The sequence below is a fragment of the Shewanella sp. 5S214 genome (assembly GCF_041439795.1).
GTDB lineage: Bacteria > Pseudomonadota > Gammaproteobacteria > Enterobacterales > Shewanellaceae > Shewanella > Shewanella vesiculosa.
This window is the reverse complement of sequence record NZ_JBGOOV010000006.1, coordinates 1-115,343: the sequence shown is the minus strand read 5'-3', so window position 1 is coordinate 115,343 and position 115,343 is coordinate 1. Positions and strand designations below refer to the sequence as shown.

The 115,343-nt window shown below is 40.3% G+C and carries 102 protein-coding genes, 3 pseudogenes and 1 riboswitch (1 of these 106 running past the window's edge); of the genes and pseudogenes, 77 read left to right on the top strand and 28 right to left on the bottom strand.

The genetic code is table 11. From position 1 onward, the window contains the following. Window positions 1–1,190 carry the 5' portion of a M61 family metallopeptidase gene (locus ACED29_RS05855; RefSeq protein ID WP_371697254.1) on the bottom strand. 568 nt of this gene lie to the left of the window's left edge, so only the first 1,190 of its 1,758 coding nucleotides appear in the window; the start codon lies at window positions 1,188–1,190; its stop codon lies beyond the left edge, outside the window. 204 nt (window positions 1,191–1,394) lie between these two features. Between ACED29_RS05855 and hinT the strand changes: the two genes are divergently transcribed. The 11 genes from hinT to ACED29_RS05800 all read left to right on the top strand — a co-directional run bounded on the left by hinT (window position 1,395) and on the right by ACED29_RS05800 (window position 9,995). Beyond that, window positions 1,395–1,748, top strand: a complete 354-nt coding sequence (gene hinT / locus ACED29_RS05850; RefSeq protein WP_124015743.1) for a purine nucleoside phosphoramidase — start codon at window positions 1,395–1,397, stop codon at window positions 1,746–1,748. Then, on the top strand, window positions 1,748–2,257 hold the full coding sequence (locus tag ACED29_RS05845) for a PaaI family thioesterase (RefSeq protein ID WP_371697253.1): 510 nt from the start codon (window positions 1,748–1,750) through the stop codon (window positions 2,255–2,257). Before hinT ends, ACED29_RS05845 begins: the two co-directional genes overlap by 1 nt. After that, window positions 2,254–2,721 carry a PaaI family thioesterase gene (locus ACED29_RS05840; RefSeq protein ID WP_124015745.1) on the top strand — a complete coding sequence of 156 codons (468 nt, stop codon included), beginning with the start codon at window positions 2,254–2,256 and terminating at the stop codon, window positions 2,719–2,721. Before ACED29_RS05845 ends, ACED29_RS05840 begins: the two co-directional genes overlap by 4 nt. A gap of 62 nt (window positions 2,722–2,783) precedes the next feature. Continuing rightward, window positions 2,784–3,176: a YcfL family protein gene (locus ACED29_RS05835; RefSeq protein WP_182722258.1), complete on the top strand. Its 393-nt coding sequence runs from the start codon at window positions 2,784–2,786 to the stop codon at window positions 3,174–3,176. Between the two features lie 135 nt (window positions 3,177–3,311). Beyond that, window positions 3,312–3,419, top strand: a riboswitch (TPP riboswitch). Window positions 3,420–3,476: 57 nt separating this feature from the next. Then, window positions 3,477–5,678: a TonB-dependent receptor gene (locus ACED29_RS05830; protein ID WP_371697252.1), complete on the top strand. Its 2,202-nt coding sequence runs from the start codon at window positions 3,477–3,479 to the stop codon at window positions 5,676–5,678. Window positions 5,679–5,731: 53 nt separating this feature from the next. Next, window positions 5,732–5,992: a hypothetical protein gene (locus ACED29_RS05825; RefSeq protein ID WP_347689764.1), complete on the top strand. Its 261-nt coding sequence runs from the start codon at window positions 5,732–5,734 to the stop codon at window positions 5,990–5,992. A 5-nt stretch (window positions 5,993–5,997) separates the two neighbouring features. Then, complete coding sequence (pnuC, locus tag ACED29_RS05820; protein WP_371697251.1) at window positions 5,998–6,708, top strand: nicotinamide riboside transporter PnuC; 711 nt, start codon at window positions 5,998–6,000, stop codon at window positions 6,706–6,708. 78 nt (window positions 6,709–6,786) lie between these two features. Continuing rightward, complete coding sequence (locus ACED29_RS05815) at window positions 6,787–7,743, top strand: phosphotransferase (RefSeq protein WP_371697250.1); 957 nt, start codon at window positions 6,787–6,789, stop codon at window positions 7,741–7,743. Between the two features lie 50 nt (window positions 7,744–7,793). Further along, a complete protein-coding gene (locus ACED29_RS05810) occupies window positions 7,794–8,639 on the top strand; it encodes a DUF6279 family lipoprotein (RefSeq protein WP_371697249.1) in 846 nt (281 codons plus the stop codon). A 92-nt stretch (window positions 8,640–8,731) separates the two neighbouring features. Next, window positions 8,732–9,331: a DoxX family protein gene (locus ACED29_RS05805; protein ID WP_182722261.1), complete on the top strand. Its 600-nt coding sequence runs from the start codon at window positions 8,732–8,734 to the stop codon at window positions 9,329–9,331. Between the two features lie 115 nt (window positions 9,332–9,446). After that, window positions 9,447–9,995 carry an NAD(P)H nitroreductase gene (locus ACED29_RS05800; RefSeq protein WP_124015753.1) on the top strand — a complete coding sequence of 183 codons (549 nt, stop codon included), beginning with the start codon at window positions 9,447–9,449 and terminating at the stop codon, window positions 9,993–9,995. A 98-nt stretch (window positions 9,996–10,093) separates the two neighbouring features. Here ACED29_RS05800 and ACED29_RS05795 read toward each other — a convergent pair whose 3' ends face one another. Together ACED29_RS05795 and ACED29_RS05790 are read right to left on the bottom strand one after the other, a co-directional pair. Further along, on the bottom strand, window positions 10,094–10,294 hold the full coding sequence (locus ACED29_RS05795) for a hypothetical protein (RefSeq protein ID WP_124015754.1): 201 nt from the start codon (window positions 10,292–10,294) through the stop codon (window positions 10,094–10,096). A 189-nt stretch (window positions 10,295–10,483) separates the two neighbouring features. Then, complete coding sequence (locus ACED29_RS05790; RefSeq protein WP_371697248.1) at window positions 10,484–11,188, bottom strand: glutathione S-transferase; 705 nt, start codon at window positions 11,186–11,188, stop codon at window positions 10,484–10,486. Window positions 11,189–11,413: 225 nt separating this feature from the next. Here ACED29_RS05790 and ACED29_RS05785 point away from each other — a divergent pair, with 225 nt between their 5' ends. The 3 genes from ACED29_RS05785 to ACED29_RS05775 all read left to right on the top strand — a co-directional run bounded on the left by ACED29_RS05785 (window position 11,414) and on the right by ACED29_RS05775 (window position 15,150). Continuing rightward, window positions 11,414–12,460 carry a rhodanese-related sulfurtransferase gene (locus tag ACED29_RS05785; RefSeq protein ID WP_182696927.1) on the top strand — a complete coding sequence of 349 codons (1,047 nt, stop codon included), beginning with the start codon at window positions 11,414–11,416 and terminating at the stop codon, window positions 12,458–12,460. A 638-nt stretch (window positions 12,461–13,098) separates the two neighbouring features. Beyond that, window positions 13,099–14,502, top strand: coding sequence for a molecular chaperone (gene yegD, locus ACED29_RS05780; protein WP_371697247.1), 1,404 nt, complete (start codon window positions 13,099–13,101; stop codon window positions 14,500–14,502). A 180-nt stretch (window positions 14,503–14,682) separates the two neighbouring features. Next, window positions 14,683–15,150 carry a CreA family protein gene (locus tag ACED29_RS05775; protein ID WP_124015757.1) on the top strand — a complete coding sequence of 156 codons (468 nt, stop codon included), beginning with the start codon at window positions 14,683–14,685 and terminating at the stop codon, window positions 15,148–15,150. 191 nt (window positions 15,151–15,341) lie between these two features. Here the strand turns inward: ACED29_RS05775 and ACED29_RS05770 are convergent, their stop codons facing one another. Beyond that, window positions 15,342–16,718 (bottom strand): L-serine ammonia-lyase, encoded by a 1,377-nt coding sequence (locus ACED29_RS05770; RefSeq protein ID WP_124015758.1) that lies wholly within the window; start codon window positions 16,716–16,718, stop codon window positions 15,342–15,344. Window positions 16,719–16,951: 233 nt separating this feature from the next. On the opposite strand from ACED29_RS05770, the gene nagZ reads away from it, so the two are divergent. Then, the gene (nagZ, locus tag ACED29_RS05765) at window positions 16,952–17,977 is read left to right on the top strand and encodes a beta-N-acetylhexosaminidase (RefSeq protein WP_371697246.1); all 1,026 of its coding nucleotides are present in this window, start codon (window positions 16,952–16,954) and stop codon (window positions 17,975–17,977) included. A 92-nt stretch (window positions 17,978–18,069) separates the two neighbouring features. On the opposite strand, the gene ACED29_RS05760 is transcribed toward nagZ, so the two are convergent. The 3 genes from ACED29_RS05760 to ACED29_RS05750 are packed head-to-tail and all read right to left on the bottom strand — an operon-like array spanning window position 18,070 to window position 23,242. Then, window positions 18,070–19,062, bottom strand: a complete 993-nt coding sequence (locus tag ACED29_RS05760) for a peptidoglycan binding protein CsiV (RefSeq protein ID WP_371697245.1) — start codon at window positions 19,060–19,062, stop codon at window positions 18,070–18,072. Then, window positions 19,052–22,588 carry a transcription-repair coupling factor gene (gene mfd / locus ACED29_RS05755; RefSeq protein WP_124015761.1) on the bottom strand — a complete coding sequence of 1,179 codons (3,537 nt, stop codon included), beginning with the start codon at window positions 22,586–22,588 and terminating at the stop codon, window positions 19,052–19,054. Before mfd ends, ACED29_RS05760 begins: the two co-directional genes overlap by 11 nt. 54 nt (window positions 22,589–22,642) lie before the next feature. Continuing rightward, the gene (locus ACED29_RS05750) at window positions 22,643–23,242 is read right to left on the bottom strand and encodes a hypothetical protein (RefSeq protein WP_182742128.1); all 600 of its coding nucleotides are present in this window, start codon (window positions 23,240–23,242) and stop codon (window positions 22,643–22,645) included. A gap of 157 nt (window positions 23,243–23,399) precedes the next feature. Between ACED29_RS05750 and ACED29_RS05745 the strand changes: the two genes are divergently transcribed. The 5 genes from ACED29_RS05745 to ACED29_RS05725 are packed head-to-tail and all read left to right on the top strand — an operon-like array spanning window position 23,400 to window position 27,464. After that, window positions 23,400–24,644, top strand: coding sequence for a lipoprotein-releasing ABC transporter permease subunit (locus ACED29_RS05745; protein ID WP_124015763.1), 1,245 nt, complete (start codon window positions 23,400–23,402; stop codon window positions 24,642–24,644). After that, the gene (gene lolD, locus ACED29_RS05740; protein WP_182696922.1) at window positions 24,644–25,363 is read left to right on the top strand and encodes a lipoprotein-releasing ABC transporter ATP-binding protein LolD; all 720 of its coding nucleotides are present in this window, start codon (window positions 24,644–24,646) and stop codon (window positions 25,361–25,363) included. Before ACED29_RS05745 ends, lolD begins: the two co-directional genes overlap by 1 nt. After that, window positions 25,360–26,601, top strand: a complete 1,242-nt coding sequence (lolE, locus tag ACED29_RS05735; protein WP_124015765.1) for a lipoprotein-releasing ABC transporter permease subunit LolE — start codon at window positions 25,360–25,362, stop codon at window positions 26,599–26,601. The genes lolD and lolE overlap by 4 nt, the downstream gene beginning before the upstream one ends. A 24-nt stretch (window positions 26,602–26,625) precedes the next feature. Beyond that, window positions 26,626–27,207 carry a GNAT family N-acetyltransferase gene (locus tag ACED29_RS05730; RefSeq protein WP_124015766.1) on the top strand — a complete coding sequence of 194 codons (582 nt, stop codon included), beginning with the start codon at window positions 26,626–26,628 and terminating at the stop codon, window positions 27,205–27,207. A gap of 14 nt (window positions 27,208–27,221) precedes the next feature. After that, on the top strand, window positions 27,222–27,464 hold the full coding sequence (locus ACED29_RS05725; RefSeq protein WP_371697244.1) for a DUF3624 domain-containing protein: 243 nt from the start codon (window positions 27,222–27,224) through the stop codon (window positions 27,462–27,464). 484 nt (window positions 27,465–27,948) lie between these two features. Here the strand turns inward: ACED29_RS05725 and ACED29_RS05720 are convergent, their stop codons facing one another. Together ACED29_RS05720 and ACED29_RS05715 are read right to left on the bottom strand one after the other, a co-directional pair. After that, window positions 27,949–28,458, bottom strand: a complete 510-nt coding sequence (locus ACED29_RS05720) for a DUF2062 domain-containing protein (RefSeq protein ID WP_182696919.1) — start codon at window positions 28,456–28,458, stop codon at window positions 27,949–27,951. Between the two features lie 45 nt (window positions 28,459–28,503). Beyond that, entirely contained in the window at window positions 28,504–28,644 is a 141-nt protein-coding gene (locus ACED29_RS05715) for a hypothetical protein (protein ID WP_182742133.1), read from the bottom strand. Between ACED29_RS05715 and ACED29_RS05710 the strand changes: the two genes are divergently transcribed. From ACED29_RS05710 to ACED29_RS05695, 4 genes are read left to right on the top strand one after another with little or no spacing between them, the layout of a single operon-like run. Further along, complete coding sequence (locus tag ACED29_RS05710; RefSeq protein ID WP_371697281.1) at window positions 28,589–30,985, top strand: DNA internalization-related competence protein ComEC/Rec2; 2,397 nt, start codon at window positions 28,589–28,591, stop codon at window positions 30,983–30,985. The genes ACED29_RS05715 and ACED29_RS05710 overlap by 56 nt on opposite strands. 37 nt (window positions 30,986–31,022) lie before the next feature. Beyond that, the gene (gene msbA / locus ACED29_RS05705) at window positions 31,023–32,825 is read left to right on the top strand and encodes a lipid A export permease/ATP-binding protein MsbA (RefSeq protein WP_124015770.1); all 1,803 of its coding nucleotides are present in this window, start codon (window positions 31,023–31,025) and stop codon (window positions 32,823–32,825) included. A gap of 16 nt (window positions 32,826–32,841) precedes the next feature. Continuing rightward, a complete protein-coding gene (lpxK, locus tag ACED29_RS05700) occupies window positions 32,842–33,849 on the top strand; it encodes a tetraacyldisaccharide 4'-kinase (protein ID WP_371697243.1) in 1,008 nt (335 codons plus the stop codon). Further along, window positions 33,839–34,015: a Trm112 family protein gene (locus tag ACED29_RS05695; protein ID WP_182696916.1), complete on the top strand. Its 177-nt coding sequence runs from the start codon at window positions 33,839–33,841 to the stop codon at window positions 34,013–34,015. Before lpxK ends, ACED29_RS05695 begins: the two co-directional genes overlap by 11 nt. Window positions 34,016–34,275: 260 nt before the next feature. On the opposite strand, the gene ACED29_RS05690 is transcribed toward ACED29_RS05695, so the two are convergent. The 5 genes from ACED29_RS05690 to ACED29_RS05670 all read right to left on the bottom strand — a co-directional run bounded on the left by ACED29_RS05690 (window position 34,276) and on the right by ACED29_RS05670 (window position 44,266). Next, window positions 34,276–35,160 (bottom strand): MBL fold metallo-hydrolase, encoded by an 885-nt coding sequence (locus tag ACED29_RS05690; RefSeq protein WP_371697242.1) that lies wholly within the window; start codon window positions 35,158–35,160, stop codon window positions 34,276–34,278. 275 nt (window positions 35,161–35,435) lie between these two features. Beyond that, complete coding sequence (locus ACED29_RS05685; RefSeq protein ID WP_371697241.1) at window positions 35,436–38,501, bottom strand: efflux RND transporter permease subunit; 3,066 nt, start codon at window positions 38,499–38,501, stop codon at window positions 35,436–35,438. Beyond that, window positions 38,498–41,749: an efflux RND transporter permease subunit gene (locus tag ACED29_RS05680; protein WP_371697240.1), complete on the bottom strand. Its 3,252-nt coding sequence runs from the start codon at window positions 41,747–41,749 to the stop codon at window positions 38,498–38,500. Before ACED29_RS05680 ends, ACED29_RS05685 begins: the two co-directional genes overlap by 4 nt. A gap of 12 nt (window positions 41,750–41,761) precedes the next feature. Then, complete coding sequence (locus ACED29_RS05675; protein ID WP_371697239.1) at window positions 41,762–42,835, bottom strand: efflux RND transporter periplasmic adaptor subunit; 1,074 nt, start codon at window positions 42,833–42,835, stop codon at window positions 41,762–41,764. Window positions 42,836–43,774: 939 nt separating this feature from the next. Continuing rightward, a complete protein-coding gene (locus tag ACED29_RS05670; RefSeq protein WP_182697086.1) occupies window positions 43,775–44,266 on the bottom strand; it encodes an OmpA family protein in 492 nt (163 codons plus the stop codon). Window positions 44,267–44,586: 320 nt separating this feature from the next. Between ACED29_RS05670 and ACED29_RS05665 the strand changes: the two genes are divergently transcribed. From ACED29_RS05665 to ACED29_RS05540, 26 genes are all read left to right on the top strand, one after another. Next, entirely contained in the window at window positions 44,587–46,575 is a 1,989-nt protein-coding gene (locus tag ACED29_RS05665; protein WP_371697238.1) for a serine/threonine-protein kinase, read from the top strand. Window positions 46,576–46,628: 53 nt separating this feature from the next. Beyond that, window positions 46,629–47,969 carry a type VI secretion system-associated FHA domain protein TagH gene (tagH, locus tag ACED29_RS05660; RefSeq protein ID WP_371697237.1) on the top strand — a complete coding sequence of 447 codons (1,341 nt, stop codon included), beginning with the start codon at window positions 46,629–46,631 and terminating at the stop codon, window positions 47,967–47,969. Window positions 47,970–47,987: 18 nt separating this feature from the next. After that, window positions 47,988–48,458, top strand: coding sequence for a type VI secretion system lipoprotein TssJ (tssJ, locus tag ACED29_RS05655; RefSeq protein ID WP_124015780.1), 471 nt, complete (start codon window positions 47,988–47,990; stop codon window positions 48,456–48,458). 24 nt (window positions 48,459–48,482) lie between these two features. After that, complete coding sequence (tssK, locus tag ACED29_RS05650; protein ID WP_124015781.1) at window positions 48,483–49,811, top strand: type VI secretion system baseplate subunit TssK; 1,329 nt, start codon at window positions 48,483–48,485, stop codon at window positions 49,809–49,811. Between the two features lie 25 nt (window positions 49,812–49,836). Next, window positions 49,837–51,126, top strand: a complete 1,290-nt coding sequence (gene tssL, locus ACED29_RS05645) for a type VI secretion system protein TssL, long form (RefSeq protein WP_124015782.1) — start codon at window positions 49,837–49,839, stop codon at window positions 51,124–51,126. Window positions 51,127–51,149: 23 nt separating this feature from the next. Further along, complete coding sequence (gene tssM, locus ACED29_RS05640; protein ID WP_371697236.1) at window positions 51,150–54,698, top strand: type VI secretion system membrane subunit TssM; 3,549 nt, start codon at window positions 51,150–51,152, stop codon at window positions 54,696–54,698. After that, on the top strand, window positions 54,680–55,411 hold the full coding sequence (tagF, locus tag ACED29_RS05635) for a type VI secretion system-associated protein TagF (RefSeq protein WP_182722282.1): 732 nt from the start codon (window positions 54,680–54,682) through the stop codon (window positions 55,409–55,411). Before tssM ends, tagF begins: the two co-directional genes overlap by 19 nt. Then, the gene (locus ACED29_RS05630; RefSeq protein ID WP_182697092.1) at window positions 55,402–56,175 is read left to right on the top strand and encodes a PP2C family serine/threonine-protein phosphatase; all 774 of its coding nucleotides are present in this window, start codon (window positions 55,402–55,404) and stop codon (window positions 56,173–56,175) included. Before tagF ends, ACED29_RS05630 begins: the two co-directional genes overlap by 10 nt. 288 nt (window positions 56,176–56,463) lie before the next feature. Further along, window positions 56,464–57,570: a type VI secretion system protein TssA gene (gene tssA, locus ACED29_RS05625; RefSeq protein WP_124015786.1), complete on the top strand. Its 1,107-nt coding sequence runs from the start codon at window positions 56,464–56,466 to the stop codon at window positions 57,568–57,570. Window positions 57,571–57,611: 41 nt separating this feature from the next. Beyond that, window positions 57,612–58,112 carry a type VI secretion system contractile sheath small subunit gene (tssB, locus tag ACED29_RS05620; RefSeq protein WP_124015787.1) on the top strand — a complete coding sequence of 167 codons (501 nt, stop codon included), beginning with the start codon at window positions 57,612–57,614 and terminating at the stop codon, window positions 58,110–58,112. Continuing rightward, window positions 58,112–59,605 carry a type VI secretion system contractile sheath large subunit gene (gene tssC / locus ACED29_RS05615; protein ID WP_371697235.1) on the top strand — a complete coding sequence of 498 codons (1,494 nt, stop codon included), beginning with the start codon at window positions 58,112–58,114 and terminating at the stop codon, window positions 59,603–59,605. Before tssB ends, tssC (ACED29_RS05615) begins: the two co-directional genes overlap by 1 nt. Window positions 59,606–59,656: 51 nt before the next feature. Then, window positions 59,657–61,192 carry a type VI secretion system contractile sheath large subunit gene (gene tssC, locus ACED29_RS05610; protein ID WP_182697094.1) on the top strand — a complete coding sequence of 512 codons (1,536 nt, stop codon included), beginning with the start codon at window positions 59,657–59,659 and terminating at the stop codon, window positions 61,190–61,192. 14 nt (window positions 61,193–61,206) lie between these two features. Beyond that, window positions 61,207–61,995 (top strand): type VI secretion system accessory protein TagJ, encoded by a 789-nt coding sequence (locus ACED29_RS05605; protein WP_182697095.1) that lies wholly within the window; start codon window positions 61,207–61,209, stop codon window positions 61,993–61,995. A 6-nt stretch (window positions 61,996–62,001) separates the two neighbouring features. Then, on the top strand, window positions 62,002–62,493 hold the full coding sequence (gene tssE / locus ACED29_RS05600) for a type VI secretion system baseplate subunit TssE (protein ID WP_371697234.1): 492 nt from the start codon (window positions 62,002–62,004) through the stop codon (window positions 62,491–62,493). Then, on the top strand, window positions 62,490–64,319 hold the full coding sequence (tssF, locus tag ACED29_RS05595; protein WP_182697096.1) for a type VI secretion system baseplate subunit TssF: 1,830 nt from the start codon (window positions 62,490–62,492) through the stop codon (window positions 64,317–64,319). Before tssE ends, tssF begins: the two co-directional genes overlap by 4 nt. Then, window positions 64,316–65,323, top strand: a complete 1,008-nt coding sequence (gene tssG, locus ACED29_RS05590) for a type VI secretion system baseplate subunit TssG (RefSeq protein WP_182697097.1) — start codon at window positions 64,316–64,318, stop codon at window positions 65,321–65,323. The genes tssF and tssG overlap by 4 nt, the downstream gene beginning before the upstream one ends. Window positions 65,324–65,342: 19 nt before the next feature. Further along, entirely contained in the window at window positions 65,343–67,949 is a 2,607-nt protein-coding gene (gene tssH / locus ACED29_RS05585; protein WP_371697233.1) for a type VI secretion system ATPase TssH, read from the top strand. Between the two features lie 373 nt (window positions 67,950–68,322). Further along, on the top strand, window positions 68,323–68,802 hold the full coding sequence (locus ACED29_RS05580; protein ID WP_124015793.1) for a type VI secretion system tube protein Hcp: 480 nt from the start codon (window positions 68,323–68,325) through the stop codon (window positions 68,800–68,802). 73 nt (window positions 68,803–68,875) lie between these two features. Further along, window positions 68,876–70,732 (top strand): type VI secretion system tip protein TssI/VgrG, encoded by a 1,857-nt coding sequence (tssI, locus tag ACED29_RS05575; RefSeq protein WP_371697232.1) that lies wholly within the window; start codon window positions 68,876–68,878, stop codon window positions 70,730–70,732. Window positions 70,733–70,734: 2 nt separating this feature from the next. Then, complete coding sequence (locus ACED29_RS05570) at window positions 70,735–71,088, top strand: hypothetical protein (RefSeq protein WP_124015795.1); 354 nt, start codon at window positions 70,735–70,737, stop codon at window positions 71,086–71,088. 41 nt (window positions 71,089–71,129) lie between these two features. Continuing rightward, entirely contained in the window at window positions 71,130–71,420 is a 291-nt protein-coding gene (locus tag ACED29_RS05565; RefSeq protein ID WP_124015796.1) for a PAAR domain-containing protein, read from the top strand. Window positions 71,421–71,441: 21 nt separating this feature from the next. Continuing rightward, complete coding sequence (locus ACED29_RS05560; protein ID WP_182722286.1) at window positions 71,442–72,542, top strand: hypothetical protein; 1,101 nt, start codon at window positions 71,442–71,444, stop codon at window positions 72,540–72,542. Next, window positions 72,539–73,480: a hypothetical protein gene (locus ACED29_RS05555; RefSeq protein ID WP_371697231.1), complete on the top strand. Its 942-nt coding sequence runs from the start codon at window positions 72,539–72,541 to the stop codon at window positions 73,478–73,480. The genes ACED29_RS05560 and ACED29_RS05555 overlap by 4 nt, the downstream gene beginning before the upstream one ends. Window positions 73,481–73,486: 6 nt before the next feature. After that, window positions 73,487–78,262: an RHS repeat-associated core domain-containing protein gene (locus ACED29_RS05550; protein ID WP_371697230.1), complete on the top strand. Its 4,776-nt coding sequence runs from the start codon at window positions 73,487–73,489 to the stop codon at window positions 78,260–78,262. Next, entirely contained in the window at window positions 78,262–78,963 is a 702-nt protein-coding gene (locus ACED29_RS05545; RefSeq protein ID WP_371697229.1) for a hypothetical protein, read from the top strand. The genes ACED29_RS05550 and ACED29_RS05545 overlap by 1 nt, the downstream gene beginning before the upstream one ends. 3 nt (window positions 78,964–78,966) lie before the next feature. Further along, window positions 78,967–79,803, top strand: coding sequence for an ADP-ribosylglycohydrolase family protein (locus ACED29_RS05540; RefSeq protein WP_371697228.1), 837 nt, complete (start codon window positions 78,967–78,969; stop codon window positions 79,801–79,803). Here the strand turns inward: ACED29_RS05540 and ACED29_RS05535 are convergent. Continuing rightward, window positions 79,802–80,043: pseudogene (locus ACED29_RS05535) on the bottom strand (citrate/2-methylcitrate synthase); the annotation flags it as partial. The gene ACED29_RS05540 and the pseudogene ACED29_RS05535 overlap by 2 nt on opposite strands. A 72-nt stretch (window positions 80,044–80,115) precedes the next feature. Here ACED29_RS05535 and ACED29_RS05530 point away from each other — a divergent pair. From ACED29_RS05530 to ACED29_RS05440, 19 genes and pseudogenes are all read left to right on the top strand, one after another. Next, entirely contained in the window at window positions 80,116–80,697 is a 582-nt protein-coding gene (locus ACED29_RS05530; RefSeq protein WP_371697227.1) for a hypothetical protein, read from the top strand. Between the two features lie 87 nt (window positions 80,698–80,784). Then, complete coding sequence (locus ACED29_RS05525) at window positions 80,785–81,171, top strand: peptidoglycan-binding protein (protein ID WP_371697226.1); 387 nt, start codon at window positions 80,785–80,787, stop codon at window positions 81,169–81,171. A 375-nt stretch (window positions 81,172–81,546) separates the two neighbouring features. Next, a complete protein-coding gene (locus ACED29_RS05520) occupies window positions 81,547–82,077 on the top strand; it encodes a hypothetical protein (protein WP_371697225.1) in 531 nt (176 codons plus the stop codon). A 171-nt stretch (window positions 82,078–82,248) separates the two neighbouring features. Further along, the gene (locus ACED29_RS05515; RefSeq protein ID WP_371697224.1) at window positions 82,249–83,769 is read left to right on the top strand and encodes an RHS repeat domain-containing protein; all 1,521 of its coding nucleotides are present in this window, start codon (window positions 82,249–82,251) and stop codon (window positions 83,767–83,769) included. A 2-nt stretch (window positions 83,770–83,771) separates the two neighbouring features. Further along, a complete protein-coding gene (locus tag ACED29_RS05510; protein WP_371697223.1) occupies window positions 83,772–84,572 on the top strand; it encodes a hypothetical protein in 801 nt (266 codons plus the stop codon). Next, entirely contained in the window at window positions 84,565–85,215 is a 651-nt protein-coding gene (locus tag ACED29_RS05505; RefSeq protein WP_371697222.1) for a pentapeptide repeat-containing protein, read from the top strand. The genes ACED29_RS05510 and ACED29_RS05505 overlap by 8 nt, the downstream gene beginning before the upstream one ends. 32 nt (window positions 85,216–85,247) lie before the next feature. Then, on the top strand, window positions 85,248–85,733 hold the full coding sequence (locus ACED29_RS05500; protein WP_371697221.1) for a DUF6795 domain-containing protein: 486 nt from the start codon (window positions 85,248–85,250) through the stop codon (window positions 85,731–85,733). 483 nt (window positions 85,734–86,216) lie between these two features. Then, window positions 86,217–86,534, top strand: coding sequence for a hypothetical protein (locus tag ACED29_RS05495; RefSeq protein ID WP_371697220.1), 318 nt, complete (start codon window positions 86,217–86,219; stop codon window positions 86,532–86,534). Then, window positions 86,486–86,602: pseudogene (locus tag ACED29_RS05490) on the top strand (RHS domain-containing protein); the annotation flags it as partial. The gene ACED29_RS05495 and the pseudogene ACED29_RS05490, both read left to right, overlap by 49 nt. 57 nt (window positions 86,603–86,659) lie before the next feature. Next, window positions 86,660–87,757 carry an RHS repeat-associated core domain-containing protein gene (locus ACED29_RS05485; RefSeq protein ID WP_371697219.1) on the top strand — a complete coding sequence of 366 codons (1,098 nt, stop codon included), beginning with the start codon at window positions 86,660–86,662 and terminating at the stop codon, window positions 87,755–87,757. Window positions 87,758–87,768: 11 nt separating this feature from the next. Further along, window positions 87,769–88,518, top strand: a complete 750-nt coding sequence (locus tag ACED29_RS05480) for a PoNe immunity protein domain-containing protein (RefSeq protein WP_371697218.1) — start codon at window positions 87,769–87,771, stop codon at window positions 88,516–88,518. A 4-nt stretch (window positions 88,519–88,522) separates the two neighbouring features. Beyond that, the gene (locus tag ACED29_RS05475) at window positions 88,523–89,611 is read left to right on the top strand and encodes a PoNe immunity protein domain-containing protein (RefSeq protein ID WP_371697217.1); all 1,089 of its coding nucleotides are present in this window, start codon (window positions 88,523–88,525) and stop codon (window positions 89,609–89,611) included. Between the two features lie 38 nt (window positions 89,612–89,649). Beyond that, window positions 89,650–89,967 carry a hypothetical protein gene (locus ACED29_RS05470; RefSeq protein ID WP_371697216.1) on the top strand — a complete coding sequence of 106 codons (318 nt, stop codon included), beginning with the start codon at window positions 89,650–89,652 and terminating at the stop codon, window positions 89,965–89,967. Between the two features lie 63 nt (window positions 89,968–90,030). Continuing rightward, window positions 90,031–90,180: a hypothetical protein gene (locus ACED29_RS05465; RefSeq protein WP_371697215.1), complete on the top strand. Its 150-nt coding sequence runs from the start codon at window positions 90,031–90,033 to the stop codon at window positions 90,178–90,180. Window positions 90,181–90,508: 328 nt separating this feature from the next. Further along, on the top strand, window positions 90,509–90,955 hold the full coding sequence (locus tag ACED29_RS05460; RefSeq protein WP_371697214.1) for a hypothetical protein: 447 nt from the start codon (window positions 90,509–90,511) through the stop codon (window positions 90,953–90,955). Between the two features lie 443 nt (window positions 90,956–91,398). Beyond that, the gene (locus ACED29_RS05455; RefSeq protein WP_371697213.1) at window positions 91,399–91,899 is read left to right on the top strand and encodes a hypothetical protein; all 501 of its coding nucleotides are present in this window, start codon (window positions 91,399–91,401) and stop codon (window positions 91,897–91,899) included. A gap of 42 nt (window positions 91,900–91,941) precedes the next feature. Continuing rightward, window positions 91,942–92,832 carry an N-acetylmuramidase domain-containing protein gene (locus ACED29_RS05450; RefSeq protein WP_371697212.1) on the top strand — a complete coding sequence of 297 codons (891 nt, stop codon included), beginning with the start codon at window positions 91,942–91,944 and terminating at the stop codon, window positions 92,830–92,832. Continuing rightward, the gene (locus tag ACED29_RS05445) at window positions 92,819–93,256 is read left to right on the top strand and encodes a hypothetical protein (protein WP_371697211.1); all 438 of its coding nucleotides are present in this window, start codon (window positions 92,819–92,821) and stop codon (window positions 93,254–93,256) included. Before ACED29_RS05450 ends, ACED29_RS05445 begins: the two co-directional genes overlap by 14 nt. 518 nt (window positions 93,257–93,774) lie before the next feature. Then, a complete protein-coding gene (locus ACED29_RS05440; protein ID WP_371697210.1) occupies window positions 93,775–94,074 on the top strand; it encodes a hypothetical protein in 300 nt (99 codons plus the stop codon). Between the two features lie 125 nt (window positions 94,075–94,199). Here the strand turns inward: ACED29_RS05440 and ACED29_RS05435 are convergent. After that, window positions 94,200–95,380, bottom strand: a pseudogene (locus tag ACED29_RS05435) (IS3 family transposase). A gap of 81 nt (window positions 95,381–95,461) precedes the next feature. On the opposite strand from ACED29_RS05435, the gene ACED29_RS05430 reads away from it, so the two are divergent. Continuing rightward, window positions 95,462–95,953: a hypothetical protein gene (locus ACED29_RS05430; protein ID WP_371697209.1), complete on the top strand. Its 492-nt coding sequence runs from the start codon at window positions 95,462–95,464 to the stop codon at window positions 95,951–95,953. 427 nt (window positions 95,954–96,380) lie between these two features. On the opposite strand, the gene ACED29_RS05425 is transcribed toward ACED29_RS05430, so the two are convergent. Both ACED29_RS05425 and ACED29_RS05420 read right to left on the bottom strand, forming a co-directional pair. Beyond that, window positions 96,381–96,980 carry a VOC family protein gene (locus tag ACED29_RS05425; protein WP_371697208.1) on the bottom strand — a complete coding sequence of 200 codons (600 nt, stop codon included), beginning with the start codon at window positions 96,978–96,980 and terminating at the stop codon, window positions 96,381–96,383. 50 nt (window positions 96,981–97,030) lie between these two features. Beyond that, window positions 97,031–97,513: a murein L,D-transpeptidase family protein gene (locus ACED29_RS05420; protein ID WP_259395350.1), complete on the bottom strand. Its 483-nt coding sequence runs from the start codon at window positions 97,511–97,513 to the stop codon at window positions 97,031–97,033. Between the two features lie 210 nt (window positions 97,514–97,723). Between ACED29_RS05420 and ACED29_RS05415 the strand changes: the two genes are divergently transcribed. Further along, entirely contained in the window at window positions 97,724–98,554 is an 831-nt protein-coding gene (locus tag ACED29_RS05415; protein WP_124016027.1) for an ion transporter, read from the top strand. Window positions 98,555–98,617: 63 nt separating this feature from the next. Next, window positions 98,618–100,246: an MATE family efflux transporter gene (locus tag ACED29_RS05410; RefSeq protein ID WP_371697207.1), complete on the top strand. Its 1,629-nt coding sequence runs from the start codon at window positions 98,618–98,620 to the stop codon at window positions 100,244–100,246. Between the two features lie 122 nt (window positions 100,247–100,368). On the opposite strand, the gene ACED29_RS05405 is transcribed toward ACED29_RS05410, so the two are convergent. The 4 genes from ACED29_RS05405 to ACED29_RS05390 form a co-directional block, all read right to left on the bottom strand. Continuing rightward, entirely contained in the window at window positions 100,369–100,569 is a 201-nt protein-coding gene (locus ACED29_RS05405) for a DUF2986 domain-containing protein (protein WP_124016026.1), read from the bottom strand. A gap of 216 nt (window positions 100,570–100,785) precedes the next feature. Next, window positions 100,786–101,235, bottom strand: a complete 450-nt coding sequence (locus tag ACED29_RS05400; RefSeq protein ID WP_182698786.1) for a hypothetical protein — start codon at window positions 101,233–101,235, stop codon at window positions 100,786–100,788. Between the two features lie 186 nt (window positions 101,236–101,421). Then, window positions 101,422–101,778: a glutathione S-transferase N-terminal domain-containing protein gene (locus ACED29_RS05395; RefSeq protein ID WP_124016024.1), complete on the bottom strand. Its 357-nt coding sequence runs from the start codon at window positions 101,776–101,778 to the stop codon at window positions 101,422–101,424. Between the two features lie 118 nt (window positions 101,779–101,896). Next, window positions 101,897–105,247, bottom strand: a complete 3,351-nt coding sequence (locus ACED29_RS05390; RefSeq protein WP_371697206.1) for a DUF748 domain-containing protein — start codon at window positions 105,245–105,247, stop codon at window positions 101,897–101,899. Between the two features lie 313 nt (window positions 105,248–105,560). On the opposite strand from ACED29_RS05390, the gene ACED29_RS05385 reads away from it, so the two are divergent. The 4 genes from ACED29_RS05385 (at window position 105,561) to ACED29_RS05370 (ending at window position 107,460) form a co-directional block, all read left to right on the top strand. Next, window positions 105,561–105,956, top strand: coding sequence for a GNAT family N-acetyltransferase (locus tag ACED29_RS05385; protein WP_371697205.1), 396 nt, complete (start codon window positions 105,561–105,563; stop codon window positions 105,954–105,956). A gap of 135 nt (window positions 105,957–106,091) precedes the next feature. Continuing rightward, window positions 106,092–106,793, top strand: a complete 702-nt coding sequence (locus tag ACED29_RS05380; RefSeq protein ID WP_182741763.1) for a DUF445 domain-containing protein — start codon at window positions 106,092–106,094, stop codon at window positions 106,791–106,793. A gap of 129 nt (window positions 106,794–106,922) precedes the next feature. Then, entirely contained in the window at window positions 106,923–107,273 is a 351-nt protein-coding gene (locus tag ACED29_RS05375) for a VOC family protein (protein WP_182698782.1), read from the top strand. Continuing rightward, window positions 107,248–107,460 carry a DUF1289 domain-containing protein gene (locus ACED29_RS05370; protein ID WP_124016260.1) on the top strand — a complete coding sequence of 71 codons (213 nt, stop codon included), beginning with the start codon at window positions 107,248–107,250 and terminating at the stop codon, window positions 107,458–107,460. The genes ACED29_RS05375 and ACED29_RS05370 overlap by 26 nt, the downstream gene beginning before the upstream one ends. Before the next feature lie 41 nt (window positions 107,461–107,501). Here ACED29_RS05370 and ACED29_RS05365 read toward each other — a convergent pair whose 3' ends face one another. Together ACED29_RS05365 and asnB are read right to left on the bottom strand one after the other, a co-directional pair. Further along, window positions 107,502–108,020: a GNAT family N-acetyltransferase gene (locus ACED29_RS05365; RefSeq protein ID WP_182741764.1), complete on the bottom strand. Its 519-nt coding sequence runs from the start codon at window positions 108,018–108,020 to the stop codon at window positions 107,502–107,504. 109 nt (window positions 108,021–108,129) lie between these two features. After that, entirely contained in the window at window positions 108,130–109,794 is a 1,665-nt protein-coding gene (gene asnB, locus ACED29_RS05360) for an asparagine synthase B (protein WP_371697204.1), read from the bottom strand. 546 nt (window positions 109,795–110,340) lie between these two features. Between asnB and ACED29_RS05355 the strand changes: the two genes are divergently transcribed. Then, a complete protein-coding gene (locus ACED29_RS05355; protein ID WP_371697203.1) occupies window positions 110,341–110,736 on the top strand; it encodes an ACT domain-containing protein in 396 nt (131 codons plus the stop codon). A gap of 137 nt (window positions 110,737–110,873) precedes the next feature. On the opposite strand, the gene ACED29_RS05350 is transcribed toward ACED29_RS05355, so the two are convergent. From ACED29_RS05350 to ACED29_RS05335, 4 genes are all read right to left on the bottom strand, one after another. Beyond that, window positions 110,874–112,532 carry a M28 family metallopeptidase gene (locus tag ACED29_RS05350; RefSeq protein ID WP_371697202.1) on the bottom strand — a complete coding sequence of 553 codons (1,659 nt, stop codon included), beginning with the start codon at window positions 112,530–112,532 and terminating at the stop codon, window positions 110,874–110,876. A gap of 267 nt (window positions 112,533–112,799) precedes the next feature. Next, window positions 112,800–113,546 (bottom strand): HAD-IIA family hydrolase, encoded by a 747-nt coding sequence (locus ACED29_RS05345; RefSeq protein ID WP_182698777.1) that lies wholly within the window; start codon window positions 113,544–113,546, stop codon window positions 112,800–112,802. A 560-nt stretch (window positions 113,547–114,106) separates the two neighbouring features. After that, on the bottom strand, window positions 114,107–114,532 hold the full coding sequence (locus ACED29_RS05340; protein ID WP_220494427.1) for an Hsp20/alpha crystallin family protein: 426 nt from the start codon (window positions 114,530–114,532) through the stop codon (window positions 114,107–114,109). Window positions 114,533–115,148: 616 nt separating this feature from the next. Then, a partial coding sequence (locus ACED29_RS05335) for a tyrosine-type recombinase/integrase (protein ID WP_371697201.1) occupies window positions 115,149–115,343 on the bottom strand: 195 nt, incomplete at its 5' end.

Here is a 115,343-nt window from a genome sequence, read left to right as displayed (position 1 = left end):
GTTTCAATGCGAAGGGTTAAATCTAAAAATAACCCAAACAGTGCCCCTTTGGTGTAATAGCTGACAATGGCATTAGCGGCATTTTCATCTTGCTTATAAAACTTGGTCCAAGCATTAAAACTTGACTGTTTTAGGGTTTGCTTAAAACGACCTTGACCTCTATATACTCGGGTCATAATTTGGCTAAGCAAGGTAAGGTAAGCGGCTTGATCAATACATTGAGATTTAAAGGTAATTAAATCATCATAGTACGAAGTAATCCCCTCATATGCCCATAGCTGCTCTGTGTAAGACTCTTGCGATAAATCAAATGGGCTAAATTCAGCCGGTTTAATTCGTTTTACATTCCATGAGTGAAAGTATTCATGGCTGCACAGTGACAAATAAGTGCGGTAACCTTTATCGACAGGTGCTTCTAAAGACTGAGGTAAATCATTACGTGAACACATTAGTGCAGTTGAGGCTTTATGCTCTAAGCCACCAAAACCATTGTCTAACACTGTGGTCATAAATACATAGCGTTCAAAAGGAGCTGGAGTGCCAAATAAATTGATTTGGTATTCGCATATGGCTTTAAGATCTTTGGCTAAGCGAGCCATGTTGGCTCTATGCTTACCACTTAATACGATATCGTGAGGCACGCCGGCTGCATAAAATGTCTCTATGGTTAGCTCGCCCATTTCAACCGGATGATCGATTAAGTCGTCATAGTTTTCCGCGCTAAAATCACCAAAGCCGAATTGCTCGCCAGTGGTTCGAGTCATGCTGGTGGCCAAGGTCCAATGGGATAATTCAGCTAGTGCTGGTGTTGCAATTGTGACTCTATGAGATTGAGATTCCAGCCCTTTGGCGGCTAAAAACACACTACTGCCATTGAAGAAGCCATGATTAGTGTCCAAATGTGCAGTGCGGACAGACAAGTCCCAAGCATAAATTTGGTAGCATAAGCTAATATGGCTACCCTGATTATTTAACTGCCAGGTTTGTTTGTCTAATTGAGTAACGGATAGCGGTTGTTGATTTTCTTTAGCATCAATGTCAATTATGTTTTTAGCAAAATCGCGGATCATGTAGCTACCGGGTAGCCAAGCGGGTAAACAAAAAACTTGTGATGGAGATGCTTCAGAGACAGTTAACGTGACTTCAAATAAGTGTGCTTTTGGATCGATCGCATGGATATGGTAATGCATAAAGAATTCCGAATAAGTAGGCGAGTCACAATCAAAACGATTGAGCTATAATCGACAATGCTGCCAAAAATGCCGACGTTAAGCAAACGAATCCCATTTTGAGCAAAAGATTATCCATAATGAGCGGTTTTACTGGAGTGATAGTTCAAAGAATTGATAGTATTATCAAAAGCAACAATGCAGTTATTTAATGAGGGCACCAAAATGGCTGAAGAAACCATATTTAGCAAAATTATTCGTCGTGAAATTCCAGCGGATATTTTATATCAAGATGATTTAGTTACTGCATTTAGGGATATTGCACCGCAAGCTCCTACCCATATTTTGATTATTCCTAACCATCTAATCGCCACGACTAATGACGTTAAGGCTTCTGATGAACAAGCATTAGGCCGGATGATGACGGTCGCGGCTAAACTTGCTGATGAAGCGGGTATTGCACAAGACGGTTATCGATTAATTATGAATTGCAATAAACACGCTGGCCAAGAGGTTTATCATATCCACATACATCTTTTGGGCGGTAAGCCGTTAGGCCCAATGCTGAGTCGTGACTAATGAAAATCAATAGCGATTTTTTTCCGTTAACCGAAGTGGCCAGTCGATTTGTTAATCAGTTAGCTCAATGCCGCCGTTTAGGGCTTACTGTCCAAGAGGCCAGTGAGCATCACGTGCTTATTGAGTTACCTTACAGCCAAGACATCATTGGTTATCCTGACACTGGGGTGATCCATGGCGGGGTGATTACCACCCTAATAGACACCGCCTGTGGCACGGCAGTGGTATGTGCAATATTAAAAAAATATCAATCGTTAGAATTGTCACCGACACTGGATTTACGGGTCGATTACATGAAACCTGCTGAGCCGCATAAATCGGTTTATGGGTTTGCAGAATGTTATCGATTATCGCCAAGCGTGGCTTTTACCCGCTCGATAGCTTACCAAGACAGTATTGATGAACCTATTGCTCACGCAGTGGGATCGTTTATGCGCATTAGCCCAGAAATGGTTGGTGAATCGTTTCGGCAAGCATTAATGGGTAATTTGCCGGAGACGAAATCATGAGTGAGCCAAGCAATATCAGTACGCAAACGGGTCTAGATGTTCAAGATGTGGTCAAACGGGCCATAGAGTTAAATGACTATAGTTACCTTCTTGAAAAAGTACCTTACTCACAATTTATAGGTATGTCTGTGGCGCGTTTTGGCGATGAAATGGTATTTAAATTACCCGCTAAAGATGACAATATTGGTAATCCTATATTACCTGCTATTCACGGTGGTGTGCTTGCTGGGTTTATGGAAATGTCAGCTATTGTGCAGTTAATGGTGTTTATGCAAGCTAAGAAAGTGCCTAAAATTGTCGATTTTTCAATTGATTATTTACGCGCAGGTTTGCATCAAGACACCTTTGCTGAATGCAAAATTACTCGCCAAGGTCGTAGAGTTGCAAACGTCAGCATGAACTGTTGGCAAACCAACCGCAAGCAGCTGATTGCGACAGCACGAGCACATTTTCTACTGGATTAGTCATGATGTGCTGCTGTGTTAGAGACAAGTTCAATTGCATCTATTTATTAAGGGAATATTGTATGAAAACATCATTATTATGTCTTATCGCTTCTGCGCTGTTACTTTCGGCTTGTGCGCATAATACTGCGGGTATCTCTGCTAATTCTAGTGGCCAACTTAGGGTTGATAATACCTCATTTGCTCGTGACGTTAACGTGACCGATATTTCATCACTTATGGTCGCGGACTTAATCAAAGCGTCAGCATTGATTCAAAGCCAATCGAGTACTGATTTGCGTATTCAATACAAATTCACTTGGTTCGATGCGAGTGGATTTACGGTTGAAGATGAAGCAAGCAGCTGGAAATCAGTTAAGTTACATGGCAAGCAGCAGTTACAAGTCGGTGCGGTTGCGCCCAATTCGCAAGTCACCCGATTTGAGGTCTATGTGAGGCAAGCATTCTCCAATTAGACTCCATTATCATTAGCTTTAAGCTTATTTATGACAATAATCGATGTGATTTAGTGTGAGGGTTAATTAATTGCATTGTTGAGTTATCAAATTGTGTCACTGCTCGTGTATTCATATTGAAGTTAGTTTATAATCGAGACCGCCAAGGGGTGTTCAGTAAAACCTGAACTGAGATGTCTGTATGACGAACCCTTAGAACCTGATCCGGCTTATACCGGCGTAGGAATGGGCCACACTATAACTCGGTGCACCTCTTATTCGCTACTCTTGCCGGATCTCAAAATTACTATTTGAGGTCCTATGTTCACGAAAAATTCTATTAGATTACACCACACCCCCATTGCCTTAGCGGTGATTACAGCCATAAGCTCACCTATTGCTATGGCTAAAACCGCTGATGTTGAACGCGTAACACCTGAATATGAAAAAATGGAAGTCATTGTCGTTAATGCTGATTTTAGTAATATCAGCCTTGAGAAAATGCCCTCCAGTGTCACCGTTATTGATGCGCAACAATTAGAAGATGAAGGCGCACAGCATTTTGAAGATGTGCTCAATTCGATTGCTAACTTTAATTGGTCTGGTGGTAGCTCTCGACCTAAATACTTCCAAATTCGAGGTGTTGGTGAGCAAGAGCAATATCAAGGTGCACCTAACTCATCAGTTGGTTTTGTGGTCGACGACATCGATTTATCAGGCCTTGGCATGGTATCGAGTATGTACGACATGCAACAGGTTGAAGTGTTGCGTGGTCCGCAGGGGACTCAGTATGGTGCCAACGCATTAGCCGGATTAATTTACCTAAAAAGTAACGACCCTACAGAGTCGTTTGAGCATGGCGCAAAAGTCAGCTTAGGTGACGATAACCTGCGCACTCTGTCAGGATTCAGCTCCGGCCCGCTCAATGACTCAGGCAAACTACTCTACCGGGTATCGTTAGAGCAACATAACCAAAATGGTTATCGTGACAACCTTTATCTTAATCGCGACGATACCAATGAGCGTGACGAGTTGACTGCCAGAGCGAAGTTACGTTGGTATGCGACTGACGATTTGCAAGTTGATTTAACCTTGTTACATGCAAACTTTGATAATGGCTACGATGTGTGGACATTAGACAATAATCCCAGCAACACCCTAACTGACCAACCTGGCGTCGATACGCAAAAAACCTCCGGTGCTGGGATTAAATTTATTTATTCTGGTATACCAACATTTGATTTCACGTCGTTAACCTCGTTTGCGCAAACCGACCACCATAATGGTTATGATGGCGATTGGGCTAATCCAGAATATTGGGCAAGCAAACAATGTGCAGCTTATGATGACTTTGGTGCCGTTAATGGCAGCGAACCTTGTGTTTACGATTATACCTGGGATAAAAAGGGCGACCGTAAAACCTTTACCCAAGAATTTCGTCTATCGTCAAAGACGGCTGGGCGTATTTTTGCAGGCAGCACCGACTGGTTAGTTGGCGTGTATGCGATGAATTTACAAGAAGATAATGACTTGTATTCAGAGTACAACACTTATCCAGATGAAGTGCTGCAGTCCAGTTACGATGCGACCAATTATGCGGTATTTGCTCAATTAGACAGCCATTTAGGTGATGAATATTTATTGTCTACAGGACTACGACTTGAACGTCGTGACAGTGATTATAGTGACAGTAATGAAGATAATTTCGCCCCATCAGAAGATATGTGGGGCGGGCATATTGCGTTATCAAAAGCCATTAATGCTGACCACAATGCCTATGTACGTATTGCCCGCGGTTATAAAGCGGGTGGTTTTAATATGACATTACCAGCTCAATTATCAGACAAAAAAGAGTTCGATACTGAGATCCTATATAACTATGAATTGGGCTTGAAATCGAGCTGGTTTGACGGTGAAGTCGATTCTACATTTGCGCTATTTTATATGGATCGCCAAGATCAACAAGTCGCCGCGTCGTTACAAGATCCTGATAGCCCCCAACGGTTTATTCTATTTACTGAAAATGCTGGTAGCTCGAATAACTATGGTGCAGAACTCGATGCTAAATGGTATTTAACCGAGAATATTGAGTTTTATGGCAGCTTTGGTTGGTTAGAAACCGAATATGGCCGATATCAATACAGCGATAAATATGGCTCAACTGTCGATTTGTCTGGCCGTGAACTGGCTCATTCACCTAACGTTACCTACAGTGCCGGTATGACCTATGTTGCTGACTCTGGTTGGTTTGCCAACGTGAATGCCAGTGGTAAAAGTCAGTTTTATTACTCGGACAGCAACGAGTCCAAGTCAGATGCTTATACCATTTATAATGCCCGTGTAGGTTATGAAACGCCAACTTGGTCGGCTTATTTATGGGGCCGTAATATGTTTGATGAACAGTATGGCGTGCGTGGTTTTTACTTTGGCAACGAGCCAGATCAGGGCTGGGTAGATAAACAATATATTCGTTACGGTGACCCTCGCCAGTTAGGTGTGACCTTAGAAGTCCAATTTATGTAATTAAACAAGGCCGCTGTAACTTAATTTACAGCGGTGTTAATTAAGGAATTAACATGAAATTAACAGCAGAAATCAGCATGTATCCGTTGAATGAAAATTATCTTGATCCGATTAAGTGGTTTATCGGCAGACTAGATAGTTATAGCAATATTGAACGAGTCACTAATGCGATGGCAACACAGGTGTGTGGCGAGTATGCGGATGTAATGTCGATGCTAGCCATTGAAATGCAAGCGGCTCATCAGAAATGGGGCAAGGCTGTGTTTGTGTGTAAATTTATCGGTGGTGAACTTAACCTTGCACATAGCGAATAACATTCATGAATGATTTATTGTTAACGCTGCAACAAGCCTTGAGTGAGGCGTCATTAATGACGTTTTGGGAGGCGATTGCGGTTATGTTAGCCTTGGCTTACTTAATTCTGGCGATGAAGACCAATATTTGGTGCTGGTCTGCCGCATTTGTTAGCACTGCGATTTACACGGTATTATTTTGGAATGTTTCCTTGTTGATGGAATCGGTACTCAATATCTATTACATGGGGATGGCGGTATACGGTTATTGGTTGTGGTTACATGTACCAGACTTGCAGCATAGAAATTCCCACAATATTGATTCACATAATAATACTCATCACACCATAGATACTCACCAGCTGAATATAACCAGTTGGTCTTGGAGTGCTCATGTCGTTGTGATTAGCGTAACATCATTGGTTTCTATGCTGGTGGGGTATGTTATGGCCAATTATACCTCGGCAGCATTTCCCTATGTTGACGCGGCAACCACGTGTTTTGCGGTAGTAACAACCTACTTAGTCGCCAAAAAAGTGTTGGAGAACTGGCTTTATTGGGTAGTCATTGATTTTGTGTCTATCTATTTGTACTTCCAAAAAGGCTTGATGTTGACCTCTGGGCTGTTTGTTTTATATGTCGCGATGGCCTTGGGTGGCTACATCATGTGGCGCAAAAAATATCGTCACAATATAATACAGCAACAGAATACCATCCAAGAAGTGGTTGGCGCATAGCCAACCACTTTCCCTTTTTAATAGAGTAAATATCAGATGCCACAAGCCTTGTTATCTCTGCCTAATGAGATACTTGATATGATTGAGCAAACGATGCCAGTCCCATTGTTTCAGCAACTTGCTGCACAATGTACGGCGGTAATGGTTTTTAATATAGGCATGAGCAATATTAATATTAAGCTCTGTTGTAACGATGGCGATAAGGTATTAAGAGTCAATCAAGCTCACAGTAATTGGTGTGATAGAAAGCTTGAAGTGGCCTGTTGGCAAGTCGCGATGGCAGCTAACATTGCACCGGCCCTGATTTGGGTCAGTGATAATAATCAAATATATTTAAGTGAGTTTATTGATCAACAAAACATGGATTGGTCGATCTTTTTTACAATGCGTGGTCAGGAATCGATTCGACAAGCAACAAAGACGCAGATTACAGCAGTGGATGCGGTGCCTTTATTAAGCGAATTATTTCGAACGCTCAGTGGATTACCCATACCGAATAAAAGTATGACTGTGAGCACTCAGTGGCAACAATACGCACATCAATTAGACTCATTAAGTGCATCGCAAACCAATTTGCAGTGGCAACACGCTTGGCAGCAATTATTGCGCTTAAATGGCCTTGTTCGACAGTGGTTATCGCAGCTGGAGGCTTGTGTGTTGCTGCCTGCTTTTTGTCATCGAGATTTGACCCCGCATAATTTACTGCTCAGCGGTCATCAATCGCAGCGCTTATTATGCATTGATTATGAATACGCGGTGGCCAGTCATCCGTTATTTGATTTAGCCAGTGTGATAGCCACACATGAGTTATCATCAAGGCAAGTAAATCAATTAGTTGATAGCGTTATCTTGCAGTATTGCCAAACCTCTAATCTTACAGATGTTGCTGCAGCTAAAGCGGCATTACCAGCAGCCATCAATTGTTTTTGGCTATTTTCAGCGATGTGGGCATTATTAATGGCCGCCAAAGAACCACAAAAATCCACACAATACATACATTACTTTACAAAATATTTTACATTAATGACTTGCTAATATGCCCTGATAACGTACAAATAAGATAAGTTTTGCAAAGGAAATCATTTGTGTCTAAAAAATTAATTATCCTGCTGTTAAGTAGCTTATTTTTTGTTGGCTGCTCAACTAAAGTAAGTTACTTCTTTTTGGATTGGGCGATTGAGTGGGAAGTTGAAGAATACGTAGACTTAACCTCAGAGCAACAAGACAAATTTGATCTCATTGTTGAGTCTTTTCTCGTCTGGCATCGCCAGCAAGAGTTGCCACGTTATCGTGATCAACTGTCATTATTATCAAGCTTAACCAATCAGCAGACCATGACGCCAGAGTTATGGCTTGAACAAGTCTCAATGGCAAAAGCTCATTGGTATCGTATTTTCGATTTTGTTATGCCAGATCTGTTACCTCTTATTGCGAGTCTAAGCGATGAACAAGTGGAGCAGATTTTAGTGCAGCTGAAAAAAGAACAACGAGAGTTAATTGAAGAATATGCAGGTAAAGATCAAGCCGAATTGATAACCGACTCAGACAAAAGAATCGCGAAGCAATTATCTGAATGGACAGGGAATGTAACTGATGAGCAAAAAAGTATTATTCACCAAGCCAATACTAAACGTTTAGCAACATTAGATATGTGGTTAGAGTATCGCCATGAGTGGTTGAACCAATTTGAACAAGCACTGAAACGCCGCCAGCAAACAGAATATTTTACTCAACAAATGACGTTATTGATGGTTTCACCTGACGAGCTAAAATCTCAAATCTATCGAGATAATGTAACTGAAAATACCCGAAAATTCGGTTCAATGTTGATTACTTTAAATCGCACTTTTAGTCCAAAACAACGTAAGCATTTCGATAAAAAACTAACAGAGTTAGTGGATGATTTAACTGAGCTTCATTTAGACAAATAAACAAGCATCTAATGAGTATCATAGCCTCAGCTGAAATCTTTTCTATTCTTCGCGGGTCTCTTGAAGTAATAACGAGATCAGTAGGGATGATTATGCAAATGCTTAGCGGGTTATATCAACAGTTTTTAAATGTCATTAAACACATTCAAGGTTTTGCGCCATTAGCGTTGAGAATTTATTTAGCACCTGTGTTAATGCAAGCCGGTTATAACAAATTATCACATTTTGAAGACTCCGCCGCTTGGTTTGGTAATCCAGATTGGGGATTGGGTTTGCCTATGCCTGAAGTCATGGTAGCAATGGCAGCAGGTACAGAATTGTTTGGTGGTTTTTTACTGCTAATCGGACTTGCTACTCGCATGGTTGCAATGCCTATGATGATGACCATGTGCGTAGCCGCTTTTGCGGTGCACTTACCTAATGGTTGGTTAGCCATTGCCGATCCCAGTTCGTGGTTAGCAAATGAGCAAGTATTAGCATCAGCGGAAAAGTTGGCTGCGGCCAAGTCTATTTTACAACAGCATGGTAACTATGAATGGCTTACCAGCTCAGGTAACTTGGTTATCCTTAATAATGGTATTGAGTTTGCTATGACCTATCTCATCATGTTGTTTGCTCTCTTTGTACTAGGGGGCGGGCGCTACACCAGTGTTGATTATGTTATCGCTGAGCGTTTTTTAAAAAATGCCTAACGAGGATCTGTTTTAATTGAGTCCAAAAAGATCAACCCTGTTTTGAATATATCCCACCCAATAGGTGGGATATTTGTTAATATCGGTACCTGAATTCATTCCAAAGGAGCGTATCTTGGACGCAACACAACTACTCCTGACTCGCCAGTCTACACCACGCCTAATTGCCCCAGCACCAAATGCTGAGCAACTTACATTATTGCTCAATGCCGCTGCAAGAGTGCCTGATCATGGAGCATTGAACCCATGGGAATTTATTATCGCAATTGATGATGGTTTAGCTAAATTGGCAGACATTTTCGTTGACGCCGCTAAAATAACGGGAGCCGATGAAGCATTTCTCGCCAAAGTGGCCAATATGCCTTATCGCGCCCCCATGGTCATTACTGTGGTTGCAAAAACACAAGTACACGATAAAGTCCCCATTTTGGAACAGCAAATTGCAGCTGGTTGCGCCACAATGGCAATGCAACAAGCCGCTTTTGCCATTGGACTCGGTGCCGTATGGCGCACTGGTGATTTTGCTTTTGATGCTAATGTACACCAACAATTAGGCTTGTCTAAGCAAGACCAAATTGTCGGTTTTTTATATGTGGGAACACCTGCGGTAACTGCGCCAATAAAACCACTAAAAGAAGGTCAGCAATTCGCTCGCTATTTATAAGCTAAGCCAATACAAGATATGAGCCTTACTTTAACGAATATAAAATGAGGCTCGTTTTTGGCGATTCAATAAGCTAATAAAAGCATTTATGTCAATGGCTATTCGTAGAACTCAAGTGGGATCATATTCTGATAAACATAATAACCTAACGGCCCCATTAACAAACTGAGTGAAGACCACACAATCCGTTGGGCATTTTTGATATGTGCTTTCGACGTTAAGGCTCGATAGCAAAAGTGAATATGTAAAATCAATAATGCAATAAGCATTAAGACTAACGTAATGTCCATATTATCCATGTCATGTTCCTTTGCGTTCCAGCAATGACTTAGTTAAGTATAAGTTTACAATTGAAATCTGTAGTCAAAAGAATAAAAATCCATTTTCTTTAACTGCTATTCATTGTTTATGTTATTTAATTTACTTGAAAAATAAACCAATTCATAGCCTGTAAACCATTAAATATTCATAATTTTTTAATTTTTGCACTAAGGTATGACGCGTCCATCATCATTCGTTGAATGTTTGAACTGGATCTTATTTTGTTGTGGTAACCACAATGGATATTTGTACATCGCCAGAATAAATAATTGGCTATTGACTAGCGTGGCCAACCAAGTATGGACTTTAGGGTAGGGCATGCCGTTAAACCATGCAGGTTCAACATTAGCAAATTGCCTAATAAAGGGGAAAATAGCAAAATCGGCCAAAGTAGGCGTGTCGGTACACAAATACAGGTGTTTTTGTAACTGATTTTCCAGTAACTGAATAAACTGCTCAGCGTGCTGTCGGTAGTATAGTTGACTGTATTCAGGGTACCTGTCTGCATACTTGTATTTATCTAGCCAAGGCTTAAAGTCACAATCGTTAGCATTTATGAGCCTTGTCGTTGTGGGCTTATCTAACCATGACAATAGCGATTGATACTCGCCAGGCGTTAAGTGATGGGTTGCAATATCAGGATACTCAGTTAATGCATAGCGCATGATATCAATGCTTTCACTGATCACTTGGTTGTCCTGTGTGACTAATACGGGCACAGTACCTTTGGCTGATATCGCTAACATCTGCCTAGGTTTATGTTTAAGTTCAATTTCACGTACTAGTGGGTTTAGCTTGCTTAAATGTATCCCCATACGGGCGCGCATTGCATATGGGCAGCGACGAAAGCTATATAAAATGGCACAATTCATTAGATGTCATATAAAATTAAGTCTTACTAATAGAGTAACGCTTTAGAGATAAAAATCCCAAAATAAAATGCAAATCACAGTGAAAACCTTGGTTGGAATTGTTTTAGTATTTTTTTTAGTGTGATTTAGGTATACTTTCGGCCGTTTTTTTGAGTCTGCACACTGTGTGCGGACCTTATTATATGCACTGGAAATTAAGTTCCAGCTAGCGGAGACGCCACTGTTATGCAAGACACTCATCAACACCTTACTCAACACTCTCAGCCAGAGACATTGCAACCCAGCTCTAAAGTTGCGGTGTGCGCATTATATAAATTTGTTGCCTTACCTCATTTTGAAGCTATTCGTCAGCCATTGCTGACTGTGATGGAACAACATGATATCAAAGGAACCTTGTTACTGGCCCAAGAAGGGATCAATGGCACAGTTGCTGGAACCCAAGCAGCAATTGAAGATTTATTGACTTGGTTAGACACACAACCAGGTCTTGATAACATTGTCACCAAGTGGTCTTTTGACGATGAAATGCCATTTTACCGCACCAAAGTAAAGCTTAAAAAAGAAATCGTCACTATGGGCGTTGAAGGTATCGACCCGCGTAAAGTGGTAGGTACCTATGTTAAGCCGAAAGACTGGAATGCCCTGATTTCAGATCCTGATGTGGTGCTGGTTGATACTCGTAATGATTACGAAGTGAAGATAGGCACATTTAAAAATGCCGTCAATCCTGTTACCGAGACGTTTCGTGAGTTCCCTGAGTACGTTAAACAAAACCTCGATCCTGCTAAGCATAAAAAAGTGGCGATGTTTTGTACTGGTGGTATTCGTTGTGAAAAATCGACGGCTTATTTAAAAGAGCAGGGCTTTGATGAGGTTTATCATCTTGAAGGTGGCATTTTAAAATATCTTGAAGAAGTCGAGCAAGAACAAAGCCTATGGGAAGGTGAGTGTTTTGTATTTGATAACCGCGTGGCGGTGAATCACAGCCTTGAAAAAGGTCAATACGATCAGTGTAATGCTTGTCGTATGCCGATAACTGAAGCTGAAAAGCAAACTGATGCTTATGTTCAAGGCGTGAGTTGCCCGCATTGCATCGATAAGGTACCCGCTGAGCAGCGTCAGAGATTTATTGAGCGTGAGCGTCAAGTTCAATTAGCCAAACAACGTGGCGAAGTTCATATTGGCAGTGACGTAAAGCAAGTCATTGATGCACGCCGTCAGCACAAAGAAGCTCAGCGTAAAGCCCAAGAAAAAGTAAACAGTAAACAGTAAAGGTTAACCGTTAAACTAAAGAGTGAACTAAACAGTTAAAGCCCATCATTGCCGATGGGCTTTTTTGTGGCAGAGCGCCGTTATCATCGAAGCTCACTAAGTTGTCACTGATTGACTAAAAATACATTACAGCGAACCCATTCCTTGATTAACGCTAGATAAATAACATCAAGCTTTTCTTGTAGATGAATCACCTTATCTTGTATTTTCGCCATTGCTGGATAATAAAATTGCGCGCCGTGCAGAGGCAAAACGAGCCTTAAAAAACTCTCCATGCTACTCGAAAAATACCTAACAACCGTACACGTTCAGTTAATGGACCATGTTTATCGTAGGCTTCTTACAACACTCAGGCATTAAAGGATAACCAGGATAACTCTTAGTCAATTGAGCGATTTTTAAGCCGAGGATGCAATGAGACCTGTTAGAAGATTGATATGCAACATATTGAATTATCTGTATCTAACTAAAAGTACTAATGGAGAAATACTCTGTGGCACTTAGTTTATGAGGTTTTATGACAGATTTATTGATGGGCTAAGCTTTTCCTTGGTACAAAACCGCATAAATGGTTTAGCAAAACCGATTATTATGCTATTTTGAGCGCTTTTTTTATTTGAATGACTAAAGGTAGGCCGATGTTTGTTGGATTCGATTATGGCAGTGCTAACTGCGCGATTGGGGTAATGATTGATAATGCAGTGGCATTATTGCCATTATCAGCGGACTCAGATTTCATGCCGTCAACATTATATGCGATGGACCGCGAGCTAATAGCCGAAGCTGTATATTGGGGCTTACCTGAACATTTAAAAGCGCAGTATTCTCATTTACGCAGTTCGCAATTGATGCGGGCAAAACAAATGCGCCATGAGCTAGATCTGTCACCAAACGAGCAAGCCGTGTTTGTTGGACAAGCTGCAATAGATGCCTATTTGGAGATGCCTGAAGAAGGTTTTTATGTGCGTTCACCAAAGTCTTTTTTAGGTGCTAATGGCCTGCGTGTTGAGCAAATTGCCTTATTTGAAGACATTGTCACCTTGATGATGCAGCACGTTAAATCCTTAGCCGATAAGGCATTAAGTGCCAAATCACTGACATCAGCGAGCCATGCAGTGATCGGCCGACCAGTTAACTTCCAAGGCATTGGTGGCGAAGAAAGTAATCTGCAGGCCGAAGCTATTTTACGTCTAGCGGCCACGCGTTCGGGCTTTACTGATGTAACGTTTTTATTTGAGCCCTTAGCGGCGGGGATGGATTTTGAGTCAAATCTTAACGATGACAATACCGTGCTTGTCGTTGACGTTGGCGGTGGTACCACTGATTGCTCTGTAGTAAAAATGGGCCCGTCACATATCCATCAACAAGACCGAACGTCGGACTGCTTTGGCCATTCAGGCCAACGTATCGGCGGTAATGATTTAGATATCGCACTAGCAATGACAGGCTTAATGCCAAGTTTTGGTGCTGACACCTTAATGATTAACGGTAAACCTATGCCAAGAACGCCTTTTTGGAACTCGGTTGCGGTAAATGACATCAGTGCTCAACGTGATTTTGTTAGTTTACAGTCGCGCAAATTAGTTGAGCAGTTAATTAAGGAAGCTCAGCAACCTGAGCGATTAGTTCGTTTACAAAAAGTACAAAAAAATCAAATGAGCTATCAAGTTGTCCGTCAAGCTGAAGCGGCGAAGATCAGTTTGTCTGATCATGACACGATTCAATGCCCATTGGATTTTATTGAAAAAGGCTTGTTTGTCCCTCTAAGTGCAGCGCAGTTTGCGCAAGCCATCAATGATCCTCTCGCTAAAGTTGAGGCGTTAATGAAACAAGCAATGCAAACGGCTATCACTAAAGCAGAACAACAAGATTGCGACATGCCAACCACTCCTGATATCGTGTATGTCACAGGCGGTACAGCCCGAAGCCCAGCGATATATGACAGAATTGCGAGTGTGTATCCTGATGCTAAAGTCGTGGTGGGTGATCATTTTGGTTCGGTAACAGCAGGTTTAACTCGTTGTGCTCAAAGCGCATTTTAACGAGATTACATTTAACAGATAAAGGCTCGTTATTATGCGAACAAATAGCCTGTAGGTTAGCAACCTTGTTAGCCAAGGGCTCCACCTTATGAAGCCCTTAATTAAGTGTAATGGGGCGGTGCGAAGATATAGGCAAGCTCTTTTGACGATAATTACTGTCCAATTTTATAAGGTTTACTGATGAAAAAAATACTTACCGCGATATGTTTAGCTACACTTGTTACTGCGTGCTCTGATAATGAAGTTGGTGATGTTTCACTGGGAATGTTTACTACGCAAGATATAAAACTAAATATTTTAAAAGATGAAATTGTCTCTGGTGTAACCTGTCATATCGCCTCAATCGAAGCCAACCTGAGTTTTTCAGACCCAAGTGATAGCTCCATCTCTTGCAGACAAACTGGTGAGATCACTGCGGATATGATTGCACAAATAGATAAGAGTAAATCAGGTGAAGTGGTATTTAAAAAATCAAAAAGTATTTTTTTCAAATCAATGAAGATTAGAAGGATCTTCGATGCTGAAAATCAAACCCTGATGTATGTTTCTTATTCCACTAAAGAAACATCAGGAAGTTTTAAGCATAGTCTTTCGACAGTGCCACTTTGGGGAACCAAAGCCTATGTTGAGCCAATTCAAGCTCAATAATCACCAGGTTAGCGCTAGCTCATGGCAGCCACATACCTTGGTTGACTATTGTTCGTAGCCATTAGATATAACTGCTTGTGAGTTCAATAAGTCGCTATTCACAGATCCTCGATATTGTTTAACATATAAAAAATGCCTGTTAGGGTTACTAACAGGCATTGTTACTTGATTTCATTTACTTTATGCGTGAATTAACATTCGACGATATTCACCGCAAGACCGCCTTTGGCCGTTTCTTTATATTTGCTGCGCATATCTTTACCGGTTTCCATCATGGTTTTAATCACTTTATCCAGTGAGACTTTATGATTACCGTCGCCGCGCAGCGCCATACGTGAAGCATTAATCGCTTTTACCGCTCCCATGGCATTACGTTCAATACAAGGCACTTGCACTAAGCCGCCAACAGGATCACAGGTTAAGCCTAGGTTATGTTCCATGCCAATTTCAGCGGCATTCTCAACCTGTTCTACAGTTCCGCCCATAATTTCAGTTAACGCACCGGCTGCCATTGAACAGGCTACGCCTACTTCGCCTTGGCAACCGACTTCGGCGCCAGAAATGGAGGCATTTTTCTTGTACAAAATACCAATGGCAGCAGCGGTTAACAGATAGCGACTACATACATCGATATCCACTTCTTGAACAAACATGTCGTAGTAACACAATACCGCAGGAATAATCCCCGCAGCACCGTTTGTTGGTGCGGTTACGACGCGATCGCCTGCTGCATTTTGCTCATTAACCGATAAAGCAAACAAATCAACCCAGTCCATAGCGGTCAATGGGTCAGTGTTATTGCGTCCTTCTGCTTTTAAGCGGCGGTAGAGCGCGGGAGCACGTCGGCGTAACTTTAAACCGCCTGGCAATATGCCTTCCTTTTGATAACCGCGTTCAACGCAGTTTTTCATGGTTTGCCAAATTTTCCACAAACCTTGCTTGATTTCATCTTCACTGGCAATGCTAAGTTCATTGGCCATCATTAATGATGAAATGCTTAAGCCATTATCACAACACAGTTGCAGCAATTGCAGGGCACTATTGAAGTCATAAGGTGCTTGTTCAATTGGCGTTGCTGGAGATGCATTTTGTTGAGTGATTTCATCTTCATCGAGAATAAAACCACCACCAACAGAATAATAAGTACGTTGATATATGCATTCGCCTTTAGACAAAGCATATAAGGTCATGGCATTAGCATGCGCAGGTAAGGTTTTACGTCTGTGGTAGGTAACACCGTCTTCGCGAGTAAATTTAACCTGACGACCGTCTGCCAAGGTAAGCTTTTGGCTGGTAGACACAGTCTCTAAAATGGCATCAATGGCATCGGTATCGACGGTTTCTGGGTCTTCACCCATTAGGCCTAAAATAACCGCTTTACCTGTGCCGTGGCCTTTGCCTGTTTGACCTAACGATCCAAATAATTCTGTTTGTAACTCGTCGGTATTCGCTAATAAGTTATTATCAGCGACATGCTGTATAAAAATTTTACCAGCTTTCATAGGACCCACAGTATGAGAACTAGAAGGACCGATACCAATTTTGAACATGTCAAATACACTAATCATGTTGTTTAACCCTTGCTGAGTCGTTTATTGTTTTCGTTATAAGTGAGTATAATCGTCACATGTAATGTTGGCGGTTTATCTCTTATTCTTGCTAGAGTATCCCACACATTAATCAATGTTAGTTCATTAGATTTTTTGATGCATTATTTTCACATTAGCCAGTCTTATACTTAATGGGTTATTTGACGTGGTTAACCTGACAAAGTCGTCAGCTTTATAGATAGGAGAAAGGTTTGAGCTATTTAATGATGGATCTTGCAGGTTTAGCAGTCTCTGTGCTTGAAACCGAGCAATTACGGCACCCTCAGGTGGGTGGTATTATATTATTTAGTCGTAACTTTGGAAGTAAAAGTCAACTAATTGAACTAGTTAAGCAAGTTCGTCTAATTCGTCCTGAATTATTAATTGCCGTTGATCACGAAGGTGGTCGAGTTCAACGTTTTCGTGAAGGCTTTAGTTTAATTCCTGCTATGGGTGATATTTTACCTGCTGCTAAAGGCGATTTAACATTAGCTAAACAATGGGCGAAGGAGTGTGGTTTTTTAATGGCTATTGAGCTTTTAGCCTGTGACATCGATTTAAGTTTTGCGCCCGTATTAGACGTAAATGGTATCAGTGAGGTGATTGGTAAGCGAAGTTTTAGTGCTATTGCTGATGAAGTTAGCGTGTTAGCCCAACAATTTATTATTGGCATGAATGAAGCCGGGATGGCTGCCGTAGGTAAACATTTTCCTGGTCATGGCAGTGTCGCTGCCGATTCACATATTGCAATGCCTGTTGATCCGCGCAGTAAAGAACAGCTGGAAAATGTCGACATGTTGCCGTTTACCCAACTGATTGGATCACAGCAGTTGCAAGGTGTTATGCCTGCACATGTTGTTTATTCTAATATTGATCCTAATCCTGCGGGGTTTTCACCTTATTGGTTACAGACCATTTTACGTCAACAATTAGGCTTTAATGGGGTTATTTTTTCTGACGATTTAGGCATGAAGGGTGCGAGTTTTGCCGGTGATTATCTTGGGCGGGCTAAAGCGGCATTAGATGCAGGTTGTGACATGATTTTGGTATGTAACGACCCCGTTGGTGTAAAGGCTTTATTAACCGAGTTTGATTGGCCCGCTGCAGAGCCTATGCATACCGCTCTAACGTTAAAAGGCGATGCAGAGCAAACCCTAAAGGCACTTGAGCAGCAAACTCGGTGGCAGGCAGCGCAACAATTGGCATCCGATATCACAGCCATGGCGCAGTCGTTATAAACAGTTTCGATAGTAAATGAGCTTGGTATTAAGCAAAAAAACCGGATCAATCGATCCGGTTTTTAATTATCTGCTTGTCAGGTACTCAGCTATTAACCTGTATATGGCACAGCTTGATTAGTGGTAGAACGTTCTGTTAAATCAATCGGTTTCACATTAGTGGGTTGAGCCATTTTACGAATTTGCATCACAATACCCAATTGTGGGTGATCAAAATAATGGATTTCACCACTGCGAACCCGTCGATTTTGGATCAGTGGAATACTTTCTAAGTAAGGCGCCAATTGTTTTTTACCTTCAATGTCTAACGCTGAATATTCGTTAAACTCCAAAGGACTCGATTCCACCATTTTTTGAGTCGGTTTACGCAAGGCCAAATTATTTTCAATGTAAAGATAATGACTGAGGTAAATGTTAATTGAGCCGTCTAATTCCCATACCGGGTTAATCTTTGGCGCTTCATAAACATCACCTAATGCACCAAACTCTGTACCTGGTTTTGTTTCTACTGGATTTGGTTTTTTAACACTCAAACCATGATATTCAAAACTCTTTGAAAAATCCTTACCACCAAAAATACGGATAGGCTTAGCTCGTCGACGAGATTGCATATTTTGCTGCCAAGTTAAATGCACTAGCCCTTTAACATACGGTTCGCGGCTAATGGTTCTAATTAAGTCACTAAATTGACCTTGGCTATTAGCCAGTAACAGTGGCCCTTGACTTAAGTATGCCTGTTGCGGCGAGCTAGCTCCGATATTAAATGGAACTTGGCTTGGATAGGTGACGGTAGTATTGCTGACAATTGGAGCATTACAGTTGCTAGCACCATTGGTCCAGTCGGTTGAAGTACAACCATTTAAGCCAACGGCCACTCCGGTGATGTCGGTACTGATCACTGGGGTAATAATATCTACCGTATCGGTACTCAGTTTGGGAGGTGCGGCATTTAGCCACTTTTCAACAGAGGGTTGTTGGCGTTCAAATACAAACACTTCAACTTCAAACCATGATTCTGCATGGGCTGAAAAGCTGTGGGATAGCGCTGTGATAGCGGCGATAGTAATCGCAAGTTTACGAAGCACTATTTGTCTCCAAAATTTGATGTTTAGCGAACTGTTCAAGCAAGGTACTGATGAGCTCAAGACGCTCTTTGCTTGTTTCAGCAGGAATATTGAACTTTAACTTATTTGGCCCGTCCATTCGATAGATTTGTGGCTGGTTTTGCAACAAACCAATAATAAACATTGGATCGACGTGATTTTCTTGACCAAATTCAACACTGCCGCCTTTAGCGTGCATTTCTATTTTGGCAATACCCAATGCCGTTGCCTGGTGTTTGTATAGCGTGAGCGCCATTAGATTTCGCGTTGGTTGAGGTAACATACCAAAACGGTCGATAAATTCGACTTTAAGCTCATCAAGCATGCTATCTGTTTCGCAGTTAGCAATACGTTTGTAAAGTGACAAACGCATGTTAACGTCACTGACGTAGTCTTCAGGTAATAACGCTGGAATACGTAAATCAATTTCTGCTTTGGCGCTCATCATATAAGCTAAAGAAGGCTCTTTTCCTTCTTTGAGGGCCTTTACGGCAGATTCCAGCATTTCCATGTATAAACTAAAGCCAATTTTTGAAATATGGCCACTTTGTTCATCGCCGAGCAATTCACCTGCACCACGAATTTCTAAATCTTGAGTCGCCAGTAAAAAACCGGCTCCAAGATCTTCCAAGGCTTCAATCGCTTCAAGACGTTTACGTGCATCTGGGGTCATGCGTTTAGGATGCGGGGTCATCATGTAAGCATAAGCTTGGTGATGCGAGCGCCCAACGCGACCACGGAGCTGATGCAGTTGCGCTAAACCAAACATATCTGCTCGGTCAATCATAATGGTGTTGGCACTGGGCACGTCGATGCCGGTTTCAATAATGGTGGTACACACCAGTACGTTAAAGCGTTGATGATAAAAATCAGACATCACTTTCTCAAGATCGCGCTCACGCATTTGACCGTGGGCAGTTATCACGCGCGCTTCTGGCAACAAATCGCGAATGTTTTGTGCGGTTTTCTCGATAGTCTCAACATTATTGTGCAGATAATACACTTGGCCACCACGTAAAATTTCACGCAATATGGCTTCCCGTGTGGTGGCCTTATCATATTCGCGCACAAAGGTTTTTACCGCTAAACGTTTAGCGGGTGGCGTAGCGATAATCGATAAATCTCGCATACCCGACATGGCCATGTTTAAGGTCCGCGGAATAGGGGTGGCTGTGAGAGTAAGAATGTCGACGTTGGCTCTAAGTGCTTTAATTTTTTCTTTTTGACGCACGCCAAAGCGGTGTTCTTCATCGATAATCAGTAAGCCAAGATTTTCAAAATTAGCTTCTGATGACAGTAATTTATGAGTGCCGATAACAATATCGACTTTGCCTTCAGACAATTGTTCAACCACATTGCTTTGCTCTTTGGCTGTTCTAAAGCGCGACATGACTTCAATCACTATGGGCCAATCGGCGAAACGGTCGGTAAAGTTTTCATAATGTTGCTGCGCCAACAAGGTTGTTGGCACTAATACTACAACTTGTTTACCGGCATTCACCGCCACAAATGCTGCGCGCATGGCCACTTCGGTTTTACCAAAGCCTACGTCACCACAGACTAAACGGTCCATAGCTAATGGCGCTTGCATGTCCTCAAGTACCGCAAGAATGGCGCTTTCTTGATCAACCGTTTCTTCAAAGGGGAAACCTTGGCTGAATTGAGCGTATTCTTGTTCATCTATACTCATCGCTTCGCCCGGACGAGCTTGGCGACGGGCATACACATCAAGTAATTCAGCTGCCACATCTCGAATGCGTTCAATGGCTTTTTTCTTGGCTTTTGCCCAGGTTTCGTTACCTAACTTATTAAGATGAGTACTGCCGTCGGCACTGGCATTGTAGCGGCTAATAAGGTGCAGTGATGACACGGGCACATACAGTTTGTCACCACCAGAATATTCCAGTTTTAAATATTCGGCGACTAAGCCGCCAGTATCAAGGGTTTCTAACCCCTGGTATAAGGCCACGCCATGTTCAAGATGCACTATGGGTTGACCGACTTTAAGTTCGGCTAAGTTTTTAACTAATACATCTGAACTAACTTGTTTTTGTTTTTCGCGGCGACGTTGCTGCGAGATACGTTGACCAAATAACTCGGTTTCACAAATGATGCTCACGGCACCTTTTGTTGTGTCGGTTAGTACACACCCGCGCGAGAGCGGGGACACGATTAAACCAATGCGGTCTTCGGCGGCTAAGTAATCATTAAGATGATCAAACTGTTTAGGTTTGATGCCAATTTTAGCAAATAGCTCTAATAAGGCCTCACGGCGACCTTCTGATTCCGCACTAAATACCAAGGCTGGGTGCTGTTGACAATATTCTTGTAACGCAATCAGCGGTTGCTTGAGTTTATGATTAGCATTAATGTCGGGCAGTTTTTCAACGTTGGCGACAAGAGTGTGTTTAGGCAGCGCAACTTCGGCCAACGGCTCGCCAGCATTGTTGGTGTCACTAGCAATATACTGCTGTAATAACTGCGTGCGGTTATAGGACTTAAATGCCGAAAATAACTCATCATTAAGCAAGTAAAGTTCTTGTGGTGCCAGTAATGGCCGCAGAGGATCGACTCGTCGGTCTTCGTAACGGACATTCACTTCATGTAAGTGGGCTAAGCTGGCTTTTTCAATATCGCCTAAAGTGATAAGTTGACTATCTTGTGGCAAGTAATCAAATAGCGTGGCGATATCATCGAAAAACAGTGGTAAGTAGTTTTCAATACCGGCTGGCATTAAATTACGACTAACTTGTTGATAAACCGACTCAGCCTCTTTTGAGATCACCTCAAAGCGACGACGATAACGTTGTCTAAAACCTTCAATGGCATTGCTGTCGGTGGGAAACTCTTTCGCGGGTAGCATGCGAATGGCATCACGAGCCATGCCTGAACGCTGGGTATCAACATCAAAAAAGCGGATCGATTCCACTTCATCATCAAACAGTTCTATGCGTAACGGTTGTTTCGATCCGGTAGGGAAAATATCAATAATAGAACCACGAATAGCAAACTCACCGTGCTCATAGACTTGATCAACTAAATGGTAGCCGGTGTCGGTAAGGTGCTGTCTGGCTTGCTGTAAACTGTAAGTATCACCTTTATTAAGCACCATGACATTAGCGGTCATAAATGATTTAGGCGGTAAGCGAACCATTAAAGTGTTTACTGGCACTATCACCACATTATGCTGACTCTGGCCAATATTGGCCAAGGTTTCAAGACGCTGTGAAATCAGGTCTTGATGTGGCGAAAAACTATCGTAAGGCAAGGTTTCACGGTCGGGAAACAAACACACATTGATATTGATGTGATTTAATAAATAACTCAGCTCAACCTCAAGTGACAGCGCACTGGGCGTGTCATGGGTGACAATAATACTGGTACCAGCATGGTTATTAATTAAGTTAGCAAGGGTGATGGCTTGTGAAACCCCACCTAACGTTGCCAAAGTTTGCGTTTGTTGGCCTTTTTTTACACTCGGCGGCGTGAGTACACTAAATAGGTTCATTAAAATCTTTGTCAGTTCCGTTTGCGATCAAGTCGTATTGAATGAGGCTATGCTTCAGCTGCGCTGCCTATCGATAGTCTGTTTGCGTTTTTTGAGCATTTTTTGTTGTACATTCAAGCTTGCTTTAACTAATTGCTCAATATCATCCTCAAGTATTTGACTAAACTCAAGGTCACAGCGCCAATATGGGGTTTCTATGGCATCATCTGTTGCTAAAGGGGTACAGGTTTTTATTTGGCAAATACACAATATGGCAACTAATTCCGCGTGCAAGTAGATGTGGGTTTTAACGTGATCATTGATATCCAATGGACGTGATGAAATGATACTCACGCCACTGCCACCAAATTGATCGCCTGTAAATAACTCGCCATCTTGCACTTCTTTTTCAAGCACATGTTGTAATACTAAATCGACTTTGCGTGATTGTAGCTTTAAAAAATCGACCACAGCTTTAGCATCATTGTCTAAATTTCGCAGCTGCAGTAAACAATTGGCTTCAAGACTTTTCACTTCTGTTAGTAGTTTTAACCCAACAGATTGCATGTCTCTAAGCTCATCATCTGTGGGTAAAGCACGCTTTGGATCCCACAAAGTGAGATAGACATTAAAGTGGTGAGGCACACTAAAATAAGAATTGCTGTCAGGTATCAAGGTTTGCCTCTTTATTTATCACACTAATAGCCCTATTATCGTGCCCAACTTAATGATTTAGCAAGTCATACACGCTGGCTTGTTGTTTTCATGTCATCATTTAGCCCGATTGTCTGACTAATACGCCTAAACTGGCGCACAGGATTAGTATTTTTTTATGAATTTAGGATTTTCATTTTTTATTGGCTACCGTTACTGGCGAGCCCGAAAAGCGAATGCTTTTGCCTCTTTTATTACCTTTTTTGCTGTGTCGGGTATTTTTTTAGGTGTGGCAGCATTGATCGTGGTGAGTTCGGTGATGAATGGCTTAGAAGGTCAGCTCAAAAATCGTATTTTAGGTGCTGTGCCACAGATGACCTTGATCAGTGATATGGGATTTCGTGATTGGCAACAAAGCACCCAGAGTCTATTGGCTGATAAAGATTTATTACAAAAAATTCGCGGCATTGTGCCTAGTGCAACCACTCAAGCTATGATCCAATCGAGCAGTAATATCCATGCGATTCAGATGTATGGGGTGTATCCAGAACTTGAACAATCCCTGTCGAGCATTGCTTCACATACTTATTCCGATGCCTTTTCAACCTTAAAGGCCGACAAGTATTTAATTGTCCTTGGTGCTGATCTTGCCCGTAAATTAGATGTAAAAACGGGTGACCGGGTCAGGGTGCTAAGTGGTGATGGCGTGGTGTACTCTCCAATGGGCCCAGTACCTAGTCAGCGTAAATTTACCGTTGCGGGTATCTTTGAAATGGGCTCGCAAGTCGATTCGAGCGTGGCCTATGTGCATTACAAGGATGCGCGTAAGTTGATGCGTCAAGACAGTAATACTATAAATGAGCTGCGAGTATATTTGAAAGATCCTTTCTCGGCCCCGACACTAGCATCGAAAGTGGTTGCCGGATTTGCCAAGCAAAATATTGACATTCAAACCCGTGATTGGCGCCAAGACTTCGGTCATTTATTTTCGGCGGTAAAGATGGAAAAAAATATGATGTCATTGATGCTCAGTTTAATTGTGGCTGTGGCTGCATTTAATATTGTGTCAGCATTGGTGATGATGGTCGTGGATAAAACTACCGATGTTGCGGTGTTAAAAACCCAAGGGTTAACGACTACTTCGGTAATGACGATTTTTATTGTCCAAGGCTCCCTTAATGCATTGTTAGGGCTAATGCTTGGTACTATTGCTGGCATAGTGTTAACCCTCAATTTAAATGAAATATTAACCTCGCTTGGCATTTCTATTTTAGGCTTAGGTCAGACTTTGCCGGTGCAATTTTCATTAGCGCAATTGAGTCTTATCATTTTGGGCACATTATTTATGACCTTATTTGCCACCCTTTATCCTGCGTTGTCCGCCGCAAGGGTTCAACCCGCTACCGCTTTGAGATACGAATAATGAGTCAGACACAACAAGTATTACTTCAGGTTCAGCACGTTAGTAAGCATTATCATGATGGTGAAGTGACCACTCAGGTATTATCTGGGGTTGATTTAACCGTTTATAAAGGTGAACAGTTGGCTATTGTCGGCAGTTCAGGATCGGGTAAAAGTACGCTTTTACACATTATGGGTACCTTAGATACACCCACATCGGGTAACGTCATGCTAGACGGCGAAGACTTATATCAATTGTCTAGTGCCCGTCAGGCGATAATACGTAATCAAGATTTGGGCTTTATTTATCAATTTCATCATTTGCTACCTGAGTTTTCCGCATTAGAGAATGTCGCTATGCCGGCATTCATTCAAGGTAGAGATAAAAAGCAAGCTTTGGTAGATGCGCAAAACTTACTCGAGCGTGTTGGCTTAGGCCATCGTTTGCATCATATTCCGGCACAGTTGTCTGGTGGTGAACGCCAACGTGTAGCGATTGCTCGTGCATTAATCAATAAACCTAAGTTGGTATTAGCCGACGAGCCAACCGGTAATTTAGATGCCAGCAGTGGTAACAATGTTTATGCGATGATCCGCGAGTTGGCCCAGCAGTTTGGCACTGCATTTGTGGTGGTGACTCATGATCACAGCTTGGCCGCTAAAATGGATCGTCAACTCACTATGAAAGATGGTGTGCTTCAAGTTACTGCCAATCCACCTGCTGTAGGGTTAGCAGAATGAGTAAGTGGCTGCCGTTAACCATTGGCTGGCGTTTTTTTCGCGCGCGACAGTCTAATGGCTTTATTGGGTTTATTTCTTTTGCGTCGACCGCTGGTATTGCTTTAGGCGTTGGCGTATTGATTGTCGTATTATCGGCCATGAATGGTTTTGAAAAAGAGTTGCAAGAGCGTTTATTAGGCGTGGTGTCACACGGTGAACTTGTTGGTGTTAATCAACCCATTACCGATTGGCATGTTATCGCGAAGAGTGCCTCAAACATGCCGCAAATTACTGGCGTAGCTCCATTTATTCGTTTACAAGGTTTAGTGCAAAAGCCTGGAGGTTTTCAAGGACTAACGGTCAATGGAATTGATATTAAGCATGAGTCAGATGTGTCGAGTATTGCTGATTATATGCCTAATGATGCGTGGCAATCATTGGCGGGTGATGATAACCATATTGTGCTTGGTCGCAGTTTATTGACAAAATTAGGCTTAAAAGTTGGTGATACTTTAGCTATGTATACCCCTGACACGAATAGTAGTCAGTTAACGTCAGCTAAGAGTCATCGCTTTGTGGTATCCGGTGTATACGATTTGGGCGGCGAAATCGAGTCAACCCAAGCGTATGTGTCGCTTAATTATTTAGCCGATTTACTTGAGTTAGGAACCGGCGTTTCTGGTGTGCGAATTCAAGTCAATAATGTCTTTAATGCGGCGAGTATTACCCGTGATTTAGGCTTTGCTCAAGAGCAATATTTATATATTAATGATTGGACTCGCAGTCAAGGGCATTTGTACCAAGATATTCAATTAGTCCGCTTAGTCATGTATCTGGTACTCGCTTTAGTGATTGCAGTGGCTTGCTTTAATATCGTGTCGACACTTGTAATGGCGGTGCGCGATAAAGCGTCTGAAATTGCAATTTTAATGACTATGGGGCTCTCTCGTGGTGCGATTATGACCATATTCATTCTGCAAGGTGCGCTTAATGGTGTTATGGGCTGTGTTATTGGGGGCGTGTTAGGCGTCAGCTTAGCGTATAACTTAAGTGCCATTGCGAGCAGCATTGAACACCTTTTAGGGGTGCAGTTATTGGCTTCTGATATTTATTTTATTGATTTCCTACCATCAGAATTACATTATCAAGATGTGGCAGTGGTGCTATTAATGGGCCTATTTATGAGCCTTATCGCAACCATTTATCCTGCATGGAAAGCGACTAAAATTTCTCCGGCTACCGCATTGGCGGGCAGATAAGGCCTATAAACCAACGAGGTTGATATGGACAGTAATGCTAATGTGCGTCCACTAAAGTGTCCAACGTTAACCTCGGGCAGCTTAATCATCCGGCCATTGACCTTAGATGATTTAATTGCATTTACCGCTTATAGAGCAGATCCTAATGTTGCTCGATATCAGAGTTGGACGGATTATCACTATCAAGACGCACTAAGCTTATTGAATTTAACCAACTACCAAGATTTTGCTAAAGCAGGGCAGTGGTATCAATTAGCTATTAGTGATCAGCATGAGCTGTTAATGGGCGATCTGGCGGTACATTTTATTGATGACACCCAAGTTGAAGTGGGTTTTACTGTCGCTCCAGCATTTCAAGGACAGGGAATTGCAGCACAAGCGTTAACTTGTTTATTGCAATATTTGTTTGTGGAATTATCTCGTCATCGAGTTATTGCTCAAACTGATTGCCTCAATCTAGCCAGTGCAGCGCTTTTAGAAAAGTTGCAGTTTCGTCGTGAAGGCCATTTTATTAACAATGTGTTTTTTAAAGGCGCATGGGGTGATGAGTATCTGTATGCCATGTTGGCGAGTGAGTTTGATAATCAATATCCTGAGCATAAATGATAAAGAAAGCTGTTATGTCTTGTAATCAATGTACTGATTCCGTTTTTAAACAAAAAATTGGTCGCTGTAAACGCTGCATGTGGCAATTGACGTTACTGAGCGCAATTACATGGCCACTTTGGTGGTATTGCTATGCAGATACCCCTAAGAGTGTAGAATCTATCGCGCTACTTTTCTTTGCAGTTAGTTTTAGCGGGTTACTTACGCTGCACTTGGTTGTGTGGACCTACCGCAACCTAACCAGCCGCTGTCGGTAATCTAAATGTTGCTAAATCGTCCTTTGAACGACTGATTTGATTGTGTTTATTTGTAATAGATAAACTATCGACGCTGCGAGTCACAAGAACGTACGCTTTGTTGTGTAAAACAAATTCCCCCTCATAAATTGCAGCGTTGCTTAACTAAGCAACAATCACGACAACATCTGTATCTGTATCTGTATCTGTTTTTGTTTACCGAACGAGTCAGCATCAGTATTTCGCTTCAGTACCCCGTAGCACTGATCCACCACCAAATCTTCGCTTAGTTGGCCATGCTCAGGATCAAACTCCCTAATGGTGTATGAGCGCTTAATCGCAGCATTAGGATTTGTTAATGTTATATTTACGAAAGTGGATTAACAGACCAAAAAATTGCACGTTTAGCATAGCGGATGTCACAAAACTTAAATCAACAGCTTTAGTTGTAAAAAAGACCGCTATTGCGGCCTTAGTGATTTCAGTTGCTCAATATATTTAAAGCTTACTGACCTTTACGCTTTTGCCATTTAAATAAAATTGAGTAGCGCCACATACTTTTAATGACAATATAACCGATTAACGCTGACACAATGCCTAATACTAAGCAACCCACTAAAAAGGGAGGACCTATGGTTGACAACGAGGCCTCAATCCATGCCCAAGTGGCTTCAAATTGAAATGCCTGCGCTCTATGTCCGATGATTTTAGCACCTAACAAATACGCACCATAAAACATGATAGGCATGGTCAGTGGATTAGTTATCCATACCAGTGCGACAGCAACGGGGAGGTTGACGTTAAATAAAATCGCAAACCCTGCAGCAACCACCATTTGAAATGGCATGGGGATCCAAGCCACAAATAGTCCGACCGCAAAGGCGCCAGGAGCTGATTTGCGATTTAATGCCCACAAATTAGGTTTGTGTAATAGTTTGCCAAACACCCGTAAATACTTATGATCACGGAGTGTTTCTGGTTTGGGCATAAATCTTTGTATTAATTTTTTTGGCATATTTGTCGATTAATGTCTTAACTAATTCATTATGAATCGATTTATCTATGGCTTTTGCGCCTGTTCTTTATCAGCGATGTTATGGCCTTCGCTGGCACCTTTATGGTGTTTACCTATTCTATTTTTGGCTATGCTACTTTGCCTTCGCAAAGGGCCACTTATGGCTGGCTGTTTATTCGCCGTCATTTGGCTGAGCCTGTTGTTTCATTGTCTATATATGCATCAATATGCTGAAAAGTCGCAACAAATTGAGTTTAAGGCGCAGATAGTATCACTAGTTAGCCAAAACAGCGACTGGATTAGTTTTGATGTGCGCGTTATTTCTGAAGCTGATCAAGACGCCTTTTTTGATTCTTGGGCGCTTAACAATGTGCAGCGATATTACCGATTAACATGGCAAAAGCCAGATAAAATTGTTGTCGGTCAAATATGGCAATTTAGTGCAAAGTTGAAAGGGATCTCGAGCATACAAAATCAAGGAGGCTTTAATCAACAAAAGTACTTCATTACTCGGCATATTATTGCCAAAGGCCGCGTTAAACAAGCTGAGTTAATTCGTTATGGTGGGTCTTTACGCCAAGATGTCACGCAGAAACTAACCCCTATATTGGCACAACTTGCTCAGGGCGATATTTTACAAGCGTTAATTTTGGGTGATAAAAGTGCTTTAACCACAGCGCGATGGCAGCAATTGCGTCAAACAGGGGCAGGGCATTTAGTCGCTATTTCTGGGTTACATTTATCGGTCGTTTTTGGCTTGTTTTATGGCATTTTTCTCGGCATAAGCCGTTATGCATTTTCTTGGCAGCATTTAGGTAAAATGCAATTCGCCATGATATTAGCGGGCATATTTACCTTTGGGTATGGCTATTTATCGGGTTTTGCAATTGCTACGCAGCGTGCTTTATTGATGTTATTTCTGTTGCTCATTTTTAGTTTTATTAAGCAGTTTAGCCACCATTGGGATCGATTGGTGTATGCCTTGTTTTTTGTGTTGCTGTTGGATCCTTTTGTATCGCTTGGTGCCGGATTATGGTTATCGTTTGGCGCATTGGCCATTATTTTGTTGTCGGTGCAAGCCAATACGGTTGAGCAGCAGGCAGAGATAGGCACTGATTATGTAGCTAAACGTATTTCTGCATCTTCCTCTAATATGGCTGAGCGATTCGTACAAAAAATCCTAAAACTTAAAGGTAAGCTGCTTCATGGACTCAGTCTGTTGTGGTCAATTCAATGGCGATTAGCGCTGCTATTGGGAGTACTGCAAGGCATTTTGTTTGGCAGTATTTCACCTCATAGCATATGGCTCAATATGCTGCTCGTGCCTTGGTTTAGTCTGGTGGTGATCCCATTAACGATACTCAGTTTTTGCATTTGGTTAGTGGTGTTGTGCATTTTTTTGTTATTGGGTATCGATAGCGACTCGCAACAACACTTAGGTACGATGATCTTTCAATGGGCGAATATGAGCCTTGAGCCATTTGCCTGGTTGTTACAGCTGAGCGATCATTTGCCAGTAAATCAGTTGCTATTAACTGAACAACAACTGGCTGGATTGGTATTTTCTATTTTTGCGATGATGTTGTTGAGCATTCGTCGTCATGTGGCTAAAAAGCAAAAGAGAATTTACCTTTTTTTCGTTACCATATTGCTGCTGCCAATCGTCATCAATAAGTTAGTGACTCAAGAGATATTGCCTGCGCCATCATCTTCATTAGGCTCAACACCATGGCAGCTTCATGTTATTGATGTGGCTCAAGGCATGGCAGTCGTTTTACAGCAAGGTCGACACGGGATTATTTACGATACTGGTGCCGCTTATGGGGATTTTAGCTATGCACAACGGGCAATAGTGCCTTTTCTTGCCAGCCAAGGTATCCGTTTTATTGATTATATTATTATAAGTCATGATGATAATGACCATGCTGGTGGCGTGCATGTGTTGCGTGAACAATTTCCACTGGCGAGGTTAATTGCTGACTTTGCTATAACCTCCAAAGCTTTATCGCTGTCACCAGCAGTCGCACAAGCTTGTAAAGGGCAAATACTCTGGCGCGGTATACAAGTAAACTTCATTGGTAATCCGTTAACGGCATCGAATGATAATAACAACTCATGTGTGGTTAAATTGTCTGATGGCTTGTCTTCAGTATTGTTAACTGGAGACATTGAAGCCGACAGAGAGCAGACATTAATTACAGCAAAGGCTGATGATATTCGAGCCGATATTTTATTGGTGCCGCATCATGGTAGCCGAACATCGTCTACCCCAGCATTTATCGATAGCGTCAATCCGCAATTAGCCATTTTTACCGCTGGTTTTTCTAATCAGTATGGTTTTCCTAAACCTGAGATTGTTGCGAGGTATCAACAGCAGGGCTGCAAAATATTACAAACGGGTCATGCCGGCCAAATTAGTATCACTTTTGATCAAGGCGAATATAAAATCGCCACTTACCGCCAACAAATGGCTCCATTTTGGTATAACCGTTTGTTTAGATTTGGTGAGTCACTTAAAGCAGAGTAGAATATCATTTATGTTTGTTAGTTAAGTATTGGATTCAATGTCAGCATCACCTAAAAATGAAATGTGGATCGTTTTCAAACGTTTGATGACCTATGTCGTGCCAATGAAAGCCATGTTTATTATGGCTGTACTCGGCCTTATTACCTATGGCGCTGTCGATGCAGCGTTTATCGCATTTATTAAACCTTTTATTGATGAAGGTTTTAGTCAAACGCCAGCCATAGTGGCAGGAGTCGACTTACCTACTCATGGTGGGTTTAATGCCAATAAAGACATTATGTTAATGGCGCCGATTGCGGTTATTTTAATGTTCAGCTTACGTGGTTTGGCTAACTTTGTGTCGACCTATTGTGTGTCGTTTATGAGTGCACAGCTCATTATGGATATGCGCCAACAAGTGTTTGAGCATTATCTGCGTTTGCCTGTAAGTTATATCGACCGCGAAAATAGCGGTAATTTGATTTCGCGCGTCACCTTTGATACTGAACAAATTGCCCGAGCATCTGGCAGTGCGTTAATTTCAATTGTTCGCGATAGCATGACCGCCATCGGCATGTTAGGCATTATGTTCTATTATTCGTGGAAATTATCCTTATGCATACTAGTGATAGGTCCAATTATGGGCGTTGTTATCAGTATTGTGAGTAAGCGCTTTCGTAAGGTATCTAAGCAGATCCAGTCTGCTATGGGCGGCGTAACGGCAACGACTGAACAGATGATTAAGGGCCATAAAAACGTATTAGTCTTTGGTGGTCAAAAAACAGAGGTTGATCGTTTCTATCAAGTTAACGACCAGAACCGTTACCAGAATATGAAGCTAGCGGTAGCTCAATCTGTTAGTCAGCCATTGATCATGGTTATTGGATCTTTCGCACTGGCGTTTGTGTTGTATGCCGCCACTTGGGATAGCATGAAAACCGATCTGACCGCAGGTACGTTTGCGGCTATTTTAGGTGCCATGTTGGCCATGCTACAACCGATTAAGAACTTAACCCGAGTTAATGCGGAGTTTCAACGCGGCATTGCAGCTTGTACTACTGTATTTGAATTACTAGATACTCCGCCTGAGCCTGATAATGGCCCGTTCACCATCGATCGCGTTCAAGGCAAACTGACATTTGAAAATGTGACCTTTTCTTATCCAGGGCAAGATAAACCCGCTTTGAACGGTATTGATTTTGAAGTTAAACCCGGTAAAACCATCGCTTTAGTAGGGCGCTCTGGCTCTGGTAAGTCCACTATCGCGAGTTTGATTACGCGTTTTTATGGTGGATTATCAAGTGGTGATATTCGCCTTGATGACACCAGCATTTACGATTACCAATTAAAATCATTGCGTAATCAAGTGGCGTTAGTGTCGCAGCAAGTGACCTTATTTAACGACACCATAGCGAATAATATTGCTTATGCTTACCCAGGCGAAGTTACCCGCGAGCAAATCGTTCGCGCTGCTGAGCTTGCTTATGCGATGGAGTTTATCGAGACATTGCCAAAAGGGCTCGATACCCAAGTGGGCGAAAATGGCGTGTTGCTTTCAGGTGGTCAACGTCAACGTATTGCGATTGCTCGCGCTATGTTACGTGATGCCCCAGTATTGATTTTAGATGAAGCGACATCGGCTTTAGATACTGAGTCTGAAAAAGCGATTCAAAAAGGCTTAGATAATCTGCGTCATAACCGTACCTCAATTGTTATCGCCCATCGTTTATCGACAATTGAAAGTGCTGATGAAATCTTGGTTATCGATCAAGGTCGAGTTGTTGAGCGCGGTAATCACAGTGAGTTAATTGCTCAAGCTGGTATTTACGCCAATCTTTATCAGATGCAGTTCAGTCAATAATGATTAGGTGTTTGTAATGCAACAGCTTATTCATCGGATTTGGTATCAAGGTCATCAAGCCAAATGGTTATTACTGCCATTGTCCGGTTTATTTTGGCTCATATCTACTATTCGCCGTGGACTGTTTCGTTTTGGGTTTAAACAGGCACAAGTGTTACCCGTGCCTGTGATAGTGGTCGGTAATATTACCGCTGGTGGCAGTGGTAAAACCCCCACAGTGATTTATTTAATTGAGTTATTACGCCAACATGGTTATAAACCTGGGGTGATAAGCCGAGGTTATGGGGTGAATATTGATGGCGTAATGGCTGTTAATCATAATGCCAAAGCCTGTGAGGTTGGTGATGAACCGGCCATGATAGTGGCTCGTACTCAAGTGCCTATGGTTGTTGGCGCCAGTAGAGTTAGTGCCGCTCAGGCTTTACTCTCTGAGTTTGATGTTGATGTCATCATTAGTGACGATGGTTTACAGCATTATGCTTTGGGGCGTGATATTGAAATAGCCTTGGTCGATGGTGAACGCCGTTATGGTAATCATTGTCTATTACCCGCAGGTCCGTTACGAGAAGGTTTGTGGCGTGTAAATTCGGTTGATTTTATCATTAACAATGGCGGTCCGGCTTATGACGGTGAAGTGTTGATGACTTTGGAGCCTGCGCCACTTTGCCAGATCAACAGTCTTCTGCACCATGAATTTAGTCAGCAGGACAGTGTGGTGGCTATGGCTGGCATAGGTAATCCACAACGTTTTTTTAGTAGTATTAGCCAGTTAGGCTATAAAGTAGTACAAACCGTTGAGTTTGCAGATCATCAGGCTTTTGACGCAAAGCAATTAAACGCGTTATCTGTGCAACATTCATTATTAATGACTGAAAAAGATGCGGTTAAATGTCGCGATTTTGCACAATCAAACTGGTGGTATTTACCTGTAAATGCGAAGCTTAACTCAGAATTTGATCACGCATTGTTGAGCCGACTACAGCAAGTGGCTCAAACTAAAAAAGGATTGTCTCATGGCATTTGATAAAAAATTACTCGAAATAGTGGCTTGCCCAGTATGCAAAGGCAAGCTTGAATACGACAAAGAGTCACAACAGCTTATCTGCAAGTTTGATAAGTTAGCTTACCCTATTACCGAAGGTATTCCGGTTTTGCTGGAAAATCGTGCTACAACCTTAGTTTCTGAATAACCCTAGTTACTGAATACCCTAGTTATTTAATAACGTTAAAACAGTACCCCTAGGTATAATATGATTAAGCGTCCGTTGGACGCTTTTTTTATATTCATTAGGTAAGCACATCTAATAGTGGCTAATTTACTTTTAGGGCTTTACAGCATAAAAAAAGCTTGCCGATAAAGGCAAGCTCATTAACCTCTGGAGACCATCACATCAGATTAATTATATGACGCGACAAGATTTACCTTGATAAACCGTCAACGATACTAAGGTTACCTTTGGGTGGATAAATCTTGATATAAAGTTTCAATCCATTTATCTGCAGAGATAAATTCCCAGCTCCAATCAGCGTATTTTTCTGGTACACCTTGTTTTTTGATGCTGGCTAAATCGTGCCCTAGTTCAATTTCACCGCGCATCCAATTAATGCTGTCATCTAGCATATGCTTAAATTTAAACAGTGCATTTTTATCGGCTAAATCGCCATGGCCTGGGATCACTTTGGTCTTGTTGTCTAAACGATCCAATATCAAGCTGACGTTTTCACGATAACCCGTCACCGATCCTCCGGCATCTAAATCAATGTATGGGAAACGATCTTTGAAATATAAATCACCCATATGAATAATATTAGCCTTTTGCCATATCACTACGCTGTCACCATCAGTGTGTCCGGGACCTAGGTGGATAATCTCTAAGGTGTCTTGGTTAAAATGAATGGATATATTGTCTCCATAAGTGATAACAGGCAGGGTTGAGGAGGCGATTTTATTTTGTGCTTGAAGACGCTTGAGAACATTATGATGAGCTAAGATTGTACCTTGTTCACCAAAGTGAGCATTGCCGCCAGTATGGTCTGCATGGTAATGAGTGTTGACTATGTACTTGGGAGCACCTGGTTGAATTTGATTCAGTGCCGCGGTAATTTTATCGGCTAAGGGGGCATATTGGTCGTCAATGATCAATATGCCATCACTGCCAGCAGAAACTCCAATGTTGCCTCCAGCACCAATAAACATGTAAGTATTATTATCGAGTTTTTTCGACTTAATGGTCACATCATTAAATTTATCATCAGCCATGGCAGCTGTTTGAGTGAGTGCTAGCAAAGCGAGTGCACTGAGTCCGATGATATGACGTTGAAATCTTAATTTCATTATTATTCCCCATTGCTGTCTTAACAATTGTTTTATTGTTACTAGTACTGCCTAGGTTAACAATTTGATCACATATACGGCAATGATAAATCATACAAAGGTCTAAAGTATCGGTTCGCTAGCTTACACTGGTTCAGAGCACTTAACGCTAAGTATTAAGTGCTCTGATGTCTTAATCCGAGAGAGCTATTTTGGCCAAATGGGTTTAATGCCTAAAACTTATTGCGGCTTAATGCACGATGGCACTAATCGCTTTAGATTAAAGTACCTAGAGACTACTTGGTCCACGGGAGTATTCTTTGGGCAAATGTATTCGATACTCCTAATCTTATCGCGGCTTTATGGCGCATGAGATACAAGGCTTGGTAACATAATGGTACTAAATATAAGCTAGTTACCGTTGAAAAGGTTAACCCACCAATAATGGCAATTGCCATAGGGGAATAGGGGGGGCCACCGCCGCCAATCTGTGTATCTCCCATTGCTAAGGGAACTAACCCCAGTACCGTGGTGGCCACTGTCATTAGTACCGGCCGAAGACGTGTAATACACACACTGATAATCGTGTGACTTAGTTTATCTAAATCAGGTGTCATTTGATTGATTTGATCAACCAATACAATACCGTTATTCACCACAATGCCCATCAAAATAAGAATTCCAATCATCGACATTACCGACATGGGGGTGCCGGTTAACCACAATGCCCAAAACACTCCCGTTATTGAGAACAGAATTGAGGTGATAATAGCGGTAGGTAACAATAATGACTCAAACAAGGCTGCCATGACGATATAGATCATCGCAATCGCCAAAATCATATTGACGACCATAATTGACTGGTCTTCATCTTGGCGTTCAAACCCACCCCGCAGTGAGTAGCCGTATCCATAAGGGAAGTTGACCGAGTCCATGACTTGAGTGATTTTAGTTTGGGCTTCTTCGGTTGTCATATCCTCAAGGTTTGCGCCAATGGATAATGCTGTTTGACGATTAAAATGACGAATAGTATCAAATCTAGGAACTACAGTGGCTTCGGCTAAACTGTCAAGGGTGTAGACTCGGTCACCTTGGCGAATAATCGGTAGCTGTTTAAGTTTTTCAAGCGAGTTTTGCCAGCTTTTGTCATAGGCCAGTTCAATGCGGAGTTCGCCGCTAGGATCATGACGAAATGAACGTAACTGCGAGCCTCTTAACGCGATCGCAATATTTGAAGCAATATCACTTAAGGTTAAATCCAGTCTGGCTGCCATTTCGCGGTTTATCACCACAACCACTTCTTGCTGAGCGCCATTCACTTCCGAGCGCACATCAACCAAACCCTCAATATTATCGAGTAATGGCATCACCTGCTCACTGATCCGGATGAGCTCTGTTGTCGAGCGTCCGGTTAAGGTCACACGGATACCGTTATTTTCATTGCCCCAGCCAAACTGAGGCGTGGCAATGGAAAACTTAGGGAAGCCTTCGCGGATCATTTTCTTTAGTTCGCCAATATCTATCGGGATGTCTTTTTGCAATAAAATGGTCGATTGCGCATCTTGCGGCGCGTAATAACTGTAAACCGCATCAATGTAAAACTTTTCTTTATTGCTATATAAGTAGGTTTCCATGCTATTAATCATAGCTTCGGTAACCGCTAAATTATGCCGACCCTCTAATTGATAATTAATGTACAAACGGTCATTACCTTCCCCGTCACCCTGATCTTGTTTCACCATGCTTAACGGCAATGCGGTTGACACTAATATTGCTAAGGCAATGACTCCAGAACGTTTTGGTCGGGTTAAAATCCAAGTGAGACTGCGCTCATAAAATCGTCCCAAACGGTTATTGTCTGTAGTGGTTTCGACATCAAAATGAAAGTGATTGAGCATCAATGGGATCAGGGTTTTAGCGACCAACAACGATGCTGCAAGCGAAATACAAATCGCCACAGCAACATGTTCTAAAAAGATGGTTAGTTGCACTTTAACGCCAAAAATATTGGGTAAAAACACGATGGCAGTGGTTAAGGTACCCGCCAAAACTGCTAAAGAAACTTTATCCACGCCAGTTAACACGGCTTGTTGGTTCGCTTTTCTCTGACAAGTATCGTCAATGTGTGCGGCTTGTTTTTCTTGCAGCACGCTTTCGGTGACAACCACTGCATTATCAATCAGCATGCCGACGGCTAATAACAATCCCATCATAGATAAAATATTTAAGCTGTAGCCTAAAAAGTACATACCGGCCAATGTCATACATAGAGAAATCGGTACAGATGAAATAACCACTAAGGTCATTTTAAGGTTATGTAAAAATAGATACAGCACCCCAAATGATAATACAGCTCCCATCAAACCAGACAACAGTAAGTCTTTTAACGATGATTTAACCCCATAAGCTTGATCTTCCATAATGAATAGCTTGATGCCATTAAATTGCTGATCTTGCTTAACCAGCTCGATGACCTTGAGTACCCGATCAGATACTTCAACTAAATTGGCGCCTGACTCTTTAAATACATCAATTCCCACAGCATATTTTTGGTCTAAATGTCGGCCTTCAATCTTTTCTGGCAAGGCATAGCTCACCATAGCAATATCTTGCAGGCGAATACCCGGTACAATAACCAGATTATTAATGTCATCAAGACTGGTAAACTCACCTTTTGGCGATACTTGGTACACTCTCGAGTCTTCTCTTAATGTACCGGCACTAATGACAAAGTTTTCCGCGAGTAAACGCGAGCGTAAATCGAGACTGTTGAGGCTTGATGCCACTAATTTATCGGCATCAAGGCGGATTTCAATCTGCTTTTGTTCAACACCATAAAGAGTGACTTTCGACACGCCATCAACGCGTTCAAGTGGCTTGCGTAACTGTTTATCCAATAAATCAAAGGCATTTGATAGTTCGCGCTCGCTTGATATGCGGATAGTGAGCACTGGCATATCGGCAGTTGAGAACTGTTGGATCATCACCCGCTCGACATCTTTTGGAAGTAAATGTCGTACCGAGTCTATTTTCTCACGCGCTTCAAGGCTCTTAGTGGCAACGTCTTCACCCCATTTCATGTTGAGCTGTATAAAAGCCCCATCTTGAGTCGAGTCGGAGCGCACCTCTTCAATGCCGCTCATGGTGGCAAGTGACTCTTCCAGAACTTTAGTTATATCGCGTTCAACTTCTGCTGGGCTAGAGCCTTTATACGGGACTTGCACCACAATTTGTGGAATATCAATCCCTGGAAACATTTCTAATGGCAGCATTCTACTGGCCGCCATGCCAAATAACATGATGGCTAAGAAGAACATACAGGTGGTTACGGGGCGCTTTATGGCTAGCTGAGTGATATTCATGCTGGCGTCTCCGCAGTGTTCAGCTCGTCATCATTTTGGGTGTATTGTTTGCGGTCAAATAGCGCATATAAGGCAGGAATAACCAGCAATGTGAGCAAGGTAGACATGCTTAAACCAAAAATCACTGTAATCGCCATGGGCGCGCGGACCTCACTGCCATCGCCAATCCCTATTGCCATAGGCAATAAACCTAACGTTGTGGTTAACGTGGTCATCATGATAGGACGCAAGCGAGATTGCGCAGCTTGATTAATTGCCGTGAGCTTATCCATGCCTTCTTGACGCAGTTGATTGATGCGATCCACCAATACAATGGCATTATTGACCACAATCCCTGCCAGCATAATTAAACCAATAAACACCACTACACTTAAATGAGTACCGGTAATAAATAAACCAATAATGCTGCCTGCTACTGCCATGGGCACAGCAATCAAAATTAATAATGGGTGTAACAAGGATTCAAACTGGCTGGCCATCACTAAGTACACTAAAAAGATAGCCAAAACGAGGGCAATTTTTAATGAGTCAAATGATTGTTCCATTTCTTCATTTTGGCCACCAAATCTGGCTTGAATAGAGCTTGGGAATTGCTGTTGAGTCAATATTTGCTGTGCTTGAAGTACGGCTTCACTTAAATCGCCGTAGGCCAAATTCGATGACACGATAGCCACGCGTTGTTGGCTAATACGGTTAATCGCTGACGGACCAATTTGTAAGTCAATAGTAGCGATGGCACTTAACGGAATCGGCTGGGCGCTATTGGGATTAACTATTAATGATTCAATGTCGCTGATCTGATCGCGCTCATTTAATTCACTGCGCACCAAAATATCCACTTTACGATCACGCACGGTGAATTGGCTGGCAATAGTGCCACCGACACGTTGAGCAATACGGTTAGCGACAGTGGGTGCATCCATACCTAACGCAGCAAGGCGAGCATGATCAAAGCGAATGCTGATCTCTGGCTGCCCGTCACGTAGGGTGGTATTGATGTCACTAAAGCGGTCTGATTCAGACAAGGCTTTTACCAGCTGATCAGCACTTTGCTTAAGTTGCACTAAATCATAACCTGATAACTCAATTTCAAGCGGGGTTTTGAAACTGAATAATTCAGGATGCTCAATCTGCGCTTCGAGTTCGGGGATATTTCTAGCTGTATTGCGCAGTACCTGACTAACCGTAGTAAAGGCTAAAGGATCATTTAGTACCACTTGTAATCTGCCCCAGTTTTCACCGCCTCGAGCAGTATCAGATGTCATTAATCCGCCGCTGCCTGCTTGACTATAGGCATGCTTAACATCCTCACGGTCTTTAATCGATAAGGCTAATTGTTGTAATACCGCATCCGTTTCACTGACTTCTGTGCCAGGTGGTAATAAAATTTCGACATAAAACTCACCTTGATTCATTGGTGGAATCAGCTCAACACCGAGCTTAGGCAATAGACTAGTTGATGCCAGAGTTATCACTAGCGCAATGATAAGGGTGAAGACTTGGTGGCGCAGGACATGGTGAAGGACTCGGTAATAAAATGATTCTATTATGCGGTAGATGACATTAAATCCAGCGCAAATAGGTTTAAGTAATAGGCCAAAAACGCTACTTACAAAACGACTAATAACGATAATAGCGGTTAACAATCCAGCGGGTAAGTAGCTAAATAGTAGCTTAAAGGGAAAGCTCAACACGGCTAATAAGTAATAGCCAATTTTACCTTTACGGCTAGTCGGTTTTGGTTTTATCGCGACTTCCAGCGGTTGCGGCAGACTGGTAAAACCTTGGCGTGAAGCCAGCATAGGAATCGCTGTTAAGGCGACAAACAATGAGGCGAGCAGTGCAAAGGTGACAGTCAGTGCTTGGTCGGCAAATAAAGCGCCTGCGATACCATCAACAAACACTAAAGGCACAAATACTGCCAGAGTGGTCAGGGTTGAAGCAAAAATGGCCCCAGAGACTTCTTTACACCCCGTGACCGCAGCCTCAATTTTACTCATGCCTTGAGATTTATAACGGTCAATGTTTTCTAATACCACAATCGCATTGTCGACCAGTAAACCAATGGCTAATGCAATGCCACCTAACGACATAATATTTAAGCTAATATCAGCAAAATACATCATATTGAATGTCGCAATAACTGAAAAGGGAATTGAGATTGAGATGATAAGTGTGGCAATAATATCACGTAGAAACAGGTAGATAACTAACATCGCCAGTAAACTGCCAAATAACGCAGCTGAGGTCACTTCATTCACGGCACTTTCAATAAATTCAGATTGGTCGTAAATAATCTTTAACTGATTCTGCTCACTTGCTTGGTTAATTTTATCGAGTTCTGTGCGTATTTTTTGCGCTACCGCAACAGTATTGGCGTCACCTTCTTTGTAGATCGCCAATTCAATCGATTCTACTTTGCCGATGCGGGTAATGTCGCTGCGTTCTTTATAGGCATCACTGATATCAGCAACATCAGATAATCTGACTAAGGTTTGACCATCGCGATAAACAATGACTTGGCCTAATTCTTCAAGAGAGTTAAATTGATTTAAGGTTCTGACTAAGTATTCTTTATCACCTTGGATCACTTTACCTGCCGATAGGTTGATGTTCTCTTCATTAATTCGGCGCTTAATTTGGTCGGCATTCAGATTGAGTTGGCTTAATTTTTGTTGATTTAATTCAATATGAACTTCTTGTTCTAATCCTCCCGACAACCTTACTGCGGCAACCCCCGATAAGGCTTCTAAGCGGCGTTTTAATTCTTCATCTGCAAAGGTACGCATTTGCTTTAGTTGCTCAGCATCGGCATCAGGCAATGAAAAAGCTAAGCGCATGATGGGGTCAAGATTGGGGTTAAAACGCAATAATAATGGCTTATTAATGTCTAATGGCAGCTCGATAGTGTCGATTTTTTCGCGGACTTCAAGGCTCGCCATGTCCATATTTGTGCCCCATTCGAACTCGAGTACTACATCAGACATACCGGAGCGCGAAATTGAGCTGATTTTGCGTAATCCTTTAACCACGCCAACAGCTTCTTCAATCGGTTTTGAAACCAGCTGTTCAATTTCAACTGGCGCCGCGCCATCATAGGCCGTACGGATAGTGACACTGGGATAGCTTAAATCGGGTAATAATTTTACCGCAAGGCGAGAAAACCCAACCATACCAAAAAGCATCACAGCTAGCATGAACATCCACACAGTAACCGGGCGGTTAACAGACGTATTGATTATCGACATTATCCCGCTCCGTTATCGAATAGCAGCGAAGCTAAGTGGGGTAATTACTTCTACCAAGGCTTGGTCTTTAAGATTTTGCTGACCGCGGATGACGATTTGTTCGCCCGCTTCTACGCCTGATAAAATTTCTACTGTGTTATTTTCACGAAAGCCCAAACTCACTTCTCGTCGCTGGGCCTTAGCGTCTTTAATCACATACAAAGCTTGAGTGTTGTCTTGGTTGATTAAAGCGTTATAAGGAACTGTAAGTGCATCTAAGTGGGTGTCGTATTTAAGCTCAACCCGTGTAAACATGCCTGCTTTTAATGTTGCATCTTCATTAGGTACGGCTAATGTCACTTTAAAGGTGCCGCTTTGCGCATCTACAACAGGGCTAATTCGCAGTACCTTAGCATCGATAATATTAGATGTTGTCCCTTGATGTTGTTGAATAATACTGGCTTGTTGCCCAATACGTAAGCTAGCAAGTTGCTGCTCTGGCAAATGCAATATGCCGTAAAGCTGGTCCTGGTTTACCACATAAAACAGTTCTTGAAACTCTTTGGCCATATTGCCGGCTTTGACATAACGTTCGGCAATAACGCCATTAATAGGCGAGACAATTTGGCTTTCCTTAACTTGTAATTCGGCTAAGTCACGTTGCGCTTTCGCTGCCTGTAAATTGAATTCGAGTTTAGCCATTTGATCTTGGCTAATAAACTCTTTGTTATTCATTTTATTTAAACGATTTAGTTCTTGTTGAATAATTTGCACTTCGGCTTCAGAGCGATTGAAATCATAACGCTGACGTTTGGCATCAATTACCGCAAGTATTTGTCCCTTAGTCACTCTGTCGCCTTCTTCAACATTTATAGTTTCAATAATACCTGCAATACGGCTCATCACATGGGATTCCTGTGGAGCCTCCAGTGTTGCTGTCGTGCTGTAAAAAGAAGAAACATTGCCTGTGGCGACGAGTGCTGTTTCAACCGGAATAGCAAATTTTTGTTCTTCTTTTACTTGCTCTTCTTCGCCAGTGCAACCGCTAAGTGCTGCAATACAAAGTAAAGGGAATGCTATTTTTTTCACGTTGATGAACCTATCCATGTGGTACCTGCCAGTATTATATATTTAGTTAAATGACGTGAGTCAGCTTATGTTATGCCTAAGTAAGTAAACGTCACGTGTTATTTGTTATCAATGTTAATTAATAACAGTTAAGCACTAAATGTGCCATAATTAATTATCCATATATAACAGTAACTTAAATTTTTTATTTCGATAAGGTTAGTCATATTGACAATGTTAAATTGGTGAGAATAATTAATTGTTGGTCTAATAGATTAATTGGGATTCATCACTATTGAGATTATCAGTTACTGTGTTTGTTCTTGGTATAAAAGTGAGTGCATCCGTATCTAACCGTAAGTAAGGGCTAGGTATTACTGATTAAAGGAATCGCTATTTTTTCTTATTAGTATTGCTATAAACGGGATGGCTTAAATGATGAAGTAAAGCTAAAAATTTTATGTGCCAAGTGTAAAAAGTTAAATGTGAATAATCAATAATCAACAATCAACAATCAACAATCAACAATCAACAATCAACAATCAATAATCTTTTCAGTCGTAGCGTAAAATAGATAATTAATAGTGCAATCCAGAAAGAGTGGCGGTAATTAAAGATAATCAAAGTTAGTGTGTCACAGCGTAAGCAAAATTAATTGTTAAAGTGTCACACGATAAAACATCCTTGATGATGCAGTATTGTTTCTTCTAGATTTTTAGGAGGGAAATTATATTTATAAAGTTAACTAAGCTGAAGTAATAATATTTTAATGACTATGACTATGACTATGACTATGACTATGACTATGACTATGACTATGACTATAGCTGGGAATGATAATGGCTTTAAGATTGAATGGATAAGGTAGTGGGTGACGTTAAAGGGCTGTAGTAATTAACGTTCAGCTTAACAGTAAGCTGAACCTTAACTATGAGAATAATGTGAACTTAATATTATTCCAAATCACTCAAATAAAATTTAAGAAGATTTGTCAGTGATGATAAAGTCAACTCGACGAGTTTTTGAACGCTCAGAGCTGGTTAGTCTAACACCATTATCTTCAATAATTTTAGTGCTAGAAACTAACTGGTCGTATGACGCACCTAAAGAAACTAAGTACTCTACGATTCCATCAGCACGACGTTGTGCCAGTGCTTTATTGTACTTTATAGTACCTTTATCGTCGGTTAAACCTTGAATGTTAAGTTCTTTATCGACGTGGTTAGCTAAATAAGTAGCAACGCAAGACATGTGCGCATCAAGCTTACTGTATGACTTATCGCTATTCAGTTCGAAATACACAGGTCTAAATCCTACAATCATTTCATCATCTGTTTGTAAGGTATATTCAATACACTCTGGAGAAATTGAAAATGTTTTGATGGGTTCTGATACAGTAACGGGTGCTGATTGACAGCCCGTAAGTGCTAATAACACAACACCTGCTAATGAAAGATTGATCGGTCTCATATTTGACTTAATCCTTTAAAACTGTGGTCCATTAAAAAGAAGACGTAAATTACCGATTATGTTTTATTGGGTCAATAGGAAAACGATATTTTTGATGATTTGATATTTATTTATCTTAATAAAACATACTTTTTAATGTGTTTTTATTTTAATACATACTAATGGGTAGTTAATTTAAACTGATTTGTATAAAATTTATTTTGCTGGTTTTTAAATGTTGTTTTTTGAGTTTGCTTGCTGCAACATATTGTGGTTATTTTGATTCACTAGGACGTTAGTTTACATACTTTAGGATAATATCAAGGGATTAACCTGTACTTATGGATAAGAGTAAAACACCAAATAACTTAGCTGAAGACAAAACTGTCATAGCAGGATTAGACAATTCTGAAAATAATGCTAACAAAGTTAATTTGATTGGCAAATGTTTCAAAAATCGATATTTAATTGAATCAAAAATTGGTCATGGAGGTATGAGTGATATATACCGTGCCAAAGACCTGTACTTAGAGTCGTTGAATGTCAGTGAGCCATTTGTTGCAATAAAGGTATTATTGCCTCAGTTATCTGATATACCCGAAGCTCAACAAGTCCTGATTAAAGAGTCGGTGCAAACCCAAAAACTCTCTCATCCAAATATCATCCGAGTGTATGATGTTGATACTGATGATGGCTTTCACTTTATGGTCATGGAGTGGTTAGACGGTGAATCATTAGACCAAGTCATTAAACGTTCCAAACCGATGGGGATTAATTTCAAAGGATCAATGAAAATCATTGATCAGATAGCTTCAGCCTTATCGTATGCGCATCATCAAGGTATTGTTCATACAGATTTAAAACCATCGAATATTTTCCTGACTCGCCAAGGTAATATTAAAGTCTTCGATTTTGGTGTTGCAAAAAACTTGCAACAAAGAGAAGACCGCTACGCACTTGCTGAGGTAGATCAAGACTCATCATTAACAGGTTACACTCCAGCATATGCTAGCTTTGAACAGCTAACTGGCGAAGATGCTTGCGCGGAAGATGATATTTTTGCTTTTTCATGCATTAGCTATGAATTGCTAACAAGTAAACATCCCTATCAGCGTGTCGCAGCAAATGAAGTTGACGTTACCAAGAATAAATTGGTCAAGCCAAAGCATATCAGCATGTCTCTGTGGCCTACACTCAAAAAAGGCTTGGCACTCAAAAAGGCGCAACGAGCATCATCAATTGATCAGATAATCAGCACTTTACACCGTAAAACTTGGCCGATTTTAACTGCCATTGCAGCAGGTACTATTTTGGTTATTGGGGGATTTCAAATTCAACAATACTATCAAGTGCAATTAGATAACTTGAATAATAAAGTGGCGATAACAAATAAGGCAAAAAGTGAAGTTCAAGCATTTGAGTTTATCCCAGCTTCAGACTTATTAGCCCGAATTGACAGTATTCCTGAATCTAAAAGCATCATTAAAAATGGTCTATTAAAAACACATCAATCAGAAGTATTGGATATCGTTGAACAACGTATTGCTTCTTTACCTAAAAGTGATAATGGCCTCTATCAGGATTATGTAAAAATAGCTGAAGTTATTAATGATATAGAGCGTTTTTATCCTGATTCAGTTCGTTTGCTGCAAATGAAAAATCAAGCTGAGCGAAGTAAACAATTGGTTGTTGATGCTCTGTCTGAACGTTTGAGTCTTTTATTATCTCAAGCTCGTTATAACGAGCAAGGGACCAATAAAATTAAGGCTATCGTTGATGGACTAAGCTTTGTTGAGCCTAATTATGTATATCTCGCGAGTAATGAAGAATATACGCTCTATGCAAGCACCTTTGATAGTGCATTAAAGAAACACGATATTAATCAAATTAGCGAACTTATCACTACCGGTGAAAATGTATTTGCAAACTATCCTGAAGCTAAGTCTTTAATTGCCTATGGTGCACAATTAAAAGTTGCCGTAAAAGCATTGAATGAATATCACAATGCGACGGCAAAAGGCAAAACTGTTGATTATCCGTATGACGCCGCTGAGGTTTATTATCGGGATACATTTGAGCAATTAACCGCAAGACTAGAAGCGATTGATGATCCCAAAGATCTACATGAATTTGATAAAGAAGTAAGAGATCTTGCCACAAATTTACCTGATGATTTTGATCCCCTACTGACGCTTGATAAACGTCTCGCGGCGTCATTTTTACGCCAGGCAAACGTGTATCTAGAAAAGCAATATCTGAAAACTGCCAGAGAGTTATTTGCTCGGGGTAATGAAATGTATGAACGTCTTAATGGTGTTCAACGTTTGTAGCTCTGTAGTGATTGATCAATCGTTGTATGTTGATGAAGGAAGATGTAATAAAAATGGAATTATCGCTAGAGATTTTGAGCTATCACAGGTTATCTCCTGAGCAAATTATAACAAAAACAGTTATTAATACTTTAACGCTAGGTCGCTCAGATACGTGTGATTGGCATTTACCCGATCCTGAAAAGGTGGTTTCTGGTACTCATGCTCGGATCACTAAGCGCAGTGACGGTTTTTACATTGAAGACTTATCAACTAATGGTTTATACGTTAATCGTGCCGTTGAAGCCTTGGGCAGCAATCGTGAACATAAAATTGAGGTCGATGATTTATTCACTTTTGGTGATTATGAAATCAGTGCTAAATTGCAGAGTTTACCTACCTCTGAACACACTCATCAGCAACCCAGTGTACAACATGCTCCTGTTGCAACGACCTTGGATGATCATCATGCGTTACCGACTTCATCCTCATCAATTCTTGATACTGGGTTTGAGTCTGATTTAGCTGGATTTGATTCTGCAATGTTGCTCAAGCAATCTCGACAACAATCAGCAGGTCTATCTCAAATGAACGCTGATTTACAAGACCACTTTCAACCACCTTTATCTATCCCTGAAGAATGGGATAAGGATATTTTTGGCCAACATTCTCAAGCACGTCCTAGCTCTACTGTTGCGCCAGAACCCAAAGTTGAAGTTGCTCAAGCGCCTGTGATACCTGTTGTCGAGACTAAAATAGCAAAAGCAGACGTTAAAAAAGATGCTCCTGTGATACCTGAATCAAAGCCCTCGATAAACACTCAAATTACTTCAGCATCAGTGTTAAGTAAGGCTTTTTTTCAAGGTATGGGAGTAAATCAACAAGACTATGAAAAGGTGCTAAGCGAAGAATTGATGTTTGAATTGGGTAAGAGCATGCAATCTATGTTAACCGGACTCATGGATTCTTTACGCCAACGTTCAAAGCTTAAAACTGAGTTTCGAATTAATCAAACTACTTTTCAGCAACAGGAAAATAACCCATTAAAATTCTCAGCCAATATTGATGATGTTTTCCAAAATTTATTTTTAAGAAAAAGTGCCAGCTTTTTATCATCACAACAAGCTATTTCCGAGGCATTTAATGATGGCCGAAAACATGATGCTGCATTAACGGCTGGGACGTTAGGCGCTATCAGAGGGTTATTAAATCAATTAGATCCTGAGTCTATTGAATCTAAAACACAAAGCCAATCTCTGGCAGACATGTTAGTACCAGGACAGAAACAAATGCGTCATTGGAAGCTATATAAAAGCTTACACTCAGATTTGAAACACGAATTTATGCAAGACAGTGCTGCAGCATTATCAGATGATTTTGTTAAAGCATACGACAATAAAATCAAAATGTTATAATTTATTAAGGGCTATTAAATGACATTAAAGTTAGGTCTATACCGAATCATATTAGTAAGCTTTTTATTACTTAACTCTGGTTGTAAAACAATTAATGCAGTTGTTCCTCCATCAACAGACGTTACGTTTAATGCCAGTGCTGACATTAATCCAGACATTAATAATCGACCATCACCTGTGGTGGTTAAAATATTTGAACTATCGTCACGAACTATCTTTGACACGCAAGATTTTTTTACCCTTGATGAGTCTGCTGAAAGCGTTCTTGGTCCCGATCTTATCCGTAAAGATGAGTTGGAATTACAACCATCAGAAACCCGTGAATATGCGATGACATTGGGACAAAACACACGGTTTGTTGGGGTGATAGTCGCCTATAGAGATATCGATTCCTCTCGATGGCGATCGGTCGTCGCCGTCGATCCTACTGGCTATGATGATGTCACTATCAACATAGAAAAAATAGCAGTGTACAACTCTGAAAAGTAATCGTTGTGAATAAATAGGGAAATTATGAGCGATTTTAGCCCAATAGCATGGACAGAGGGCATGTTTCTTCGTCCACAACATATGCAGCAGCAAGAGCGTTTTTTGCAGCATCAGCAAGCGCGTATGGCCAAAAATAATAATCCACTGGCCTGGGGGATTGTAAGCTACGAAGTCAATTATGGCTTGCTTCCGTTAGGGCAGTTTGGTTTAGACCGTATTGATTGCGTATTTCCGGATAATACTCTGGTTTGCTTACCAGAGCAGAGCCCATTGCCGACATCTATTACAATCCCAGCAGGAACAATTGATCAATTGGTCTACCTCGTGCTGCCTGTTGCCAAAAGTAATGGTGTCAATATTTCATCTTCTGAACAGAATCAAATTACCCGTTACATCTATGAGGATCATAACATTGTTGATACCAGTGTTGGCTCAGATGCAATGGAAGTGCTACAAGTGGCAAAATTGGACTGCCGTTTCAAGTTACAGAGTGAAGACCGTTCTGGATATGTGTCTATTGCCATCGCTCGTGTTATTGACGTATCAGAGGAAGGCGTAATTCGGTTAGATAAAAAGTTTATTCCTGCATGCACAGGCATCGAACACATTAAAACCTTGATGAATATGACCACTGAAGTTACGGGCATGATTAATCAGCGTGCCGAAGCGATTGCGGCTCGATTAAGTCAATCTCAAGGGACTTCAAGTTCGATTGCCGATTTTTTAATGTTGCAGCTTTTGAACAAATATCAGCCTATTTTTGAACATTACGCGATCGTTAATCATATCCATCCAGAATTGTTATACCGCACATTAATCAGTTTCTCAGGTGAACTGTCAACATTTAGCAGTCCTAATAAGCGTCCGCCTAAATTCCCGACTTATCAGCATGATAATTTGACCTATGTTTTTAGCAATACAATGGTCATTGTCAATCATGGCTTAAGCAGTGTATTAGAACAAAGTGCTACGGAACTCATTCTTGAGAAGACCAAATTTGGGGTATATTTCTCGACTATTGCAGACAAGAGCATGCTTGATAATGCTGAGTTCATTCTTGCTGTTAAAGCTAATGTGCCGCATGACGAGCTACGTCAGCGTTTGCCTTCGCAAATCAAAATAGGCTCGGTTGAAACAATCCGTGAACTGGTTAATAACCAATTAGCAGGCATTGGCATTTCAAATTTACCCGTTGCGCCAAGACAAGTGCCATATCACGCTGGTTATCACTATTTCCAATTAGATAAAAATAATAGCCATTGGATAAAGCTCAAATCGAGTGGCGGTGTTGCTATGCATATTTCTGGTGCATATCCAGAGTTACAACTTGAACTTTGGGCTGTGAGTATTTAAACGCCAAAACATTAAGGATAATTTTGTGAACGATAAAACCATCGTTAAACCTCGCCCAGGGAAAGGGGCGGGTATGGCTGGCAATAAAACAAAAGTCGATGATGATAGTCAAAAAACTCTGATCCAAGAACAGCGTAATGATAATCGGGATAATCGCTCGCAACTTAGTCTATCGCAAAATCCGTTAGTTGATTTTGCGGGCACGCTATTATCGATCTGCACTCAATTACGAAACAGTACCCAGCATGATGACGTGAACACATTACGGGTACATTGCGTTGAGTTGATCAAGCATTATGAACAGCAGCTTCGTAATGCAAACTTAGCATCTGATGACATTCAATCTGCCCGATATTGCCTGTGTTGTTTTATCGACGAAGTTGTACTCAATACGCCTTGGGGAGAACAAAGCTATTGGGCATCTGACAGCTTACTGTCGACTTTTCATCATGAAACCTTAGGCGGTGAGTATTTCTATACTTTACTTGATGCATCGCTGCGTCATCCTGCAGAAAAATGTAATTTGCTTGAACTCATGTATTTATGTTTAACCCTAGGTTTTGTCGGCAAAATGAGAGTTGAACCTCAAGGAGATCAAAAACTTGAAGCATTACGGGAAAAAACCTACTTAGCGATTCAATCCTGTAAAGGCGACTTCCACCGTGAATTATCTCCGGGGTGGCGACAGAATATTGTGCCAAATTTGACCTTTCAACAGCCCTTTCCTTTATGGGTGATTGGGGCATTATTTGGCGTGGTCATATTATTTATTTACATGGGCTTTAGTTATAGCATTAACCATTATTCATCAGTCGCTTATAAAGAATTAACCTCAATAGTTCCATGGGAAAAAACCGTCGAAGCGCAGCAACAAATAAGCCGTGATGAAGCCTTATTGCTGCAACAACTGTTACAAACCGAAATAGGCAAAAATCTCCTCGAAGTAGAGCAATTGAGTGACCGAGTGAGGATCCGCATTGGGGCTACTGAATTATTTGCGTCAGGTAGCACCCAACCTCGTTCAGATTTTGAAGCCATTCTCGCTAAAATTGCCCGCACACTTGAGAGTACAGATGGCAAAATATTGATCACGGGTCATACCGATGATGAACCAATTTTTACCTCAAAATATCCATCAAATTGGCATCTTTCGCTGGCTAGAGCCACATCAATTGCAAATGTTCTCGCTAACAACGCATCGTTAAGTGGTCGTCTATGGCCTGAGGGGCGAGGGGAGTCTGAGCCTCGTGTTGTTAACGATAGCGAACAAAATCGCGCGTTAAACCGTCGAATCGAAATCGACTTATTGTTTTAATGTGACATAAAGGAATAACATAAATGTCTTTGAAATCAATTGGCAAGGGAATTGTCGATACACTTAAATCTAAATGGACTATTACCATTATAGGTTTTCTGTGCTTAGCATTACTCATTTGGTTTGGTGGCCCATTGGTGGCAATCGCCGGCTATGAGCCATTAGCCACCGCAGCTTCGCGGATTATTCTATTACTTGTTATTGTTATCATCTTTGGGGCAATCCATTTTTCTCGGCAGTTGAAGAGCAAAAAGCAAAGCGAAAAAATGGTTGATAGCTTAATTAATGGTGAAGACGATAATAGCGCGTCGGGAGATGATTCAGCGAAAGGTGAAATCACTGTTTTACAGAATAAAATGACCCAAGCGTTAGATATTCTCAAAAATACCAAGCTCACAAAAAATAAAAGTATTTACGAATTACCTTGGTATATCATGATTGGTCCACCAGGAAGCGGAAAAACGACTGCAATTCAGCATTCTGGTTTGGAATACCCATTAAAAGAAAAAATGGGTGTAGACATGATTGAAGGTGTCGGCGGCACAAGACACTGCGATTGGTGGTTTACTAATAAAGCAGTATTAATTGATACGGCCGGTCGTTATACCACTCAAGATAGCCATGTAAAACAAGACTCTCGTGCATGGCAAGGATTTCTGGGATTATTAAAAAAATACCGTCCAGTTCGCCCCATTAATGGTGTCATCATCAGCATGGGCATGTCTGATTTATTAAACCAAACTAAGACAGAAAGAAACTTACATGCTCGCGCAATCAAACAGCGATTACAAGAGCTGCAAAATCAGCTTGGTATGACTTTTCCTGTGTACGTATTGTTTTCTAAATCTGATTTAGTTGCAGGTTTTAATGAATTTTTTGACGATTTAACTAAAGAAGATTGTGAGCAAATTTGGGGTATTACCTTCCCACTCAATGCCGATACCGAAGACACTGATATCGTCAGTTCATTTAATAAGGAATTTCACGATTTATTACTTAATTTAAATGCACGACTCAATAGCCGTTTGAAAAATGAGCGAGATCTAGAGCGCCGTGCTGCAATTTATGAATTTCCTAAACAGCTGAGATTATTACAAAGTTCTGCCGATGATTTTTTGAAAGAAATTTTTGCTCCCAATGCCTATGAAGAAGCCCCATTATTACGCGGTGTTTATCTCACCAGTGCGACTCAAGAAGGCACCCCAATTGACCATCTTTCTAGTCATTTATCCAGTGGGATCAAGAGTAAAACAAAAACATTTGCAGCCAATAAACAACGAAGCTACTTTATAAAACGACTGTTAGAAGACGTTATTTTTCCTGAGAAAAACTTAGCATCAACCAATCGTAAACATACCAATCATAACCGACTGTTACGAAAAGTCTCAGTGGGCGTAGCCGCTGGCGTCACCTTGCTTGCAAGTTATTTTTGGTGGCAAAGTTATGATTGGAATCGCAAGTTGATTGATGATACTTATCAAGGTGTTAGTGCCTATAAAACCATTACAAATGGTGGGTTAAATGCCAAGTCAGATGTGATTACATTAACCAAAGGCTTAACCTTAATTCGTGATCTACCTGTGGGGTATGGAACCGATAAGGCCGAGGACGCACAAACCTTTGGTTTGTACCAAGGCGATAAGCTCAAGCAGCCTGCTACAGCCGCTTACCATCGCGCCCTAGAAACGCATTTGATGCCTTTCTTACAAACCGTGCTAAGTGATGAAATGGATGCCAATGGCGATCATCTTAATTATTTATATGAAACATTAAAAACATACTTAATGCTCTATTTCCCTGAGCATTTTGATAAGAGCGATGTTCAAGTGTGGTTTTCCGCTTACATTGATAGAAATCTTGTTGGTGATGTTAATCGTGATGTGCGGGTACAACTCAACCAACATATTGATACCTTGCTTTCTTTGGGGATTCGAGGTCATCAGTATGACAGTTCGACTGTTGATAGTGCTCGAGTTAATTTAACCATGTTGCCACTGGTTGAACGAGCTTATCAGCGTTTGAAAAGTGATTTTGCAAATAGCAGTATTCCAGACTTTAAGCTGGTCGATATATTGAGTTTAGACAGTTTAGATGGGCTGATGTTCATCAGTGGCCGTCAATTCAATCAGGGTATCCCAGGGCTTTATACCTTCAATGGTTTTCATGGCATTTTTAATATAGAAAAGAATAAAATAGTTAAGAATCTAACTGCCGACAGCTGGGTTTATGGAGACGATTTAGTTGATTTAGATGAGCAAGCTAAAGCGCTGATAACCCAAGAGTTAGAAAAGAGATATATTCGTGATTATATTTTTTATTGGGAAGATTTCTTAAATGATATCGCGATTAAACCCTATTCTACCCGCGAAGAAGCTGAGCTCGTTACGGCAGCGCTTGCCAGTCCTGATCAACCGATAAAGACCATTATTGCCGCAGTACAGAAAAATGTGAATTTAACCAAACTGCCGGCAGAGTCGAATAATTTAAAGGCTGCAGCTGAAGTGGCAGATAATCTGTCGGATATCGCCTTTCGTTCTAAAAAAGCACGCTTAAATCGCTTGTTACCAGACACTGATATTACATCAGAGGAGGATTTACCTGGCCAAGATGTTGAATATGCTTTTGCTGAGCTGCTTAAAATTAATCTTGCAGACATTGATAAGATTCAAACCACCTTACGAGCACTTAATCGAAATTACACTAAGTTATCATTGCAAGCTGATGGGCAAGGTAATGTAATCAATCAAGCCACAGAAGAAAGCTTTGCTCAATTAGGCATGGCTTTATCTGAGCAATTGATTGATTTACCAAGTCCAATCAATAATTTACTTAGTGATGTTGCATCCCGTACACGCTCATTTGCCAAATCAAATCAAAGTCAGCGATTTAACGGTATTTGGCGGTCGCAAGTATTGGCTGAATTTAACCGAGCCATTGCTGGACGATACCCATTTGATCGTAAATCTAAAGAAGATGTCAGGTTAAAAGATTTTAGTAAGTTTTTTGGTTACGGCGGTACTTTAGATAAATTTTGGGATCAATACTTAGCCGCTCATGTGGATACCAGCAAAAAACCTTGGCGTTTTAAGCGTAATATTGGCATTCGTAATGACATCTTGGAAATGTACCAGCGCGCTGAAACCATTAAAGAGGCATTTTTCGAGCCAGGCTCTAGGCAGCCTATTGTCAATTTTTCATTGGAACCTGAATTATTAGATCAGAATGTGAGTATGTTCTTATTTGAATTAGACAGCCAGCAGCTTAAATACCGTCACGGTCCGACTCGCAAAGAGTTATTTGTTTGGCCTGGTCCTGGGGCAAATAACGAAACTCGAATTGCATTTTCACCGCCTAATGGTGGTCGCTCAATCAACAAGAAGTATGAAGGTGAATGGTCATTCTTTAAGTTATTGGATGAGTTAAGTAAAAAGCGTCCACAAACTAAAAAAGATGGCAAATTACTTATTGACCTTAAAGGTTACAGTGCTGTACTTAAATTGACAGCAAACAGTGTTAACAATCCATTTTGGATGGCAAATATGGAGACGTTTAGATGTCCTGCGAACCTTTAACATCAGTAGGTTACTGTGGAAAAGTCCCGTCAAAAGGTGACTTTATTCAGCAGAACTTGAATGTTGATTTTCTAAAAAATTGGAATGACTGGTTACAAGCTGTTATTGCGGTGAGTAAAGAACAAACAGAACATAATTGGTTGGACTATTACCTCACAAGCCCTATATGGCACTTTTCGTTATCTGCAGGTGTTTGCTGTGATCAAGCTGTTGTAGGCACAGTGATTCCTAGTATCGATCATGTTGGGCGCCACTATCCATTTACGCTAGCTGGATTGCACAATCAATCTGCTTTAAGAGGATGGCAAGAAAATCAGTGGGTTGATGTTTTTGAAAAACATATATTGCAAGTTCTTGAAGATGAAACTGTTCTAGAGCATTGGCTCGAAACTATTACTAAAGAGCCTCTTTCTGTTGCTGCTAATAACGACAGATTTGTCGAAAATGAATCTCTAGACCGAAATAAGAAAGCATGGGTATTTCAGGGGGATAACTCACCTGATGTACTGTTATTACTGGATCAGCAATACCGAAAGCGCTTTGATTGTTACAGTATATGGTGGACTGAAGGATCTGATGAAGTAGGGCCATGCACTATCATCACAGAAGGCTTACCGCAAATAAGTCAATTTATCTCTATGTTAAATGGTCAATGGGGACAACGTGGTTGGAATACTGCGGAGCTTATTAAGGAGCAAACTCCATGCACTTAAGTCACGCATTAACTCATAGAGGAACCGTTAGAGAAATTAACGAAGATGCTTACCTTGAGTTACCACATTTAGGTGTCTGGGTCGTTGCTGATGGAATGGGTGGACATGCCGCCGGAGATGTCGCCAGTCAGTTAGTTATCGACGGCATCCAGCAGGCTGTTGAGCACCTTGAAGCAGAAACAATTACTTTAGAGGTGTTAAAAAAATCACTGATTGATAGTAATCGTATATTACAGCAAATGAGTGAACATGATTTTGATGGCAAGGTAGCTGGCACCACAGTCGTTGTGCTGTGGCTATATCAAGATAAATATCATTTGCTATGGGTTGGCGATAGTCGGATTTATTTGATGCGTGATCAGCAAATGAAGCAAATGACTAAAGATCATAGCCAAGTTAATGACATGATTGATGAAGGGCTTCTTTCTCCTGAAGAGGCGGAGACACACCCTTTAGCTAATGTGATCACGCGAGCGGTAGGTGTTGATACTCAATTGGACATAGACTACCGAACCGATAAGGTAAAAGATGGTGATGTTTTTTTACTCTGTAGTGATGGTTTAAACAAAGAACTAAATGATATTGAGATTGAAAGAACAATAAAATCTGGAAATATTATTGATTCAGGATTAGCACTACTTCACGCTTCATTGGTCAGAAATGCAAGAGATAATGTTACGTGTATTTTAGTCAAGAACTCACATAAGAACATTAATATTATCGATGATAGTGATAAAACCATACCCATATTTAGTCACATTTAATCAGTTGTCATTATAATAGAGAATATAAACGGGTTGTAACGTTAATATTTATTATAAGTGTTATTGTTTTTTGTATGGACAACATTACTTATGATGTAATTATTTTGGGTGTAATTATTTCGAATGTAATTACATGGGGTGTGTTTTGTTTTCTTTATTATCCATTGTGATTAGGTGTGGGCAATATATCTTATTTTAGTTCTATTAAAGACTATTAAGTATTGTTTTTGAAGTTCTATACTTTTATTATTGCACATTAAATCATTTTTATTCAGGGATTGAATTAGATTGAGTAAGCTAAAGAATTTAACTATCGATGAATTAATTCTTCCCATTACCATTGATGCGGAATCTGGAGTTGATCCTCGCGAAGATATTAGTCCAACCTCAACGTATTATTTACTTAAAGACGTGCGCAATATTGCACGCTCTAAAGAACGAAAAGCGTTAACCGATGAAGAAGATGTGTTATCCGTCTCGGTTGAATGGCGACCGATATTTGAGCAAGTTCCGAATATTTTAAAACAACAATCAAAAGATATCGAATATGTTGCTTGGTTTATCGAGGCTGCATGTCGATTACATGGGTTCAAAGGATTGTATTTTGGTTTTACCCTAGCAGCAGAATTAATCGAGCGCTATTGGGACACGCTTTATCCCACTCCAGAGCCAAATGATTTAGCGGAGCGAATTGCACCGCTGATTGGTTTGAATGGTATCGAAAGTGAAGGTTCCCTAATTCATCCAATAAGAACGATCCCTATCACCGATGGCGGAATTGTTTACTCGACTTGGCAATATGAACAGGCGCTAGATACAAGTCGCTTAGATAAAGATAAGCAAGAAAAGCGCTTCGATTCTGGTTCAGTCTCACTTGAAGACGTCGAGCAGAGCATCAAGGAAACCTCCGACAGTTTCTTTATCGAGCTTGATCGCGATGTACAAAATGCTATGAGTGCATTTAGCCGTTTGTCGGCTTCAATGGATGACGCGATGAGCGGTGATCCACAACCGACGAGTTATATTCGCAAAGCGTTAGAAGCCTGTGCACTGCAAATTAGTTCAATTACAGCACCAATAATTGCAAAGAATAAAGCTAACTTAGCGCAAGAACAACAGATTGACGAACAGCAAGACGGTGATACTACTGCTCATCATTCAACGCCTTCAGGTGTTGAAGGACAACTTAATTCTAGGGCACAAGCTATTAGTCATCTTGAGACGATAGCGGACTTTTTTCGACGTACTGAGCCACATTCGCCAATGTCTTATGCTATTGAGCAAGTCATACGCTGGAGTGACCTAAGTTTGCCCGAGTTATTACAAGAATTAATCCAAGATGGTGAAGCAAGAAATGGCTTTTTCAAGTTATCTGGAATAAAAACGGAAGAATGATCTGTAGTTGATTACTCAACATATTATTGAAAGGAGTTCATATGAGTGTACATGATAAATTAAAGCGAGTAAGAAAACCCCGTGTCCATATTACCTATGATGTCGAAACCGAAGGTGCTGTAGTAAAAAAAGAGCTGCCTTTTGTTATTGGTGTTACGGGTGATTTTGCTGGTCACAACACCGCAGATTTAAAGCCATTAAAAGACCGCCGTTTTGTACAAATCGACCGTGATAACTTTAATGATGTGTTAAAGCGTATGAGCCCTAAGTTAAATATTTTAGTGCCTAATACTCTTGCCGGCGATGATTCTGAAATGAATGTAGCATTAGAGTTTAATAGCATTGAAGACTTTGAACCTGCTGCCATTGTTAATCAGGTTGAACCATTAAGAAAATTAATGGAAACCCGTAACAAACTTCGTGATTTGATGACAAAAGTTGATCGCTCTGAGAATCTCGAAAATATCTTAGAAGAAGTGTTAAATAACACTACCAGCCTAGACAAGTTGGCTGGTGAACTTAACCTCAAAGGAGCGGAATAATGAGCATGGAAGCCGCGTCATTAGATGCTGTATCTGAAGAGCAAGCACAGAGTGTTTCTATTTTAGAGCAAGCTATCGTTGCTACAAAGCAAACCGATTCTTCTCGTGCAGAAGAATTAATTCGTTCGTTAACCGAAGAAGCCCTTAAAGGTACTGTTCAGTGGGATAAAAACCTCACTGTGACATTCAATAAGGCTATTAATCGTTTAGATGACATTATCTCTAAACAATTAGCTTCAATTATGCACAATGAAGAACTGCAAAAACTTGAAGGTAGCTGGCGTGGTTTGCACCATACCGTTAAAAACTCTGAAACCAACGAAACACTTAAAATTCGTGTAATGAGTTTGTCTAAAAAAGAACTGCATAAAGATTTAAGTAAAGCGGTTGAGTTTGATCAGAGCCAAATGTTTAAAAAGATCTATGAATCAGAGTTTGGTACTCCGGGTGGCGAACCTTATGGTTGTTTAGTGGGTGATTATGAATTTACTAATCATCCAGAAGATGTTGAATCATTGTCATTAATGTCTAATGTTGCCGCTGCTGGTTTCTGTCCATTTATTTCGGCTGCAGGTTCATCTTTATTTGGTTTTGATGAGTGGACTGAACTGAGCAAACCTCGCGATCTTGAAAAGGTATTTGAATCTCTAGAATACACTCAGTGGCGCTCTTTCCGCGACAGTGATGATTCTCGCTTCGTGACTCTAACTATGCCTAGAGTGCTGGCTCGCCTTCCTTATGGCTCAGCGACCAAGCCTGTAGAAGAGTTTTGCTATGAAGAGTTTGAAATAGACTCAGAAAGTGGCCGTTCTAAAGTGGCTGATCATAATGATTATTGTTGGATGAATGCGGCTTACGTTATGGCTACCAATATGGGCCAAGCATTCAGTAAATATGGCTTCTGTACTGCTATTCGCGGCGCCGAGGGCGGTGGTAAGGTTGAAGGCTTGCCTGCACATGTCTTTACCAGTGATGACGGTGATCCAGATTTAAAGTGTCCAACGGAAATTGGTATTACTGATCGCCGTGAAGCAGAGTTAAGTAAATTAGGTTTCTTACCTCTTTGTCATTATAAGCATACTGATTATGCCGTGTTCTTTGGTTCTCAGTCATGTCAAAAACCAAAAATAATGACAAGCCATGATGCTACCGCTAATGCTGCAATTTCAGCACGTTTACCTTACTTAATGGCAACGTCTCGTTTTGCTCATTACCTTAAAGTGATGGCCCGCGACAAAATTGGTAGCTTCATGGAAGCAGAAGATGTTGAGTCTTGGTTAAATCGCTGGATTTTATCTTTTGTTAATGCATCTGAAGGTGGCGGACAAGACATTCGCGCTAAGTATCCATTGGCTGACGCTAAAGTTGTGGTGAAAGAGATCCCTGGTCAACCGGGTTCATACAATGCCGTTGCCTGGTTACGTCCTTGGTTGCAGATGGAAGAGCTTACCGCGTCTTTACGTTTAGTCGCAAAAATCCCTAAAGTAGGATAATCACCCGCTAACGCAGTGACCCTCATTTGTTTTCAAGGATAGAAACAAACGATGCCTCAAGAAACCATTTCATTTGTAACAAGTGAAATTTTCAAAGAAGATACTGGAATTAAAAAGCCAGTATCTTCAACGACAAAGGCACTAAAAAATAAACACTTAGTCGAACGATTCTTACGAGAGTCGGATTCGACTAGGTCGTTATTGCTTTGGTTAGAAAACTCGAGCCATTCGCTGACTCAATTTGATAAAACCTCCGTATTACCTTTTCTGCTTAAGGCTATTGATCGTATCGATAGACAGCTAGAACAACAACTCAATGCCATCATTCATCACAATGCTTTTCAAGCTTTAGAGGCTAGTTGGCGTGGGGTATTGTATTTAGTTCAACAGCAAGATTTACATGACAAAGACCAGAAAGTAAAAGTTAAAATGCTCGATTGTTGTTGGACAACACTGTCTAAAGACATTAATCGGGCGATTGAATTTGATCAAAGTGATTTTTTTAAACTGATTTATAACAACGAATATGACATGTCTGGTGGCGAGCCCTTCGGCACGTTAATTGGTGATTATCAAATCACCCATAAGAACCGCCCAGGTGTGTCCACCAACGACATTGATATTTTAAAAGAAATTTCGCGTACTGCTGCGGCCGCATTTGCGCCATTTATCACTTCTGCCAGTCCTTCATTATTTGGTGCAGATGACTTTGCTGATTTATCTGCTCATATGAACATGGGCAAAATTTTTGAGCAGCATGAGTATATTAAGTGGAACTCGTTACGAAAAATGGATGATTCTCGCTTTATTGGCTTAACTATGCCCAACATCCTAATGCGTTCCCCTTATCTTATCGATGGTAGCCGCAGCGAAGGTTTTAAGTTTAAAGAATCGATTAAAAATCCCAAAAAAGACCATTTATGGGGTAATGCTGCTTATGCCTTTGGTGGTGTATTAATCCGCGCATTTAGCGAATCAGGTTGGTTTGGCCATATCCGCGGTTTAGAACCCGGTGCGCGTAAGAAAGGCCTAGTATGTGACCTTGCGGTCAGTCAATACGAGCCAGATTTATATCGAAAACGCAAGAAACCTTCAGTGGATTTGTTAATCAGTGATAGGGCTGAAAAGTCGATTTCTGATCAAGGTTTCATCCCTTTATCTCCAGTATCAGGTTGTGAACACTTAGTGTTTTACAGTAATGCCTCTGTGCAGAAACCACCAAAATATGAACAACTTGAAGATAATATTAATGCAAAACTATCCTCAATGTTGCAGTACATTTTGTGTGTATCTCGTTTTGCCCATTACATTAAAGTGTTAGGCCGTGAAAAAATTGGTTCACTTCATTCTGCCGAAGCTTGCCAGCGCGAACTGCAATTGTGGCTGCACAAATATACCACCGCTTCAGACGTATCTTCAGATGATGTAAGAAGTAAATATCCGCTGCGAAGTGCCCAAGTTCAAGTAAAAGAAATGCGCGGTAAGCCCGGGCACTTCTATTCGATTATTCAGTTACAACCTCATTTTCAGTTAGATCAAATGGTGTCCAGCATTAAATTGGTCACTGAGCTGACATCAAGAAATTAACACAAAGGTATCAAATGAAAAAGATTCAAGAAATGCTGCAAAATGGCCAGCTACAAGAAGCCATTCAGTTAGTTGAGACACAGCTAAAAGACGACCCAATGAACATTGATTTAAAAGGTCAACATATTGAGTTGTTGTGTATTAATGGTGAGCTTGAACGGGCTGACAAACAGTTAAACTTTTTAGTGCAAAAACACCCTGATTTTTTAATCGGTGCAGCTAACTTACGTCAGTTGATCCGAGCAGAACAAGCCAGAATTGATTTTATGGCAGGCAAAGCTGTACCTCAGCTTTTTGCTGAATCTGATGCTTATGTTGCAGCATTAATGAAGTTACGTTTAGCGATGGTCGACTCCCAAGATGATGTGACTCAATGCGCCAATAGTCTTGAAAATTTACGTCCGCAAGTCAGCCTGCTTATAAACGATAAAACCAATCAAGAAATAAGAGATCTTGATGATACCTTAGGCGGTTTTATTGAGATTTTCGGTACTGACGGTAATTTCTATTTAGCTCAGTTATCTGAAATCGATTACATCAACTTTAAGCCGGTGACTTCGCTACTGGAAATGGTTTGGCGTCGAGTTGATCTAGCGATTAAAGATGGACCGTGTGGTGAAGCGCATATACCGATGATATATGCAGGTAGCGAAACTGATGCTCAAAAATTGGGACGAGAAACTGATTGGCATGAAGTTGCTACTGATGTGATTGCTGGCAAGGGCTTAAAAATGTGGCTCGCTGATGATACTGCAGTCGTACTCAATCAAATTACTAAAATATCCACCCCAGTCTTGCAGTAGGCGATAGTGTTGAGTAAAAACCAGCAACCCATAATGGCATCCATTCTTGACCGATTGATAGATGATTCGCCCGGTGAACAGGATGTCAAAGATAGCCATCGAGGCCTTAACTTACGTCAGTTAAGGTCTAATGTTCGTCGTGATTTAGAGAATCTTCTTAATGCTAAATTACAGTGGCAAACTTGGCCGGAACATTTAACTGAACTTGACAATTCATTGATGAATTATGGTTTGCGTGATTTTTCATCCATGCCAGTAGCGAGTTTAGACGGTCGACAGATCCTCTGTAAACAGGTCGCCGATACCATAAAGCGATTTGAACCCCGTTTTATCGAAGTGATGGTTGAGACGGTCGATAATGAACAGCCTTTGGATCGTGTTTTAAGATTAAAAATCAATGCACTGCTTTATGCAGAACCTGAGCCTGAATATATTACATTTGACTCAGAGGTTGAGCCGGTCCATTTAGCGATGATAGTGAATGAGGGAATTGTGTGAATCAGGAATTATTGGAGTATTACAATCGTGAATTGGCTTTCATTCGTCATATGGGGGCCGAATTTGCTGAGCAATATCCTAAGGTTGCAGGTCGTTTACGATTAAGTGATGAGCATGTTGAAGATCCTCATGTATCACGCTTAATTGAAGCATTTTCTCTGCTCACCGCACAAATTAGACAGAAACTTGATGATAGCTTTCCTGAACTCACTGAAGCGCTATTAGGTCAATTGTACCCTGATTATCAAGCGCCTATTCCGTCAATGACGGTGATTAAGGTGACGACTGAAAACTTATCGACCACAGGGGTATTATTGCCCAGGCTAACGCAAGTCGATACTCAAGTTGAGGGGATGAAATCCTGTCATTTCCAAACGTCATACGACATGAAGTTATGGCCTATTGAAGTTCAACAGGCTCAGTTTCAAAATGCACCGTTTAATGCGCCTGAACCTCAGTGGCCAGAACGGGCAAAGGCAATAATCAAGCTGGATATCGCGTGTGAGTTTGACGAAATTAGTATGCCAAGCCTTGGTGTAGATAAATTACGTTTTTTCTTAAATGGCCAAGACCATCAAACTTTTCAACTTTATCAATTACTATTTGAGCATAGTCTGGGTTTTGCTTTAGTTAACGAGCAGCAAACTGTGTGCAAATTTTTAACTAAACGGCACTTAAAAGCCGTTGGATTTGAAGATGAGCAACAAGTTATTCCTTATAGCCAACGGACCAGTTCTGGTTACCGGTTACTGCTGGAGAATTTTATTTTCCCTGAAAAATTCTTATTTTTTGACATAGATGATTTAGAGGGAAGTTGGCAAGGAATAGACAGTAAGTTCTCACTGTATATTTATTTAAAGGAAGGCTCTCAAGATTTAGATAAGCAAGTGAGTGCAAATCATTTTCTACTCGGTTGCACTCCAGTAATCAACTTATTTGAGCAAAAATTAGAACCAGTAAGTATCGATGCTTCGCAGTACGAATATAAATTAGCTGCTCGTTATTCTGACTCTGAAGTGACTGAGATCATCAATATCCAAGAGGTTATTGCTTATGATCCGAAAGACAATAAAGTTGAAGTCACACCATTTTATGGCGAATCACATCCGCAGTACCTTGGTCACAATAATTTATTTTGGCATGTTAGAAGAGAGTCGGCGAGTTGGTCAGGTGGCTATGCTGAACTAGGAACTGAATCATTTTTATCTTTAGTTGATCATAATTTTAAAGGCTTTAAGTCGGAAGATGATTATGGCGCTTGGATCTTAAGTATTACCGCTCAGTGCAGTAATCGAAATTTACCGGCCCATCTTCCGTTTGGCAACAATGAACCGAAAATGTTTGTCCCTGAACGCGCCGATATCATCAAGCATGTAAAATGTTTGCTTGCGCCAACATTACCCGTTCGCGCATCCCTTAGTGACGCTTCTCGATGGCAGTTAGTGACTCATCTATCAATTGACAGTTTTAGTGGAAAAGATGCACTTCATAATTTAAAAGAAACCCTTAAATTATACGATTTTAAGTGTTCACCAGAAAATAAAAATTTAATCGAGAATATTCACTTTGTTGAAGTCACTCCTGATACTGCACGAGTCAACCAACATGGCCGGATTAGCTTTTGCAGTGGCAGCCATATTGAAATAACCTTTATTAAAGATCATTACTCTGGCAGCGGAGTGTTCTTCTTTTGCACAATATTAGATCACTTCTTTGCACAATTTGCTGCAATCAATAGTTTTACCCGTTTAAGTATGCGTTTTAAAGACCATAATTCAGTCGCTTATACCTGGCCTGCACGTTCAGGACAAAGGCCGTTGTTATGACCCAAAATGCGATGCATCATCAGTTGCAGGCCATAATTGAAGCGCCCTCCGAGCATGATTTCTATCAAGCTGTTTATCAGTTTCAACAGCAGTTATCTCAAGGTCGCGAGCAAGGCTTTAAAGTTGGTTACGATACGATTCCAAGCAAAGAGCTGTTGCGGTTTAAATCAGATCAGCACCTTGGTTTTCCGGGGCAAGCCATCAGTAAAGTAAAGGCTAAACATACCAGTCAAAAGGCTAAGGTTGCCGCTGATATGCATATATCATTTATGGGGTTGACTGGGCCAAGCGGGGTATTACCTTCGCACTATACTGAGTTAGTCTTAGAGCGTTTACGTCATAAAGATAGCGGTATGCGTGATTTTTATGATTTATTTAATCATCGAATTATTTCACTATTTTATCGGTCATGGGAAAAGTATCGCTTCTCAGCTAATTATCAATCCCATGAAGATGGCGCTACGGATAGTTTTACTCATGTTTTGAGTTTACTCAGTGGTAATAAATCATTGAACCGCTATTACGCTGGTTTTTATCATAATAAAACTCCTACGGCAGAGTCATTACGAAGCATGTTGAATGACTTTACTGGCTGTAATGTCCAAGTTTGTTCTTTTCAAGGTCGTTGGCAATCTCTCGCTAAGACAGAGCAAACCCGATTGGCTAGTCGAAGCATGCTAGAAGGCCAATATGCGCGTTTAGGTGTCGATGCCAGTATTGGCAGCCGAGTATGGGATATCAACTCCAGTATCAGTATTCATATTAAGCCTAAAGAAGGTGCGTTGGTTAATGCATTTATGCCAGGGACAGCAAATTGTAAATCACTTAAAAAACTGGTCTCAAGCTATTTAGGTCAGTCAGTCAAATATAAGATTTTTCTAGAAATAAAACAAAAAGATGCACCGAAAGCACAATTATCCAAGTCTGCAATTGGCTTGGGGCTTGGTTGTGGTTTGATCAGCCGTGCAGAGTATGGTGAGCAAATAAAAAGCTTAATGATTTAATTAATAAAGGACTATGAATATGTCAGCGATGACTTTGAGTAAATTGGTTGGAAAACTTAATCCAGTATGTCGACAATCTTTAGAAACTGCTGCCAGTGTATGCCATAGCCGCAGTCAATTTAGTGTTGAAATTGAGCACTGGTTACTAGCATTATTAGAAAATGGTTCTGGTGATTTAGACATCATCATGGCCAGTTTTTCAGTGCAAAAAGATCAGCTGATCAACGACATTCGTCAGGGATTAGAAAAATTTAAAACGGGTAATAGTGCGGCTCCGAGTCTATCGCCACACATTGTCAGTTTATTACGTCAAACCTGGTTAAATACCAGCATTGAATTTAATGATAATGAGACCAGAACGGCCTATCTTATTTTTACGTTATTGACGGATGATTCGTTAAACTCCTTAGTGTCACGCTCTGCTAAACAGTTACTCAAAATCGACCCTGCGCAGCTAAAACATGCTTGGCCACAACTTGCGCGTCAATCTACAGAGCATAAAGTGTCGAGTACCGATATTGAAGAAACTCAGGCAATGCAATCTGCGCCAAGCAAAACACCAAATCTAGATCAATTTACGCAAAACTTAACCGAACAAGCTGAATTAGGCAAGATTGATCCTATCCTTGGTCGTGATAATGAAATAAGGCAAATGATCGATATTTTAACTCGCCGTCGTCAAAATAATCCTATTTTAACCGGTGAGGCCGGCGTCGGTAAAACGGCCGTAGTGGAAGGTTTAGCACTTAAAATTTTTCAAAAAGAAGTGCCAACTGCATTGCAGAATGTCCGTATTCATGTGCTCGACTTGGCTTTATTACAAGCTGGAGCTGGTGTAAAAGGTGAGTTTGAAAATCGTTTAAAAGCGCTTATTAACGAAGTTAAACAATCGGTTAAGCCAATAATTTTATTTATTGATGAAGCACACACTATGATCGGTAGTGGTGGACAAGCAGGGCAAAATGATGCTGCTAATTTATTAAAACCTGCCTTAGCCCGCGGCGAATTACGTACTATTGCGGCAACAACCTGGGCTGAATACAAAAAGTTTTTTGAAAAAGATGCAGCCTTGACTCGTCGTTTTCAGGTTGTAAAAATTGATGAGCCATCTCCTCAACAGGCGATTGCAATGATGCGAGGACTATTACCCGTAATGGAAGGCCATCATAAGATTCTGGTTTCAGATCAAGCGTTATGTGCCGCGGTAAATTTATCTCATCGTTATATTACTGGGCGTCAGTTGCCAGATAAAGCCGTGAGTTTATTAGACACAGCTTGTGCCCGTGTGGCTATGAGCCAAGCATCGACACCGGGACTGGTTGAGTCCTTACAGCGACAAATTCAGCAACTCGATACCCAGATTAATATTCTCACTCGCGAACAAAAAACTGGTGCAGATCATAAAAAATCCATTATTGAATTAACCAAGAAGCATAAGTTACTCTCAAAAGCACTTGAGCCATTAATGATCCAGTGGCAGGAAGAGTTGAGCACGGTGAAGAAAATTGCTGATTTAGTGACGCAAATCCAATCATCACAGACTGATACAGTTGCTCAATTACAGGAACTGACAGAGTTGAAGGCTAATTTAGCTGTCAATAAACAGCCTATGGTGCATTGGCAAGTTGATGAACAACTTGTTGCTGAAGTGATTTCCGACTGGACTGGGATTCCTGCAGGCAAAATGCAAAGTGATGAAATTAAAACGATTTTGAACTTGAAAGAAACCATGTCTAAGCGGGTTATCGGGCAAGATCATGCATTAGATTTAATTGCGAAAACGGTACAAACGTCGCGCGCCCAATTAGGTGATGAAAAACGCCCAATCGGTGTGTTTTTGCTGACGGGACCTAGCGGTGTAGGAAAAACTGAGACCGCACTAACCCTAGCTGAGCAAGTTTATGGCAGTGAAGATAATGTCACCGTTATCAATATGTCAGAGTTTAAAGAAGAGCATAAAGTATCCCTACTATTAGGCTCACCTCCTGGTTATGTCGGCTATGGCGAGGGGGGAGTATTAACCGAAGCTGTTCGCCGTAAGCCCTATAGCGTTATTTTATTGGATGAAATGGAAAAAGCGCATCCTGGTGTTCAAGATATTTTTTATCAGGTTTTCGATAAAGGTATGATCAAGGATGGAGAAGGGCGAGATATCGACTTCAAAAATACTATTATCATTATGACCTCAAATGCTGGAACTGAAACCACCATGGGGTTGTTTGAAGATGAACAGATTGCGCCCTCTATTACTGGTTTGCGTAAGGCGCTTCAAGATGATTTATTGGGCTACTTTAAACCCGCATTTTTAGGCCGCTTGAATGTGATTCCTTATATTCCTCTTACTCAATATATGCTTAATGAGATCACGAAATTACAATTACAGCGAGTTGCCCATCGCTTAGCAGAGCATTATCAAGCTAAGTTCACTTACAGTGATGATGTCGTTAGCCAAATCGTGTCTATGTGCCAAGATGCCGGTTCTGGCGCTCGAAATGTGCACAATATTTTACAGAATACAATGTTGCCAGATCTTTCTGTTAAGATTTTAAACAATATGGCGAATAATAAAAAAACAACTAATGTAAAAGTTAATGTCGTAAAAGAAGAATTTGTATATAAAATTTAGGTAAACATAAAGGGTATATAACCGAAAATATAAATAATCATTTAGTATTATTAATTAGATTTTTAACATTATATTTGAGGTCTATATAATAAGGTATATACCCTTTGTGATGTTATGTAGTTATTACTGATGTAGTAATAACTATATAATATTTATATTTTTTATTTATCTAAACGATTAGTTGATTATCAAAGAACCTTTGATATAATCCTCATGCTTAATAATGAGGACTCACTATATTTAAATGGATAATACAGTTATGTATTATTTGTTGATATGTGCATTTTTAATAAATTGAAATATTAAGTTTGAATTGTTGAACTTATAAAACTGTCCATTAATGGATGACATCCACGCAAAAGGAGCATTAATAATGCAAGCGAATACATATTTAAACTATGAAGGGATTAAAGGCGAAACCACTGCTGAAGAATTCAAAGACATGATTACTGTGTTATCAGTCGATTGGAATATTAGCCGTGAGATCAGTTCTTTCACTGGTACTGCTAAAGACCGTGAAGCAAGCTCTACTCGTTTAGGTGACGTTACCATTACTAAATTGCAAGATAATTCTTCAACTGACTTGTTCAAAGAAGCAACTATCGGTAAAGGTAAAAAAGCGGTTTTTCACATCACTAAACAAGGTGACAAAATCGAAGAAATCATGCAAATCGAATTAACCGATGCAATGATTTCTAGCTACAGCGTTTCAGTTCATGGTGACCGTCCAGTTGAGACTATCACTATCAGTTACACTGAAATGATGATGGCTGTTACACCTACTGATGACAAAAACAACATTACTGCAGCGCTACGTTATGGCTACAGCGGTGTTAAAGGTCAACAAATGTAAGTTGTTTGTGATCTTAAATCTTGGGGGAACTTGTTTCCCCCAAGATCTTTATTCTTAACGACTGAGGCAAGGAATGCTTAAGGCCACTCAAAAAAATAATATCATCAGTATCACTACGCCATTAGGTAAGGATGTTCTGTACCTAACGCATTTTACTGCCACTGAAGCTATTTCACAGTTATTTTCAATCAGCGTATCAATGTTTACTGTTGGTACTCAGATTAGTCTCGATAGTTTAGTGGGTAAAAACGTCTGTATTACATTACGTAATGCCGAAAGTGATGGTGCTGCTCGGTACTTTCATGGGGTCATAAGTCATCTCGAGTCTGCAGGTATGCGGACGGCTGCTTCAGATGATGCGCAAAATTATATTGATTATCAAGCTGTTATTGTGCCTCAAATGGCACTAATGAAAAAACGCAGCAACTGTAGAATTTTTCAAAATAAGTCTGTAATTGACATTATTAAAGACTTATTTGGTCAACATAAAGTCGAATTTCAAAATAAAACTACCAATACTTATCCTCAGTATGAATACTGCGTGCAGTATCTAGAATCTGATTTAGATTTTGTTTGTCGCTTATTGCAACAAGAGGGTATTTTCTTCTTCTTTGAGCACAGTCTTAGTGCCCATACCCTTGTACTTGCAGATGATATTAACGCCTATAAACCTTGTGCAGAAGAGAAAGTTCGATGTTTTTCAGGACATTTAGCTGAGTCACATTTATCAAACTGGCAAGGTGGAATGAGCATGGTCAGCGGTGGCTTTATTCAAAAAGGCTATGACTATGAACAACCTAAGCTTTATCCATCAGGTAATCATAATAAAGCGGATCTCCCAGAACAAAGTGCCCTTGAAGTGTATGACTATCTAGGTGAATCAGAATTTAATAAACGTGCTCAGCCCTTTGCCAATAATCAGCTTGAAGCCCTGCAAAAAGATATGAACAAATGCAGTGGTCAAGGTGATTGCCGCAGTTTCATGATAGGCAAATTTTTTACATTTAAAGATCACGAAAACGTCAGCTATAAAGGTAAGAGCTTTGTTATAAGTTCTTTAAGAACCTCAGCGACACAACCTAATCAGTCTGGCGCAGGCCAATCTATGTCTGGGTGCGTGTATCAAAATGATTTTGAATGTGTTCCAAAAAGTACCCCATACCGTTCACAACTTCATTTGCGCAAACCATTAATTAATGGTGTGCAAACTGCTGTGGTTACTGGTGAGCCAGGTGACGAGCAACATATTGATAAATTTGGCCGCGTTAAAGTGCAGTTTCACTGGGATCGTGAAGGTGAATTTAACAGTAAAAGCTCGTGTTGGATCCGTGTCGCACAGAGTTGGGCGGGTAATAAATGGGGCGCATTTTTCTTTCCTCGCGTTGGTCAAGAAGTGCTGGTTGAATTTATTAATGGTGATCCGGATCAACCAATTATTAGTGGTGCTGTGTATAACGCAGACTTAATGCCACCTTATGCCTTACCAGCTAAAAAGACCCAGTCTGGTATTAAAACACACAGTACTAAAGACGCTGGTGCAGACAATTTTAATGAATTACGTTTTGATGATGAAAAGGGTAAAGAGTTACTATTTTTTCAAGCAGAAAAAGATCACCATCTCAATGTTAAACATGATCAAAAAGATACCATAGGTAATGACCGTTTTACTGAAGTGGTTAATAACGATAACGTTAAAATTGGCAACGATCGCCTAGAAGATATTGGTAATAATGACAGTTTAAACGTAGGCAAAGTGCTCAATATTGAAGCTGGCAAAGAGATTGTGATTAAAACGGGCAGTGCATCTATCAAAATGAGCAGTGATGGTTCTATTTCTATAGAAGGGACAAACATCACCATAAAAGGCACCAATGTTAAGGTTAACGGCACCAGCATTGCCTTAAAAGCTGCTCAAATTAAGTTGAATTAGTCATGTCATCATCTCGTTATCCTGGAGTCGGCCTGTTAGGGCCTTTTTGTCGAGGTCATGAAATTACCTGTCAATTTGGGTATCGACACTTAATCTGTAAACCGGTCGATAAACCGCAAGATCCACTGCTTAATACACCTAATATGACCTTGTGGGTTAGTGCAACATTTGGTGAACAGTTTTTAGTAAATCGACACAGCTGGAAGAATTCACCAGATTTGTTGTATCTAATTTATTGCTATTTACACAATGATACCTATTTGGCTGTTCAACAATCTGAAGCGCAAATTATCAGTATCATTGCATTGGCGTTGGAACAGCGTGCTTTATTGGTTATCCCTTTAGATAACGAGTAAACCTCTGGAACAACACATTACAACAAATAAAGGAATATTTGATGGGAATGCCCGCAGCAACGCTTACATGCATGCATCTTTGTCCTAAAACCAATCCTGGTCCTGTACCTCATGTTGGCGGTCCTATTGTAATGGGGTCTGGCAATGTTCTTATTGGTTCATTACCCGCAGCACGTAAAGGTGACAAGTTAATTTGTGTTGGGCCGCCTGATACGATTAATGCAGGTTCAAGTTCGGTATTGATTAATGGCAAACCCGCAGCCCGAATGGGAGATGGTACCGCTCATGGTGGGAAGATTATTGTAGGTAATCCTACAGTGATGATTGGCTAGAACGAACAAGGATTGTGGTAAATGAATTTGATTGAGAGTTTTAATCTTCTGCTGGCACAACGACAAGTTATGTTGTCGTCGTTTCAGTGTATGCCAAAAAACATTGAAGATAATACTCAATCGTTAACGGTCATTTTAAAGATGATCCAGCAAAAAAAAGATCCTAATTGGCCGTTACTCAGTGCCAATACTCAGGAGCAAATTGTTGATGCTTTTGAAACTGATGTGCAGTTTAGCCCAACTGACAAGGTAGTCATTTTATCTCTGTTGTTACAACTGCACTACAAGGCTCAGCCTACAGCGCAATCACATATCGTTGAGGCATTATTTGCCAGCAGTCTTGTTGATGCGAGCCAATATAGCCCTGCATTTGCACTAATGGCCAGCCAACTTCAATTTGATAAGGTTAGTTTTACTGCAAGCAATAAGACTCCTGAGCAAATTCAGCAATATATCTTGTTGTGCATCTATCGTGGTAAACGCTTAAAGCGTAACGATGGCATTAATTCACTGAACATCCCTCGGTCGTCACTGACGTCTTTATATATTGAAATGCTGATGTCTAGCATTAATGAACCGATAGAGCTCTATGGCTTATTCAGTCAATTAGATTATTGCCACAGTGCCCTTTTTGAAGTGTTTATTATTTCATTAGACGAAGCCATATTAACCAAAGTGTTCAATTTAATGAGTCAGAATGTTGATTTGACATTAAGGGTCATCGAGCTAATGGGCTATTCAGGTTTTAGTAAATTTGTGCCTTTTTTAGCTCGAGCTATGCAGCAACCAAATCAAACCTTAGTGGCTTTTAGCGCATTGAGAACTATTTTAGGCCCCGAGTTAGATCAATCGGTCCCTTATCAATGGCAGTTTGAGGAAGATGAAGCCGAACGTTGTGAATATTTACAATTTTATAGTGCTAAATTATTGCATCGTTGGATGCTATTAGCCCTTAAAATGCCTGAAGTTAGATTGATTAATGGTATTGAAGTCAATCCTGCTAGTATCGATAAAATCATTCGTTACTCTAGTCCTGTTCACCAACGAATCGCTTATTTACACAAGCTTAGGCTCAATAATGTGGTCAATCACAGCCCACAACGAGTGAAAGTCGCCTTATGATTATGCATGCAGAGACCATTGAAATCGTTGTGGGGACCTATCAAAATCCACTACAGTTGCTCAACCTACCTTTATCTGAGGCGGTTGATTTTGAGTATCAATTTGATGGTCAACACATCGCTGCGGTAATGGCTCAAGGCCTGGCTACTGAGTCTCAATTAAGCCGTATCATTGATATGTTACACAAGTTGCCGATCCATGACGAAGCTCAGTGGCAGCCTTACCGAACTCAGCCGATTTTTTGGATTTTACCTCATTTAGAAAAACAACAACTTGTGGATTGGGTAAGTCGTTTACATGCACTTTTCCCACATTGCTTTGAACATCCTCATAGCCGATTTTTCCCTATGGGAAGTGCTGGTTTTTTCTCTGCATTGAGCGCATTAAAGGCATTACCAGTCGATAGTCAAAGTGCGATATTTATTGCTGTAGACAGCCTGTATTTTGCGCTTTCAGATTTGCAAAATGAGCAAGAGCTGATTACCCAGCAACAAGATAGCGGTCGTTGTCCTGCTGAAGCGGTCATCATGGCCAACATCAATGTTGCAACTGATGGTATGCACGTTTTGGATTTATTCCAAGAGTCATGTAGCTTGGTTCAACAAACTCAGGCCATAAAAACCTTATTTAACCGAGCTTGCCAAGTCGATGATATTGATCAACTGTCGCAGCTTTATTTACCCGGTAACCTTTCGACAGTGACAGACAATTGGCTTAATGCTTACGAGCAATTAGCGGGCAAAATTAATCAAGACACACAAATTACCCAATCCAGCTATTTTACTGGCGACATAGGTTGCGTGGTAGGATTATATAACTTTTTACACATCTATAATCGCTATCAACAACACACAGTTACAGGAATAAGTTTACAACTTGAAGTGTCTCAACAACTTCATCTTGGTGTGGCAATGTACTCATGGATAGAGAAGGCATAAACGAACATGGCGGTCAGTAATTTCTATTTTAAAGGTCATAACCGTTACATTGTTATCGCGCCTGCCAGCGCGTCAACCCCTGCTGGGTTTCAATTATCTACGTTTGAACAAAATAATAATATTAGTACCATTATTAATGAAATCTCGCCTCATTTAGTCCGCGACCGTAATGCTTTAATTCATGCCAGAAGTTTGGTGATGAACGCCGGCGTAAACGTGACTTTATCTGCCAGAGATATTACTCATAAACTCAGTGACATTATTGGGCGCAATTTACTCCGAGTTTATCTCGAAATGCCCAAACAACAGATTCAATCCTCAACAGAAATCGCTAGCGTTGGGGCGAGTTCGACGAATAAAAAATCCCCCAAAGCAAGCAAGGGTAAACAAACTTCTGCATCAGTTCAGTCTGGTACTGTGACCAATCATTCTCCGACGGAAGTGAGCATCGATAAACAAGAGTGCCGCAGCGATCCGGTTTCGATGCTAAGTGGCGAAGAAATTTTACCGTTAGTCGATTTTGAGCTTAATGGTTTAATGCCGCTAAAATGGCGCCGTTTGTATCGTTCGAGTAAAGTTGGTACTAACGTTGGTATGGGGTACGGCTGGCGTCATAACTTTTGTGTACAGCTAGATCATCAATATCAAGCACCTGCGAAAGTAGGGCCTAAAAAACCTGGTAAATATTGGTTTGAGTTAACTGACGATGAAGGCCGAGTGCATATTTTTGATTCGGTCAAACGTGGGCAGACCAGCATCCAACTTTCAACAGGTTGGTCGTTAGTTCATCAAGCCGATGGTCGTCAAGTACTCATCAAGCCAGATGACAGTCATTGGGCTTTTGTAAAGCAACAGGTTGCAGGCAAAGATGTTTGGCAATTAGAAAGCATTAGTAATCATCAAGGCCAATATTTTCAGCTGTATTATGATCATCAAGGTCGTTTAACACAAATAACCACAGGCCCAAAACGTGGCGTATTGTTATTTTATAATGCACAGAGCAACTTATTAAAAGTGGCTTCGTACATGTTAGATAACCAAGGTAACAAACAAGTTCATCAAAATTTGTTAGCCAGTTATCAATATGACGACGCTCAAGCACTTATTGCCGCCACTGACATTAATGGCCGAGTAGAGCGCTACAGTTATGTCAAGGTCAAGTCAGCCGACATCACATCTGACAGTGATCATCAATATAACCCTAAAAGTACCACTTATTTATTGCAGCGCCGAACACGCGCATCTGGCTTTAGCCATCACTTTGCATGGGACGGACAAGATCACCAAGCCAAGTGCATTGAGCAATGGGGTGATGATGATATCTATCATTATCATTTTGAATATACAGAACTCGTTCACGGCGTAAAAAGCCGTTGTACTGACTCTTTAGGTCATAGCGAAACTTTTATTCACAATACACAAGGGCTGTTGACGGAACACCACAACCCGAATGGGAGCATAATACGTCATCAATATGATGCAGTTGGTCGTAAAGTGGCCACCATTGATGCCTGTGATAACAAAATACAATATAACTATAACCATCAAGGACAGTTACTGGCTGTTATTCAAGCCGATGGTGGCACTACGCGGTTTGAATATAATCGTTTAGGTCAAAGAATTGTCACCCGAGATGCCATCGGCCGAACAGCTAAAAGACATTATGATGCCACTGGGCGATTACTGTCTGAAATAGGTTTCGATGGTCGTCCAAGTCATTATCAATACAATGATGCTGGGCAGTTAACCCAAAAAATCGATGTTAATGGTGTAACACATCGCTACCATTGGGACCGCGACGGTGAGTTACTTGCTACACAAGTCGGTGATGCGCTTACCCGTTTTAGTCATGACAGGCTGGGGCGTGTTAATGCCACTATTAATCCCCAAGGCTTAGTCACTGAATTTATTCGTGACAATAAAGGTCAGATTATCGAAAGTAAATCTTACCCACAAGATAATCAAGACAAGCCTGAAGAAGCCATTAGTCATTATTATCAGTACGATGATGCCGGACGTGTTATTCGCCAGCGCCAACAGGCTGATGTTGCTGGCGAGCAAGAACTCAGTAACGATAGCGAGTACATTGAAAACATTATCGACTATGACGGTTTAGCCCAACCGCGCCAGCAAACGTTTGCTGATGGCAGTTGGCTGAAGTTTTTTTACGATAAAGAACGTAACTTAAACCGCATCGAGCGCAGTGACGGGGCGCAATACCGTATTGAATACACGCCAACAGAGCAACCTAGAACATTAATTGGTTTTGATGGCCGCGAGCAACATTATCAATATGACGCAAATGACAAATTAGTTGCCGTGAACGACAGTGATATTCGGTTTGTTAAGCTCAAACGTGATGCCATGGGGCGAATTTGTCAGCAAAGTAGCCATGTCAAACTTGAGCCAAGTGCCACATCAGCGCTACTGAATACTCAGAACTTTTATCAATATAATCCTATAGGGCAAATCACTCGTGCCCATAACCAACACCGTACTGTGCAGCAACACCTTGACCCACAAGGGCGTATAAAGCGGGTATTGCAAAGCCAGTGGCAACTTGACTATCAATATGATGACTCAGGTAACCGCAGTGGCTTAACCTTGCCAGACGGGCAACACATTGACTATCAATACAATAAAAACAGTCAATTAAGCGGCATTAGCTTTACAGACAATGGCTCATCGAAGCCGTGTGTACAGCTGGCTCATTATCACTATTTGCCATCAGGTTTATTGCACAAAACAATCCAGGGTAATCAGCTTGAACTCACTCATGCGTATGATAGCCATTCAAGATTAATTGAGCAGACATGGCGACATGCACAAAATGAGACTCGATTATTTGAATCGAGACGTTATCAATACGATAAACAGCATCAATTACAACGCTGCGAAAGTAAGCTGGGCAACGATAGCGCTGTGGATGGACAATCTTCTGAGCATATTAATCACAAGCCAGAGGTTAAACAGTTTAGCTATAACAAAATCAGCCAGTTAATCAGTCATAGCCATACTGGCGTGTCTGGCGAAAACCCAAGTATTGCTGACAATGCATCTAATGCTCGTCAGCAATATCAATGGGATGCTTTTGGTAACCCATTACAGGCTATTCGTGCTAGTGATATTCATAGCCAAACTATAAGTAGTAATCATGTTAGCGCTAATGAAACGGCTAGCAGTCAATCTGCTGATACAGTAAGGCCTAAAAACCTTAATGATGTGGTGGTTAACAACGACCGCTTAATGAGCATGGCTGGGGTCGATCACCGTTACGATGCCAGTGGCAACCAAATCAGCCAAGTGGGTACGGGCGATAAACAACAACGTAGTTTTAATGGTTTGAACCAACTGGTGCAAATCAACGTTAATGGCAAGCTGACCCAATACGAATATGATGCATTAAGTCGTCGCAGCGCAAAAATCACCGAACTCGGTCGAACCGACTTTATTTGGGATAATCACCAGCTGATTGGCGAATGCACTTTAGGTGAGTACAGCTGGTATATTTATCAGCCCGACACCTTTACACCTGTTGCACTGATTAAAGCTGGGCAAATATATTATTATCACCTAGACCAACTCGGCACACCGATTTGCTTAACCGATGAAAACGCACAAATTGTCTGGCGCAGCCAACAAGACGTGTTTGGCCAAACAATTGAAAGCGTAGATTTTGAAGATAAAGATTTTAAAGATACAGATATTAAAGACGCGGATAATGAGCATACTGATGTTGATTATGCTGGCCAGCAAGACAAGATTACTAACCCAATTCGTTTTCAAGGCCAATACTTTGATGACGAATCAGGGTTACACTACAATCGTTTTAGGTACTATAGTCCTCAGCAAGCTCGATTTATTCATCAAGACCCAATTGGATTAGTGGGCGGGATAAACCATTATCAGTACGCGCCTAATCCAGTGAATTGGGTGGATCCGTTTGGGCTGTTGTGTAAAGAGGGACAAGCAAGAGTTAAAGCAGCATTAGACGCTAATCCGACAATTCCTGATGACTTAAAAGAGAAAATTTTTGCCATTGCTCGGTTAGATAACACAAGTTATACGGCTGATGAATTAATTGAACATATTGAGAATGGTACACCAATTGGTATAGGAATTGTTGACTCTGAATTAAATCATCAAGGGATACCTATTTCGTATTTGGACGAAGTGGCTATGGCAACCAATAGGACTAGGAATGACATTGAGAATCTTTATGATATTCTTGAACACAAAACTGGAGTTGATTATAAAACTCATATTGAAAATTATGTTGGTAGAAATGGGTACGGAATAAATTTAAAAGATGCTTATTTAATAATGGGTTATACCACTAACTTTTTTATGAAAGGCCGATTGGCACCCAAAATGCTTGAAGGTGTAACTCTCAACAAAGCTGAAACAACCTTAGTAAATAGTCTTAATAACGCTCTAGATAAATTACCTTCAGAATCTGGAACATTTTATCGAGGACTCGGTAAAGCCCCTCTACCGAGTTGGTTTGACGATAAATATCATATAGGGGCAATAATCAACGAAACATTTTTTGCTTCGGTCAGTGAAGAATTAAGCCCTGAATACGAAGGAGGTAAAGTTATGGTTTTTAAGTCAAATAATGTAAAAAACCTTTCTCCTCTGGCAATGGATGTACATTTTGCTGATAAGATCGGACAATCACCAGCTAAATCTGAACATTTAATTCAATCAGGACATCGTGTAGTAGTTAAATCTAACCGTGACGGGATCGTGACATTGGTTCATCTCGAGGGAATTGTATAATGGTCGAAGTAAACAATGTTAGTTTAGATATACACAATATCAATCAAAATGACTTTTCATCAAATGATGGTGGTGTTGTTATAGATGCTTTTTTACTAGAGGGTCAGGGGCTTATATTGGTTCAGGAAGTAGTAAATAATCATTTAAAGTGGTTTTTTTTTAATGCAACTAACTTGAAAGTAGTTAGTAAAGAAGAACGGTATAGAGCATATAACGGGAAAATAGAGGAAGAAAATATTGAGGATTACCTACTAGTATCAGAAATAAAGGTCGATTTGGAGACTGGTGCAGAATCAATTGATGAGAAAATTATATATAAAGATAATATAGTATATCAATGTGAGCGTTTTCGTTATGAAACACCTATTACTCTGCCTTTATTTGAGAGATATCAAGCATTAAATAAGTCTAATGAAAAATCAAATTTATATTTTGATGAAGAAATTTTAAATTTTAAAAAAATGAAGTTTGAACAAAAAGTTACTTTTTTACGAGGTAAATTTAGGCAGTTATACAAAACACGTTGGGAATTAGGCATTTTGCCTGAAGAGTGCTTCCTATCAGAAGAAGAAGTTGAAAGATATAGTGAAGATGAGTATTTTACTAAAGCATTGAATGCAATGTTAAAATTAGAAGAGTCATTTACTGGAAAACCAACTTCAGAAATGTTTGCAAATATAATTGCAAAAGGTGGTAAATAATAGATGTTGAAAGAAATCGCTATAGCAGATGCTTATGGAGCTGGTTTTGAGTTTTCCTCAGCAAAGAAAGTAAAAAAGTACAATGACTTATCAACTTATTGCACGCATGATCTCTATGGTTTCTCTGCAAAGTATACTGATGATACGCAGATGACAATTGCCATTGCTGAATTACTACTAACAGATGGTGAATATAGTGTCGAAGTTATTGCAAATAAATTTGTAGAATGCTTTAAAAGAGATAAACGTAGGGGATATTCTAGAGGATTTTACGAACTCTTAACTAATGTTGAGTCTGGAACTGAATTACTATCAAGAATCATCCCAAATAGTGAGAGAAATGGTGCCGCAATGAGATCGGTTCCATTAGGTTTTTTAAAAGATAAAATTCAGCTTTTAAAACTAGCAGCAATGCAAGCAAAAATAACACATAACACTGAAATTGCAATTAAATCAAGCTGTGCGATTGCTTTAACGAGTTATTTTGCTATTCAAAAAAAAGGAAAACTATCTGAATTGCGACTTTATTTGGAAAATGAAGGTTATGGTGATTGGGATTTTGATTGGAGAGGCGAAGTTTCTGTTGCTGCATATGATACTGTTAGTGCCGTTTTCAGTTGTTTGTTGAGCAATGATAATATCAAGGAGTTATTAGTTAATTGTGTTGATTTGTGCGGAGATACTGACAGTGTTGCATCAATAGCCGTTGGTTTAGCTTGTTGCTTTGATGAATATGAAAGCAATATACCGTCACATTTATTCTTAGGATTAGATGAAGCCCAATATGGTATTTGTTTTTTAGATGAACTTGAAGAAAAACTAAATATAAAGTTTAGATAGCATGTGGGTCGAAGTTCTTATCAACACAATGGCCAAACATTTTTATACGTAATAGATCGTTTTTTGTCTTTCGCTTTCTCGAACTCGATAAACTCAGAAATATGAAACGCTGCCGATTTCTTCTAACATTTCTAAGCAAGCTTCGTTAGCATCACAATGAGCAGGGCTCCACAACGAAGTAATACCCACAAATGTGTTTGTGCCTGAAGAACTAGCTAATCGAACGGTAGATACTTGGCTGGTGAACAGAAAATTACAAAGCCCCTATTTTATAGCTGATTTCAGAGGTTTTATCGAGTAAAGGAGTGTTAAATGGTCGATAGCGTACTTAAAGGAATAACCCTTGATAATCGAATTGTTGAGGCGTTAAAGAATCATCGTATCATCAATATGACTAAACCATATAGTGAATTTGGTATGAGTCGCTATAAAAAAAGGCGTGATGTAAAAGATGAAGACATGTTTTCCTATTCAGGTAAAAAAATATTTTTTCATTTAGATAATGGTGATGTGATTGGTTTTGCGTCAAATGATGTAAAAAGATCGATTGTAACTTGGTTTGATGAAAAAGACGGTGTGAAAGAGCATTTTTATTTATGCCGATCTGGTGATGAGTTTTCATATGACGACCCTATACACTCAGTAAAAGATAACTGGAGTGGAATAATTAATGAAAAAGTCATATCGATAACAGTGTTTACTGTTAAAAACCCCGTTGAAGATAAAAAATTTGTCGATAGGTTTGAGGCTGCAATTTTATTGGAAACCGCTAAAGGTAATATGCTTATTTCAGATGCTTCAGCAGCCTTCAAATATTCATCTTCTATGCCTGTCGTAAAGTTAGAAGATGCCCCTGATGGTTTTTTTGACAACCTAGAGGCTAGAGTATTGTGAAATCAATTAACATTTATATCAAAAATTAAGCAGTGAGAAGAACTAAATACTAAAGTGTATGAATTTCACAATGACAAGGATAATACGATGTCATCAATAAAAATAACTCAAGCTGTCGGGCTGGGTGGAGTTAACAATTTAAACGATGTAAAAGTAGTACAAACTGCATTAAATAAATTACTCAAACTCATTCCTCCTACAAAATCATTAATTGTTGATGGCCGTTTAGGCTCTATGCCTGAAAATGCTAAAACCGTTGCAGCGATTAAGTTATTTCAAAGTAAAGTACTCAATATGGTACGTCCAGATAGCAAAATAGATGCGAATGGTCGAACTCTTCGTAAGATAAATGAAATGTTGATAGTAAAGAGCATTCAGATCGCGGGCATGCAAGACTCTAAACTTTTCATGTCAAATGTAATAAAGCCGGCTCTTTTGAAAATAGGTTTAGCCTCCAGAAAAGCAGAAATGTGACTACTAGGAACCGCCATCCAAGAGGTCGTTTAAAATACCGACAACAATTAGGTGGCGGGCCTGCTTTAAGTTATTTTCAAATAGAACCAGCCACACACGATGATATTTGGGATAATTACCTAGCGTACAGACCTGAGCTTGCAAAGAAAGTCAGTGAATTGTTGAACAATGATGACAAATTACAAGAGCTAAAAGATAATGATCTATATGCATGTGCTATGGCAAGAATGCATTATTTAAGGGCTCCAGCAGGGTTACCATCAGAGGATGTCTTCATGGTCAGGCAGCGTATTGGAAATCCTATTACAATACGCCGTTAGGTAAGGGAACGATTCAAGAGTATGTTCATAATTGGCAAACCTATGGGGTTAAGTAATGACGTTATATAAATCTATTTTTGCAGTCTTATTATTGACCTCTAGCCATTTTGCTGCAGCGTCAGATTGTATTCAAATAAAAGTGATAAAGCCGATAGTAGTGCAATTTAGTAGTGATGATGTTAAGTCAAAAAGATTTGATCAAGTTAAACTTTTACATGAAGATAAATCGGGCATTTGTTTACCGACTCTTGACACCTATGTTTTAGCATATAATGAAGGTGTTCCATTTATTGCTGCTCGTTTGAAGGGACACACGCCAAATATCACATTGATAAAAAAAGATGAGATTGAGTATGCCTTGATTAAATATCATACGGGGAACAAGCTTCAGGTATTGAAAGGGTACCAATATGTAGACTCTGATTTAATTGAACTTCCAAACTTTACCTTAAGTAGTAATTTAAGCCAAATCAATATCGTCAATGGAAGTATTGAAGTTAACAATACCGAATTAGTTAAAAATAAGGTAATAAACCAATTGGCATACTATGATTTTGACCTAACGGGTATACATAAAAAGCGTTAAAATAATATCATTGGCATTTATCTCAGTTGCTGTGCTGTCAGCCGATAAGGCTACTGAATTGAATAGTATTTCCAGACCCAAGATATAAGTAGTAATCATGTTAGCGCTAATGAAACGGCTAGCAGTCAATCAGCTGAAACAGTAAGACCGAATAAGAACCTTAATGATGTGGTGGTTAACAACGACCGCTTAATGAGCATGGCTGGGGTCGATTACCGTTATGATGCCAGTGGCAACCAAATCAGCCAAGTAGGCACTGGCGATAAACAACAGCGCAGTTTTAATGGCTTAAACCAACTGGTGCAAATCAACGTTAACGGCAAGCTGACGCAATACGAATATGATGCCTTAGGCCGTCGCAGTGCAAAAATCACCGAACTCGGTCGCACCGACTTTATTTGGGATAATCACCAGCTGATTGGCGAATGCACTTTAGGTGAATATAGCTGGTATATTTATCAACCCGACACCTTTACTCCAGTCGCATTAATCAAAGCTGGACAGGTTTATTATTATCACCTAGACCAACTCGGCACCCCAATTTGCTTAACCGATGAAAACGCTAAAATTGTCTGGCGCAGTCAGCAAGATGTGTTTGGTCAGACAATTGAAAGCGTGGATTGTAAAGATGCGGATTATGTAGCCAAGCAAGACAAGATAACTAACCCAATCCGTTTTCAAGGCCAATACTTTGATGACGAATCAGGGTTACACTACAACCGCTTTAGGTACTACAGCCCTGGGCAAGCACGATTTATACATCAAGACCCTATTGGATTAGTGGGCGGGATAAACCATTATCCATATGCCCCAAATCCAGTTAACTGGGTGGATCCGTTTGGGTTGTTGTGCAAAGAAGGGCAGGCAAAAGTAAAAGCAGCGCTTGATGCAAATTCAGCTATTTCACCTGAATTAAAAGAAAAACTAATTAAATTGTCTCAGCTACCAAAGGATGCATCACCTTATACAAAGGAAGAAATGCTTAAGCATATTAACGATAATACAGCTGAAGAGATGGTTAATTTACAAGATAAGTCAGCTCTAGGTAGTGATAATTTAACGGATAAACAACGAAAGCATTTTAGGGGAAGCATAGATAACCCGGCACCATCAGATACTGCGGATAACGCCACACCTTCAGATACTGCGGATGATGCACGCTTTAAACGTAATGCAGCTAGCCGATTCAACCGTGACTTACCACCTTTGACACGTGAACAGTGGAATAAATCAAACGATACTGCATCACGAAATAGAGCTAAAGGACTAAAAAATGAAAAAGCAGCTCGTGAAGCGTTATCAAAGCATAAAGGAGAGTCGCTAGTTGATAATAACAATGCAGTAGCTAGTGGCGGCAAAGTACAACAACGCAGTGGTAACTCTTTAGATTATAAAACTCGCCCAGATAGTTTGGGCGATACCATTGTGCACGAACATAAACATTTTACGGCTGAAAACAGTAATCCCGTTGTTTATAATACAAAGCAGTTGGAAGAACAACGTGATGCATTCCCTGATAAGGACCATGTGCTGACAATATCGTCTGATTTACCTTGTGAGAATGGCATACCACCTTGTCGACCGTCGTTAGGAATTACAGAAAGTGAGGTGTTATATTATGATAATGATAAGAACACTATTACCCATAAGTGGAATGTTGATAAACAACGTTGGAATAAAGTAAAAGGATAATAATGATGGATTTTAAACCTTTCCGTATAAAATTCTCTATGGTGGGTACCAACCCGCTTAATGATAAAAAGTTATTCACTGAACTGTTAGATGTAATTGAAAGCTACCCTGAGTTTGCGCCCCAATTCTGGAGCTTAGAAGAGCGAGGGAAGTTGCCTTATAGCCGCGATAATATTTTAGATAAAATAAAAACGGTAGAGTATGGGAGCTATGCGCATATTTATTTTAAGCGAATTAAAGCCGCTAAGTTGGTTGGAAAAATATCCGTTGCTCCAAAGCAATATATAAATTTTGAGTTTGACCCTAAACTGAACAGCAAGCATTATCCTGCCTTATTTGAGTTTGCAGACCGCTTAGTACAGGTGTTTAAGCCTGATGTTGCCTCTGTACACATTGTCAGGCCTTATCCCGATGAGCCCTGGGAAAGCGAAAGAGACGAACATATCGAAATGATGGGTAAAGCCGCTTACTTAGCACCCGTCGATTACTTTAAGGTTGGTCCTAAAGGATTAGCAATGCGCACCTATTTAGGCCCGCATTATGTTCAGCAGTTTGGACAAGAATTATTGCTGAGCACACCAAAAACGCAAACAGAGCTTCAACCTTGGGGCGGCATTCGCCTTGATTTATCAGAAGCACCTTGGGAGTTAACTGAACAAGCGCAGATTGAGCATTGGCAAACCGCCATGGCACATTTACGCCCTGCTAAGGTGTTTGCTGAGATGGAGGTTGACGTTGAGTATTGTGATATAGAGTGCACTAAGGCCGAAAACTGTACCATTGGTGGGTTAAATTATGTGTAAAGAGGTTGCGTTAGCGCTACTAGAGAACTCTAGAGAGCAAGATAATGTTAAGGGAATCGATATTTCAGGGCTTGATTTAACGCAATGCGATATTAGTGAAACCTCGACTGAAATGCTAAAAGGTGAACGCGTTATATTAAGCGGTGGTATTTTAGATTTAGCTTACTTTTTAGATGCCGACTTTACTGCCGCTAACTTTGAAGGGGCAAGCTGCAATCAAACGGCGTTTTTTGATTGTATTTTATATCAGGTTATTAGCCCTAATGCGGACTTTAGCTACGCCAAGTTATCGGCGAGCAGCTGTAACGGATCTAACTTCTCCTCATGTGAATTTGACCACGCCAACCTGTGGGCTTCAACGTTTATTGGTAGTGATTTAAGTGACGCAGTATTGTCCCATGTTGAAGCAGCTGATGCCTGCTTTGATGACGCTAATTTATCCAATACAGACTTATCGAACGGAAATTTCACAGGAACCATGTTTAGAAAAGCCAATTTAACAGGCGCTAATTTAAGCCATGGCAATTTTACACATTGTGATTTCACTGGTGCTAATTTGACGAATGTATGTTGGGACAATGCTATTACTAAATATGCCAAATTTGATAAAGACATAAATTTAAATAGTGCTCACGTTAAGTGACGATTGATTTCTATATGGGGATAAACCTTGATATGTTTGGATTACTAAAAACATACGACGTACACATGTGCTCAGAAGTAAAAGGGCAGGTTTTGTTAAACGGGAAACCTGTTGTTGGCGCGAAAGTGATAAGAGAACTCAGTTATATTCATCAAGTTGAAAACAATGATGAAACGTTAACGGACGAGAGTGGTTGTTTTTTTATGCCAAAAGTCAGTATCAGTTCAAAAAAACCTGGTGATATGTTCGTCAATGATACTGTTATGCAGAAAATATTCATCATTATGGATAGTGTTCAGTATATTTTATGGGACTCAGAATTCGGTGGTATTGAAGAGTTCCCAGAGTTTAAAGAAAAATTAGCAATGCTAAATTGTGACCTAAGTAATAAAGAAGTGACTTTTACCTTTCCAAATAAAAATAATGTAAACTTACTGTTTGATGGCATAAGTATTTGTAGATGGGAAAAGGACTTTAATATTTATGAAAGAAATGACGATGACTTTTTTAATTTTTAGCTTTTAACTTTTAACGATTAAAACATAAACCTCAAAGTAATCAAACTATAGCTATGTTCTCGTTCTTTATGCTCGCCATGATGGAGCCGCGTCAGCACTATTTGCATCAAGACGTTATCAATACGATAAACAACATCAATTACTTCATTGTGAGAGCGAAGTAGTAGAGCAGGGCGCAACGAGTGAGGTTCAAACCTCCCAAGGGCCTGAAACCAAAAGCACGCCCGATGTTAAGCAATTTCGCTATAACAACATCAGCCAGCTCGTCAGTGACAGTCATACTCGTGTATCGGATAACCCTACTGACAACAAAAACAGTGTTCAGCAACAATACCAATGGGATGGATTCGGTAATCCTACCCATTCACTTCGTACTGACAATAACAGTGCTGATGCCATTGTTAACAGCCCAAAAGCTGACTTAGAGCGTGCAGAACGCATTCAACACTCACAGTAAGGCCCAGTAAAAATAGTCATGAAGTTGTGGTAAACAACGACCGCTTAATGAGCATGGCTGGGGTCGATTACCGCTATGACGCCAGTGGCAACCAAATCAGCCAAATTGGCACTGGCAATAAACAACAGCGCAGCTTTAATGGCTTAAATCAACTGGTGCAAATCAACGTTAATGGCAAGCTGACGCAATACGAATATGATGCCTTAGGCCGTCGCAGCGCAAAAATCACCGAACTTGGTCGCACCGACTTTATTTGGGATAATCACCAGCTGATTGGCGAATGCACCTTAGGTAAATACAGCTGGTATATTTATCAACCGACACCTTTACTCCAGTCGCATTAATCAAAGCTGGTCAAATATATTATTATCACCTAGACCAACTCGGCACCCCAATTTGCTTAACCGATGAAAACGCTAAAATTGTCTGGCGCAGCCAACAAGACGTGTTTGGTCAAAGCATTGATCATGTGGATAATGAGCATACTGATGTTGATTATGCTGGCCAGCAAGACAAGATTACTAACCCAATCCGTTTTCAAGGCCAATACTTTGATGACGAATCAGGGTTACACTATAACCGCTTTAGGTATTACAGCCCTGGGCAAGCACGATTTATTCATCAAGACCCAATTGGATTAGTGGGTGGCATAAACCATTATCAATATGCCCCAAATCCAGTTAACTGGGTTGATCCGTTTGGGTTGAGTTGTAAAGAGGGAATTCCTGTAATCGGTGCTATGGGGAAGATAGTAGAGTATATATCTAGAGAGACCGTGTTGGTCAGATATGAAAGCCCTTTACTTAAAACTCCAATGACACCTCATGAATCACCCTATTTTGATATATCTAAAGCGATGGAGTATAAGTTTAAACCTGATGCATATTATGCATTATTTGCCGCTTCTCATGCCAATCTTGAAGAGCTTACTAAGTTACGTGAAAGCCAAGGTTATTTTGATGAAGGGGTTGAGCTTAAACAAGCCACTGTTGGTGAGTTATTAGCACAAAGTCCTAATGCAAGTGTGCTTTCAGATTTTAGGTTCAATGGTTCAGTATTAGGTAAAGAATCCGGTGGATATATTGTTGTCACCAATGAAAAACCGAAACCTAAAAGAATAGGTATTGATGATGTTATTGAGTTTCCCCGCTTAAATGACAAAAAAGCGGCAGTGGGTGAGTATAATGCGCACCAATTAATGCTTGAAAAGAGCTACAAACCACTAGGCAACACTAATGGTAAATATGAGCCAGGGCAAACGGGTATAGATGGTATTTATGGAAACCCGAATCCCAAACCTGATATTGTGATTACCGAAGCTAAATATGGAAAAGCCCGTTTGGGGAGAACTAGGGACGGTAAGCAGATGTGTGATAGCTGGATTACCGATAAACGGTTACAGAAAGCAGGGTTAAACGAACGCGAGAGAAGAAAAGTTTTAAAAGGTCTCCAGAAAGAAAAAGGAGAGGTACAAAAATTACTAATTCGCAATAAAGAAAATGGGAGCCTGTTTGTAAAAGTATTAGATAAAAATGCAAAAATTTCAGGCAAAGCACTTGAGTTATAAGAGAAGTAAACATGTTACGAGATACACTAAAAAATAAAGCATATTATGATGAACGTGTAGCGTTTAAAAAAGAATGTATTGCAGAGGATGTTGAAGAAATTAAATATGATGATACTGATTCAATTGAAGTAAAAATGAAAGGCTCATTTAGGCTAGTCAGTGATTCTATATATTTATTACATCAAAAATATTCACGTGGTGATGAACTCTCATCACTAAAGCCAGATCTACTCAAAGCGTTAGAGTATCGTCAATGGCAAAAAAATTATGCTGATGCATTACCTGACAATGAACAAGCTGAGCGTATAGGTTGGGAAGAAATTCGAGAAGATTACTTAGAAGAATTCCTGAAATGGCTAAGTTTTGCTTACTGTTTGGATATGGGTAAGGAGTATTACCTACATATGTTAGCTTTAATTGCTAATCAAGGTCTTGACTCATTATTGGATAAAATTGCAGTTGAAATGGGTGATGTTGAGCGTGCAGTATCTAAAGAATTACTTTTTAAAAAGCGCTTTAGTAAACTTTATAATGTTATTGAAAGTGAACCTGAGCAGCGTCCTGAATTATTAAAAGATTATCTAGACGTTTGGTATAAGTTAGAGGGAAGTCCTGATTATCACTTGATGAGTACAGATGCTTATATAGGTTATCGGTGCTGGGAGGCTGCATTGGTAACCAAGCTATACAATATTGATGACACCATTTATCTTAATCATCCTTATTACCCGAAAGACTTAGTGCACTGGAATGGAGAGTAAGTTAATGGCTGTTAGGGATAGACGTCGAAATATTCAATATTTCGAAGAGTTAGTCGCTGAATTTGAGAGTGAAATGCTGCTTACACAAGATGGATTAGATAATGGAGATTTTACCTCTCCCACCGAGCGAGTTGATGTGGCTCAACAACTTTTTCAACTAGCAATAATGCGTGCTATTACCCATTACTCTTATGGCACCTCCGTTGATGAACTTGCGCATTATGTCCTCGCCATATTACCGTACCGCCAACAGTTGACTCGCATGCTGGATAAACTACCTCCGCCGCATCAATTCTATCGTATAGACTTTGAGCTATTAGGAGGTGCTGATGAGGCTTGTGGTTCGCCTAATATTAATCGTTATGTTTATACATTATGGTGGCTTTCATTGCTTGTTGCCTGTAAAGCGTCGAGTGACCATATTCAATCAGCATTAGCCGAGATAGGGGAGCAGGGGAAAGATGCGTTATTAGATAATATTGCTATTCGCTTAGGGGATGCTAATCGTGCCGTTTCAAATACTCTTTACTATCCTGATATTTATCAACCCTTACTAGATGCTTTTAGTGTGGACACCTCGGAGCAGCCAGCATTACTCTCGCAGTTCGTTAACCAATGGTACAGTAGTTTAACTGAAGCTGATTGGTATGATAATCATGATTGCGATTGTGAGTTTGAATATACTGATTATTACATTGGATATTGGAGTCTTGAACATGCTTTAGTTGCTAATCTGCTTGATGTTAGAGATATCCCTGCTCATCCAATGATTGCTGCAGATTTAGTGCCAGCATATATAGGTAAATACTATCCAGATGCAAAAACGTTAACTCGACATGAGTTGTCCGTGTTCACTCTTGAAAATAATCCAACCGCTAAATTTAGGCAGAAATGGCAAGATAACTACTTTGATAGTGCAATGAATTTATGGGAACAGGTTAGGGGTTGCTTTAAAAATCATGACCAATGTCATTTTACCAGAGATGAACTACTATTTTGCCTCAATTATGATTTTGCAGTGGCTCCTCATAAGGAACAGCCAGTTGATAGCTTAATTTTTTATAAATGGATAATTTCAAATTTAAAAAATTAAATGTTCTGTGAAAATATTGAATAAAAAATGGAGTTTTTATGAGCTCTCTTTCAATGACTGCGAGCGTTGGAGTTAACGCTGCTAATAAAGAGATAGATGTAAATCTTTTAAAAGTATTAATAAATGCTTATGCAAGAAAATCTAATCTACCAATTTTATCAAACAATAAAGTTGATGAAGATTTTGTAGCATTAATTGAATATTCCCAGACAAATATAGCCAAGGTTGGACTGTCTGATGGAATCGTTTTTGCGAATAAAGTAACCTTTAAAAATTTGGTAAACAGTTTGTATTCTGGGTATAAAAAAATATCAATTACCAAGCCTGAAAATGGTGTATTACCCCAGGGAAGCTGAAGGAGTCGTAGTTTTCATGTCCCTTCCAATCGCTCTGGTCTAACAATTGGTCGTGGTTATGATATGAAAGAGAAAACGGCTACTCAGATTAAGAATCACCTGATACTAGCTGGTGTCGAAGTTATAAAGGCTGGTGTCATATCATTAGCTGCTGGTAAAATAGGTAATATGGCAAAATTATTTGTTATTGAAAATGATTTACTTGACTTTTAAACATCAGCACAGGCGCTGTTAAAACTGTTTGAAATCATTTGTAAAGAGTTAGAGTTAGATGTAACTGATTTGTAATAATAATAAGATCGTTACCGATTACGGCCTAACAAATTGGGCTGCGTTGAATAGTAAAATCAAAGCAGTGACAATCGATTTACGTTTAAGGGGTGATTGTCATGGGAGTTCACGTCGATTCTTACAGAAACATATAGCATCAAATGATCTGTTTGAGTTTACAAAAGAAATATTAAAAGAAGCTAATTGGGGAGCGGTTCCTTCTTCCAGACGACCAGCTCGAATAAAATTTATTCAATCATAGGTGATTTAGATGAAGACAGCATTTTCTATTTTAATTGTTTTATTAATTATGCTTTTGTCTAATGCTCAAGCTAAGCAAGACGAAACATATGTCAGTTTTGATGCATGGGAAATTGGATTTGATAGAGTTAATAATAAAGTATTTCGATGGATTTTATTTCACCCTGATAGCAATTTTCCTTGTTTACGAATTGAGAACCTAGAGTCAGGCACACACAAATTAATAAATAGGCGTGACATTTGCAATATTTATGATAAGGAAATGCAAATAACTCATGATTTTAAACAGCTTAGTTCTTTAGATATTCATAATCTGAAAGTATCTAATGCTAGATTATTGTTCGATGCAGAGTTATCTTTATTAAGTGATTCTGTTGTTTTTATGCATTGTGTCGTGAATATTTTAGACGATGGTTTTTCTGATCCAGATTGTAATAGAGTCATCAACAAAGACTAATTTGAGTTTAATTGCCACCAACTCGAAACTGATTTACTGTATTACGACTTCAATATGTTAATCATTGTAAAATTAAATGTTCTATTAAGCATCACCTCTAACAGTGTTCTGGTCTAATTCCATTGGACACTTAATTTTGAGATAGTATGCGTCGCATATGGAAGACTATTGGGAAAATGGATTAAATGAATTTAATCCCAAAAATCAAGAAGAATTTATAGAAGTCTTAGATCAAGAAAAAAGAAAAATTTGCTGCACGTCATGCACTAAGAACCGAATTTTGCGCGAATAGTGAGTTCACTGGCGATGGTATGACACCGTGTCGACATACTGGTAATAATCATGGCGTAGTAGAAACATTAACACTGGAAATAATCTACCAACTATAACTGAAATGAAAAATGTGACCACAATTCATTTAACATCGATTAAAGGATAAACACTTGGGCAATGTAATATGTAAACCATTGGGATTAATAGATCATCGTAATCTTAAAAGTGATGAAGAAGTATTGTTAACGATTGATTATGAAATTTTTTCTGATGAAACAACTTTACTCATTAAAAAGTGTAGCCACTTAGTGATATCGACTGATTTTTATTCGAAAATGAAAAATAAAAGAAGATATTCACAGTCGGAATATCCGTTAACCGCATTGCCGTGGATTATTGACCGAATAGAAAATGGTTTTTTTAAAAATCCGGATGCAGGAGGTTTTTCAGACTTTGAACGCAATACTACTGCTGAATTTGAAGGCGAAACCATTGGCATTAATGCCATGGCACATTGTTACACTGAAAACTTACCTGGCTTAAATATTTGGAATGGTAATAGGAAAAGTTATATTTCTAATATAACACCTCACGAGTGGAATATTCCTAATGATATGTTGAAAGACGGTTTGTTAGATAAACTAAAAATAATAGCCGATAAATACTCATGAATGTATTACTGTAGCTATTATACTAATGACAAGGATAATACGATGTCATTAATAAAAATAACTCAAGCTGTCGGGCTGGGTGGAGCTAACAATGTAAACGATGTAAAAGCAGTACAAAAGGCATTAAATAAATTACTCAAATTCATTCCTGCTACAAAATCATTAATTGTTGATGGCCGTTTAGGCTCTAGGCATGAAAGCTCTATAACTGTTGCAGCGATTAAGTTATTTCAAAGCAAAGTACTTAATATGCTACGTCCAGATGGCAAAATTGACGCTAATGGTCGAACTCATCGAAAGATAAATGAAAAGTTAATAGCCGTATCAAGCAAGTTTAACTATAAGTTGCCGATAGCATCTATTGATATTCCAACATTATCAGAGTCTGATTATCTAGATATTGCGAATCAACTTGGCTGTAAAGTCGCTGTAGTCAAAGCTGTTGCGGACGTTGAGTCTTCTGGTGATGCATTTTTTTCAAACGGAAAGCCAAAAATTTTATATGAAGCCCATATTTTTTCTCATTTGACAAATCACAAGTATGATCAGAGTAACCCATCTGTATCCAGCAGAACTTGGAATCGAAGCTTATATAACGGTGGCTCCCAGGAGTATGCAAGGCTTGAAATTGCCATGACGTTAGATTCTTCAGAGGCTTTGAAGTCGACTTCATGGGGGCGCTTTCAAATTATGGGCTTTAATTATAGTGAGTCAGGTTTTACTAGCGTAGAAGCATTTGTTAAAGCAATGTTCAGCTCAGAAAGAAAACAGCTTGATGCTTTCGTTAGCTTTGTAAAGAATAAAGGGCTAGAAAAGTACCTAATAACGCTAGACTGGGCTTCATTTGCTAAAGGTTATAACGGGTCGCAGTACGAACAGAATATGTATGATGTTAAATTACAGAAGGCATTTGAAAAATATGACAAAAAGTAAACTCTCTAACGCTTTGTGGGTTTTACCCTTATTTTTAGTTGCATCGTGTAGTGCCTCTCAGCGTGATGAGGCAGAGATTATATTTAAATGCCACGCTGATCAGCCCAAATCGATTGATGTTGTTATTAGTAAAATGGATAACACGTTTAAATTAGAGCAATTTAACATTGCAAGTTCAAAGCTTGCTAATGCAGAGCTAATTAGTGATGTGAGTAAATCGAGCTTCCACCGCTCTTTAGTCACTGAGCACAGTATGACTTTTACACACGGCGATAGTGAAGTCATCGTGAGTGACTACTACAGCGAAGAACTTAATATGATTACTAAAGAAACATCAGTAACAATACAAAAAATTGGTAAAAAAGAATATTGGCTTTGTGATGATTCAGGTTTTAGTAAGTTGGGCTCTGTTGAAGATTTCTAGTAAATTAAAAATAGTCGTTATAATGTTTTTATTCGTTGGCCTTAATACTAAAGGTATAGGTAAAATCGTTATACCTTTAGTATTTAATTTTTGTGTAAGCTAATGAAAGTATTGATTATCTTTATGACATAAAAGTGATTGAAGTGGGGTAAATGTACCAAGATGATGAATTAGAAAAGCAGGTCTATTTTGCTGAACAGGCTCATTCATACCTTCGCCTATGCTTTCTTTTATAGTTCATATTTCTCAAAAAGAGTTTCTTCAGAAGGGCTTTGACATGGTGAAAATATTTTTGTTTGCTTTTTCATTGTTATATCTTTTACCAACGCAGCAGGTCCGAGGTGGGATAATTCAATTGATATAGATGATCCTAACTTAACAATTAATGTAGCCGCTCAACAGTGCCAAAAAAGCTTAATTAATGCTCCTGAAAAGTTGGAACTGTGGTGTGAAAAAGCCATTAATATGGGTTCTTGGAGAGGTTTAGTACCTCTTAGCTTGCACACCGGTAATGGTGATTGTTAGTTAAGGAAGCAACAAAAAGAGTTAATGCGAAAGATCCTCCAGCTTACTCTATACTCGCTTGGATTTATGAAGGTGGTATGTTTGTAGACCAAGATATTAATTATGCTATTTCACTCCATAAAGAGTTTTTAGCATTGGATGTTGAGCTACCCAAATCGTCAGTTACTGCTACCCATGAAGAGCTAGCAAAGCTGTTTAAAACACAACAGAACTGGCTATCGGTTAGTAAGCACGCTCAGTACGTTTTTGAAATACTACGTTTGAGTTTAATAAAGAATATGCGGCTCGATTGATGAAGCTCGCACACGATAAATTAGTCGAGGAAGGCTATTCTAAACATTAACAAAAATAAACTTATTGATAGGTATATATAAAGTTAACATTTTCTATTGTTTTGTTACTTATTTTTTTGTCATGGCTATAGGGACACACTAACCTGTTCTGGACAATTCCAACCGGACACTTTTCTAAAAGAGATTTCAAATTCTATCGGTGACTGATCAGCATTTGCCGAGTGCAGTCGTTCTACATTGTAATATTTCATATATTTAGCCACATCATCACACATATGTTGACGAGTCGGCTGTGGTACTTTTAACAGCCAGTCATGCTTCAAACTACCAAAAAAACGCTCCACAACAGCATTGTCCCAACACGCACCAATATCGCCATGCTGGCTCGACAGTTCAATTGTTTTAATAAACATCGATAACCTTTACTGGTATATTGAGAACCTCTATCGCTATGAAATACTAAGCCCTTAGGTAGTTTTCGCAAGTTGTATGCCTTCAAAATTGCTTTCTCAACTAAGCTTCGCTTCATGCGGTTAGAGATATGCAAGCCGACAATTCTGCGTGAATACAAATCTATTACAACTGCGAAATATAGCCAACCTCATCTGTTTTAAGGTAGCTCATATCACCTGCCCAGACTTGGTTTGGCCCTACAGGATTAAAATTCATATTAAGCAATTTATCAGCCACACTATCACTGCGTTTACGCTTTGTGGTGACTTTAAAAGCAAGTCGTTGCGTCACAAGCCGTTTCAGACGCGCCATTAATTTAATGGTGCGATACGTGTAATACTAAACCCTTCCTTGCGTAACGCTTTAGCTTACTCTCGACTGCCCAAGCTGTTTCGACTGGCCTTGAATAATGGTTTAGCTCGAAGAAATAATTCTAGTGCATCGGCAGTGATAAGCTAACAAGGACTTTTCAACCAAGCGTAATAAGCTGATGTACTTACTCGCATCACTCTACACGCCATCGAAATAGGATATTCCGACTCAAGAGTATTGATAAATGAATATCTTACTTCATTTCTTTCGCAAAGAAGGCGCTGGCCTTTTCTAGGATGTCATGCTCCATTAATAAGCGTTTATTCTCTTTGCGTAACAGCATAAGTTCGGTGCGTTCATCTACAGATAATACATCGCCTTCTGCTTGCTTTTTGTGTTTAGCGACCCAGTTGTATAAAATCTTATCTGTGATGCCTAAAGAGGCTGCTGATTGAGCTATCGTGTAATGTTGTTCAAGCACCAAAGCCACAGCTTCTTGTTTAAAATCGTCTGGATATTGCTTATTTATTCGTTTAGTCATATTCACCTCAATAATGGCATTATATTCCTTTATTAAAGTGTCCGACTAATTAACCACAACAGGATCTATTGATGGGGGTTTATGGAAAATATTGATACTAGAAAAGAAGTCTATTTATTGAATTACGATCAAAATCAAAATGCTATTTTATACAATATTGAGACAGAGGGAATTTCTCATATTCAATGGGAGGATACCTTGTCTGATAAAATGCTAGGCTATTTTCATAAAGTAGAGCAGAAATATTTTTTATTATTTGCTGCAAATGGGCGTGTCTTTTTAAGCGCTGAAGGATGGATTTTTGAATTAAATGCCCCTTCAACACATCTTTCAATCGCGACATCAAAAAGTGTTACTTATTTCTACGCTAAAAATAAAGTAAATTTTTTTAAGTTCGAATACCCCTCTTGGCGCTCGGAATTAGGATATGAAAAGCCGGATATTGTTAGTGATATAGTCGAGGATGATGATGAACTATATGATTTTTTCTATTACGTTTATGGTATGTGGCTTAAACGAGATTTTATTTGGAAGTGTGAGCTCTGGATGGAGACTAGTGATAAAGCCTATTAAAAAATTATAAAATAAGTATTTAGCGCCAAAATAATTATGAATTTTGATATGGTTCATCAAAATGCTGACGGTGATGTGATCATAGTTGAAGCCAAAGAGGGCAAGAGTCCACTGGGTAAAAAGCAAATAGGCGATCAGGATTATCAACAAGGTACGTTACTGTGGTAAGTCTCGTTAGTACACTTTATTCCGAATAAAAGTAAGATAGCGAATCATTAATAAAGTAAAGGAATACGATGCACGATATATTTGGCGAAATTGGTCTCGAATTTTAGACTTAAACACTCAAGGAGTGGTTAGGTTAGGTTGGGTTGTGGGGACATTTTTACTGGTCGTGTTGATTAAATGGTTTGTTCAACAATACGACGTCCCGGAATTTGAATCTACAGTTAAATCAATTATGTCTTAACTGGGTTAGTCGTATCAATTAATCCATGTCAGAGCTTGCTGATTCACTGGCTAGAATAGTTTGAATATCGTGTGGATGCACTTTAACGCAAATACCATTGGCTTTAAATGCGATGGTTGGATTTGCTAAGCGTTCGTTATCACCTTTAGGTGAACTTAGCTTTACCTTAATGTTATGCTCACTTTTACCGGTATTGGCACTATCAGCGACAATAATCTCAGCTAATTGTGGGGCGTGTTCAATGAGTTCTGCCACGAATGCTTCACTGGTTTTCGCTTGTGATGGAAACACTAATTCGATATGTTCCCAACCTTCAACGGGATAAGCTTTGTCTGAAGGAAAGGGCAATTCAACACACTGAATGTTCATTGCCCCCATAACTAATGGTTCTGCTAATTTAATGATTAAAATCGGCCGACCGTTAATCATATTATTAGAGATAATGTCTCCATACTGACTAAATTCATCTGCCAGTAACTGCGCCGTTTGGCTGTTATTCACTCGAAGAGCTGCGTGATCACAATGAAGGGATAAACCTTCTAAACCTAACTGATGTATGAATGCAATAATGCGTTGACTAAAATCTGGCCAAGTATGTTGTAAGTATTGGTAATTCATTTAATAACCCAAAAAACAAAGCAAAATGGTATGGTTGATAGTAGATCAGCTTATGGCCATATCTCAATTGGCGTACCAGCATCAATCATTTGCCAAAGTTCATCCATTTCTTTGTTGGTGACAGCTATACAACCGTTGGTCCAGTTGTACTTTTGTGCTTCTTCTGGCGGTAACGATGAGCGAGGGTTTTCACCGTGGATCATGATCATACCACCTGCTCTTATGCCTAATGCGTCAGCACGCAATTTGTCTTCTTCATTAGGATATGAAATATGAATCGATTTATAAAATGCACTATCCGATTTTTTATAATCTAAGGTGTAACGACCTTGTGGAGTACGTTGATCACCTTCTTTAAGTTTATGACCACTGGGCACGTCACCCATAGCAATCAGATAACTTTTAATCACTTTTCCGTCACGCATAACAGACATGCGGGATTCAGATTTATTAACGACAACTAAATCGACTTTGGCCTTTAAAGATTGAGCTGATGATGCATTCGCCAACAACGGGCAACAAAATATAACCATGAATAATATAGACAGCGTGCGCATGAAATCTCCGTAAACCAATGACCTTTTTATTTTTTATTGTAAAATGACCGATTGTGAATGTTAAATCTCGGCGGTCAATGTTAGATTTTAACGACATCAAGGGTTAATTGATATTAGTTGACCGAGTTATTTGCAAGTTTTTGCAAGTTTTTTTGATAGATATAACCTAATACAGCGAAACCTAAAATGAATACCGAAGAAAAAGCCGACAGCCCACTAAAACAAACACTCAGAAGCGTGATATTTGGTACTGAAACGCCAGCAGGTAAACGCTTCGATATTGCACTGATGATTTGTATTGTACTGAGTGTGACACTGATTTTTATCGACACCATAGGAACTATTCATGCGCAATATGGTGATTATATTCGTATTGGAGAATGGACCTTTACGGTAATCTTTACCGTTGAGTACATATTAAGATTATATTGTTCATTGAATCGGTTACACTATGCCCGCAGTTTCTTCGGTGTAGTCGATTTAGTGTCTATTTTGCCCAGTTATTTAGGTTTGATATTCCCTGGTGCAAATTTAGCATTAGCAATACGAGTGTTAAGGCTATTCCGTGTATTCAGAGTGTTAAAGCTACTGCGCTATTTAAGTGACGGTAATATATTGCTCAAAGCCATGATACTGTCGAGCCGTAAAGTGTTTCTGTTTTTCTTTTCGGTCAGCCTGATCATTATGGTACTGAGTGTGATTATGTATGTTGTTGAAGGCCCAGTGAATGGCTTTACTTCCATACCTAAATCAATGTATTGGACAATCGTAACGATTACCACTGTGGGTTATGGAGATATTACGCCGCAAACTACGTTAGGTCAGGGGATTGCTGCGCTAACCATGCTTATTGGTTATTCGATTATTGCCATTCCAACCGGCATTTTAACCGCTGAGATCTCAAATGAAATGGTCAGAACCCGTGATTTACGTAAATGTAATAATTGCGGTAAAAAAGGCCACGATAATGATGCCGAGTACTGTAATCATTGTGGCAGCGAGTTAGAAAAGCTGTAGTTTCACCTTTATTCATCATCCAGTGACAATCTTGCGCAGGGTGATTTCATCTCAAGGATACCAATGACCACAGCTAAATTTGTCGAAGGCCCCATTTTACGCCACATCTTAGTGATGAGTTCGACCGCTGCGGTCGGTATTTCGGCGTTATTTGTTGTCGATTTACTCGATATTTTCTTCTTAAGCTTGCTCGGCGAAGTTGAGCTTGCTGCTGCGGCAGGTTATGCCAGCACCATTTCATTTTTTACCACTTCTATTGGTATCGGCTTATCCATTGCCCTTGGTGCCTTAGTGTCAAAAGCTGTGGGTGCTAAGAATATTAAGTTAGCGAAAAGATTATTCTTAAACAGTGCCATAGTCACATTAGTGACCAGTGTGTTGGTGGCTGCAGTGGTGATTACATTTGTTCCAGAGCTGCTCGCATTAATCGGTGCAACAGGGCGTACTGCAGAGCTAGCCCAAAGCTATTTGTATATTCTACTGCCATCGTTACCGTTTATTTGTTTAGCCATGGCATTGGGTGGCGCTTTACGTGCCGTGGGTGATGCAAAATTGTCGATGATGTCAACACTCGCTGGTGGCGGTGTTAATGCGGTGTTGGATCCTATCTTTATTTTTTCTTTATCAATGGGCATCGAAGGTGCAGCGGCCGCGTCAGTTCTTGCTCGTATCGCAGTATTCATTATCTCCGCGCGCGGTGTGGTGATAAAACATAAGTTGTTAGGTCGATTCTCATTTGACGAGTTTAAACAAGATCTCAGGGTAATATTTGCCATTGCCGCCCCAGCAATGCTCACCAATGTGGCCACCCCAATAGGTAATGCCGTGGTTACGCGTGCCATAGCCGATTTTGGTGACAGTTATGTGGCCGGTTGGGCGGTATTAGGCCGCTTGATCCCTGTAACGTTTGGGATGATTTTTGCTCTGTCTGGCGCCGTTGGGCCGATTGTGGGACAAAACTTTGGCGCCAATGAAATAGAGCGTGTGAGATTAAGTTTGACCAACGCGATTCAGTTTTGTGTGGCTTACGTATTAGTGATGTCGCTAGGGCTGTATTTATTGCGTAATGTGATTGTCAGTAGTTTTGATATGGAAGGTGATGCTGCCGAGTTGATTCTGTTTTTCTGCCAATATATCGCGGTGTTCTTTATCTTTTCGGGTATCTTATTTATTGCCAATGCGTCATTTAATAATTTAGGTAAAGCCAAATATTCGACCTTTTTTAACGTCGGTAAAGCCACCATTGGTACTATCCCCTTTGTGTATTTTGGTGCGCAGTGGGGCGGGGTATTTGGGGTGCTCATTGGCCAAGTGATTGGATCAATCATCTTTGGTGTGATTGGTATTTTTTGCGCATATCGATTAGTGGATAAAATTAGTCGTCAAGGCTTAGTGTCCGCAGCAGCCAATCAACAAGTGTTAGAAAACGATGTGATTAACATTGATATGGTCGCGGCACCGTCACCTATGTCTGGGCGTACTCAGATGGCGCAATTGGATGAAGAGCCCTTGTGTAAACAGTTCGCCGAGCAGACTCCTGTCGATAAAGCGAATACCGATAAGGACGACGTTAACACCAGCTTTGCAGAGCAATCTATTCCAGCATCATTGATTAAAGATCAAACTATTGACGATAAAACTCGTGCAAATAACGCTAATACTGACACTAGGCCTACAGACACAAGCAAATAATGGCATAGGTTATTCCAATAACGGTTTAATCCCTATTGAGTCTATATTGAACAGCTAATAAAAAGCCCCTATTTTGGTTTGACCAAGATAGGGGCTTTTTGTTACTAACAGCTTAATAGGTGTTAGTCTTTGTCAGTTTCCGGGTTACTTGTCTCTGTGGCTGCAATTTGTTCTGCCGCTTCAGCTAACGCAATTTTTTCGCGTTCAGCTTTAGAAATATAACGCTCAACTGGCTTATTACTTGGATTCGCTGGCACGACTTTGTTCTGACGAGCCTTAGCTCGTTTTGCCAACTTTTTGATCATCTCTTGCTTTCTGTTCATCTGATTTCTTACTTTATAAACGATAGACTATTTATATCTTTGTAGACAATAAATAGCATATCAAAGCGTGATGACACTGGTCTTGGAGCCAACGGCACCATCACGAGAAAATTTGGAGGCTAATTTTAACTTAATTGCTTAGCTGGATATAGTGTTTTATCTAACTGTCGCATTATTAGTACTTTCAGTAGACTAAAAACATCACCGGATTAACGACTAATTAGCGAATTTTTTGATATCTTCAGCAGTAGCGCCATCGTTGCATTCGCCACGAATTTCACCGCGTTCAGCTTCAACATAACGACTTAATTCAATAAAGCCAGCCTGACAATAACCGTTCATTTCGATGGTTTTTCTGACACCGATATCGATTTGTTGGTTCCATAGTTCGAGACGGTTTTCAGCATTACGTTGCTCAATGAGATAGCTTTGTGCATCTTGTGTACTGCGACGTATTATTCTGTCTTGCGGCGGATCACTGGGTATACTGCGATCAAGCGCGGTAGCCAACTTTGCCTTGTAGACAAATAACTTAATCCCGTTGCCTTTAATTTCCGTGCTAAATGCATCGCGAAATTGGCCAACAAAATCCATTGGATCTGGTTCGCTCGCGCTACACGCGCTTAGCAGTATGATACTGCAGACGGTTAAGCCGAATTTTGACACACATAACCTCATTAATTCTTGGTTAAAAAATTTTGGCATAAACGCTGCCAATCTCATATTCACCATCGATTAATAGCCCAATAACATGAGTAGCAAAGAGATCCGCAGACGTTTATTCGCCACAGTGTTGTGATGCACTGTGGCTACATATTCGCTAGGTTGTCGCTAATTTAAGCGGATAACGCTTTAAGCGAAACGTTCGTTAAGGTAACTCGTAATGGCTTTAGACTCATATAACCATTGGGTTTTACCGTCTTGCTCAATACGTAAACAAGGTACTTGTAGTTTGCCGCCTTGGCTAGTTAACACGCTTTTGTGTTGCTCTTGTTTAGCATCAACTAAATTAATGCTTAGGTTTTGACGACGCATTTCACGACGCACTTTGACGCAAAAAGGGCAGGCTGCGTATTGATACAAAGCCAGTGATTGAGTCTGTTGATCGACAGTCGCTTGTTGCTCTTGCGGACGTTGGCGCTTTTTAGGGGCAAACACAAAATTTAACAACAAAATAATTCGACCTAAAATCCAGCGAACGATAAACATAGATAACCTCAATCTTAGCTATTAATAATATGACATGATTGCAAACGCTTGTTATGACTCGTTTGCAATGTATGCGCAGTCTACCCGATGTCGATAGCGGTTAACAGCTAACAACAGGTTATTTTACTTGTAGTTCAAGCGATGCTTCAGCGGCATCTTCAGCTGTGTTGATACGGCTCTCAAGTACAAATACTTTACCCGCATCAATACCGGCTTGATCGATTAAATAGGCTTTTACGGCCTTCGCACGCTGTTGTGCTAATTCGCCTAAGTCATCGCGAGTAGATTGCTGTTGGTTTTTAAGCATATTGTACAAGCCTATATGCCAGCGAGTGATCAATTCGGCTTCTGTGATTTCTGGTGTTTGCTGTTTGAGCGTTTGCTTGATGTCCTGTGGTGGTTGTGACAATTCTTGCTCCGCCAGTTGGTAGAGTGCATCAGCTATCGGCCCTGTTGCAGGAAACTGGCTAGCAGATAAACTTTTTGGGAAATCTTTGAATTTAATGCCCGCCGTTTTAGCCAGCTTTTTATGCAGTTGAGATTCAGCTAACGCTTGTTGGTCGTTAATTAAGTCGACACTGCCTTTGATATTAAGATTAAGTAGCGGTCGGTCAATTAACGCTTTAGCCAGCTTGTCTAAAGTGGTTTTTTGTTTAAGCGTAATCGTGCTTAGTCCATAATCGAAACTGATTCTATCCATTTCTTCATCATCACCCACAAGACCTGCTAAAAACGAAAAAGGTGAGGTGACAACCTTGGTAATAACATTGCCTAACGCATTAATTATTATGCTACCAAAGCTAAAGCTTGGAGAATCAATGTCCCCAGAAACATCAACGCCCAAATCAATCACGCCGTTGCGATCTTGCAACAACGCAACGGCTAGCGTAACCGGTAGGCTGGTGGCTAGGCTGCTATTACTAGGTTTACCTAGCTTGAGTTGATCAATCACAACGTGATTGCTACCGACCAAGGCATTATTTTTAAGTTGGTAGTTGAGGTCTAATGACAACAGGCCTTTATCAATATAATAGCCTGCATAAGTGCCTGAATAAGGGTTAACCGAGGTCAGTTCAACTTTATCAAAGTTTAAGTTAAGGTCGAGGTAAGGCTGCGCGAGTAATGGATTAACATCGCCTTTAAGGGTTACGGGTGCATATTTGTCTATTTTACCCGTTAAATCAACGGATGCTGTAGTTTCAGGATTCGATGATAAGTTGGTGATTTGGCCGTTAAGCATTTCAATGCCGGAAGCAAAATTAGGTGTTAAGGAGTTATCTGCAAAGAAGGCTGAGCTGTCTTTAAAACCAATTTTATTAATATTAAGCTGCATTTGCGCGGGCTTGGCAGTGGCGGGTGACTCATTGCCAGCCGATAATACAGCAGCTTCATCGGCAGATGTCGCTCTGGCATTACTGGGTTCAACGCCAACTTGCTTAGGGGGTGTTGCAGTGTCAGTTGTGTTGATTAATGCACTGATATTGGTAGTGCGGTCAGCGGAAATAATTAGGCGACTAAATAGGGTATCGAAGTTTATTTCATCGATATCAATTTTAGCTTGTTGACGATCAAACGCTAATTGGTTGATGTCCATGGTTTCCCATGTCAGCAAAGGCTGTTTTAAGACATTATCGTTAATATGCAATTGGCTGATGTTTGCGCTACCTGAGTAGGTCAGCATGTCCTTGGCATCGGCATGCAAACGGCCCTTAGTTGAAAACATCCCGTCTTCTATGGTCATATTTATGTACGGGGCGATATAGGGTTGTAAGCGTGATAACAACATGTTGCTAAAATCGATGTCCGCATCGACAGTTTGCGCGACGGCATCAATTTGCCCAATAGAGGTTAATAGGCTCTGAGCATTGATGCCTGCTGAAAGTTGATAATCAATTGGAGTTGATAGATCAGATTTCACGATACCGGTACTGATATCTATTGGGCCAATTTGCCATAGGATAATGTTATCACTGGCAATACCTTCACCCAGATCGACTAAATATTCTGCAATAGAGATTTTGTTGAGCGTCACGAGCCAAGGTGCGTCAGCGTCAACTGCTTTAGATACCGTTTGCGATTGAGGGGTTACTGAGGTCGTTTCTGCTGTAGACGCAGATAACGCTGTTGTATCAGAGCCAAGAGAGGCTTGCGTTTGTTGGCTAGTGCTATTGATCGTAGCATCGTCAGCATCTGTAGTCTGTTCAGTGGCAACCTCTGTGGTGAGCTTGTTGACTACCGCAACCGCCTTGTCTGTCACAGGGGCAGATGGCTCTGAAGTGCTCGCTTTTGTGGTATCGCTATTTAATGCTTCTGATGGTGTGTCATCTGTGCGAGTCTGATTTACGGTATCAACCTCAGTCGTCAGCTCAGTATTTTTAGGTAACAACAACGCAACGAGATCAGCGCCTGTCGGGGTGATCTTGAGTTTGATTTTACCATTTTCTGTGTGGAACTCATCAATATTCACGCGTTTTTTCAGGCTATCAAGATTGATGTTTTTTAACGCTAACACATCAATCGCAATTTTTTCATCTTGTTGATACAAGGCTTTAAAACGATCAATTGTTATCTGCCCCTTGGTGACTTTTATATCAGTGATTGGGGCCAAGTTTTTATCTTGTAATATCACCTTATATTGGCCGTTTAGGCTCAACATACCTTCCGCTAAATTCATGGCAAACAGTTGATCGACAACCGACCAATAGCGCGATAAATCAATGCCTGTAACATTAAGATCGCCTTCAATGGCCAGTGGCGCTAATTGGAACTGTCCTTGCAGTGTCACTGAAGCTTTAAATTGATCTTCTATGCTTAAATTATAACGATTTACTTGCTCTTGCTTGTCGTTTAACGCGCTACTTAGGCTATTGAATTGGGCTAATGACACATTGATATTTGGATAATTAATGTGGGTATCTGTGACGTTGTCGTCTAGGGTAAATACGCCTTGTTGGATCTGAATATTAGCAATGCTTATCGCGGGGATCACACTTGGTTCAGTACTGGTTGGCGTTGGCTGAGTATTTTGGCTCAGGCGGGTCATAATATCGCTAAAGTTAAACACCACTTGCTGATCAGCTGCTTGCGAACGCGCCACCTTAATGGTGGGTTTCACTAAGCGGATATCTTCAATCACCAATGACCAAGACGTAATCGATTGCCATAATTGGATATTGGCATACACATTAGCTAATGACGCAAACGTTTGTTGGCTATTAAATTCATTAATCACCAAGCCAGAGATGTTGAGTTCTAAGGTAAATGGATTGATTCGAACGTCTTGCAAGGTCACGCTTCTGCCTAACTGCTCGGCTAATATTGCGGGTGCTTGTTGTTTGGCTATGTACGGAATAACGCCACCAAGAACAGCACAGCCTAATAGATAAAGAGTTAATCCATAAAGAGCTAATTTTTGTATACGAAAGCGAGAATTAATCGCTGAGCGCATCTGAGAGAAATACGAGGTCATATGAGATAATCTTGATGTGAAACAGTGTCGACAGTGGTTTATTTTAGCAAAAAAACGATCTTAACGAATGATTATTTTGTGAGTAAAACGGATTAATTTACATTTGTGGACATAGATGTTAGATTTACATTTAAGTTAATGTAATTGATAGGTTTTATGCTTTTCTCATTTTGAGAATGTTAAGCGCAAATGCCCTGTTAATGACTTGTGTCGATATAATGTTGTTAACCTTGATGTTGTGATTTCATCATTTAACTCACATTATAATGGCGATATCTAAGGTGATATTGAACCCTACTTTCAAGGATGATAAATGCAAATCCGTCTTGCCTCGAGCATTGATTTAGAACCGCTTAGCCTGTTATTTGATCAATATCGGCAGCAATTACAACAATCCGCTGACTATCCCGCGTGTCATTCATTTTTGAAAAACCGCTTGGCCGAAAACGATTCGATGATTTTTGTTGCCCTCATAGATGACAATATTGTGGGCTTTATTCAATTATATCCATCATTCTCCTCAGTGCGCCTGGCACCCGTATGGCATTTAGAAGATGTATTTGTCCTGCCAGACTATCAGCAACATAATGTGGTGAGTCAAATGCATACAAAGGCCCAATTACTGGCACACAGCATGGGAGTATTATTGATTAACCGTCACGATGACGAAGCCTTCGGCGAGTCTGAATCGCATAGTTGCTTGGTGTAAAGCTGATCAGTTAAACAGTGGGTTATTCAAGTCTTTGACGACATGAACGATGAATTATGTAGACCTCAGTTATTTTCTGGTAAAATAGCGCAGGTTTTTTATTTATTAATCATCATCTACGTTAAGGAAAAGAGATTGAATAAGAGCGTATTAACCAACCTTATTGCCGCCATTCTTATGGTGGCCGGGTATGTGTTACAGCAACACATTGTGATGACAATAGGTTTATTTGCATTGTCGGGCGCGTTAACAAACTGGTTAGCTATCCACATGTTGTTTGAAAAAGTCCCTGGATTGTATGGCTCTGGCGTGGTTCCGTCACGATTTGAAGAGTTTAAAGCGGGCATTAAACATCTCATGATGAAGCAATTTTTTACTCAAGAGAATATTGATCGCTTTTTGACAACCAGCAGTGCTAGCAGTATTGATTTAACACCTGTGATTGAAAAAATTGATTTAGCGCCATCATTTGATGCATTGGTGTCGACCATTGAAAAGTCATCGTTTGGTGGTATGTTAGCCATGTTTGGTGGCACCGAGGCGTTAATTCCGTTAAAAGAACCATTCATTGAAAAAATGAAGCTGTCTTTAGTGGAACTGGCCCAAAGTGAAGAGTTCAATGCAATTTTAGTTAATGAGCTTGAAAAACCGGATGTTATCGCCGATATGCAGGCGAAAGTGGCCAATATCGTTGACCAGCGTTTAAATGAGCTTACGCCAGAATTAGTCAAACAAATCATTCAAGATATGATTAAAACCCATTTAGGTTGGTTAGTGGTATGGGGCGGTGTATTTGGTGGCATTATTGGTGCCGTAGCGGCATTGCTACAACAATAGTATCAAACCACGCATTGTTTCATTAGCAGAGTGACCAGTCCGATTAAGCCATCCTTCTATATGGACGCTACAGGTTAATTGGTGCTAAGCGACTGAACTAAATTAAAAAGTGCAATAACAGAGGTGAGCATGAGTCAGCATCATAGTATCAATTATTTAGAAATACCTGTGAAAGACATTATTGCCACTAAAGCCTTTTTTACTCAGGTGTTTGCTTGGCAGTTTCAAGATTATGGACCGCAATACAGCTGTTTTTTACGAGTCGGTATTGACGGTGGCTTTTATCAAGCTGACAGTCAATTTACCTTGGCAAAGGGCAGCCCGTTAATCGTTATTTATAGCCAAGATTTATCGGCTACAGAAGCTAAAATTATTCAGTCCGGTGGACAGATAACCAAAGCGATATTCAGTTTTCCTGGTGGTAGACGGTTTCATTTCACTGACATTAATGGCAATGAATATGGCGTCTGGTCAGAATAAAAATAACAGCAATAACAACATTGCCTCACCGTGTGTGAGGCAATGTTGTTTAGATGAACAGGATGTCTGCTTAGGCTGCCATCGTACTCTCGATGAAATTTTAGCCTGGCATGCGATGAACGATCAGCAAAAAAGTGCCTTACTTGCTACATTACAACAACGCGCTAATGCAGGTAAAAAACGTTAGCTGAGTTAGTGTTGAGTCAGTGCTTCACTCATTGGGTTGACTTAGTCTGCAGTTATTTGATTGGTTCTTGGTTCAGTGTCGGTTCTAAACAGGCTAAATCCACGAGCTTGATAGTTTTGCAATGCACTAGGGTGATCTAAGGTGCAAGTGTGTACCCACACTCTGCGAGTATTGGGTAATTCCCATGCTTTTTCAATTGCTTGGGTCAATAAATAGCCGCCAAACCCTTTACCAATAAAGCGCTCTCCTAAGCCAAAATACACAATCTCTACATTAGCCTCATCTTGTTGCTGTAACTCAAAATATCCAGCGGGTGCACCATCTTTATACGCCACAAACAAGTGTAAATTATCCGCTTCGCTGTATGCCTGCCATTGGCTATTGGTCCAAGGTAGTCTATCTGTCCATTCCCATCCAGCACCGACAAACTGATACAGAAAACGGTTGAATTGATATTGTTTTATTTGTACTTCAACCACGGTTAACCCGTTGGCATCATGCTTAGGCTTCAATTGGCTGCGGTCGGTCATTTCAAGATTAAAAATACTGATGTCTGTCATACAAAGCCTTATTATTTTTTATTATCTTCATAGAGTAAGGTTCAATATTACAAGATAGTGCTAAAAAAAACACCACCCTGATTGGGTGGTGTTTTTGTGTGGTTAAAGGTTAATACGCGCTAGCGTGAACGTTTTTAACCGCACGACCAGATGGGTCGTTAATGCCTTGTAAGCTAGCATCCCATAACAGTGCTTCTGGTGTTGAACATGCTACTGTTTTTCCACCAGGCACGGTTTCAGCTGCGGTGGTTAATGGGAAAAACTCTTCAAAGAAGCTGCGGTAGAAATAGGCTTCTTTCGATTCTGGCGTGTTGTATGGGAAACGGAATTTTGCGTTGGCAAATTGTACGTCATCCACGTTTGCCGCCGCGTGTGCCTTTAAGCCGTCAATCCAAGAGTAGCCAACGCCATCACTGAACTGCTCTTTTTGACGCCATACCACTTCCTTTGGCAACTTGTGCTCAAATGCCTGACGTAAAATATGCTTTTCGATGCGACCATCTTTAGACATTTTGGCTTCTGGGTTGATGCGCATTGCAACGTCGATAAACTCTTTATCTAAGAAAGGCACCCGAGCTTCAAGTCCCCATGCTGCCATGGCTTTGTTGGCTCGCAAGCAATCAAATAAGTGCAGTTTATCAAGCTTTCGCACTAATTCTTCATGAAATGCCTGAGCGTTAGGCGCTTTATGGAAATACAAGTAACCACCAAATAACTCGTCAGCTCCTTCGCCAGATAACACCATTTTAATGCCCATGGCTTTAATTTTACGTGCCATTAGATACATTGGTGTTGCCGCACGAATGGTGGTGACGTCGTATGTTTCCAAATGGTAAATCACTTCTTTAATTGCATCTAGACCTTCTTGGAAGGTATACACAATAGGGTGGTGAATAGTGCCAATGGCATCGGCCACTTTTTGCGCCGCGACTAAGTCTGGAGACTCGGCTAACCCAACAGCAAATGAATGCAGTTGTGGCCACCATGCGCCGGTTTCGCCGTCGTTTTCAATACGGTGCTTTGCATATGTTTGTGTAATAGCAGAAATCACTGACGAATCTAAGCCACCAGAGAGTAATACACCATAAGGTACATCAGACATTAACTGGCGTTTTACTGCAGCTTCTAATGCTTCACGTAATTCTTCAATACTGGCTGGGTTGTCTTTAACCGCATCAAAATCACGCCAATCACGCTGATAATACTGTGTTGGCTGACCATCGGCAGAATATAAGTATTGGCCAGGGTAGAACTCAGCAACTGTTTTACACACAGGCATTAATGCTTTCATTTCTGAGGCAACATAGAAGTTACCCGACGCATCATGACCGGTATAAAGCGGGATAATTCCCATATGGTCACGACCGATTAAGTAAGTGCCTTTGGCTTTGTCATACAGTACAAATGCAAAGATGCCGTTAAGTTTATCTAAAAAATCACAACCGTATTCTTGGTAAAGTGACAAGATCACTTCGCAATCTGAGTTGGTTTTATATTGGTATTTTTCACCTAGCTGTGCTTTTAACTGCTTGTGGTTATAAATTTCACCGTTTACGGCTAACACTAAGTTGCCATCAAAACTGATAAGTGGTTGTGCTCCGTGGTCAACGTCAACAATTGATAAACGTTCATGAGCTAAAATAGCTTGGTCATCAGCATACACACCAGACCAATCTGGACCACGGTGACGTAGTAGTTTTGACATTTCTAACGCCACTTGGCGCAGTTGGCTTGCATCAGTTTTGATGTCTAAAATCGAAAATATTGAACACATAATACGGCTCCAGCAGCGTTGGCTAATCTTTATCTGGTTCCTACTCTGCCAGCATTTTCGTTAACTGCCAAGCTTGTTTTTTAAGATAACGTCATAAAAATGTCTATTTTAGTGATTTTATCTCTTTAAAATATCTTTTTAATTGATGAATATTTATTAAAAATGCTTTTTTGTTGATGTATGTTTATTTTATTGGCTATTGTGGCTATTTTTTTTAAGATTTCACAATCAAATACCACTAAACACGATTATTGCACTAAGCTAGTGCGCTTGCTGTTTATTTGTGCAATAACGGTCTAAGTTGTCCTTTATGTTGCTTAATTTTATTGGTAAAAGCGCCGCTTAGGATATTTTATGATCTATATTACCCCTCTAGATTGAGCCTTTATGGTAATCATTTAGATCAATGTCAGTGTCTAATAAGACTAAGCTGAGCGACACAAGATTAACAGCTAAACAGCTGAATAGATGAATAGATGAGTATGGCATTCGTTTGAACGTTCTGTTGTTAACGTAAGTTGAGTGATGGTTTTTGAGGAGAATACCGTGGTTGGTGAAACAGATTTAGCTAAGTTACTGGCATCAATGTCGCCGATATTATTAGCAGATGAATACGTTTTTTGTTCGGTACCGGGCCAATATGGTGATTATCAAACTTTATCGCCGCTGGCAACGTTTCGTGAAACGGAAGGGTTGACTTTAGTGCTAACCAAAGCGGCTGCTATTGCTGGTGGCTTAGCATTTGAATCCGTGTTTAAAGGTATTACTTTAACGGTGCACTCTAGTCTTGATGCCGTTGGGTTAACGGCAGCGGTAGCCCATAAACTCTCACAAAAGGGCATTAGTGCTAACGTGATTGCGGCCTACTATCACGACCATATTTTTGTGCAAACAGAAAAGGCCGCTTTAGCTATTGAGGCATTAAATGAGTTTGCTGTTTAGGGCTTTTATCTGATTGATGACCTTTGTTTTAAGTAGGTTAATAACAAAATAAGAATCATCATAAAACCCAGCATAAAAAAGCCCATCAAATAGATGATGGGCTAATCCTTGGGGGGGAAGGAACTGGGGTTATAGGCTTAATCTGCTGGGCGTAACTGATTAAATTCAGAAGCTGCAAAGTATCCTGGCCAATCTTGGTTATTGGCTAATTCAGCTGCAGCTTGGTAATACACACCTAAATCTTGTAACGCACCGGATAAATCCCATTCAGGGTGATAATAATCACACACGTTATGGTAACAGCCTTTCATTTTCACCATCATTGACGCTTTGTATTGTGCCGTTGCATCATCAAGGGGATCATTTCCTCCTCCGGCAAACACGGCAGGGACACCTAACTTGGCAAAACTGAAGTGGTCTGAACGGAAAAAACCACCTGATGCAGGGTTAAGTTCGCCTTGGCTAATGCGATGTTGTTTAGCAACGGCGCGATCTAAATAGTTTTCTAATTCTGACTGGCCTTTACCGACAATAGTATAATCTTTGGTTTTGCCGTAAACATTGGTGCTGTCGAGATTAAATACTGCCACCGTTTTATCAATAGGATAAATCGGGTTGGCCGCATAGTAGCGTGAGCCTAATAAGCCTTGTTCTTCACCAGTAGTGGCAATAAAGGTTAATGAGCGGGCTAAGCCTTGACCTTGTTTGGCGCGCTGGGCAAATTGGCGGGCGATTTCTAAAATACCTGCAGTACCGGAAGCGTTATCTAATGCACCGTTGTAAATTTGGTCACCGTCTTTGGTGTCATCTTTACCTAGGTGATCCCAGTGAGCGGTGAATAAAATCTGTTCATCGGTTTGAGTGGTGCCAGGTAAGGTAGCAACCACATTATAACTGTCGGCGAACTCCGCTTTGTTAGCAAATTCAATGCTAGCTGTTTGAGCTAAATCGACATTAAGTGAACTGTTGGCCGCACGATCCATTAACGAGGTTAATGACAGGCCTGCTTTGTCAAATAAGGCTGTTGCGCTGTCTAAGGTTAGCCAACCTTCAACTTGAATGCGTTGATCTTGCTCCGCCTGGCTTAATACTAGATCTTGTTGTGGACCGGTCCAGCTATTTTCGACAACCGACCAAGGGTAAGAGGCCGGCTCAGTTTCATGGATAATGATTGCGCCTAATGCACCTTGGCGACTGGCTTCTTCAAACTTATAACTCCAACGGCCATAGTAAGTCATCGCTTTACCATTAAACTTGGCCCCTTCAGGATGTGCAAAACCAGGGTCATTGACCAAAATGATGGCGATTTTGCCTTTCATGTCGAGGTCTTGGTAATCATTCCAGCCATATTCAGGCGCATTAATACCGTAACCAACAAACACCAATGGCGCATCTTTAATGCTCACTTGCTGGTTATTGTGACGACTGCTAAGCACAATATCCTGACGATATTGCATCTTAATACCTGCTAAATTAACCTGCTGTTTTTCGCTGGCGGTATAACTCACCATAGGCACAGGTTGCAGAAAACTGCCTTTATAAGCGCCTTTAAGGCCCATTTGGGTGAAAGCTGCAGATAGATACTCTAGGGTCAGTTTTTCGCCTTGAGTTGTGGGAGCACGGCCTTCAAATTTATCAGAGGATAATGTTTCGATATCCGTTCTAAAGCGTTGTTCATCGAAGGTAACAGCAGCGGTTTGGGTTGCGCTGACTTGCTCAGTCGAAGCGTGTTTAACATCTTCACTGTTACATGCTGTTAGTAAGGCAATGGCGCAAAAAGGAAACAATCGTTTCATGCTATGTCCTGTTATTATTTTTAGTTTTATTTCAGACAAGCATAATGAGCCAAGCCAGTGCTTGAAAACAAGGTCACTGGCTTGGAAATATGTTACCTAATGTAAATTGTGATGACAGCAAGTCAGCTTATTAACTAATTGATCTTATTGGGTTGGAGCAAAAATTTCTCGTGCTAAGTCGCATAGATTAGTGATGAGGCCGATAGGCTTCTTGTCATTAAACATATGCTTAGACATGTCAGACGCAATCTTATAAATCAATTGTCACTAAACGATATCAATATCACCAGCACATGCAAACACATGATTTGGTCTGAAAGGTTCTTTATCAATATCACTCATTTGGCTTACACCACTGGTAACCAAAATGGTTTCTAGACCCGCTTGGAAGCCTGCTAAAATATCGGTGCGCATATTGTCGCCAATAATGACAGTGTTTTCAGAGTGTCCCTGAATATGATTTAACGCAGAGCGGATAATCCACGAGCTAGGTTTACCCACATAAAATGGCATTTTACCTGTAATACGCTCAATGGCTGCACACAAGGCGCCACAAGCAGGGCTAAATGCTGGGCCGTGGGTGTCTGGATTCGTGGCAATAAAGCGGGCACCGCCAGCAACAAAACGCGATGCTTTATGGATCATGTCCCAGTTGTACGAGCGAGTTTCACCGACTATGACAAAGTCTGGGTTAATATCGGTAATAGTGAAACCTGCATTATACAACTCATGGGTCAGCGCACCTTCACCGATCACATAGGCTTTGCTGCCATTTTGGTGTTTCAAAAAGTCGGCCGTGGCCATCGCTGAGGTATAAAAACAGGTTTCTGGTACATTAATACCTGCAGCGCCAAGTCGGTTTTGTAAGTCTTTACCCGTTTGAACGGGATAATTAGTGAGAATAACCAGCGGATTGCCTTGTTCAAGTACGCGATGAATAAACTTGTCGCTTCCAGGAATTAGCTTGTTGTCGTGCAGTAACACACCATCAATATCGCAAATAATATTTTTCATTCAGTCATTTCTTCCTTCAAATACAACCTGCTTACATCTAATGCTAATTCAATTAAGAAAACAACGATTAAATACAAAAAGTACCTGTTTGGTGATTGATTTACTGTATTGTGAGCAGGGGGATAGATTATCGGATAGGGGGGATTAGGCTTTTTGTTACACACTCGGCTAGCTGTTGATAGATATGGTCTGCGACCACGAACATAGTTATTTTCACTCAAACCAGAGCAAAAGGAAACCAGCGACTGTGTCTTCTTAACTTTGTTTAAAAGAATTAGCTCAGCCACTTGAATCGCTTCCATTGGGAACGTTATCTGTGAAGATCGTCGATAGTGATGTAGGCTGGAGAAATCAAATGTTGCATGGTAATGATGTAGATAAGGACGAGTGTTTGGTACGAAAGTGAGCCCGCTTCAAGTTGCTCTCCCGTTGCAAGAAAACAACTACAACTTTGTTAATCGAGAAATGCAAATGATGACTTCAAATGAAGTTAGTACCTACCCTTGTAGTGGTCAAAAGATTTTGACCACTACATAATCTTAAATTTCATACTTGATAGATTATAAGATGGGTATTTTTTTGCTTTCAACAGCTTTGACATTCTCTTTTGGCACTTGAAGATTAAGCACTCCATTTTTAAAAGAGGCTTTTATATCTGCTTCATTTGGCCTGCAATTAAGGGTAAAACTGCGCACATACTTACCAGAGCGACGTTCTTTTCTGATCACACGTCCATCTTCTTTTTCTTCATTATCTTCAGCTGTAGTCGCTTCAATGGTGAGTAAATCACCATCAAGTGTGACATGAAGATCCTTTTTTTCTACACCCGGTAAATCAGCATTAATTTCATAGTGATCAGCTTTATCATTGATGTCCACTCTTGGGCTAAAAAAATCCAAGTCCTTTGTGCTTTCAAACATAGGGGAATAGAAGTTGTCAAAAATATCAGTCATATTAAATAGAGAGTTTCTAGGAATTAAGTTCATAATAAAAATCTCCTTTTAGAGGGGGGAACTGTTCATCACGTTGATTTAGACCAACAATCAACATGACGAAATCTTATATATTGCAGATTAATCATAACGGTTAAATAATGTACGCAGCATGATGCAGATCAAATATCTGCTCAAAATGTGATGTTAATCTATACTGTTGTTTATTATGTTAATTATTTTTAGTTATAGGTTTAGAACATACTTTAAATTATTAGAATGATATGGCTTAGAACACTCAGGTATATCTATTCATTTCCAAGTTAGTTGCTTGCATATGTCAGCTCCATAGTAAGCTACTCGGGTAATCCTCAACGAGAGTTACTTGGTATGTTATGGTTTTATGAAATGACTGAAAATTGTGTGTGTAGCCTTAGGTTTTCTTATCATTTCTCACTGGCTGCACTCCATCGTATTCATTAAAAAGTCTCCAATATCTTCAAGTTCAGAGTTGAATTTGTCCATTTTCAATTAAGTAGGCAAACTCATTTATGCCTCATTATGATTTAGAACAATTACTCATTCGAACTTTGTGTTTCTGTGTTTGCCTCATATTTACTAATGCGGAAAGCAAAAGATAAGGCCCTAGTAACTTGTTTTGTAGTATGCCTTAAAGACTGTCAAGAGGACTTATGACCCCAGTATGATGGCCACCAATCACATGGGTATATATCTCGGTCGTTTTGACATCACTGTGTCCCAATAACTCTTGGATGGTACGAATGTCATGGCCTTTGAGTAATAAAGATGTTGCAAATGAATGGCGGAAAGTATGGGCGGTAACGCGCTTATCTATACCACAGTT

What these genes read in the sequence shown, in the direction of transcription:
- ACED29_RS05520 (WP_371697225.1), top strand. Translation starts at nt 81,547, where the DNA reads ATGACGTTATATAAATCTATTTTTGCAGTCTTATTATTGACCTCTAGC.
- ACED29_RS05525 (WP_371697226.1), top strand. Translation starts at nt 80,785, where the DNA reads ATGTCATCAATAAAAATAACTCAAGCTGTCGGGCTGGGTGGAGTTAAC.
- tssC (WP_182697094.1), top strand. Translation starts at nt 59,657, where the DNA reads ATGCCTCAAGAAACCATTTCATTTGTAACAAGTGAAATTTTCAAAGAA.
- tssG (WP_182697097.1), top strand. Translation starts at nt 64,316, where the DNA reads ATGACCCAAAATGCGATGCATCATCAGTTGCAGGCCATAATTGAAGCG.
- ACED29_RS05675 (WP_371697239.1), bottom strand. Translation starts at nt 42,835, where the DNA reads ATGGATAGGTTCATCAACGTGAAAAAAATAGCATTCCCTTTACTTTGT.
- ACED29_RS05385 (WP_371697205.1), top strand. Translation starts at nt 105,561, where the DNA reads ATGCAAATCCGTCTTGCCTCGAGCATTGATTTAGAACCGCTTAGCCTG.
- ACED29_RS05785 (WP_182696927.1), top strand. Translation starts at nt 11,414, where the DNA reads ATGCAAGACACTCATCAACACCTTACTCAACACTCTCAGCCAGAGACA.
- ACED29_RS05395 (WP_124016024.1), bottom strand. Translation starts at nt 101,778, where the DNA reads ATGTTTATCGTTCGCTGGATTTTAGGTCGAATTATTTTGTTGTTAAAT.
- asnB (WP_371697204.1), bottom strand. Translation starts at nt 109,794, where the DNA reads ATGTGTTCAATATTTTCGATTTTAGACATCAAAACTGATGCAAGCCAA.
- ACED29_RS05845 (WP_371697253.1), top strand. Translation starts at nt 1,748, where the DNA reads ATGAAAATCAATAGCGATTTTTTTCCGTTAACCGAAGTGGCCAGTCGA.
- ACED29_RS05545 (WP_371697229.1), top strand. Translation starts at nt 78,262, where the DNA reads ATGGTCGAAGTAAACAATGTTAGTTTAGATATACACAATATCAATCAA.
- ACED29_RS05510 (WP_371697223.1), top strand. Translation starts at nt 83,772, where the DNA reads ATGATGGATTTTAAACCTTTCCGTATAAAATTCTCTATGGTGGGTACC.
- ACED29_RS05450 (WP_371697212.1), top strand. Translation starts at nt 91,942, where the DNA reads ATGTCATTAATAAAAATAACTCAAGCTGTCGGGCTGGGTGGAGCTAAC.
- ACED29_RS05565 (WP_124015796.1), top strand. Translation starts at nt 71,130, where the DNA reads ATGGGAATGCCCGCAGCAACGCTTACATGCATGCATCTTTGTCCTAAA.
- tssJ (WP_124015780.1), top strand. Translation starts at nt 47,988, where the DNA reads ATGACATTAAAGTTAGGTCTATACCGAATCATATTAGTAAGCTTTTTA.
- ACED29_RS05420 (WP_259395350.1), bottom strand. Translation starts at nt 97,513, where the DNA reads ATGGTTATATTTTGTTGCCCGTTGTTGGCGAATGCATCATCAGCTCAA.
- ACED29_RS05685 (WP_371697241.1), bottom strand. Translation starts at nt 38,501, where the DNA reads ATGAATATCACTCAGCTAGCCATAAAGCGCCCCGTAACCACCTGTATG.
- tssB (WP_124015787.1), top strand. Translation starts at nt 57,612, where the DNA reads ATGAGTGTACATGATAAATTAAAGCGAGTAAGAAAACCCCGTGTCCAT.
- ACED29_RS05540 (WP_371697228.1), top strand. Translation starts at nt 78,967, where the DNA reads ATGTTGAAAGAAATCGCTATAGCAGATGCTTATGGAGCTGGTTTTGAG.
- ACED29_RS05480 (WP_371697218.1), top strand. Translation starts at nt 87,769, where the DNA reads ATGTTACGAGATACACTAAAAAATAAAGCATATTATGATGAACGTGTA.
- tssC (WP_371697235.1), top strand. Translation starts at nt 58,112, where the DNA reads ATGAGCATGGAAGCCGCGTCATTAGATGCTGTATCTGAAGAGCAAGCA.
- msbA (WP_124015770.1), top strand. Translation starts at nt 31,023, where the DNA reads ATGTCAGCATCACCTAAAAATGAAATGTGGATCGTTTTCAAACGTTTG.
- ACED29_RS05430 (WP_371697209.1), top strand. Translation starts at nt 95,462, where the DNA reads ATGGAAAATATTGATACTAGAAAAGAAGTCTATTTATTGAATTACGAT.
- ACED29_RS05605 (WP_182697095.1), top strand. Translation starts at nt 61,207, where the DNA reads ATGAAAAAGATTCAAGAAATGCTGCAAAATGGCCAGCTACAAGAAGCC.
- ACED29_RS05670 (WP_182697086.1), bottom strand. Translation starts at nt 44,266, where the DNA reads ATGAGACCGATCAATCTTTCATTAGCAGGTGTTGTGTTATTAGCACTT.
- ACED29_RS05730 (WP_124015766.1), top strand. Translation starts at nt 26,626, where the DNA reads ATGGACAGTAATGCTAATGTGCGTCCACTAAAGTGTCCAACGTTAACC.
- ACED29_RS05405 (WP_124016026.1), bottom strand. Translation starts at nt 100,569, where the DNA reads ATGAACAGAAAGCAAGAGATGATCAAAAAGTTGGCAAAACGAGCTAAG.
- ACED29_RS05465 (WP_371697215.1), top strand. Translation starts at nt 90,031, where the DNA reads ATGAAAGAGAAAACGGCTACTCAGATTAAGAATCACCTGATACTAGCT.
- ACED29_RS05630 (WP_182697092.1), top strand. Translation starts at nt 55,402, where the DNA reads ATGCACTTAAGTCACGCATTAACTCATAGAGGAACCGTTAGAGAAATT.
- mfd (WP_124015761.1), bottom strand. Translation starts at nt 22,588, where the DNA reads ATGAACCTATTTAGTGTACTCACGCCGCCGAGTGTAAAAAAAGGCCAA.
- ACED29_RS05835 (WP_182722258.1), top strand. Translation starts at nt 2,784, where the DNA reads ATGAAAACATCATTATTATGTCTTATCGCTTCTGCGCTGTTACTTTCG.
- ACED29_RS05715 (WP_182742133.1), bottom strand. Translation starts at nt 28,644, where the DNA reads ATGACGGCGAATAAACAGCCAGCCATAAGTGGCCCTTTGCGAAGGCAA.
- ACED29_RS05665 (WP_371697238.1), top strand. Translation starts at nt 44,587, where the DNA reads ATGGATAAGAGTAAAACACCAAATAACTTAGCTGAAGACAAAACTGTC.
- ACED29_RS05690 (WP_371697242.1), bottom strand. Translation starts at nt 35,160, where the DNA reads ATGAAATTAAGATTTCAACGTCATATCATCGGACTCAGTGCACTCGCT.
- ACED29_RS05500 (WP_371697221.1), top strand. Translation starts at nt 85,248, where the DNA reads ATGTTTGGATTACTAAAAACATACGACGTACACATGTGCTCAGAAGTA.
- ACED29_RS05775 (WP_124015757.1), top strand. Translation starts at nt 14,683, where the DNA reads ATGAAAAAAATACTTACCGCGATATGTTTAGCTACACTTGTTACTGCG.
- ACED29_RS05370 (WP_124016260.1), top strand. Translation starts at nt 107,248, where the DNA reads ATGAATATGGCGTCTGGTCAGAATAAAAATAACAGCAATAACAACATT.
- yegD (WP_371697247.1), top strand. Translation starts at nt 13,099, where the DNA reads ATGTTTGTTGGATTCGATTATGGCAGTGCTAACTGCGCGATTGGGGTA.
- pnuC (WP_371697251.1), top strand. Translation starts at nt 5,998, where the DNA reads ATGAATGATTTATTGTTAACGCTGCAACAAGCCTTGAGTGAGGCGTCA.
- ACED29_RS05745 (WP_124015763.1), top strand. Translation starts at nt 23,400, where the DNA reads ATGAATTTAGGATTTTCATTTTTTATTGGCTACCGTTACTGGCGAGCC.
- lolD (WP_182696922.1), top strand. Translation starts at nt 24,644, where the DNA reads ATGAGTCAGACACAACAAGTATTACTTCAGGTTCAGCACGTTAGTAAG.
- ACED29_RS05770 (WP_124015758.1), bottom strand. Translation starts at nt 16,718, where the DNA reads ATGATTAGTGTATTTGACATGTTCAAAATTGGTATCGGTCCTTCTAGT.
- tagF (WP_182722282.1), top strand. Translation starts at nt 54,680, where the DNA reads ATGTCCTGCGAACCTTTAACATCAGTAGGTTACTGTGGAAAAGTCCCG.
- ACED29_RS05415 (WP_124016027.1), top strand. Translation starts at nt 97,724, where the DNA reads ATGAATACCGAAGAAAAAGCCGACAGCCCACTAAAACAAACACTCAGA.
- ACED29_RS05345 (WP_182698777.1), bottom strand. Translation starts at nt 113,546, where the DNA reads ATGAAAAATATTATTTGCGATATTGATGGTGTGTTACTGCACGACAAC.
- ACED29_RS05550 (WP_371697230.1), top strand. Translation starts at nt 73,487, where the DNA reads ATGGCGGTCAGTAATTTCTATTTTAAAGGTCATAACCGTTACATTGTT.
- ACED29_RS05725 (WP_371697244.1), top strand. Translation starts at nt 27,222, where the DNA reads ATGTCTTGTAATCAATGTACTGATTCCGTTTTTAAACAAAAAATTGGT.
- ACED29_RS05795 (WP_124015754.1), bottom strand. Translation starts at nt 10,294, where the DNA reads ATGGATAATATGGACATTACGTTAGTCTTAATGCTTATTGCATTATTG.
- ACED29_RS05825 (WP_347689764.1), top strand. Translation starts at nt 5,732, where the DNA reads ATGAAATTAACAGCAGAAATCAGCATGTATCCGTTGAATGAAAATTAT.
- lpxK (WP_371697243.1), top strand. Translation starts at nt 32,842, where the DNA reads ATGCAACAGCTTATTCATCGGATTTGGTATCAAGGTCATCAAGCCAAA.
- ACED29_RS05680 (WP_371697240.1), bottom strand. Translation starts at nt 41,749, where the DNA reads ATGTCGATAATCAATACGTCTGTTAACCGCCCGGTTACTGTGTGGATG.
- lolE (WP_124015765.1), top strand. Translation starts at nt 25,360, where the DNA reads ATGAGTAAGTGGCTGCCGTTAACCATTGGCTGGCGTTTTTTTCGCGCG.
- tssM (WP_371697236.1), top strand. Translation starts at nt 51,150, where the DNA reads ATGTCTTTGAAATCAATTGGCAAGGGAATTGTCGATACACTTAAATCT.
- hinT (WP_124015743.1), top strand. Translation starts at nt 1,395, where the DNA reads ATGGCTGAAGAAACCATATTTAGCAAAATTATTCGTCGTGAAATTCCA.
- ACED29_RS05695 (WP_182696916.1), top strand. Translation starts at nt 33,839, where the DNA reads ATGGCATTTGATAAAAAATTACTCGAAATAGTGGCTTGCCCAGTATGC.
- tssK (WP_124015781.1), top strand. Translation starts at nt 48,483, where the DNA reads ATGAGCGATTTTAGCCCAATAGCATGGACAGAGGGCATGTTTCTTCGT.
- ACED29_RS05410 (WP_371697207.1), top strand. Translation starts at nt 98,618, where the DNA reads ATGACCACAGCTAAATTTGTCGAAGGCCCCATTTTACGCCACATCTTA.
- ACED29_RS05475 (WP_371697217.1), top strand. Translation starts at nt 88,523, where the DNA reads ATGGCTGTTAGGGATAGACGTCGAAATATTCAATATTTCGAAGAGTTA.
- ACED29_RS05375 (WP_182698782.1), top strand. Translation starts at nt 106,923, where the DNA reads ATGAGTCAGCATCATAGTATCAATTATTTAGAAATACCTGTGAAAGAC.
- ACED29_RS05840 (WP_124015745.1), top strand. Translation starts at nt 2,254, where the DNA reads ATGAGTGAGCCAAGCAATATCAGTACGCAAACGGGTCTAGATGTTCAA.
- ACED29_RS05530 (WP_371697227.1), top strand. Translation starts at nt 80,116, where the DNA reads ATGGTCGATAGCGTACTTAAAGGAATAACCCTTGATAATCGAATTGTT.
- ACED29_RS05470 (WP_371697216.1), top strand. Translation starts at nt 89,650, where the DNA reads ATGAGCTCTCTTTCAATGACTGCGAGCGTTGGAGTTAACGCTGCTAAT.
- ACED29_RS05505 (WP_371697222.1), top strand. Translation starts at nt 84,565, where the DNA reads ATGTGTAAAGAGGTTGCGTTAGCGCTACTAGAGAACTCTAGAGAGCAA.
- tssH (WP_371697233.1), top strand. Translation starts at nt 65,343, where the DNA reads ATGTCAGCGATGACTTTGAGTAAATTGGTTGGAAAACTTAATCCAGTA.
- ACED29_RS05710 (WP_371697281.1), top strand. Translation starts at nt 28,589, where the DNA reads ATGCTACTTTGCCTTCGCAAAGGGCCACTTATGGCTGGCTGTTTATTC.
- ACED29_RS05555 (WP_371697231.1), top strand. Translation starts at nt 72,539, where the DNA reads ATGATTATGCATGCAGAGACCATTGAAATCGTTGTGGGGACCTATCAA.
- ACED29_RS05580 (WP_124015793.1), top strand. Translation starts at nt 68,323, where the DNA reads ATGCAAGCGAATACATATTTAAACTATGAAGGGATTAAAGGCGAAACC.
- tagH (WP_371697237.1), top strand. Translation starts at nt 46,629, where the DNA reads ATGGAATTATCGCTAGAGATTTTGAGCTATCACAGGTTATCTCCTGAG.
- ACED29_RS05445 (WP_371697211.1), top strand. Translation starts at nt 92,819, where the DNA reads ATGACAAAAAGTAAACTCTCTAACGCTTTGTGGGTTTTACCCTTATTT.
- ACED29_RS05805 (WP_182722261.1), top strand. Translation starts at nt 8,732, where the DNA reads ATGCAAATGCTTAGCGGGTTATATCAACAGTTTTTAAATGTCATTAAA.
- ACED29_RS05460 (WP_371697214.1), top strand. Translation starts at nt 90,509, where the DNA reads ATGAAGACAGCATTTTCTATTTTAATTGTTTTATTAATTATGCTTTTG.
- ACED29_RS05790 (WP_371697248.1), bottom strand. Translation starts at nt 11,188, where the DNA reads ATGAATTGTGCCATTTTATATAGCTTTCGTCGCTGCCCATATGCAATG.
- ACED29_RS05830 (WP_371697252.1), top strand. Translation starts at nt 3,477, where the DNA reads ATGTTCACGAAAAATTCTATTAGATTACACCACACCCCCATTGCCTTA.
- ACED29_RS05560 (WP_182722286.1), top strand. Translation starts at nt 71,442, where the DNA reads ATGAATTTGATTGAGAGTTTTAATCTTCTGCTGGCACAACGACAAGTT.
- ACED29_RS05350 (WP_371697202.1), bottom strand. Translation starts at nt 112,532, where the DNA reads ATGAAACGATTGTTTCCTTTTTGCGCCATTGCCTTACTAACAGCATGT.
- tssI (WP_371697232.1), top strand. Translation starts at nt 68,876, where the DNA reads ATGCTTAAGGCCACTCAAAAAAATAATATCATCAGTATCACTACGCCA.
- ACED29_RS05815 (WP_371697250.1), top strand. Translation starts at nt 6,787, where the DNA reads ATGATTGAGCAAACGATGCCAGTCCCATTGTTTCAGCAACTTGCTGCA.
- ACED29_RS05390 (WP_371697206.1), bottom strand. Translation starts at nt 105,247, where the DNA reads ATGACCTCGTATTTCTCTCAGATGCGCTCAGCGATTAATTCTCGCTTT.
- ACED29_RS05340 (WP_220494427.1), bottom strand. Translation starts at nt 114,532, where the DNA reads ATGAACTTAATTCCTAGAAACTCTCTATTTAATATGACTGATATTTTT.
- ACED29_RS05720 (WP_182696919.1), bottom strand. Translation starts at nt 28,458, where the DNA reads ATGCCAAAAAAATTAATACAAAGATTTATGCCCAAACCAGAAACACTC.
- ACED29_RS05365 (WP_182741764.1), bottom strand. Translation starts at nt 108,020, where the DNA reads ATGACAGACATCAGTATTTTTAATCTTGAAATGACCGACCGCAGCCAA.
- ACED29_RS05425 (WP_371697208.1), bottom strand. Translation starts at nt 96,980, where the DNA reads ATGAATTACCAATACTTACAACATACTTGGCCAGATTTTAGTCAACGC.
- ACED29_RS05570 (WP_124015795.1), top strand. Translation starts at nt 70,735, where the DNA reads ATGTCATCATCTCGTTATCCTGGAGTCGGCCTGTTAGGGCCTTTTTGT.